Source organism: Candidatus Endoriftia persephonae, from assembly GCF_023733635.1.
GTDB lineage: Bacteria > Pseudomonadota > Gammaproteobacteria > Chromatiales > Chromatiaceae > Endoriftia > Endoriftia persephonae.
This window is the reverse complement of record NZ_CP090569.1, coordinates 513,062-628,404: the sequence shown is the minus strand read 5'-3', so window position 1 is coordinate 628,404 and position 115,343 is coordinate 513,062. Positions and strand designations below refer to the sequence as shown.

Here is a 115,343-nt window from a genome sequence, read left to right as displayed (position 1 = left end):
TTTCGCAACGGGGAGTGGCAGTGATGCTGATCGCTCTCGGACTGATCCTGCTAGCGCTGATCGGCACCCCGCTGTTCGTGATCATCGGCGCCAGCGCCCTGTGGGGCTTCTACCAGTCAGAGATCGACCTGTCAGTAGTGGCGATCGAGTTCTTCCGCATCGCCGAGATGCCGGTGTTGCTGGCGATCCCACTCTTTACCTTCGCCGGTTATCTGCTCAGTGAGAGCAACGCCCCCTACCGGCTGGTGCGCCTGACCCGCGCCCTGCTCGGCTGGATGCCCGGCGGGCTGGCCTTTGTCTCATTGATCGCCTGCGCGCTGTTCACCGCCTTCACCGGCGCCTCCGGCGTAACCATCGTGGCGCTGGGCGCACTGCTCTATCCGGCCCTGATGGAGTCGGGCTACAAACAGAACTTCAGCCTCGGCCTGGTCACCACCTCCGGCAGCCTGGGACTGCTGTTCGCGCCGGCGCTGCCGCTGATCCTCTACGCGGTGGTAGCGCAGCAGATGGGCATCGGCGTATCGGTCTCGGTGGATGACATGTTCCTCGCCGGCATTCTGCCCGGCCTGCTGATGCTGGTGCTGCTGGTCGGCTGGAGCCTCTGGTCGAGCCGCGGCGCCACGCTGCATCCCTTCTCCCGGGTTGAGGCACTGGATGCGATGCGCAAGGCGATCTGGGAGATCCCGCTGCCGATCATCGTGCTCGGCGGGGTCTACAGCGGCTACTTCGCGATCTCCGAGGCGGCCGCAGTCACCGCCTTCTATGTGCTGGTGGTAGAGGTCTTCATCCATCAGGAGATCCCGTTGCGCAAGCTGCCCGGGGTGATGCGCGAGTCGATGTTGCTGGTGGGCGGCATCCTGGTGATCCTGGGCTTGTCGCTCGCCTCCACTAACTACCTGATCGACGCCGAGATCCCCACCCAGCTGTTCGAGTGGGTCAGTGCGAGAGTCTCTGATCCGCTCACCTTCCTGATGCTGCTCAACGTCTTTCTGCTGGTGCTCGGCACCATGCTCGATATCTTCTCCGCGCTGGTGTTGATGGTGCCTCTGCTGTTGCCGGTGGCGGTGCAGTACGGCATCGACCCGGTGCATCTGGGCATCATCTTCCTCGCCAATATGCAGATCGGCTACTTCACCCCGCCGGTGGGGATGAATCTGTTCATCGCCAGCTACCGCTTCGAGCGACCGATCATACAGATCTATCTGGCCACCCTGCCCTGGTTCTTCATCCTGTTCGGCGCGGTACTGATCATCACTTACTGGCCGTTCCTCTCCCTCGCCCTGCTCGGGCGTGGCTGAGCAATGAAGCCGGACACCACCACTGCGATGCATCAGCTGATCAGGCAGATCCGCGCGGCGACCCCCTTCGATCTGGCCGAGGCACGGATCTGCGACGGCCCCTGCAATGGCTGCTCATTGAAGTTGCTCGACTACCTGGAGAGTGAGCTGGAAGGTTGGCAGGCACGACTCGACCAGGGCGTGCGCCCCAACTTCGGCGACCTCTCCCAGCTGGCCGACAGCGGCCGCAAGATCCACCGCATCCTGCAGCGCAATGGCCTGCTGGATAGCGCCCCCACCGACCCCACCTAACCCATCACTGCACGCTGATACGCCTGCAGTAAATCAGAATCGGCAATCGATCCATGATGGTGGAGCTGACGCCAGCCATCCCGGTTCCGGCGATAGATGCCCGCCTTCCCCTGGGCGGAGATCAGCCGGCAAAGAGTCGCCAGACTGACCTCAGCTGCGCTCGGTCGGCTGGTCCGGATCATCCATTAGGGCCTGCTCGCCAGTCATCCCTGAGATGGGTGTGACCAGTTCTCGCTGGAAGCGATCTGCAAACTCAAACCCGGCCAGCCCCAACATGATCAAGCCAGCACCGATCCCGACCGAGAGATCGAGTGCTTCACCGTTGAAGTAGTGGCCTAGCAGCAGCGCCAATACCGGTGTCATCAGCGCGATCAGAGCCACCCGGGTCGCCTCCACATGCCGCAGCACGTAGAAGTAGAGGGCAAAACCGAGCACCGAGCCGATCACGCCCAGGTAGAGAATTGCGCTGAGCGCCCGCCCAGGAATGGTCTCGGGCCACTGTTCGCCGGTCAGAAACCAGGTGAGCAGAAACAGCGGTACCGCCACCAGCAGGCCACCGCCGGTCACCACCAGACCATGCAGGCCGGCATCTAGGCGTTTGACCCAGACACTACTGGCGGAGTGAATGGTCACCGAGACCAGCATCGCAGCAACCCCCAGCATCGCCACCGCCGGGTAGTTCAGACTGTCAATAAAGATCAGAGCCAGCCCCGCCAGGGCCAACCCCACCGCCAGCAGACGCAGCGGTGTCAGGCCAACCTCCTCCAGCCAATAGTGCGCCAGCAGGCCGGTAATGATCGGACTCAGGCCGAACAGCACCGAGATCCACCCCGACGGAATGTATTGAGAGGCCCAATAGACCGCCAACATCGCCACATAGATACCCAACCCGGCAGCCAGATAGGTGCGGCGTGCACGACGGTGCCAGGGCATCTGCAGGCGCAGCAGTGCGATCAGCACCAATGCCAGTACCACGCCGATCAACATACGGCTGGTGACCCCGAATAGATAGCCACTACCATCACCACTCCACTTGATTGCCAGCGGAGTGGTGGCCCAGATCAACACCACGCCCAGATAGGCGGCCGGAACAGACATCTTTCCTTCCTTATCGTCAATACATTTACTTTGGCCAATAAAAAAGGCCGCAGATGGTAGGATCTGCGGCCTTCAAGATTATTATGCTTCGGTTTGTTCTAATTAAATCCTCAGCTCTCCTCCTCCAGACGCACAGACGGTCCCACCGCTGCCCAAATGCGCAGTCGGCATACTACCAAAACGTCTTTGATGTGCATCAAATCCTCCATAGGCAAGAGCATGCCGCCGAACCCTTCCAGGGTCAACTATTGATTTCAGATCGGGCGGTATTTTTTCAGTCAGACCCCAACCAACAGAGTTGCCCCCAAGCCAATCGTTACCAGACCCACCACCCCTTTCAGACCGTTGTGGGCCCAGCTGAGGTTGCGGGCCGAGTAGCGCAGCGGCAGGCTGATGGCCAGCGAGAGCAGCGCCATACCGACGATCGAGCCCAAACCGAAGAGCAGAATATAGAGCAGCCCCTGCTGTGGTGACTGAACACTCTCCAAGGTTAGCAGGATCAGCGCAGCGGAGCCCGCCAGGCCATGCGTCATACCGACCAGCAGGGCGCGTAGCGGGAAGCCTTTAGGGTGTTTGTGCTGATGTGGATCAACGGCATGATCAAGCCCGCTCTGGCGGTGGGAGTGGGCGTGAAAGTGCTGCAGATCGCCGTGGCGATGAGCGTGGAAGTGGACCCGCTCGCGGATCAGGCGGCGCAACAGGTCGATGCCCAAAAGGATCAGCATCAACCCCACCAATTGCTCCAGCAACTGGGCGATGCTGGCCGGTATCAGACTGTCGAGCACCACCACCACCCCGGCAAAACAGAACAGGGTAAGGCTATGCCCCAGCCCCCAGACCGCACCCTGGCGCAGCGACTCCCGCAGACTGCGACGACCACTGACCAACGAGGCCACTGCAGCCAGGTGGTCTGCTTCCATCGCATGCTGCATACCGATAAGAAAACCGAACGCGAGGATAGTGAACACACCGCCCCCTGTTGCAATGATACGAGTCACCCTTCCCGATCAACTATAACTCAACCACCCCACACCAGGCGGGCTAATCGTTATCCAATCGATTGAAGTCAAACAAACCGGCCTCGATCGGCTCCTGTTGCCGATAGGCGGCATGCAACCGATCGCTGTGCAGCCAGAAATCCGCGCTGGTGCGGCGTACCCCATACCGGTCCAGCAAGGCACGATAGTCGGCCTGGTCACGCATCGCGGCGATCTCATCCACAAAACCGGCCAACCGGGAACTTTCAACCCGCAGCAGAAGGTTGGGATAGGCACCCACCACCCCCCTACTCACAGAAAGCGTATCCTCCTGCGGCAGACGCCGTTGTTGCTCACGAAAGATATGGGCAATATTGCTGTGGGCGTTGTTGCGCAGCAGAGTATAGAGATGGAGGCCAGCATTGCCGCCGACCACGCTGAGCAGTGCCATCTGTGGCAGATGGATCACCGGCAGCCCCTGCAGGTGGGTCAGCCGCTGCAACTGGCGTTCGACATAGTCTGTGCTCTCCGGCTGCAGACGATATTTTGAGGCGTCGGCACCACCCAGGCGCCGGCGTAACATCGCCAATAGCTCCTGCATCGGGTCGTCACTAAGATAGTTGATGCCGCTCTCCTGGTCGAAGTTCAGCTGCTGCTGGTCAATGAACTCCCGTACCTTGTCGTGGGCATCCCGATACCAGTGGCGCCATTTTTTCTCGCGTTCCTGCCGTGGCAGCAGCATCAGGAAGTTGAACTCGCCATCCATGCGCAGGTAGTCCATGTAGAGACGGGTGTTAAGCTGATGCCCGAGATTGCCATAGACATCAAACCCCGCCACTAGCAGATAGTGGATCCGCTCAAGCAGATTGTAGCTGATCAGCCAAGCACTCTGCGACCGCTCACCCACCAGCCCCTCCACCACGCTTGCGCTATCGAAGTGGCGAAACACCGTCAATGCCGCATTGGGATTGTGCCGTTCACCATCCCACACCAGGTCGAGATTGATATCCTCAGAGTCGTCGAAACGCTGCCGCAGATAGTCCCGCTTTGCCGCCAGATAGGATTCATGCCGCTGCCAGTATTCGAGCCAGTTGACCAACAGCAGGGCATCGCTGCTCTCGCCGGAGGGCAACCGCAACCGCTCCCCCATGTCGGCCAGCACCCGGTCGGCATCGTAGTCGATGATCGGATTATCGGGGTCGAGAAAGAAGAGCCAGAAGTGATCATTGATCACGTTCAGTGCCACCTGTCCGCGGCACACCGGCCCCTTGATAAAGCCGGAGATAAAGTGGCGCGCATCGTCCAGCAGAAATAGATAACGGCTCTTCACCGGAATCGCCTGGAAGGTCTTGAACGGGTTGGCTGCAAACCGGCTACCATAACCAGGCAATGCATCGACTCGATAGCCATCCCCGAGAAACAATTGCTGCCAACGCTGCATGCGTGCGGGGCTCAGGGCGTAGGGCAGATGGGTCTTCGCCAGGATGCTGGTACGTACTGGCTGCAATCGATAGTAGAAACGCTTCACCCCGGGGTCATCGAAGGGACGCCGGCTGGGAATGATCGCAATCGGCGCGCCGCTGGGGGTGCGGGAGCGCACCAGACGAAACCAAACACCGGACGGCATTTCATCAAAGTAGAGATCGCCGATGAACAGGTGCTCGAACAGATAGCGACTCATCAGCTGCTGCTGCAGGGAACGGCCATTGAGAAACGTCTCCCAGCGACTTACCCGCACTTGCTGTTGCGGGTTCAGCACCACTCGATCGTCGCCTTGCGCCCCCTGCGCCAGCCAGCGCATCAACACCCCGTACTCCTCATCGGCCAGCCCCGGCACTCCGTAAGGCATGCCCCAGAGCGGATGCTCCGCAGTGAAGTCGGCGAACTCCTGGCGGCTGGCGCACTGCTGGTCTCGATTAAGCTTTAGGTCGAAGCTGTCAGGCAAGCGGCGTCCTGCAGGCATCGGATGCAGCCTCTTCAGCGCCAGCATGCCGGCGATCAGGCTGTTCTCCAGATTGCCCAGGCTGTTGCCCTGGCCTTCGTTGATCACCGCATGAAACTCTTTCTCACGCCACTGCTGTGGCGTCTGGGCATCGATGAAGAGGCGGGTAACATTAGCGGAGATCAGCCGGGTGCCGTCATACACCTCCTGTTTGCTGGCGCCGCGAGTGATCCCCTCATAGGCGCTCAGCTTGAGCTGGCAGGGGGCATCGTAATAGCCGTGGCAGACCACACAGCGGCGCTCAAGCAGCGGTTTAACCTCATGCTGATAATCCACCGGCTCCCCCTGCTCTGCCGTCGCCAGGATCTCCATAAAGTAGAGGCTGAGGTCAGGTCGATCCGCCAGTTCACGGGTCAGAGGGTTACAGGCCGAAAGGGAGAGGGAGATTAGCAGCAACAACCAGAAATAACGCACAGCCATCGGGACCTGCCTTGGTTGATCGATCCAGCAGAGGCCGCAGGCTCACCCGTCTGTCGGCGTCCTAATTCTATCAGATCAGTGGGGCGCTGCAGGCCTCTTGTCTGACTCCGCTGTACTGCGCCTGGCGCTGGCCAGTATCTCGATCTGCTGCAGGTATTCCTGGTACTGGGGGGTCTCCTGGTCACTGTAGTTGAGGTTGCGATAGAGGCCGGTCAGCTGGGTGAAATAGTGCCGGGCCTCATCCTTGTCGGCAAACTTGTAGTGCTGGTTCACCAATCGAAAGACACGGTTGAAGGAGTCTGCCTGACGCTCCAGAGTGGCGGTGGCATCAACCTTGTCGAAGGCATCCTGTTGCAGAAACACCATGTCGACAAACAGCGCCTTCTGATAGACAACAAAGTCCTCCAGGGTGATCCCCTCCTCGCCGGTGACCTGCATCATCTGCGAGACTGACTCGCCTTGGCCGAGCAGCTCGGTCATCTGTTTCACCCGATCGCTCCAGCCCGGCGCGATCTGCCGTTCAAACCAGGGGCGCAGCTGATCGTGGTAGCGCGACCAGGAGAGCAGCGGGTCTACCGCCGGATAGAAGCGCTTGTAGGCGCGCTCCGCGCTGAGGCCGAGAAAACACTTCACCGTACCCAGGGTCGACTGGGTCACCGGCTCCTCGAAGTTACCGCCGGCGGGGGAGACGGTGCCGATCATGGTCAGGCTGCCTACCGAGCCGTCGTTGCTCTGCAGCAGGCCGGCACGCTCATAGATGCCGCGCACCGCTGAGTCGAGGTAGGCGGGAAAGGCCTCCTCGCCGGGGATCTCCTCCATACGTCCCGAGGTCTCGCGCATCGCCTGCGCCCAGCGGGAGGTGGAGTCAGCGATCAGCAGCACATCAAAACCCATCTGGCGGTAGTACTCACCAAGGGTGATGCCGGTGTAGATCGACGCCTCGCGCGCCGCCACCGGCATCGACGAGGTGTTGCAGATGATGATGGTACGGTCCATCAGCGAGCCGCCGCTGCGCGGATCATTCATCTTAGGGAACTCGGTAATGGTCTCTACCACCTCGCCGGCACGCTCGCCACAGGCCACCACGATCACCACATCCACCGCCGAGAAGCGCGAGATCAGGCTCTGCAGCACGGTCTTGCCAGCGCCAAATGGACCGGGGATGCAGCCGGTGCCGCCGCGGGCTATGGGAAAAAAGGTGTCGATCAGGCGCTGCCCGGTGATCAGCGGCTCTTCAGGGAACAACCGCTGACTAGTGCGACGGCGTAGCAATTGCTCGGGCAGCGCCTTGCGCACCGGCCACTCCTGAGCCAGGGTCAGGGAGCGCTCATGGCCGCGTGCGTCTTTGATGCGCGCCACCGGCACATCGACGGTGAAGGTACCCTGCTGAATCCAGGTCACCGTCACCTCATCCCGCTCCCCGAACGGCACCATGATCTTATGGGTGAAACGCCCCTCCTGCACCGTGCCCAGGGTATCGCCGGGACGCAGCCGCGCGCCAGTCTCCACCTGCGGCACGAAGGACCACTTGGCAGTGGGATCGAGGGCCGGCAGATCGACCCCGCGGGGCAGGAAGTTGCCAAAGCCGATCGCCAGCCCCTCCAGCGGGTTCTGCAGACCATCGTAGACCTGCCCCAGCAGGCCCGGCCCCAGGGTCACCGAGAGCATCTGCCCGCTCTGCTCCACCGGATCACCGATGCCAATGGCGCGGGTACTCTCGAACACCTGCGCCACCGCCTGTCGCCCCTTGACCCGCAGCACCTCCGCCTTGAGGCGCTCCTGACGCCCATCGGCAAGTCGCTGGGGCAGGATGTAGATCACCTCGTTCTTCACCAGCGGCGGACCGCCCTCAAGCGGGCTCTCGATGGTGACTATGTCCTCCTGGACGGCGACGATGCGCGCCAGTTCGGCCTTCTCACTCATGCGCTTATCCCGTTATTCATGACTCATCCATCTCCTACAAACTCCAGCCGCTGGCCTGCCAGCGCCTGCTCCACCAGGCTTTCAAAACGCGCCACTGCTGCCTTACCGTGGTAGCAGCTCCAGCGATCGATAATGCCCCAACGCAGCACATAAACCACCACCGCCTCGAAATCGAAGTAGTGTCCCTCGCCAAAGCGCTCCAGCGCACGCCAGGTCACCCCCAGCAGCAACCGTTCGAGCCCCAGGTGATCTTCCTCCTGCATCAGCCGGTTGGCCTCCAGCACCCATGGGAAGACCCCTTCGAGGCGAAACCCGGGTTCACCCCAATTGGCGTGGATGCGCCGTTGCCAGCGGCCGACCCCCCAACCGCTGGGGCGCTCGGGCGGGCCTTCGCCCCGGCGGCGTCGGCGCAGTGCCGCCATCAAGGTACGTATCTCCATGCGGTAGGCGATCAGCTGCTGCAACCAACTGCAGATCTCCCCCTCAAGCAGCCGCTGTGTCTGCGCCGCCACCGCGGCATCATCCTCATCCAGCGAGTGATTGGCCCAGCGGATCAGCTGCTCGATGGCGTCGAGGGTGACGGCGTCCTCCGGCTCCAGCAGACGCAGCCGGCTCTCCAGCTGGATCCGTGAGATCGGTGTCTGCTGCTCGCCGAACAGCTCGCCGTGATAGGGCAGACTGGTGAGCAGGGTGATATAGAGGTCGCCAGACATATTAAGGAGCCTCTGAACGAATCATGGGCGACCGCCTTGCGGTCCCAAAAACGGCCTGGCGCCGTTTTTCACGCAAGCCCCGAAGGGATGCGCTGAATACATCTCCCGCTGCTGCGTCGTCAATCTTGGCAATAGGCATACTATTACCTGCGATTTCCGCCTTGCAGCGGAAAAATTGGCCTCACAATTCTGTTCGCCCAGATTCATTCAGAGGCTCCTAACCGACAATCCCCTCCACCAGGGCACGGAAGCGCGGCTGCAGGTGGGCCAATAGCAGCCGGGTCACCGCCACATCACTCAGATCGAGCTGGATCGCACCGTCCCGGATCGACAGACGGATACCGGCATGCTGGTCGTCCGCCTCACCAAAACTGACCCCATCACGCAGCATCTCCTTGGTAATCAGGCCACTCAGCTCGGTCAACGGACTGGCACGCAACGCCTCTGGATCTTTGCGCAACTGCTCCAGCCCCACCACGTCCCGCGGTAGCAGCAGCTCGAGCGGTTCATCCTCGGCCAGCTGCTCCCGGGTACGCCCGGCCACCTCCAGAATCAACCGCTGCAGCATCTCCTGGCGGCTCATCTCTTCGCCCACGGCGCGCTGCACATCCTTGGCAAAACGTGCCGTGAGGGTCGATTTCAGCGACAGGATGGCGTCGCGCACCGCCACCGCCAGCGACTCCTGTAGCGCCTTGCGGGTCTTTTCTGCCGACTCCCGCGCCTCTCTGCGCAGCTGTTCTGATTCCAGCTCTGCCTGCTCAATGATCCAGGCGGCCTGGTGTTCCGCATCGGCGACAATCTTTTTCGCCCGCTCCTGCCCCGCCGCGACACCCTCATCATGCAGCCGCTCGATCAGCGCCTCCACCCCGGAGGAGACCTGTAGTGCCTGATCCTGTTTTGCCACCTGACCCTCCTAGCCCGCCACCGGCAGATCGGCGCTGAGCACCAGCGCGAAGACAAAGGCGAACACCGCAAAGCCTTCGACGATGGCGGCCGGCGCCAGCGACAGACCGAAAATCTCTGGCTTCGCCTTGGCGGCATTGATCGCAGAGGCGCAGCTGCGACCCTGGTAGATGGCGCTGAACATCAGCGCCAGGCCGCAGAAGATGCCGATGCCAAACATGCCGGCAGCGGCCTGCGCGGTGACCTCCCGATTCAGGGTGAACATCACCACGATGCCGTAGATCACCTGGGAGGAGGGCATCGCCGAGATGCCCACGTAGCGACCGTGTCCGCTCTCGGTCTCCATCATCGCACCTATCGCCGCCTGCCCCGCCAAGGAGCAGCCGATGACGCTACCGATCGCCCCCAAGGCCATCGGCCCGTAGATGCCGGCCCAGCCGAGCGCCATTACAAACTCATTCATAGTTCGGTCTCCTTTTTGGCGAAGGCCCGAAAAGGATAGCCCTCATCGGACAGGCCCCAGTTGAAAAATTCGATGAAGTTGAGCCGCAGCCCGTGCACAAAGCCGCTGATAATGCCCAGCCCCAGATTGATGCTGTGGCCAAGCAGCAGGATCAGAATCGCCACCAGCAACCCGGCACCGGGCAGGGCCTGTTTCACCTGCAACGCCAGGTCATTGAAGGTGAGCGCCAGAGAGGAGCTGGCCAGACCCAGGGCAAACAGGCGCAGATAGCTCAGAATGTCGCCGAACATTTTGGTCACCTGGGTCAGCCCGCCAAGGCCATCAAGCAAGCGTAGTAGGGCCGATTTCAGATCCTTCACCGGACGCCGACTGCTGAACAGCAACACCAGCAGCAGACCCGTCACCAGCAGCAACAGGCCCAGACGGGTCAGGCTGGCACCACTCTCCACACCACTGAGATAGAGAGTGAAACCACCCGCCACCGCCAGGCTCCAGCCGATCGGGCGGGCATTATGGGGGAAAGGCCGCAGGTGCATCGCCACCACCAGATTAGCCAGTATCAGATGTGCAGAGCCGATGCCGATGGAAAGTCGCATCATGCTGTCGAAGTCGTTCAGATCCAGCAGCTTCAGGGAGCCCGCCAAGCTCGCCGTCTGCGGAACTATGCCGAAGTAGCTGCCCACCAGCACCCCATAGACAAAGGAGGTGGCAAGCACCACCGTGGTGAGCAGGCGGAAACGCCGCCCGCCCTCGCTCGCTCCCATGCGTTTCCAGTATCGGGCAAGAAAAAGGCTGAGAATCAGCGCATAGCCGGCATCCGCCATGATCATGGCGAAGAACAGGGCAAAGGAGAAGAAGACGATCCGCGAGGGATCCCAGGCGTGGTAGCTGGGAGTCTGATAGAAGCTGACTAGATCCTGCCCGCCATCCAGCAGCGCGGGGTTCTCCAGCAGGGTCGGAGGGCGTTCTTCGAAGCTGGGCTCCTCCGCCACCAGCGCCAGCCCCTGCGCATCGGCGAATGCCTGCAATCTCGGTAAATCGCGCTCCGCCAGCCAGCCCTGGATCAGACACAGGCCCTGCTGTTGCCACACCCCCTGGTCCGCCTCAACCAGCGCACTTTGGTCTTCGACCCGCGCCAGGTTGCGGCTCAGCAGGTAGATCCAGCGGCTCAGGGCGTGGTGATCTGAGAGCAGATCCTCCAGTTCGATCTCGGTGCGAATCAGCTCCGCCTGCAACTCACTCAACGAAACCGCGCCGGTGTGGGTGCGCGGTACCGGCAGTAGCGTGGCATCGGGCTCCTGTTTGGCAATCACCACCACGTAGCTGAAGCGGTTGTCGCGGTGCACCATCTGCCAAGGCAGATCGAGTGCCTGCAGCTGTCGCTGCTGGTCAACCGGGATCTGGTAGAACCAGAAGCGATAGCCGCCGGAGTATTCCTGGGGCAGCAGCTGAAAGTTACCCCAGGGCATGAGCGCCTCGATGCGGCGCTGCAGACGGCTCTTTTTGTCCTCGGTATCACGCAGCCGCTGTCGGTTGTGCAGTGCTTCGGCCACCACCCGATCGAAGTCAAAACTGCGCTCGTCGCGCACCTGCTGGCGTTTTGTCGCCACGTCTGAGATCCAGCGCAGCGCCTTGTAGGCACTCTCCACCGGCGCGCCGGAGGGTCGATCCGGTTCCGCCTCCGGCTTCGGCTTGAGCGGGATCAGGTGCAGACAGCCGAGTCGCTGCAATCCCTGCAGGATGACGCCGCGCTCCTCGACGAGCCCGGCCAGGGTCACCTTCTGCAGCGCCAGGATGGTCATCGTTTCTTTCTCTTGGCGAGTTTGGCGCGCACCACCGCGGCCCGTTCCTCATCCGCCAGATAGATGCGAATCTGGCGGATATGTTGATGGGTACGGGGGATCAAAACCTTATCAAACAGGTTGACCCGCTGGGTAATGGTGCGCACTGCATCGGCCAGCAGCTGCAAGCGACGCTGTGCCAGCTGCATGCGGATGCGCAACTCTAGCGCCTGTTTCAGCTTGTCCACCAGTGGCTCGACCCAGTGCGGGCGGCTCAGGAAGGAGTAGGGTTTGACCCGGAACTCGACCGCCTGCAGCAGCGGCAGACGCACCCCCATCACATTCTCCTGCGCCAGCTCGACCCGCTCGACCTGCACCAGACCATCCAGCTCTATGCCCTGGTTGGCCAACATCGGTAGCTGTTCGGCAATCCACGGATGGATCTCGGCCAGTCGCGTCTGCTCCTGCGCCAGCTCGGCCCGCGCCCTCGCCTGTTCCGCCAGCAGCTGGCGGCGTTTCATATCCAGTGCGGGCAGAAACTCGCGATACCCCTTCAGCAGCTGATTCTGGCGCGTCAGGGATGACTTATTGAGGGCGAGCCGCGCCATCTATGCCGCCGTCTCTGCAGTCGTCGACTGTGGGAAGTAGCGATCGATGAGCTCCTGTTTCATCAGCAGCTCATCGGCGTCAAAACATTCGGCCAGAGTCTGCCAGCAGCTATCCAGGGCCTGTTCCAGGGGCATCGAGACATTGATATCCATAAAGCGTTTGCGGAACAGGCCGCCGAACTTGAGCAGCTTGAGGTCGAACTCGGAGAGCTCGAAGGCCATCGCCTGTTTCTGTTCCGCATCCTTGGCGCCGGAGTAGAAACGGATCATGGTGTTCATGATCTGGCCATGATCCTCGCGGGTCTGTTTGCCGATCACGTGCTGCTTCAGGCGCGACAGAGAACCAAAGGGGTCGAGCTCCCCGTTGTGCAGGTAGAACTGACCCTCGGTGATGTAGCCGGTATTGTCGGGCACTGGGTGGGTCACATCGTTGCCGGGCATAGTGGTGACGCTGAGGATAGTCACCGAGCCACCCTGAGCGTAGTCGCAGGCCTTCTCGTAGCGGCGCGCCAGCTGCGAGTAAAGGTCACCCATGTAGCCGCGATTGGAGGGCACTTGGTCCATCGCGATGCCAACCTCTTTCAGCGCATCGGCAAAGGCGGTCATGTCGGTGAGCAGCACCAGCACCCGCCGGCCCTCCTCCACCGCGAACCGCTCCGCCACCGCCAGCGCCATATCGGGAATCAGCAGCCGCTCAACGATGGGGTCGGAGGCCTGATTGACGTACATCACGGTGCGGGCAAAGACCCCGGCATCCTCGAAGGCGGTGCGGAAGAAGTGGTAGTCATCAAAAATCAGCCCCATGCCGCCGAACACCACCACATCAGCGTCGGCCTGGATCCCGACCCGTGCCAGGAAGCGGTTGAAGGGTTCGCCGGAGACCGAGAAGATCGGAATCTTCTGGCTCTCTACCAGGCAGTTGAAGACGTCGATCATCGGTACGTCGGTGCGGATCATCTTCGACGCCAGCACCCGCCGCATCGGGTTTACCGAAGGTCCGCCGATGGCGACTTGTGGGTCATGGGAGAGGTCAGGACCGGCATCGATGGGCTCGCCGGTACCGCGGAAGACCCGGCCGAGGATGTTGCTGGAGTAGGTCGCCTGCATCGGGTGGCCGAGGAAACGCACGCTGGAGTCGGTACCCACCCCTTTGGTGCCGTTGAACAACTGCAGGCTGACCTGCTCACCCTGCATGTTGATGATCTGGGCCAGAGAGCTGTCGCCCTCACGCCCCGTCACCAGCGCCAAATCACCATAGCAGATATCCTGCCCCTGGCCGGCCACCAGTTCGGGCACTGCGACCTTAACGATATCGCCGACGATCTCGGTAATGTGAGAGTAGTGGGCAAGACTCAGATTCATGCAACGTCTCCCTGATCATGACACGCCCGACCCGAGAAGTATTATCCCGCTCGCCTGAGTTCGCAAGCGTCATCACACCATCCGCTATACTGCGCGGCTGACACCCTGCAGCATTTAGCCTTGAGACCCCGATGCCATCTGAATTTTTAGCCGAGCAACTCTTCCCCCCTGAAGTGGCGCTGGTTATCGCCAGCCCGGAGATGTGGGAACAACCACTGTTCGCCGCGGAGGAACAGCTCATCGAGAACGCCATCGAGAAGCGCCGGCGGGAGTTTCGCGCCGGACGGCACGCGGCTCACCACGCGATACAGCTGGCTGGTGGCACCAGCGGACCGATCCTGCGCGGTGATCAACGTGAGCCACGCTGGCCGGCAGGCTACCTAGGCAGCATCTCACACTGTGCGGATCTGGCGCTGGCGCTGGCGTGCCAGCGCGGCGCGATTGTCGGACTTGGGGTGGATGTGGAGCCGCTGGCGCCACTGGCGGCAGGGCTAGAGCGCAAGATCGAGAGTGACACCGAGTCCGCCTTTCTGGATGCCCACCCTGGGCTGCCACGGCGACTTGTCTTTAGCGCAAAGGAGAGCCTCTACAAGTGTTACTACCCGTTAGTGAGGCGCTTTTTTGGCTTCCATGAGGTGGAGTTACAGATCACCATCGAGACCGGCCAGTTCAGTTTCAGACAGGCTCCCGGTGCGAAGCTGGCATTGCCGGCTGAGCCACTGTTTCATGGCGCCTACTGGATCACCGACAAACATCTCATCACGGGTTGCTATCTGACTATTGGTTGATGTCGGGGAATGCGGGGAGCCACAGTTTTTGCTTGTGGGCGGAGAGGCACTGGTTGCCACCGCAAAGAGAATAGCACTTTTCCGAAGCCTTAGAAGCCTGTCTGGCTTGGCTGTCCTTAGCAAGACGAGTGGAAAAATGAACCGATTTGCCACCGTCGCAGTAGGGCAGCCCCCAATCCGACAGCTCCTAGAAGGACTCCTGCCTCTCAAGCAGGATTGAGACCCTCTGCGGCCCCCACAACGCATCACCCAGAGCCGGACGCCCCATGCTGTTCCACAGCTCCGAGGTCTGCAGCAACGAGACCTTGTTCTGCTGCAATTCGATCGCCTCCCCGTGCAAAGCATGCTGGTAACGCTCGATGCCAATGAGATCGATCAACTGCGCATAATCGAGAGTGATACCAAAATCCTCTGTCAGGATCTCCATCACATCCTCGATGCTGTAGCTGGCGATCAGTTCAATTGCCTCACTGGCAATCTGATCGGGAATGGTCTCGCTTGGGGAGACAGCTCCCTTTTCACCACCCACATCAATATTCCCAGCGGAGCCAGGCGCCGAAAGCGACAACGCAACGGTCTGCCTACGCCAATTATTTACCGCCTCCTCAACCTGACTGTTCACCAGTTTGGGGAACGCCTCCATGAGATGTTCCAGGCGCTTTGCCATCGCTTCAGCTGCGAAAAAAAATGTCCCATGTGACGTCATTGCTTGCGGCTCCATTCGCCATAACCTCAAGCACTGTTTTCGACAAGCGATTCAATACCTTTAATCGATTAACAGGATCTGTCAGCGGACTTACAACAACTCTGACTGTAGATGCCACCACAAGAGATGCAATGGCCATCGCTGCGAAGCGGGACCAGGCCTGCCTCAGCAGCCCAAAGCCAACAACAAGGGAGGAGAGGTAAAGCCGATCCCAGCAGCAGATAAGCTACTGGGATCGGTAAGGTCAGAAGGGGCAAATCAGTGGAAATCGTAACCGCGTTCTTCATGGTCGACCACATCAAGGCCTTCCACTTCATCCTCTTCACTGACCCGCAGACCGATAAGGCTGTCAATCAATTTTAGGATCACCCAGGAGACAACCGCAGTGAAGATGACCGTGGCCAACACGCCGATAAACTGCACGTAGACTTGCTCTCCCATGGTCTCGATGCCATCCGCAAAACCATAGCCGGAGAGAACTCCCAGCGAGGTGGCAGAGAAGACGCCCGCCAACAGGGTACCGAGGATGCCGCCAACTCCATGCACTGGGAACACGTCCAGGGAGTCATCGATCTTCAGCACCCGCTTGAGGTATTGGGTGGCAGAAAAACAGACAATACCGGCGAGCAGGCCGATAACCAGAGCACCGCCAGGACCAACAAAACCGGAAGCTGGGGTGATGGTGCCCAGACCCGCCACCATGCCGGTCACCGCACCCAAGGCACTCGGCTTGCCGAAGCGTATCCACTCGATTGCCAGCCAGGTCATGGCGCCGGTGGCGGCAGAGATGTGGGTAACCAGCATCGCCATCGCGCCGCTGCCATCCGCCGCCAGCGCACTGCCACCATTGAAGCCGAACCAGCCAACCCAGAGCATGCCGGCGCCGGTCACCGTCATGGTCATGTTGTGCGGCGTCATGGCAGAGGTTCCAAAGCCTTTGCGCGGGCCAAGGACCAGGGCCGCCATCAGCGCCCCCACACCGGCGGTGATGTGCACCACAGTACCACCAGCGAAGTCATACAGGCCCATCTCACCGAGCCAGCCACCACCCCAGACCCAGTGGGTCACCGGCAGATAGACCAGCACCAGCCAGACCGCACTGAAGATCATCATGGCAGAGAATTTCATGCGCTCGGCAAAGCCACCCACAATCAGCGCCGGGGTGATGATCGCAAAGGTCATCTGAAACAGCATAAAAAGTGACTCAGGAATATCGCCGGAGAGAGTCTCTTTGCCGATGCCTGCCATCATCACCTTGCTGAAGTCGCCGATCCAGGCATTCCCCTCGCCAAAAGCGAGACTGTAGCCGAAGACAAACCAGATAATCGTGGCCATCCCGGCAATGGAAAAACACTGCATCAACACCGAAAGGACATTTTTGCTGCGTACCAGACCACCATAAAACAGCGCCAGCCCCGGCAGGGTCATAAAAAGAACCAAGGCAGTGGAAGCCATGATCCATGCCGTATTGGCCCCATTGATCGCTGTCTCTTCCGCCAAAGCGGTCCCCGGGAGGAAAAATGCCCCAATCAGGGGCAGCAAGCGCCCCAAAAGGTGGAATCGTGCCATCTGAATCTCTCTCACTAGCAGTTTATTAATCACATGCGCTCACTGCGCATGCATTTTCGTCTACGAGTATGCAATTTTAGTGCCTTCCATAAAATATTATTTAATTCAAATAGATAGGCAAAAATAAATATGGCACACACCCAGAAAGGCACCAAAATGGGGCACTCAGAAATGATTGACGCACCAAAATGGGTCACCGATGTCAGCGCGAACCAAAAGTGGGCACAAAAAAACCCCGCCAGGTTCACTGAACCGGCGGGGTTTTAATATGGTAGCAAGGGGCAGATTCGAACTGCCGACCCCAGCATTATGAGTGCTGTGCTCTAACCAACTGAGCTACCTTGCCAAACTATCAGCACCGGGTAACGGTGAGAAGGGCGGGAAATATACTTCTCACATCTTCCGCTGTCAACTACCTAAGCCAAACTGTAGCTTGAGTCCCACGGGCAAGAAACATTGGCTGACATCCACAAATCGCCAGCAAAGTATCGCCAAAAAAAACCGGTCAAGCAGGACACTCTAACCGGTCGATTTATCTTCTAAAATGGCGCGCCCGGAAGGATTCGAACCTCCGACCACCTGGTTCGTAGCCAGGTACTCTATCCAGCTGAGCTACGGGCGCTATGTGATTCAGTTGCAACCTGAGATTACAGTCTTGCACTGATGCACTGACATGGCGGAGAGAGAGGGATTCGAACCCTCGATGGAGCTATTAACCCCATACTCCCTTAGCAGGGGAGCGCCTTCAGCCGCTCGGCCATCTCTCCAAAACTTTGCGCTTGTTCAATGGCCCTTCGAGCCATGCAGGGGAGCGCGTTATTCGGGACTGCGTCCCTCACCCCTGCGGGGTCGATGCCGCTACGCGGCACCGCTCAAGACGGCTAACGCCGCCTTAGTCAGCCGCTCGGCCATCTCTCCAATGCTGGTTGATCAGCGATACTCGGCGTAACCTATCGTAGTGTCGCCGAGGCTTTGCTCCGGGCTTCCAGCCACCCGGTCCGCGCAGAATTCTATTACAGAGGAGTAAGCTTTCCAACTGTAAATGACGTCATCTCTAGACATTCGTCCGATGACAACTTCAAGGGAATCACTGCTCGGAAGAGCGCGGGATTATACAGTTTTTTCGTCCATAAACAAAAAAACTCCGGCATCCTTGCCGAAGTTTCTTTTCAGGCCGCTCTACGCAGTCTATTCGGGGGCGCCTTCAGCTCCACCCGCCTGCTCACGTTTGATGCGTTCGTAAATCTCCTCGCGATGCACGGAGATATCACGCGGCGCATTCACACCGATGCGAACCTGATTTCCTTTAACACCCAGCACAGTAACTGTAACTTCGTCGCCTATCATTAAGGTTTCGCCGACTCGGCGAGTTAAGATCAACATGTCTAATCTCCCTGCAGATCCTTTTTGTTTACTGCCGACCACTCCCACTCAGAGTCCGATTCTGTCGACAGCGCTTGCCAACCATCCCCTGCACTTGATGCAGGACAGGACGATGCTCGCATTCTAGCAACTGGTAGGACCACAGAAAAAGCTTAAGAATTCCTTAGTTAGCCGATTTAAGGCTATTTCACGACAATTTAGGACTTTATTTCTAATTCGCCGCTTCAGAGTCGAGGCTAAATGCCTCATGCAAAGTCCTGACTCCCAGCTCCAGGTACTTTTCATCAACCACCACCGAGATCTTGATCTCGGATGTTGAGATCATGTTGATGTTGATCCCCTCACTGGACAGCGCTTCAAACATCTGACTCGCAATACCGGCATGGGAACGCATACCCACACCAACGATCGAGATCTTCACCATCGTATCGTCCCCAAGCGCCTCTCTTGCTCCAAGGGACTCAGCGGTCGCTTGCAGGATCCCTAGCGCCTTCTTGTAATCGTTACGATGTACTGTGAAGGTGAAGTCGGTAGTTGAGGTATCTGCTGCGATATTCTGCACGATCATGTCGACTTCAATATTCGCATCGGAGATCGGCCCCAAAATCTGGTAGGCCACACCGGGATGGTCTGGGACTCCCAGGATGGTCAGTTTTGCCTCATCACGATTGAACGCAATACCGGATATCTTTGCCTGTTCCATGCTCTCTTCCTCAAAGGTAATCAGGGTGCCTTCGCCCTCTTCGAAGCTGGAAAGGACCCGCAAGGGAACGTTATATTTACCCGCAAACTCCACCGCACGAATCTGCAACACTTTGGAGCCGAGACTCGCCATCTCCAGCATCTCTTCAAAGGTAATACGCTCGAGTCGGCGTGCTTTCGGCTCGATACGGGGATCAGTGGTATAGACCCCATCCACATCGGTGTAGATCTGGCATTCGTCTGCTTTCAGGGCCGCAGCCATCGCCACCGCCGTGGTATCAGAACCGCCGCGCCCCAGGGTGGTGATATCACCCTGCTGATCGACCCCCTGAAACCCGGCTACCACCACCACCCGACCGGCCTCCAGGTCTGCCTGCACCCGCGCACCATCGATATCCTGGATGCGTGCCTTGCTATGGGCGCTATCAGTCAGGATATGCACTTGACCGCCGGTATAGGAACGGGCCGGACATCCGATCCGCTGCAGCGCCATACTCAGCAAGGCGATGGTCACCTGTTCGCCGGTGGAGATCAGCACGTCCATCTCACGGGGGTCACCCTCAGCGTTGATCTCATGGGCCAGAGCAATCAGCCGGTTGGTCTGGCCCGACATTGCTGAGACCACCACCACCACCTGGTTTCCGCGATCCTTGGCAGCCTTCACCTTTTCCGCGACCGCCTGGATACGCTCCACTGAACCGACGGAGGTCCCGCCGTACTTCTGCACGATAAGCGCCATTTTGTTTACAAATCCTGCACAAATCGATCGACCGACAGCTGTGCCGCCATCAGCGATCTAAGGCCAGAGAGTGAACAGAACAGACGGCCAACATGCCGCCATTCCAGCTCAGGAGGAACCACCCAATCGGCAGCCCAGCTCCAAAAGAGGGCAATTAAACACGAAATCAGGCGGGGTTAAAACCGCCAGCAGAACATCGGTAGTAAACAGTCATCATCAGACAAAGTGGCTCAGTTTCCAGCATGCACCTCAACCCAGCCCGGCACCAGCGCCAGCGCCTGCGGCAGAGCGGACGGATCGTTGCCGCCTGCCTGCGCCATATCGGGGCGTCCGCCCCCCCTGCCACCAATCTTTTCCGCCACCAGCTTGACCAGATCGCCAGCCTTCATCCGGCCAGTCAGGTCCTTGGTGACCCCGGCCACCAGAGCGACCTTGTCACCATTGATGGCCGCCAGCAAGATCACTGCAGACCCCAGTTTGTTCTTCAGCTGATCCATGGTTTCACGCAGCGACTTGGAATCAGCACCTTCCAGCGTGGCCGCCAAGACCTTGATCCCGGCCACATCTTCAGCGCTAGAGGCCAGATCACTGCCGGCCGCACTCGCCAGCTTACCCTTGAGCTGCTCGAGCTCTTTTTCTAGCTTCCGGTTGCGCTCCAGCAGCTGCATGACCTTCTCTTCAAGATCATCACGACTCCCTTTCAGCAACGCCACGGTTCGCAGCACTCGCTCCTCATCGGCCTCCATCCACTCGATGGCGCGCTGACCGGTGACCGCTTCGATGCGCCTCACGCCGGCGGCGATGCCGGTCTCGACGATAATCTTGCAGAGGCCGATATCACCCACCGCCTTCACATGGGTGCCGCCGCACAGTTCGGTTGAAAAATCACCCATCCGCAGTACCCGCACCTGCTCATCATACTTCTCGCCGAACAGCGCCATCGCACCACTTGACCTGGCATCCTCCAGAGACATGATGCGCGTCTCCACCATGTGATTCTGGCGGATCTGCTCGTTCACCCGCTGCTCCACTCTCTGCAGCTGTTCACGGCTGACCGGCTCGAACTGAGAGAAGTCGAAGCGCAGCCGCTCATCGTCTACCAGCGACCCCTTCTGCGCCACATGATCGCCCAGCACCTCACGCAGCGCGGCGTGTAACAGATGCGTCGCCGAGTGGTTGAGGGCGGTGGCTTGACGGGTAAAGGCGTTGACCTCAGCCGTAACCGGATCCCCCACCGCGAGACTGCCCTCCTCCAGCTTGCCGATGTGACCAAACACATCACCACCCTGTTTGCGGGTATCCTCGACCTCGAACAGCACGCCACCCTTGGCGCTGATCACCCCTTTATCGCCGGCCTGACCACCCGACTCCGCGTAGAACGGCGTACGATCCAGCACCACCAGGCCGGTCTCGCCCTCGGCCAGGCTATCCAGCGACTCGCCATCCCGGTAGAGCGCCACCACGGTGGCATTCGCCTCAAGGCACTCATAGCCGACAAATTCAGTCTCACCCTCGAGGCCGACGCTGACCTCCTGATTAACGCCAAACTGGCTTGCGGCACGGGCACGCTCGCGTTGCGCCTCCATCTCCCGCTGGAAACCCTCCATGTCGAGGGTCAGATCGCGCTCACGGGCGATATCCGCGGTCAGATCGACCGGAAAGCCGTAGGTATCGTAAAGTTTGAAGACGGTCGCGCCTGGGATCTGCTTCCCTTCTAGCCCGGCAATCACCTCTTCGAGAATCCGCATTCCCTGTTCCAGAGTCTCGGCGAAACGCTCCTCCTCCTGTTTCAGCACCCGCTCAACCAGCGCCCGGGCACTCAGCAGTTCCGGATAGCTCGCCCCCATCTCGTCACACAGCGGCCCCACCAGCCGATAGAAAAATGCCCCCTTCTGTCCCAGCATATAGCCATGCCGGATGGCACGCCGAATGATCCGACGCAGCACAAAGCCGCGCCCCTCATTGGAGGGGATCACCCCGTCCACAACAAGAAATGCACAGGAACGGATGTGGTCTGCGATCACCCGCAGCGACTTCTCCTGCAGATTTGAACAACCGGTCACTTCAGATGCCGCCTTGATCAGGTTGGCGAACAGATCGATCTCATAATTGCTGTGGACGCCCTGCATTACCGCTGCCAACCGCTCCAACCCCATACCGGTATCCACCGAAGGCTTGGGTAGCGGTGTCATATTCCCTTCCGCATCCCGGTTGTACTGCATAAACACCAGATTCCAGATCTCAATATAGCGATCGCCATCCTCCTCCGGCGTGCCCGGCGGACCACCGGCAACCTCGGGACCATGATCGTAGAAGATCTCGCTACAGGGACCACATGGACCGGTGTCACCCATCGACCAGAAATTGTCACTCTCGTGGCGTTTACCGCCAGGTTTGTCCCCGATGCGGGTGAAGCGCGCCTCACTGACACCGATCTCTTTGAGCCAGACATCGGCAGCCTCATCATCCTCTTCGTAAACGGTCACCCAAAGCTTTTCCGCAGGCAGCCCCAGTGTGCGAGTGAGAAATTCCCAGGCGTAGTTGATTGCTTCACGCTTGAAATAGTCGCCAAAGCTGAAGTTACCCAACATCTCGAAGAAGGTGTGGTGGCGTGCGGTGTATCCCACGTTCTCAAGGTCATTATGCTTGCCGCCGGCGCGCACGCAGCGCTGCGAACTAGCAGCCCGGAGATAACTGCGCTTGTCGCGACCAAGAAAGGCATCTTTGAATTGCACCATGCCCGCGTTGGTAAACAGCAGGGTGGGGTCATTCAGCGGCACTAACGGACTGCTCGCCACCACCTCATGACCATTTCGCGCAAAATAGTCGAGGAATGCCTTGCGGATATCTGCACTACTTTTCATATTGGACAAACAAAATTTCAATGAGGACAGTGAATTAACAGGGGGAGCCCTGCACCACAGAGCGCCCGTTTCGCGAACGCACAGGCAAACCCGTAGCCGCCCGAATCAAATCCAAAACAGCCCTAGAGCATAACAGGAACCCCAAACGAATTCTCATCCTCTTTACCTACTTCGGCATCAAGAGATGCAAGGACTCAACAGACAGGAAACGATGGAAGGGGAGGCGACGCTCCGCAAGCGCAAGCGCAGGCGCAGGCGCAGGCGCAGGCAGGCAGGCAGGCAGGCAGGCAGGCAGGCAGGCAGGCAGAAGGATATTGTGGAACCGGGAGGATCACCCCGTCGCCATCCGTGCGAAGCCCCACCTTCGGGATCAGTCAATCAACAGCTCACGGATCATCGCGGCGGGAAACCCCCGGTACTCAAGGAAACGCGCCCTACGGGCCAGTTCGCGCCGATCATCCACCGATCCGCCACCATATTTTGCATCGTGAACCCGCTGCAACTGACTCCACCAGCCCTCCGCATAGCAGCTGAGGGTCTGCTCGATCAGCGCCTCATCCACCCCGCGCTCGCTCAGTTCGGCACGGATGCGCAGCGGCCCATAGCCTTTGCGCACCCGCATCTCCACATAGCTCTCGCAAAAGCGCAGATCGCTGAGCAGCCCTTGTGCCTCCAGCCCATCGAGCAGAAACTCAATCATGTCCCCATCGAAGCCCCGTCTGGCCAGCTTTTTCTGGAGCTGCTGGCGGCTGTGCTCACGCTGCGCCAGCAGGCGCAGCGCCGTCGCCTGAATCTCGGCCGCGTCGATCAGGCCTTCTCCTGCGCCGCATCTTCAGCACTCTCGGCCGGAGGCAGCAGCTCAGCCCGTACCCGCAGTTCAATGTCCGCTGCAATATCGGGATTATCCTTCAGGAACTGGCGCACATTCTCCCTGCCTTGGCCAATTCGATCACCATTATAGCTGTACCAGGCGCCTGCCTTGTCGACGATGCCCTGCTTCACGCCCAGCTCGATGATCTCACCCTCACGGGAGATGCCCTCGCCGTAGATGATCTCAAAAGTGGTCAGTTTGAAGGGGGGCGCTACTTTATTTTTCACCACCTTCACCTTGGTATCATTACCGACTACCTCTTCGCCCTTTTTGATCGCTCCGATCCGGCGGATGTCGAGACGCACTGAGGCGTAGAATTTGAGCGCGTTGCCGCCGGTGGTGGTTTCAGGCGAGCCGAACATCACACCGATCTTCATACGGATCTGGTTGATGAAGATCACCAGGCAGTTGGTACGCTTGATGTTGGCGGTCAGCTTGCGTAGCGCCTGCGACATCAGTCGCGCCTGCAGCCCCACATGGGTATCACCCATCTCGCCCTCAATCTCCGCCTTGGGGGTAAGCGCCGCCACTGAGTCGATCACCACCACGTCTACTGCGCCGGAACGCACCAGCATGTCGGTGATCTCCAGCGCCTGCTCGCCGGTGTCGGGCTGAGAGACGAGCAATTCATCCACATTGACACCAATCTTCTCCGCATAGATCGGATCGAGGGCGTGTTCCGCATCTATGAAGGCACAAGTGCCACCCTGCTTCTGCGCCTCCGCCACCACCTGCAGCGTCAGAGTGGTCTTGCCCGAAGACTCCGGCCCGTAGATCTCCACCACGCGCCCTTTTGGCAGCCCCCCCACGCCGAGTGCGATGTCGAGCCCGAGGGAGCCGGTGGAGATAGCCTCGATATTGCGGATCGAGCCGGAATCACCCATCCGCATCACCGAGCCCTTACCAAACTGCTTCTCGATCTGCCCCAGTGCCGCACTCAGCGCCTTTGCACGATTGTCATCCATCCGCTCTTCCCCCCTGTTTCTGCATCTTGCTGCTTACTGTACATTCATACAGTACTTTTTTGAAGGTGAAATTATCACACAGGGATCGACTCAGGTCATAGCTTCGCCTTTAGGAAGCCTCAGAATGAATCTGGGCGAGCAGAATTGTGAGGCCAAATTTTTCGATGCTAGGCGGAAATCGCAAATAATAGCCGGTCTATTGCCTGAATTTTGCCCCGCAGGAAATGCCCTTGGGGTACAACGCAGCAGCGGAAGATTTGGATCGCCCATGATTCGTTCAGAGACTCCTTAGCGACCATTCATTGAGAATTCGGTAGCTGGGCGCACCAGACGAGCCGCCGACGGCGCAGGCCAGGGTCAGGCTCTCCGCTTGCCAGCGGATCGGCGGATCGATTCTGCCAGGCTCGACCCGTTGGGCTTTGCGATAGAGGGTCAGATGCGGGGTGAAGGCGCGGGTTTCCGGGGCAAAACCGCAGGACTGCAGGGCACTGCTCAGTCGATCATGCAGCGTGATCAGTGACGGCGGGGACTCCAGCGGCCCGACCCAGAGGATACGCGCCCGAGGAAACTGGTCGATCCGGTCGATCTGCAGGACAACAGGCGCCGCACTGAACGAATCGGCCACGGTCTCAACACAACGCCGGCGCTGTGCGTCCAGATCCCCCAAAAAACAGAGGGTCAGATGCAGATCTTGTGGCTGCAGCATGCGCCCGCCACAACCGTTCAGGGATCGGCCAACACGGGCGATCTGTCGACGCACCTCCAGGTCGGGCCAGAGGGCGAAAAAGGCCCGGCTGTTACTCATCTTCAGCCAACCGCTGCAACAGCCCCTGCAGGGCGCGGGCCACCGTCTGCCGCCGCACCGCCTCCCGGTCGCCTGCAAAACAGTGCCGCTGCACCTCGGCTGCCGCACCGCGCTGCTGCCAGGCGAACCAGACCGTGCCCAGCGGCTTGTCGGGAGTTCCGCCCCCCGGACCGGCGATGCCACTCACCGCCACTGCCCAATCTGCTTCGCTCCGTTGCAGAGCGCCGGCGGTCATCTCCGCCACCGTCTGCGCACTCACCGCGCCGTATTCCACCAGCGTCTCTGCCTGCACGCCGAGCATCGACTGCTTGGCCGCGTTGCTGTAGGTGACAAACCCCTGCTCGAACCAGGCGCTGCTGCCTACCACATCGGTGGCCACCTTGGCAATCCAGCCACCAGTGCAGGATTCAGCAAAGGCCACCCTGGCCCGCTGCCGTCTGAGACAATCCCCAAGCTGCCCGGCCAGCTGGGTCAACGCCTGATCATCTGCCTTCATCTGCGCCACTCCTTCTCAATATTCCGACACTCTCATTCTATGCAACCTGGCAGTCAAATAGATTGTTTGCAGGTCCAGCTTCGGCCTACCGAAGCCAAACCGACAACATGAGGTAGAAAGGATTGCCGATTAATAACAAGGGGAGATAGCGCCTAACAGGCTGTTAGACGCGCCTGACGCTGCAACAGCTTCCGGTTACACTAGACGATCATTTTCCAACAAGCCCCGCAGTCGAGGAGAGTCAGTAATGAGCGATCTGACGATAGAGTGTGAACACCGCCCTTCCGCCATGAAACTGGAGATCATGGGTATCTACGACTGGCCCATCTGGCGTAAGGAGGCCTCCAAGTTCGACTGGAGCTATGATCAGAGCGAAACCTGCTACTTTCTGCGCGGCAAGGTGGTGGTGACCCCTAAGGGCGGGGAACCACAGGAGTTTGGCCGGGGCGACTTGGTCACCTTTCCTGCTGGGCTTGCCTGCAGCTGGGAGATCCTGAAGGATGTGGAGAAACACTACAGCTTCGAATAGCCCCCCACCAGGCTCAAGCCGGCTCATCCACCAGCCGGCGCGGCAGTAGGATGCCAAAGCGGGTGCCCTCCTGCTCGCGACTGTAGCAGGAGATGGTACCTTCCAGTTCATCCACCAGATTTTTTACGATGGCCAGTCCAGTGCCCGAGTGGTTGCCCTTCTTTTCGCTCTTGACCGGCAGAAACAGTTCATCCATCACCGCCCGCGGGATACCCGGGCCGTCATCGCTGACCGAGATCTCAATAAACTCCTCGCCGTTCAGGTTGACCCCATCCCGGGTCTCCAGCTTGATCGTGCCACCCTCTTCCAGCGCCTCACTGGCATTCTTCATCAGGTTGGCTAGCACCTGCTTCAACCGGCCGTGGTGACTGTGGATGGCCGGCAGCCTATCGTCCAGGTCCTTGACGCACTTGATCTTGTCCCCGGCACAAAACGAGGCCTTGAACACCGCCAGCTGATTTTCAACCAGACGGTTGAGATCGACTAGGCCATCGCCGTCGATTATCTCTTCTACCGGGTCCCGCATCCGCTGCAGCACCGTCCCAAGCCGCTCCAACTCGTTTTTGATCGTTGCCAGTTCAGCCTGTACCGCATGACCGCTGCCAAGCTTCGAGTCGACCCGCTGCAGGCTGTTATTGATCACCCCCAACGGCGTATTGGCTTCGTGCAGCAGGGTGCGCGCATGGTTCTGCACCTTGATGCGCAGCTCGTTGAGATGCAGCTCCTCCGCCTCTTGCCAGCGCTGTTGGCGCAGGATCGAGGCAGCCGCCATCTGTGCGAACACCTCCATAAAATCCTGCTGGAAATCGAGCTGCTTGAGGCGCTTTCGGCTGATCCCCGCCACCACCACACCGAGCATCGCCTGACCGACAAACAGAGGGATGCAGACCACCCCCTCATCTCCCAGCAGGTGACAGAGCTGCCGATTGACCACCGCATGGCTGCGTGCCGGATTATCATCGAATGAATGCAGCACCCGTTGCTCCAGCAACGCGTCAGCGGCCAGACTCTTGCCCGCCTCTAGCGAGAGGTGCAGCGCATCCATCGGCTTGTTGCCAACACGCCCCCCGACATCTCCCTCCAGGCGTTCCTGATCCGGATTGTAGCGTAGCACCATGCTCTGCTTCAGGCCGAACAGCACCCCCAGGTTGTATTGCAACTCATTGACAATGGCATGCCAGCTGGCAGCCTCCGCCATCTGCTGGCGGGAGGCGCTGAGCAGGGCAAAATCTCGCACATGGCGGGCCAGCTCCAGACGCGTCGTCAGCTTCACCTGCAGCGCCTGCTCCTCGCGCACTGCCCCAGCCTCCAGCGGCATCAGCTCAAGGGAGCCGGCCAGCTGCTGTAGCCGCCCATCCACCCGTAGCACCAGTGACTCGATGTGCGATGGGTCAATGCCGGAGAGCTGCTCTGCGGCCAGGATCGTCTGATCCAGATCGTAGGCGTCCGGCTGCGCCAGACGCTGCGCCAGGTGCACAATCTTCACCAGCTGCGGCGCATCCAGCAGCGCCTCGCTCGACTCGTCCTGATAGCGCACCGCATCGGCAAGGAACGATCGCAGGTGCCAGCGATCGATCAGATGGAAGCCAACCTCCTCGCCAATAACCGCAAACCGCCGCTGCTGCTCCTCCCGCTGCAGGCCACGTGGCTTGGCGGCGATCTCAACATAGTCGTCAGGAGAGAGCTGAAACAACGCCAGCTCTCCCAGCCCATGCAGCAGCCCAGCCAGATAGGCTTCTTCTTCGGAGTGGTGCTGCAGCAGGATGGCCAGCTCTCTGGCGATCTGGGCGACCTTCAGGGAGCGGCACCAGTAGCCGTCGAGGTAGGCCTCGTGCTGCTCACCCAAGCGGGAGAAAAACTGTTGTACCGCGCTGGTGATGGCGATGCTCTTGAGGGTCTCCACACCGAGTACGGAGAGCTGCCGCTCCAGACCCGCCACCTCGCCCCACTGGCGATAGAGCGGCGAATTGGCAGCGGCGAGCACCTTCGCGCTCAGCACCACATCCTGCGAGACGATATCGGCCAACTGCTTCAAGCTTGTGTCAGCCTGGCTGCAGGCCTCAATCAGCTCAAGCAACACCGCTGGAATGGCGGGCAGCCGCTCCAGGTCAACCGCCAGCAGACAACTATTCTTAACGCTATCCATAGATCCTGGGAAGGCTGGTGTAAATGTCCGGGTAGTCATTCGTCACCCATTAAGGCGCCCCATCCTATCCACCTCCGAACTCCTGTTTTGTGACTCAGTTCTGAAAGAAGAGTGATTAATGTCGTTTTTTCTGGGATAGAATCGGGATAAGTCTTTTAACGATTCAGAGCTCCAATGGTTATGCTGACCCCCCCTCAAGAGCCAGATCAACACACTACCTCCCATTCTGCCGGTGCCCGGAGCAATGCCTTGGTCATCGCCCTCGCCGGTGGCAGACATGGTGTTGGCAAGACCAACGTTGCAGTCAACATTGCAGTCAACCTAGCAAATGGTGGAGCCAAGGTCTGTCTACTCGACAGTGATAACCAGCTCTCCGGTGCAGTGCAACTGCTGGGTGGCAAGAGCGAACTCGGGCTCGGCTCTCACATCTTCGACGGCCAACCGCTAGAGGCGGTGATTCAGACGGGGCGAAACGGCATCCAGTTGCTCGCTGCCCCCTCCAACCTCGCCGCCTTCGACTACACCCAGACACTGCGTCTGAAGACCGCATTCCAGAAGCTGGAGAGCCATTTCGACTATCTGATCATCGACACCCCACCCGGCGACTCGCTCACCACCCTGTCGCTGCTGCGCTCCGCCAATCATATCCTGCTGGTACTCTCGCCCGAGCTGGAGTCGATCAAAGACAGCTACACACTGCTCTGGGCGCTGCGCCGTCGCGGCCATATGGGCGGGGTGCAGGTGCTGATCAACCGCATCAAGGGCCGCCAGCAGGGACTACAAGTCTATCGTCAATTCAAGCGCGTTGTGGAGAAAAACCTCGGTCTGAGTGTACGTTCACTCGGTTATGTCACCGCCGACCGGCATCTGCACAACGCTGTCTACAATCATATGCCGGTGAGCATCAGCGCGCCTAACGCCCCCTCCAGCCGCTGTTTTCACGCCATCACCGAGATCCTCAAACAGCGTTTTATCGGCCACTCCCCGCTCAACAAAATGAGCCGCTCGTGGAAGATGAACCCGCCCCGCAGCGGCGCCTCATCACCCGTCGTGCAGATGACGCCGCGCCAGCAGGGTGCGCTCGCAACCAATGAACAGTTCGATCGTCTGTTTGCCCAGTTCTCCAACATCATCCGTAAAGAAGACATTAGTGAGGCCAGTGTGCGAAAGGCGCTGTTCTCTTTCGAAGAGAGTTATGAACTCCGCTTCAAGCAGCCGCTGCACGAGAAAAATCCGACCCCGCCAGCCGTCGCGGGCCGGGATGGCAGCATCGAGAAGATCGGCTCACGTCTTCGCCAGTCCCACATCCTCTCCGACTGCGAACGCAAGCAGAGCGATGAACTGGCCGACCTGCAGCATGCGTTGGAGAGTGCCGCGCAGTTCTCCCTGTACGAACAGAAACGCTATGCTGACAACAGTTCCAGCTGAGGCCAGCACGCACTGGCCTCATCAAGGCTGGAAAAATGTACCGATTCAAGGTAGCTTACGGACCGGCCTGAAGCAAAATTACAAGTTGGTTTTCAACAGCTTCACCTTCGGATAAGCCGTCAGAAATGGATTGGATGGGAAGCGGAGTGACATGGAGTTACTTCAGCTGATCCTGCAGTTTCTGGCCGGACGAAGAAGAATAAAGGAACGGACTCCCTGTTCACTCACCATCATTGCGGCAACGGAATTGCCGCTATTCATTTTCCCATCGTTCAAAGCTACCTAGATCAGCCGCGCCGCCAACTGGTTCCCTGAGGGCCATCCTCGAGCAGAATACCGGCGGCCTGCAGTTCATCACGGATGCGGTCGGCCTCGGCCCAGTTCTTCTCTGCCCGTGCATCCAGACGCTGCTGGATCAGCGCATCTATATCCGCGTCCGACAAACCCCCTTCCGCACCAACGCCGCCTTTCAGATAGGCTTCTGGGTCATCTTGCAGAATCCCCAGCACGCCACCCAGCTGCCGCAACTCGGCCCCCAGCCCTGCGGCTTTCGCTGCACCGGTCTCCCGCAACCGGTTGATCTCGCGCACCATATCGAATAGCACCGCCAGAGCCTCCGGAGTGTTGAAGTCATCGTCCATCACCGCATGAAAACGTTCGATAAAGGCCTCACCACCGGCGGGCTCAACCTCATCCAGACCGCGCAAGGCAGTGTAGAAGCGGGTCAGCGCAGCGCGAGCATTCTCCAAGTGTTCTTCATCATAATTGAGCGGTGAGCGATACTGACTGGTGAGGATAAAGTAGCGCACCTCTTCGGCACGATAGCGCTGCAGAATCTCCCGCACGGTAAAGAAGTTGCCCAAGGATTTCGACATCTTCTCATCATTGATCCGCACAAAGCCGTTGTGCATCCAGTATTTAACGAAGGAGTGGCCGGTGGCGCCCTCCGACTGGGCGATCTCGTTCTCGTGGTGCGGAAAGGTCAGATCAGCGCCGCCGCCATGAATATCGAAGCTATCGCCTAGAGCGCAGGTCGACATGGCAGAGCACTCGATGTGCCAGCCGGGACGACCCTGGCCCCAGGGAGAGTCCCAGGCCGGCTCGCCAGGCTTAGCTGACTTCCACAGGGCAAAGTCGAGGGGATCGCGCTTTATCTCGTCCACCTCGACCCGCGCACCCGACTCAAGGTCATCGATCGACTTGCCGGAGAGCTTGCCGTAGTCGGGGAAGCTGCGCACATCGTAGTAGACGTCACCATTCTCGACGGCATAGGCGTGACCATTGTCGATCAGGCGCTGGATCATCACCAGGATCTCTTTCATATGGCCGGTGGCGCGTGGCTCATCGTCAGGTGGCAGCACGCCGAGCGCCGTCGCATCCTCATGCATCGCCTGGATGAAACGCTCGGTCAGCGCCATGAAGGGCTCGCCATTCTCGTTGGCACGATTGATGATCTTGTCGTCAATATCGGTGATATTGCGGATGTAGGTGACCTCGTACCCCATCGCCTTCAGATAACGGTAGACCACGTCGAACACCACCATCACCCGCGCATGCCCCAGGTGGCAGAGATCGTAGACGGTCATGCCGCAGACATACATGCGTACCCGCCCCTCTTCGAGGGGTTTAAACTCTTCTTTGCGGTTATTGAGGTCGTTGTAGATCTTGAGCATGGTGTGGACTACGTCTGCTGCTGTGTGGTGGGCGCATGGTAGCAAAAGCACTATCCACCACAAAGCAGGGCCGGCCAGGCACCAATTCCCACACAATCTCTAAACTCTTTTCCCAGCCAGTCGATACCCAGACTGCAACCAGAGAGAAGCTGTTTCCTAGCTCTTGGCAGTAGCCCCTTTGGCACCTCCATCAGAAGTAAAAACTGGCGAGTATCACCATGCCTGAAGAGAAAAAGTTCCGCTCCATCCGCAGCAAGATCCGTCGCACCCTGCTGATCCAGTTCGCCATCATGTTGCTGCTGACCGCCTCCTATCTCGCCTACAGCCAGAGTGTACTGGTGGAGCAGTTGGTAGAGGACCAGGCCAGCAGCTTGGCCGATGCCTACTTCGACAACATCAACACCCTGATGCTGAGCGGCGGCATGGCCAGCCGGGAGATCCCGCGCAGCAAACTGCTGTCGCGTCCGGAGGTACTCGACGCTCGCATCGTGCGTGGTGAAGGCATCACCAAGACCTTCGGCAAGGGCACAGACTACGCCAAGGTCAAGGATGAGTGGGACCAGCGCGGCCTCAACGGCGAAAACATCATGCAGTTCCGCGAAGGCGCAGATGGGCGGGTGCTCACCGTGGTAATCCCGATGCGGGCAAAAAAAGAGTATCGCGGCACCAACTGCCTGATGTGCCACGTAGTCGAAGAGAACAGCGTGCTGGGCGCGATACGTCTCGATTATTCCACCGCTGAACTCGATGCCGCCATCAACCGGGATCTGCTGGTCAATGTCGGCATCAACTCGGCGGTGATGCTGATTGCGCTGTTTGTGATCTCAGCGACCCTCGGCCGGCTGGTCTCAGCACCGCTGAAAAAGCTCTCCACGCGCATGCAAGCGGTTGCCGAAGGCACAGTGGACGTCTCCAAACGGATTCACGTGGAATCCAACGATGAGATCGGCGAACTGGCGAGCCACTTCAATCGGGCGATCAAGCGCTTCGGCGGTATCATCGACGATACCAAACGCCAATCGGCCGAGGCACAACGACTGAAGACTGCTCTCGACAACGTCTCCAGCGGCGTGATGGTCTCCGACACCTCCCACAACATCATCTACATGAACAAATCAGTGCTGCAGTTGCTGCACAACGCCGAGGCCGAGATCCAACAGGCGCTACCCGGCTTCTCCGCTGACGACCTGCTGGGCAAGAACATCGACGCCTTCCATCAGAACCCTGCGGAGAACCGCCAGATACTCGATCACCTCAGCTCAACCCACGCCACCGAACTCCACTTGGGCGGACGCACCCTAAGGATCATCGCCAACCCGGTGATCGACGAACAGGGCCAGCGGCTGGGAACCGCCGTCGAATGGGCCGACCGAACCAGCGAGGTGGAGGTGGAGCGCGAGGTTGGCGACATCATCGCTGCCGCCAACCGGGGCGATCTCAGCCAGCGCATCTCAATGAGCGGCAAATCGGGCTTCTACGCCCTCCTCAGCGAGTCGATCAACCACCTCCTCGAGGTCACCGACAACGCCATCAACGACATCTCTCGGATCGTCGCCGAACTGGCTGCCGGCAACCTGACAAAGACCATCACCAGCGACTACCAGGGCGCATTCGGCCAGCTCAAAGACGGCGTCAACGAAACCGTCAGCCAACTCAACCAGATCGTCTCCGAGATCCGCGACTCTTCAGACTTCATCAGGACCTCCGCAGACGAGATCGCCGCCGGCAACACCAGCCTCTCGGTCCGCACCGAGCAGGAGGCGGCCAGCCTCGAACAGACTGCCTCCTCCATGGAAGAGCTCACCAGCACCGTCAGCAACAATGCAAACAATGCCAGTCAGGCCAACCAGCTAGCGATCAGCGCCCGCAGTATCGCAGTCAAAGGCGGTGACGTGGTAGGCAATGCGGTGGCCGCGATGGGCGACATCCGCGACTCAAGTGAGAAGATAGCCGCCATCATCGGCGTGATCGATAAGATCGCCTTCCAGACCAATCTGCTCGCGCTCAACGCCTCGGTAGAGGCTGCCCGGGCCGGCGAGCAGGGGCGCGGCTTTGCGGTGGTGGCCACCGAGGTGCGCAATCTGGCCCAGCGCAGCGCCTCCGCTGCCAAAGAGATCAAGGAGTTGATCCATGACAGCGTCGACAAGGTCAATGCCGGCTACAAACTGGTGGACGAGTCGGGCAACACCCTGCAGGAGATCGTTAAGTCAGTGAAGCAGGTCGGCGGCCTGATCTCTGAGATCGCCGCCGCTAGCCAGGAGCAGATGGACGGCATCGCGCTAGTCAACCAGGCAGTCACCAGAATCGACGACGCCACCCAACAGAACGCGGCGCTCGCAGAAGAAACCGCCTCCGCCAGCACCAGTACCGCCCAGCAAGCATCCCGCATGGCCGAGCTGGTGGAGTTCTTCTCGGTGCGTTGAGCCAGCTCCCCGGCTCCAACAGAGCCGGGGAGCCCCTTTTTCCCACCCCTTAATATCGATATGATGCGCCCTTTACAGAGATTCCTAGAGGGAGCATGAGTTATGAAGCGGATTTTTCTGGGCCTAGTCCTGGGCATGGTTTTTCTCACTGCCGGTGAGGCCATCGCAGCCGACAGCAAGCCTGTCACAGTGGAGATGCAGACCAACCTGGGCACTATCACCCTGGAACTCAACGCCACCGCTGCACCGCAGAGTGTGGAGAACTTCGTCCAGTACGCCGAAGAGGGCTTCTACAACGGCACCATCTTCCACCGGGTGATCAAGAATTTCATGATCCAGGGCGGCGGCTTCAGCCCCGACATGCAGCGCAAGTCAACCCGCGACCCGATCCGTAACGAGGCGAAAAACGGGCTCAAAAACAGCCGCGGTAGCATCGCCATGGCGCGCACCTCCGCCGCCCACTCCGCTACCGCCCAGTTCTTCATCAACCTCAAAGACAACAGCTTTCTCGACTACCCGGGACAGGACGGCTGGGGCTACTGCGTGTTCGGCAAGGTCACCAGCGGCATGGATGTGGTCGACAAGATCGCCCAGCAGCCCACCACCCGCAAAAACGGCATGCGCGACGTGCCGGCCAACACCGTCATCATCGAGAAAGTCAGCGTCAGCCGATAAATCGCTGCCGCACCACAGACTTAGAGATCGTTCACCAGACAACAGGTATTTTCATGATTACGCTCACCACCAACCTCGGCAAGATCGAAATTGAACTGGACGAGGAGAAGGCGCCCAACACCTGCGCCAACTTCAAGCAGTATGTCGAGGAGGGTTTCTTTGACGGCACCATCTTCCACCGCGTCATCAACAACTTCATGATCCAGGGAGGCGGCATGCTGCCCGACATGACGCAGAAGGCGACCCGCGAGCCGATCGAAAACGAGGCCAAAAACGGCCTCTCCAACCTCACCGGCACCATCGCCATGGCGCGCACCGCGGACCCCCACTCCGCCACCGCTCAGTTCTTTATCAATATTTCAGACAACAAATTCCTCGACCACCCGGGGCAGGATGGCTGGGGCTACTGCGTGTTCGGTAAGGTGACCGGCGGCATGGATGTGGTCAACAAGATCAAAGGCGCAGAAACCGGCATGATGGCAGGCCACCAGGACGTGCCGAAAGAGACCATCGTCATCGAAAAAGCCGAGATCAGCGACTAAAGCCGATGGCTGAAACCCTATTCATCTCCGACCTGCACCTCTCCGCCGAGCGGCCGGAGACGGTGCACCGTTTCCTGCGCTTCCTCGCCTCGGAGGCGCAGGGGGCGGAGGCGCTCTACATCCTCGGTGACCTATTCGATGCCTGGATCGGCGATGACCTGGTGACACCAGAGATCAACGGCATCATCCACGGCATGCGTCTGCTGGCAGAGAGCGGCACCAAGATCTTCCTGATGCACGGCAACCGGGACTTCCTGCTCGGCGAGATCTTCTGCAACGCCAGCGGCGCAACCCTGATCAGCGACCCAACCCTGATCGAGCTGTACGGCACCCCGACCCTGCTGATGCACGGCGACCTACTCTGCAGCGACGACACCGCTTACCAGGCGTTCCGCCAGCAGGTGAGGGAACCCACCTTCATCAAGCAGTTCCTCAGCCAGCCGATCCCCGAACGCATCGCCGCCGCCCAGGAGTACCGGACCAAGAGTGGTGAGGCCATCTCACTCAAGGCGGAGGCGATCATGGACGTCAACCAGCAGACCCTGGAGAGCTACCTGCGCGAACAGCAGTGTGGCCGCCTGATCCACGGCCACACCCACCGCCCCGGCCTGCACGACTTCGAACTGGATGGCCAGCCAGTACAACGCTACGTACTCGGCGAGTGGGACAGTGGCGGCGCCGAGATCCTCAGCGCCTCGGCGCAAGGGGTTGAGCTGAAGCGGCTACCTGCCTGAGCCTCAGCCCGCCTCCGCAGCTCCTCCCGAAGGCGGACTCATCTCAAGCCGCCGGAAGCTCTCCGGCAACACAAACAGCTCACGGTTGACCGGGAACTGGCGGCGGAAATCGAGCAGCTCCTGGCGATGCCCGGCCGGGCTCCACTGCTGCAACGGCAATCCCTTCTGCAGCAGCAGGCCGGGGCGCTGGATGTTCAATAGCAGATCGCAGGGCTCCTGGAACTCCGGCGGGATCGAAGCGAGCGTCGCCAGCTGTTGCCGGGCAAGCAGTCGCTGATACTCCTGCAGCGCAGCTCGCGCCTCCGGCATCAGGCCGGGCGCCACCAGACCACGCTCGCACAGCTGACCCGCCACACTAATCTGCCACTCCTGTGGCTGCACTCCAGCCACCGTGGGGGCATCGGCCAGCTCCAACTGGCGCATCTCCAGCTGCGCCTGCACAGGCGCTTCGGATCCACCCGCTTCGGCTCGGAACACCAGCACCAGCCGGTCATCCGGATTGACGCTGTAGATCACCTCGGCCTGGCGATCTAACAGAATAAACCCGGGACTACTCGCCCCCTGATCCAGACGCAGGAAATCGTCGCTGACGATCACCCGGCTGATGTAGGGCTCCGCGCCAGGCTCGCTGACCCGAAACACCAACAGTCTGGCATCCAGCTCTGTTGCGCTCGCCGATACTGCTGCCGACAACGCCAGCACGAGTAGAATTCCGATTATTTTCTGGCGCATAACCGCTCCAATCGCTCCAGTTCCTGTGGCGAAAACCCCGCCTCAAGCCGCGCCTGCTGGTGCAGCGGACAGCGCATCCCGCCATTGAGGAATTGCTCCAACAGGTCAAAGTAGGTCGCCTCCGGCTCCAGCCCCCGCTGTTCACAAAGGTAATGAAACCAGCGGCTGCCAAACCGCACATGCCCCACCTCCTCATCGAGGATCACCTGCAGGCAGGCCACGGTCTGTTCGTCACCAATGGCGCGAAATCGTTCCATGATGCCCGGCGTCACATCCAGGCCCCTGGCCTCCAGCATGCGTGGCACCAATGCCATGCGCAGCAACGGATCCCGGGCGGTGCGCACGGCCATCTCCCACAGACCGTTGTGCGCCGGATAGTCGCCATAGTCGGCGCCACCATCGCGCAGGCGCTGACGCAGCAGGCGGAAGTGGTAGACCTCCTCCACCGCCACCTGTATCCAATCGTCGTAGAACTCTGGTGGCAGATCGGGGAAGCGCTGCACCGCATCCCAGGCGAGGTTGATGGCGTTGAACTCGATGTGGGCAATGGCGTGGATCAGCGCCAGCCGGCCCGCCTCGCTGCCCAGACCACGTCGCGCCAGGCGGCTCGGATGGACCAGTTCAGGGCACGCTGGCCGTCCCGCCTCCTTGATCTCGTCCGCAGCGCACCAACCGGAGAGTTCCAGCTCACCGCTGCGCCAAGCCGCAGCGGTCGCATCGCTCAGCGTCAACTTCTGCTCCAGGTCGTCGCACAGCAAACATTCGCGGGCGGCTTGATAGAGACTCTCTGTATGCATTGAAGATTGACCAGGCAATTAATTAAGCAGATCTATAGGTCAGGCTGTGCCCGACATTATCCTTGATTTCAATCGATGGCATGCGCTGGCCACGGGCCTATATCTGGTCATTATCGGGAGCCAGCTTCAAGCCCAGCATCAGGTCCATCACATTGGTGCCTGTGGGGCCGGTGCTGAGCAGGTCACCGCTCGCCTGCAGCAGCTCACCGGCATTGCAGACACGCAGGGTGGCAGCGGCATCGAAGCCCTCTCGCTCAGCGCGAGCGATTGTAGCACCATCCACCAGCGCACCGGCGTCATCGGTGGGGCCGTCGCTACCATCACTGCCAGCGGAGAGAAACAAGCAGTTCTGCTCCCCAGCCAGCTCACAGGCGGCAGCCAACGCCAGCTGCTGATTGCGACCACCGCGGCCGGGCGAGGGCGGCAACACCACCGTGCTTTCGCCACCCCAGATCCACACCCCCGCCGGCCCCACCCTGAGCCGAGCGGCCAATCTTCGCCCCGCCTCGGCGGCATCACCAGCGATGAACTCAGGCTCCACTCTCACCGCATAGTCCAGCGCCCGCGCCTGCTGCGCCGCGGCTTGCTTTGCCATCTGCAGGTTGGCGACAATCTCCACCGGCGGCGGATCCCGCAGCGGCCGCCGCCGCTGACTCAGACCGTTTGCCACTAGCACATCAAGCCAGCCCGGCAGTTGTTGCCGCCAACCCCGCTGGTCCAGCGTCGGGTCTGGCAGCAGTAGCCCCGAACCGATCACCCCAGGATCGTCCCCTGGCACATCGGAGATCGCCAACGCTGTCACCTCTCGCCCCCCGAGCCAGTTGAGCAGCCCCCCGCCTTTGATCAGCGAAAGCGACTTGCGCACCCGGTTGACCTGATCGATGGGCAGACCACTAGCCTGCAGCCACTGGTTGGTCCGCAGCAGCTGCTCCAGACCGACCCCGGCCACCGGCAGCTCCAGCAGACTTGAGGCGCCGCCAGAGAGCAGCAGCAACAGCGGCCCCGCATCGGCCTCGATGAAGCGGATCAACTGCTGCCCCGCCTGCAAGCTGGCCGCGTCCGGCAGAGGATGACCCGACTCCAGCGCCTGCCAGCCAAGGCCGCGGCAGCGGCGCCGATCAAGATGCCCAACCTTGGAGATCAGCAGCGCCGCCGCCAGCCTCCCACCCAGCGCGGCTTTCGCACCATCCGCCATCGACTGAGCCGCCTTGCCCACAGCCACCAGGCGCACACCATCTGGCAGCGATCGCCGCTGCAGGGCAGCCGCGACACAGTCGTCGCCCGCCACTGCTTGGAGAGCCGCACTGAATATCTGCAAAAGCGCCCGGCGATGGGGATGAATCGCTGTCATCGGCTGATTTGCTAGGTTAGACTGGGTCGGTTTGTCGAACTCAATGGAGATAGAGCGTTGGGGAGCATACAACTGCGCCGTAATTTCAGCCGCAACATCCTGATCCGTATGATCATCATGTCGCTGATCGCGCTGGGATTAATCGTCTGGAAGTTCGAGTTCATCAATCAGGTCTACTTCCGCGACCAGCTGACCAGCACCGGGCTGATCATCAACGGCGCCATCGTGCTGCTGTTTTTTGTCGGCATCCTGCGCATGATCACCATCTTCGCCCACTATAGCCGTGAAGAGAATGACCTGATCCGCTTCCTGCGCAACCTGCGTGAAGGCCAGCGCGACCCGCTGGAAAACATCGCCAGAAAGTCTATCATCGCGATGCGCTACCGCACCATGATGGGGCTGCACAAGGCCAACTGCCCGATCAACCACGGCTCGCTGGCCGCCACCCTGCTGGCCAACGAGAGCACCCGCAATAGCCTGCCAAAATTCATCAACAACGTGCTGATCCTGACCGGTGTGTTCGGCACCATCGTGTCGCTCTCGATCGCCCTAATCGGCGCCTCCGACATGCTCTCCAACGCGGTCAGCTCCGGCGGCATGGGAATGGTGGTGCACGGCATGTCCACCGCGCTCTCCACCACCATCACCGCTATCGTCTGCTACCTCTTTTTCGGCTACTTCTACCTCAAAGTGACCGACGTGCAAACCAACCTGGTGAGCGCGGTGGAGCAGATCACGGTGAATGAGTTGATGCCCCGCTTTCAGACCACCACTGACAGTGCGATCCACGAATTCACCGGCCTGGTGCGCTCGATGCAAGGACTGGTGACCAATTTGGCGCGCTCCCAGGAGCGCTTCGGCGGCCTCGAAAAACAGCTGGTCGCCACCCTCAAGGCCCACGACAAAACCACCGAGACGCTCGCCGCCGATATGGACGAGATCAAGCTGATCCTGATCCGCGGTTTCCGCCTGCACGACGATTGATGATGGACGACGGCTTCATCGATCTGCGCCTCAACCGCCACGCTGGCGAAGCGGACGAAGGCTTCTGGCCCTCTTTCACCGACATCATGACGGTGATCATGATGATCTTCCTGCTCGCCATGGTGGTGCTGCTGATCCGCAACATGGAGCTGCTCGAGCAGCTGCGCACCTCGATCGCCTCTGAGCAGGAGGCGATGGAACTGGTACGCTCCACCGGCGCCGAGAACGAGACCCTGGAAGATCAGCTGATCGCCCGCGAGCATGAGATTTCGATGCTGCGGCTGCAGCTGATGCGCATGGAGGAGCTGCAGGAGCAGCAGGAAGCGGCCATCGCCAGCCAGCGTCATCAGATCGGCGATCTAGGCCGGGAGCGCGAGGGGCTGGAGACCCAGCTTAAACAACTTGGCTTCGAACGGGATGATCTCAACATCCGCCTTGAACGGCAGGTCGATCTCACTAAGCTGCAGCAGGCACAGATGGCTCGTCAGCAGACCCAGATCAACCAGCAGCAGAGCCAGCTCGAACAGCTGCTGCGCGACATCCAGAATCTCAACGAAGATATGGGACGCCTGAGCAGCCGCCACAGTGAGACCCTGACAGAGATGGAGAACCTGCGCAGCGCCTACGCGGACCAGGGCAAAGCGCTGCAACAGGCGCGCAGCAGCGATCTGCTGGGCCAGCAGGAGCTGGAGAATCTGCAGACCAAGTTCGCCAATCTGAGGATAAAGTATGATCGACTGGTGCGGCCGGCCCGCACCGCCACAGGCAAATATGTGGTCGAGGTGCGCTACTCCAAACAGGATGGCAACCCGCTAATCGACCTGAAGCTGCCGGAACAGAGCCACTTCCGCACCATCTCAAACGAGGAGCTCGAGGCCAGCCTGGACGAGATCAAGGGAGCCAAGGGCGACAAGCTCTATATCAAGGTGATCATCCCGAAAAACAGCGGTCTCTCCTACAACGAGGCCTGGGGCTTCACCACCCGCCTGCACCGCAAATACGACTACTATTTCCAGCAGGAGGCCAAGCAACAGCGAATCATCGAAGACGAGCAGCCCCAGACCGAATAGACCGCTGCCCTACAGCTTGGCCAGAGTCAGAGGGTGGGTAGATGATAAACAAAGTCACAAACGCGCTCCTGCTGAGCCTGGCGATCCAGCTAAACGGCTGCGCCAGCCCGCTGCCCAAGGCGATCAGCCAGGTGCCGCCGACCGAGATCCGGGTCGAGGAGGTACGCCAACAACCCGAGCGCTTTCTCGGCAGCCGGGTGCGCTGGGGCGGCAGCATCATCCAGGTGGAGAATCTACCGCAGCATACCCTAATCGAACTGCTCTCCCGCCCGCTCTCTGGCAACGGCAAGCCAGACAGCTCAGGCCGCACGCAGGGCCGCTTCCTAGCCCGCATTCCGGGCTTTCTCGATCCGGAGGAGTACCCCAAAGAACGACTGCTGACGATCAGCGGCACAATTGCCGGCACCACCCAGCGCACGATCGGTGACTACCCCTACCTCTACCCGCTGGTGGAGAGCGAAATTCACCACCTCTGGCCGGATCAGCGCGAGGCGCGCGACTGGCGAAACCGCGATCCCTTCTACGACCCCTGGTACCCTTGGGGATCGCCCTGGTATCGGCACCCCTACTACTGGTAATCCGGTGACCCATGAAAAGCCTACTGATAATCTGCCTTTTCGCTAGCCTCACCGGCTGCGCCCAGACCCCCACCCGCCCACCAGCTGCCGACCGCTCAATCACCCCCAGAATGGTGGTCGATACCGGAGAGCAGTATCTCTCCCATCAGGTCGAATGGGGCGGGGTGATCGTCGAGTCACGCAACCTGCATCAGAGCAGCGAACTCCAGGTACTCGCCTACCCGCTGGATGCGGCGGCGCGCCCCGATCTCGAACAACCGCCCAACGGGCGCTTCATCGTCGTCAGCCCGGGTTATCTGGAGAGTGTGGACTATGCCAAGGGCCGCCAGGTCACCCTCAGCGGCAGGATCTCGGCACTGCGTCCCAGCAAGGTGGGTGAGGCCGACTACCTCTTTCCTGTGGTCGACAGCAGCGAGATCGAGCTCTGGCCTGAGCAGAGCCGGGGCGGTGTCACGCCAAGATTTAACTTCGGCATCAGCGGCGGCTCAGGCGGCCGGATCCGCACCGGGGTCGGTGTCGGCATCCAATTCTGAAGCCACAACTGGCGTCAATCTGCGCCAGGAAACCCGGCCCAGGCCAGCAGATAGAGCGCTGCCGACAGCAGCATCAGCCCGCTAAACCCCAGATCCACCGCCAGCAGCGCAGCCAGCAGCGCACTCACCACCGAGGCGCAACCATTGATGCCCCAGGCCCAAGGCATCAGGGCTGGCTGACGTTCGCCGAGCGCCTGTAGACCCAAGGCAAACGGCATGCCCATCGCCAGCCCCAGTGGCAAGATCAGCAGAAAGCTGAAGACAAACCGGGCCAGCAGCGGGAGCCCCCCCAGCCTCTCCAGCAGCGCGGGCCCCAGCCAGAGAAACTGCGCCACCCAGAGCGCAATCGTCACCACCACCGCTGCCAGCACAACACGGGCACCAAATCGCTGTGCCAGCCAGTGGGAGGCAAAACTCCCCAAGCCAGCGCTGGCAAGAAAACCCGCCAGCACCGCCGTCACCGCATAGACAGGATGACCGAGAAACAGCTGCAGGCGCTGGATGAAGGCGATCTCGATAAACAAAAAGGCGATGCCGATGGCGCTGAAAAATAGCACGACCCGCCCCCAACCCGGCTCTGCCGGCAGACGCCGGCGCAACAGGGCCAGCGGCAACAGGATCAGCAACAGGCTGCTCAACAGGGCCAGCAGCAGGGCGATCAGCAGCAGGGCGTAGCCCCAGTCGAGATGAGCCAGGCCGCTGCCGGCAGGCTGCTGCAACAGTTCTCCAACTCTGGAGAGACGCAGAAAGTGGTTAAAGTAGGGGCGGTCATCCGTCGTCACCCTGATATCGAAGCGGTAATCATCGATGAAGCGCTCCCCGCCTTCCCCCAGCAGGGCCCGCACCCCCTCATGGAAAAAGGGTCGCGCCAGCCGGTGCAAGCGGTTGACCTCCTCCGGGCCGAGATCGGAGAGATAGACCAGATCGAACATCCGTTCGCGACTGAAGCGCCGCACCGCCTGCCGCTGCGCACCACTCAAGGGCTCAAGCGCAACCACCAGGGTAAGTGTATTCCAGCCGCGGATCAGCGCCAGATGCTGCGCCGGCTCTGACTTGCCCAGCTGGCGCAGCGCCAGGTTGAAAGCCGCCACCAGTTTCAGGCCATCCTTGGGCGGCAGATTGAGCCCACGGGTCAGGGTCACCACACCGTTGGGCGTGAGCCGCTCCAGACAGCCACGTAACGACTCCAGGGTGTAGCGATACTCTTCCTGGCTGGAATTCAGTCCGCCCACATCACCCAGCCCCTCCCCTACCGTCAACTGAATCAGATCGTAACGAGTGTGCGGTTGGCGCAGATGGCTGCGCAAGGTACGCGGATAGAAACTCACCCGCCCAGCAAATGCTCTATTGTGCTCAAGCTGAGCCTGCTGCAGCGCCAACAGCCTGGGATGGGGTTCGATCAGGTCGATCTGCTCCGCGCCCAGCGCCAGCGCCTGCTCTACTCCAGTCGCATCACCTGCACCAACCAGCAGCACCCGAGCTGGCGCCACCAGCTGATAGGCAAGCGCAGAGCTGAGATACCCCAGATAGTCGCTCTGCTGATCCGGCGCAGCCAGCGCCCCGCTGAAATCCCCATCGACAAACAGCGCCGCACGCCCCGGCGGCGCAAACGGCGACAGCAGGCTCAGACCAGGCGCATGGCGCATCGGCACCTGGCGGTTCTCCAGCAACGTCACCACCCCCAGTGGATGACTCTCCTGCACCAGCACCGCCGCCCCCCGCGCCGTCAGACTCTGAGACAGATCCTTGTAGTCGGCCGGCTCTACAGCCAGCTCCAGCTTGGCAAGCCAGCTGATCAGCGCCAATAGACAGGGCAGCAGCAGCCACCACAACGGGCGGCGTCGCCAGCCCATCGACTCCACGACGCCAACGATCCCCGCCGTAGTGCCACAGGCAGCCACGATGAACAGTGCTTGGGACGGCGCAGAGAGAAACAGCAACAGGAGCACCGCAGCGGAACCAATCCCGGCCCCCAGCAGATCACTGCCGTAGATCCGGTTGACCCAGCTGCGATAGCGACGCAGGGCGAGACCGAGCGCATTCGCCACCACAAAAAACGGCAGCGCCAACAGCAGATAGACTTGCAACAGATAAGCCAACTGCCGCCAGTTCCAGGCGAGATCGAGCGGATTCAGCGGCACCCGCGCGGCAAACTGGAAGGCATACCAGGCAAGCAGACCAAACAGCAGCGCATTGAGGGCGAAAAAGAGGCGGAAATGGCGTGTCAGTGTGTCGCCCAGAAGGCTCAGAAAGGTACCGCTGGCGCCATACCCCAGCAGCGCCAGACTGATGATCATACCGACCAGGCCGGGCCAGTGGATCATCGAGAAGAGCCGGGTCAGCAACACCTCGTAGGCCAGCGCCGAAGCCGACAGCAGGCCGATCGCCAGATAGGGTGGAAACCCCGCATCCGCTACACAACGATGAGAAACGGTCGTCATTTATTTTCCAGACGACCCTTCCCACACCACTCAGTGACTGCCCGTCAGAGGCACAAAGGAGACCGGCAGGATCTCCTGGGTGGTGAGACTGCCATCCAGCCCTTTGATCACCAGCACCAGCTGCTGGACGTGGTAGCGGTTGCCCACCGGCAACACCATACGCCCACCCCGCTTCAGTTGGCGCACCAGCGGTGGCGGAACGTGGCTGCCTGCCGCGGTGACGATGATGGCGTCGAATGGTGCAGCCTGCGGCAGCCCATGATAGCCATCCCCGAGATGTACCCGAATCCGGTCGAAACCCAGTTGCTGCAGGCGCTGTTTGGCCTGATCCGCCAGCTCTTCGACGATCTCCATGGAGTAGACATCCACGCCGAGCCTATCGAGCACCGCCGCCTGATAGCCGGACCCGGTGCCCAGCTCAAACACCCGATCCCCTGCCGAGACCTGGAGTAGTTCGGTCATCAACGCCACGATCAGGGGTTGTGAGATGGTCTGGCCATAGCCGATGGACAACGGACGATTCTGATAGGCGTTGGCGCGCTGTTGTGGCGGCACAAACTCGTGCCGGGGCACATCAGCCATCGCCACGCGGAGCCGGGGTGAGAGCCCCTCCAGCCCAAATGGCACAGCCAATACCCGCAGCTCCCGCTCGACCTCATCCAGCATCACCTCGCGCTGCTGTCGATAGACATCCTCTGCGGCAACTGGGAACAACACCCCGCACCATAACAACACCACCAGCAACTGCTGGAAACCCCGCCCGCATTGCATACCAGCCCTCCTCTGCTGCTTTAAGTATGGCCGATATTTGGCCTCCGGGAGACTTGGCTGGAACAAGCACAAGAGGAAGTTAGGACAATGCTGACGAATAAAGGGATCGGTTTTAAGGCGGCCTTCTTGGTTATTTTCCAAACCGCTCCAGCAATTTCATGAAATTACGTTTGCGTTTATATTTCTCCCGGATTTGCAAAAGATTGTGCCGGAATTCGGCCTTGTCCCCCAACCGGCCCATCAGTTTTTCAACCCGGCTCAGCAAGGCGGCGGCCTCGGCGTAGGCATCGTTGTTGGTGCGCTCCACAATCGGGCCGATCAGCTTCTGATAGATAGCAACTGCATCGCGAGGATGCTCCTTCTCCCGCAGGCCAGCCAGCCTGAGCCAGAGTTCCTCACTGCACCCCCCTTCAACAGCCTCTTGCCAGGCGGCCTCGATCTCTTTCTCCCACAGAAAGATCTCCACCAGCCTGGAGCGATCCGACCCGGGACGATAATGCCGTTGGCCGCGCGGCGACTTCTTCACCCTCGGCTCGATGCCCGCCCGCAACTGATCCAGGGCACGTTGACGCCAGTAGGGCCAGTGTTTGTAGCGATCAGCATGTTTTTTCAGCTTTTGATAGTTGCTGAGGTAGGGGCGTTGTTCAAACTGGGGCCAGATCAGAGTCATCGCCTCGTCGTACCGCTTGCGACGGTGATACATATCGGCCAGCAGATCCTGCAGGCGGCTATCCGCCTCATCGCCGAAGGCCTGGATGCCTCTCTCCGCCCATTCCAGCGCCTGCTCGCTGCGGCGCGCCTTGCGGTAAATTTCGGCGATCTGGTAGAAGGCGTAACTGGATGACAGGTCTTGGCTCTTGACCTGCACCAGCGCCTCGATATCGCCGCTCTGTTCGGCCAGGCTTTCCATGATGCTAGTGATGTAGAAACGCCGACAGTATCGGCTCTGATCATTTTCACCCGGTTTGAGCGACCGAACCTTGGCCCACTCGGCCTCGGCCAGTGCGCGGTAGTGCTCGCGGCCCCGCATCCCCAACACCTGGGCGTAGCTCTTGATGGCGCCCTGAAACACATCCCAGTCACCACTCAACTCCCAACGGAACAACCGTTCCGCCAGCGCCTCCTGGTCAGGTTTTGCCTTGCGGCAGGCACTCAGATGCAGTGCCTGCAGTCGCTCCAACAGCAGACTCATGTAGCCGTTAGAATCCTCCACAGTCTCAATAGCGCACGCCGTCCGTTGCAGAGCATACTCGCTCAGTTCGATCACCGCGGCAGCATGGCCCTGGGCCAGGAGTTCGTCAATGGCATCGATCGCTCCGTCCATGCCGCGGTAATAGTCGGGCATCGCATAGTAATCGATGAATCCGTCGCTACCGATCGCCTGGTCGATGATTTTTCTATAGGTATCCAGGTTCACACCCCGGGCTGCGGCAGCCTTGAGCATCAGCCGGTCGACGAGCTGTTCATCTTCCACGGCGGCCTCAAGGAGCATATCCGCCAGAGCCTCCCTCTCCTGTAGCAGCAGCCAGGCTCGCACATCCTTCATAGTCAGATCCGCTTCCGCCTGTTTCGGCTGCCTGCATCTGGCCATCTTGCCAGCCGGCGCCTGCTCCTCCATCCAGGCCAGTGCAACCGCCACACAATGCTTGCAGAAATCGCCACCCAGCCCCACCGGGCAGTCGCAATCGTAATCGATAACCTTGCCATCTCCCCACAACCGAACATGGTAGCTGTGAGTGCCTCTAACCGTCGCCGCGATCTTACCCCGGCGTTCCCGCAGGTTACGGACCCGCTCATCTTGGTAATAGGCCTCACCACGCCCATAGGAGCGGGAACCGGCCCAGCGTTTGATTTGGTTCGTTGTCAGCGTCTTGAGCAGTGTCATGTTGTACTTACCTGGATCTGGCCTGACCGGCAATTTTACTATTCAACTGGGGTTGCTGCGTGCGCTTGGTCAAAGGCTGAGAGCGGATGGAGAAGGCGGGATCAGTAACACCAATCCTTATGCGCCAGCGGTGCGCGATTCAGCTCTTCCCGATACACCCGCCACGGCGGCATGAGACGCCCCATCAGCGCCGAAACCGATTGTTATGATGACGCTCCAGCAAGTGCAACACCTCATGTACGACGACGCACTCCAGACACTGACGTGACTTCTTGGCCAGATCGAGATTCAGCTAGATGCGCCGCACCTCAATATTACAGCTACCCCATCGCGTCCGCATGCGCCTGATGCCTCACTCGGCAACTTGAACACCGATGACAGGCCGCTACTTCTCGATCCACGCGAGAGCCTAGCTAAACCCAGCCGTACCCAGCTCTGGAGAGCTGGAACAATCTCGATGCGTGCCGGGTGAGCCGTAATCAGGAACGGGGCTTCTTCGCCACCTGATCACGTAGATAGACTGGCAGTGCGGCCTCGGCGGCCACCGCCTCGCCACGGGCAAAGCCATCGACACCAAGCAGGGCTACCTCTTCGGCCCGGCACAGCAGTTCGCCGTCACTGGCCTTGAGTTGAGCGCCAAGCCGCGGACGCAGCTGTTCGCCATAGGCCTGCCAGCCGCCACCGATGCCGTACCAGCCCTCCCCGTTGGGCAGGCTTACCTGGTCGGCCTGAGCCACCAGTTCCTGCCCCTGCAGCTGTGCGATACCCGCATCATCGACCCAGTAGGCGCCCCAGTAGAGTTCCCCCATCCGGGCATCAAACGCCGGCAGCAACCTGCGTTCACCACGCTCACGAAACGCCCGTTGCGCCAGCGCGGCCAGGGTCGAGACCGGCACTACCGGCAGCTCGGCGGCAAACGCCACCCCCTGCACCACCCCGGTGGCAATGCGCACCCCGGTGAAAGAGCCGGGACCACGGCCAAAGGCCAACGCATCAAGCTGGTTCGGGCGCAGACTGGCCTCGGCCAGCAGCTCGTCCATCATGGTGAGGATCAGTTCGCTGTGGCCGCGGGGTTTTACCTGAAAACGGCTGGTAAGTTCACCCTCCAGATAGAGGGCGGCGGAACAGGCTTCGGCGGCTGTCTCAAGGGCAAGCAGTTTCATCGGCGATCAGTTAGGTTACGTATAGAGGCGGCAGTATAACCGAGCCAATCACCGGCTTGACGCCTATCAGAGCAGGAACTAGTTTCTCAACATGGCTCCAGCGGCTGGAACGGGGGGAAGACACCGATGGCATCCGAGATCTGCCTCAAGTTTCTCAACGACAATCCAGTCGGCCATGATCAGGTAAAAGATTCTGCTTCACGGGACGACCGGCTTGATTTTGCATCCTTCATCAACCCCCTCGCCCATCGCATTCTTGCCTCCGACCAGCACAACACACCGCTGACCATCGGCATCTTCGCCCAGTGGGGTATGGGCAAGAGCAGCATCATGCACATGTTGCAGCAACGCCTGAAGGATGAGTGCCATACGGTCTGGTTCGACCCCTGGAAATACCATAGCCGAGAGGAGGTGTGGAAAGGATTGGCGCTGGAGCTGGTGCATAAGATCACCGACCGCGACTCGGCGACAAGACAATACAAGCGCCGTCAGCAGGGCATCAAGCTCAGTCTCGCCAAGCTACTGTGGGGCCGACTATTAGGCACCCCGGGGATAGAGCTGGTCCATGCGGCGCAACAGGAGCCCTGGTCACCGGAGTTCCTGCACCAGTTCGAGCAGAACATCGGGCTGCTGATTCAGGAGGTAACCCGCCCCAACAGCAGATCTCCCTTAAGGCAAAGAGTGCTGCACCAGATCAGGAAGCCATTCGATACACTGCTCCAGAGCAAACCAGCCCCCAGAGTCAGGCGGCTGGTGGTGCTATTTGTCGATGACCTGGACCGCTGCCTGCCCGACGCCGCAGCGACGGTGCTGGAGGCACTGAAACTGGTGCTCAACCAGCCCAACATGATCGTGGTGATGGGGATTGCTGAACAGGAGCTGTCGCGCGCAGTCTACGCCCTCTATTCGAAGCTGCTCAATACCGACCGGGAGAAGCTCGACCCAGAGTGGGGCAAACGCTACATCGAGAAACTGATCCAGATCCCCTTCCCTGTCCCTCAGGTCACCAGCGCTAGCTTTCTCAGATATGTTCGCCACTGCCTGGGGGAGAGCGCAGTGGATCAGTTACTAGAGCGACCGGAGATCTGGGCGCAGATCATCCGCGATGCCAGCGGCGCTGGCTTCCGCGATGCCAAACGCCTGATCAACCAGTTCATCTCAGAGTGGGACAAGGGGCAGGCCAACACCAACCTGAATGGCAGCAGCCAACTCGAACCGGGCCGAGTGGCACTGATGATCGTGCTGAACCGACGCTTCAGCAGATTCATCGACCATTGCCGCGCTGATCCCGGCCTGTTTGTGCGCTATCAGAGCCACTTTCTCAAACTGGCCAGCGGCGAGGTCGCCCTTGATGAAGAGGAGAGTCAGACGCTGACAGAGGCCTTTGGAGAGCAGGAAGATGCCCCCTTTCATCGTAGCGAGGCGTTGGCCGAGCTGTTCGCCACCTGCTTCTATGCCGAGCCGTCAGAGCAACCGCTGGTCAGCAGCTTTGAGAGTATCGAGGAGGCCAGGAGCTACTTCGAATTCGGTCTGCCCCCTGAGCCCGTCAGCCAAACCACATCGACCAGTGAAGCAGAAACTACCGCTGAACCACCACCAACCAAACCGGCTGATCATGTCAGTGACAGGGTGCTCAAGGCGCTGGAGCAGATCCATCAACTGCTAGGCCAGAATCAGCTCGATGAGGCTGAGGCCGTGGCAGCAAAGGCCCTGAAGATCACGAAAAGCAGAGAGGAACCGCTTGGCAGCGGCAAACTACAACTGTTGCGTGCCGAGATTCGTCTCAAGCAACGAAATCTGCGCTGGGCACGCCAGTATGTGGAGGAGGCGCTGGCGGCAGGCATCGACCATCAGGACCGGGGTCTGGAACTGGCGGCGCTCAGCCTCAAAGGACAGATCGAACTCGCCGCCGGACATCCTGCCGAGGCCCAGGAGCCGGCCGCCCAGGCCCTCTCCCTGGCGCGGGCCATTGGCGACAACCGCGCCGAGCTAGAGGCCTTGGAGACACTCGCCAGCATCAACCAGCAGCGAGGCGAACTCAATGAGGCAAAAAGCTATATCCATCAAGCTCTGGAGATCGCCGAGTCTAACCGTTTCCGTAAAGCAGAATTACGATTGCGGCTCGCCGAAGCAAAAACTGAACGACTGCGCGGTGATCTTGGAGCAGCCTATCCGATCTACCAAGAAGTTCAGAAACTAGCCGATTCGCTCAATATTTCTAGCGCTGAGTTTGATGCCTTGCTGCAACTGGCAGAGCTGGAACAGGAGCAGGGCAATCGTGCCTCAGCAGAATCACAGCTCCAGCGGGCGGCAGAGATCGCCACAAAGATAGACGACCCGTTGCTGTACGCCCAAAGCCAGATCGCCTTGGGCGAAGTGATGGAGGAGATGGAGATGATCGAGGCGGCTGCACAATGCTACCGGGAGGCAATGGACGCGACTCAGGTCGCCACAAAAGGATTAGATAACCCAGCAGCAGCCCAGACGCTACAGGGAGATCTGAAAAAACGCCTGAAGCGCATCGACTACCTAAAGGAACAGCTACCGGAATAGGCCTGAAACCGCACTACTGGACCTCCACCGCCAACATCTCCGAGTAGCCGCTGGTGTAGCCGTCGATGTCATCGACGGTGACCGCAAAGTAGTGCGTGCCGACCGCCACATCCCGCAGTATGAACTGCCTGCTGCTGCCATCGCTCTGCTCCCCCACCGGCAGCATCGCATCGTAGTCGGAAGTGGCGGCATGGTAGACCTTGAAGCCTGTTACCGGCAGTTGAGTGGTGGGGGTAAGATCCCAGGAGACTCGCAGATCGACACGGCCGCTCGGGCCAGCGTCGACCCTGGTGAGCGGGAGCGTGGTGCCACCCGCATCGCCACTGTCAGTGGATTGGGTGGTGGTAGTGGATGAATCACCGCCGCCACAGCCTGCTAGCAGAGTCATTACCAGCAGCAGATAGATCATGATAAGTGATCGCATGGCCCGTTCCTGCAATCGAAATGAGAACTGATTATATCCCTCTACCGCGGTCAATTTCAGGTCATAATCGGTCCATTTTTCCCAATCCGTCAACCCGTGATCTGTTCATGTTCATCCACATCGAGATCCACACTCCGATTTGTACCCTTACGACGACGCTGGCGGCGCTCCTCCAGCCCGGTCAGCAGATCCCACAATACCGGCACGATGAACAGGATCAGGGCGGTGGCGGTGGCCAAGCCGGTGACGAAGGTGGAAGCCATACTGCCCCACACCAACGAGTAGCTGGGGATGCCCAGCGCCATCGGCAGCAGGCCAAGGGTGGTGGTGAGGGTGGTGAGGACGATCGGCCGCAGCCGCACATGCACCCCCTCGATGATCGCCTGGCGCCGCGCCATACCCGACCGGTAGCGACGATTGATGAAGTCGATCAGCACCAGCGCGTCATTGACCACCACCCCGGCCACGCCGATCACCGCGATGAAGCTGTTAACGGTGAACAACGACTGGCTGACCAGCTTGCCGAAGACCACGCCGATCAGGGCGAAGATAATCGCCGAGAGGATAATCATCGGCTGTAGGTAGGATTGGAACTGGGTCGCCAGGATCACATACATCACCAGTACCGCGATGATGAAGGCGTAGGCCAGCGACTCAAAAGAACGCTGAGTGTCCTCATGCTCACCGCCGAAGATTACCGTAGCGCCCGGATAGCGATCACGCAGGGTCTCGTAGTGGGCGCGCACCGCGCTGACGATCGCCGGCGTCGAAGTCGGCGCGCCCTCTTTGATATTCCCCTTTAGGCTGATCGCCCGCTGCCCCTGGTAGCGCTTGATCTCGCCCGGCTCCGAATAGCTATGCAGCCGCACCAGATCGGCCAGATGGACCGGCCGGTCGGCATCTTCCACCACCGGCAGGTAGAGCGCATGCTCCGGCTCCGTCAGCTGTGCTTGATCCACATAGAGCTTGAGATCGATCTCCTCATCCAAATGGCGGTACTTGCCGATATAGCGGCCGTCGAGCACGCTGGCGGCGAGCCGCGCCACCCGGGCGTTATCGAGACCATACTCCGCCACCCGATCCTGTAGCACCTCGAGCCGGATCACCCGGCGCGGGCGCCCCTGGTCATCCGCCAGATCGAGCAGATGCGGGCCAATATCGGGATCGGCGCGCATGAAGGAGAGGAGTTCGGCGGCGAGCGCGGCGACCGTCTCGGTCTTCGAGCCGACGATACGCACGTTGATGTCCTTGCCAGTGGGCGGACCATCCTTCTGCGGGTGGATATGCAGCTGGTAACCGTCGGTCTCGAAGCGCGGTTTGAGGCGTTGGCGCATCCGCTCTAGGTGGGCCAGCGGGTCGGCAAAGGCCTGCTCCGCCACCGCCGGCATGGTGACCATCACCGAGCCATGGTTGTTGCCGAACACCGGCTCGTAGTCCTCATTGAAGTAGTAGCCAGCAAATCCGGCAGCGGAGCGGGCGTAGCCGGGGCCATCTTCCATCACTGCCTCTGCAATCGTCCGCACCTTGCGGTCGATGGTCTCGATCGGGGTGTTGCTCGGCCCCACCACATCCACATAGTAGAGCTTGTAGTCGTCGGGGAAGAACTGGATGCGGATCAGTGGCGCCTTGCCGCTGACTGAGAGGCCCAGGATCACCACCGCCGCACCGAAAGCAATCACCACCAGCAACACGCTGGTGAGGCGGAAACGCAGGGTGAACCGCAGCACCCGGTCGGTGAAGCTGCGCAGCAGCCGCAGCAGGAGATTGTCGCGCTCCACCGCTTTGATCATGCTACCGCCACGGGGACCAAAATCGAGGTAGTGGATCGGCAGGATCAGCAGGCACTCCACCAGCGAAGCGAGGATGGCAAAGGTCACCGCCTTCGGCACCAGGGCGAAGAACTGGCCGGTGGTGCCCGACATGATCAACATCGGCAGGAACGCGGCGACGGTGGTCATGGTGGCGGAGATCACCGGCAGCGCCACCTCAGCGGTGCCACTAACGATCGCCTGTTGCAGCGGCTCCCCCTCCTGCACGTGACGGTAGATGTTCTCGGTCACCACGATCGCATCGTCGACGATGATGCCGGTCACCAGCACGAACGAGAACAGGGTGATCTCGTTGAAGCTGTTGCCGGTGAGGTACATGATCAGCATCGTGATCATAAAAGAGAAGGGGATGCCGATGGTCACCAGCCCGGCATTGCGGATGCCCATGAAGTACCAGATGATCAGCGACACCAGGACTATGCCCACCAACATGTTCATGCCGAGGGTGTTGAGGCCATCCTCGATATAGACGGTGGAATCCTGGGTCAGCACCAGCTCCACCCCCTGGGCTGCCAGCAGTGGCCTGAACTCCTCCAGCAGCGCCACCACCGCATCACGGATGCGCATCGCGTTGCCCGCATCGGACTTGATCACCTGCAACCCCAGCGAGGGCCTGCCGTTGACCGAGGAGATCACCACCGGGTCGCGATAGCCCATGCCGGCGTGACTGATCAGATCCGCCACCCGCACCAGACTGGCATCGGCATCCTTGCGCACCACGGTCTGCAGCACCTGCTCACGGCTGACGAAACGCTCATCCACCTTGACCAAGAACTCACCACTGCTGGCGGTGAACTTGCCCGCCGGGATCGACAGGTTGGCGCTGCTCAGGGCAGCAGCAACCCGCTCGTAGCTGACCCCCAGCGCTCGCAGTTTTGCGGGATCGAGGGAGACGTGGAACTCCTGCACATCCTCCCCACTCAGCTTCACCTCCTGCACGTTGGGAATCTGCTTGAGGCGGCTCTTCAGCTCCTCCGCCATCAGCGCCAGCGCCCGGTTGCTATGCTCCCCCACCAAATTGACGGCAATCACCGGCAGCCAGTCCTGCACCGTCACATACAGCATGTGCGGCGGATCGACCCCCTCTGGCAGCTCGTTGATGATATTGAGCACCTCGAAGCGCACCTCGTCGTAGAGCGCCTCGTAGTCCGAATCGTCGACAAACTTGAGGCGCACATTGGAGCGACCGCTAAAGGAGGTGGCATTGACCCACTCCACATCGTCCACCGTCTCCAGCGCATCCTCGATCTTGCGCGTCACCAGGGTCTCTACCTCCACCGCCGAGGCACCGGGGTAGATGGTGTTGATGATCACCTCACCAAAGCCGAAGTTGGGGTAGCGTTCTGCGGGCATGGCGAAGATGGAGATGAAGCCCACCACCATCAACACCACGAACATCAGGTTGTAAAAGACCCGCTGCTTGAGGGAGAAACGTATCAGCGACTCCATGGCCCTACTCCGCCGGGAGCTGGAAACGGTCACCGGCCTTGAGCCCCGGCGCGGCAACCCGCACCCACTCCCCCTCAACCCCGCTGGCTACTCCCAGATAGACCACCTTCAGCTGCTCGCCGTCGGCGCGGGTCAGCCAGTGCTGCTCATAACGTTCGCTGAGAGCGGCGCGGGGCAGTAGCACCGTCCCGGAAGATGCTGGCAACTCAAGCCGGAGTTCGGCACGGATACCGCCGCGGGGCTGTTGCATGGGCTGTTCGATCGCCAGCTCTACCTGGATCTTGCGTGACACGGGGTCGAAGGCAGGGGAGACATGTTCGATCTGCGCCGTTACCTCCCCTCCCCGATCTGGCAGGCGCAGTTTCAGATCGCCAGCCTGTCGCTCAAGTACGGTGAACTCCGCATTGTTAAGGGCAAACGGTACGATCAGGCGTGAGTAGTCCCCCAGAGTCACCACTGGCGTTCCGATATTCAGCCACTGCCCCGGCTCCACATGACGTTCAATCACTCGCCAGCCCGCAGGCCCCGCCACGCAGTGACGCTGCCGGCGCTCGCGCAGGATCTGGGCCTGCACCTGACTGGCAACCAGCTGGGCACGGCTGCTCTGCAGGGCGCGTTCTGACTCATCCAGCTGGCTCTGGGATGAGCTCTTCTGTTGCAGTAGCCGGCTGAAGCGCTTCACTTGCTTGCTGTAGTGGGTGATATCCACCTGCAGACGCTGCTGCTCCGCCTGATTGGCACGAATCTCCAGGTCGATGAAGGTTGTGTCGAGACAGGCGAACGACGTGCCCTTCTCAAGCCTGTCGCCCACATCCGCTGTCACCCGCTCGACCCGGCCGGCAACCTCGGTAGAGACAACCAGCAGCGCCGCCTCACGGGTGAAGCCGGTGAGGGTCTCTTGCTGGGTGGCCACTCGGGCCGCAACGCTCTGCAGCTGGGCTGCCAATGCTGGCAGCGGCAACAATAGCATCAGCAGAGGTAGAGTGAGGATCTTGTTCACGTCAAACTCCTTTTTCGCCAACAGGTCGCATGACATCAGAAGATGAGGCCATGACACCGGCTTGAAAACCATCCAGTAGAGGGTCAGCAGCGGCAGCAGGGTCGCCAGGGTACCGAATATGATTCACATCCGGCCGAGCTGCCAGTAGTGCTCGGGGATCGGCTGATCCCGCCGAAATACCTTCGCCATTCTGGCCTGTTTGGTCTGCACCGGCAGTAACACCCAGCAGGTGGATCGCCTTCAGCAGTAGGTAGCTGTCCATTGCCTCCCGCACCTATGCAGTCAGCATGCTGAGGAGCCCCATGACAGAATGGAGCATGACGGTTAGTGTAGCGACTCCCGCAAACAGGGGCGATCCAGCAAAAAATCTGACCAATAGTATCGATTTCATTGTTATCTTCCCTTGTAGCGGTGGCAGCCTGCTTGGCAGCACCAATCAATGCAGCTGTTGGTGTGGATCTGGGAATGCAATCCTACACCACAAGTTGACAGCGTCAACATTGCACAGGTTAACCACTAACTCACTGTAATCAGACGGAACAGCGATTGAACTACCACCACGGTGATCTGAAAAATGCCTTAATCAAGGCCGCAATCAGTCTGATTGCCGAGAAGGGGCCTAACGCCATCAGCCTGAGAGCGGTGGCCAAGCGGGCCGGGGTCAGCCACTCTGCCCCCTATCGTCATTTCAAAGACAAAGGCGCATTGCTCATGGCGATCGCTGAATCCGGCTTCAATGCGCTAGCGACACGCACCCGAGAGGCATCCCTGACTTTCCCCGATGACCCCACCAGGCAGCTTCAGGAGGCAAGCATCGCCTATGTTGAGCTGGCCGTGGAAAACCCCGAGATCACCCAGCTGATGTTTGGCGGATTCATCACGCCTGGTGAGTGTTCCGGCACACTGGCCGAGGCCTCGGAAAGGGCATTCAACAGTCTCTTATCCCTGATCGAGAGCGGCAAGGCTGCAGCCGTCTTCCGTGACGAGCCTACCGAAGAGTTGGCGCTTGCCGCCTGGTCCATGATGCATGGCCTCGCGATGCTCATCATTGGCGGACAGCTGCAAACCCGGGAGGGTGATCAGTGTGGGCCGCAACAGATCAGCAGATCGATTGGCAGATTTCTGATGGAGGGGATTCTGGGGAAAAACATCTCTTTTTCCGATCCCGGACATGAATGAACCTGTGCGCAACCGCATCATCGCCAAACTCGACGACTGACACAGTCTCACGTCGCAGTCTGCTGTCCATGATCCTTCAGAGGCCGCCGAACGCGGGGAGTGTGAAGCAGGCCGAAGACTGTCGGGATAATTGACACCTATAATCCTGGCACTATCTGGCAACTAACGGAACGATTCACCTGCGGATTGCCGCCTCAACAGCCGTACCCGGCCCAGCCGGACACCCGACACGTCTCCTGCGTCCTGTCATGACACCCGGAACGCAGAGTTGGTCACAAACCCAAGCCGCAGGGCTTTATAAACGGCAGCAAAGGACGACATACGACATGACGTTGGGAACTAACGCTAAAGTGAGCGATATGAACAGCTTAAGCAAGATCAAACTGGCAGCAATGCTGTGTGTTTTTCTACCAGTCCAGCACGCCCTGGCCTACAATCCACCGATCGGCATTCCAGAGCCGCCATTTGGCATTGATGAATCTGTCGAGATGTACAGCGGGGCCTCCGGCTATGGCAACGATAGCACTGCCCCCTACACCCACTATGTGGATAACACTGACCCGAACTGCAGCGAAAACAACTGGCCTGGCACCAAAAGCGCCCCCATCTGTGACCTATTCAAAAGCAGCTCCATCTCTCTACCCGCCGGCTCGGTGGTGGAGATCCATGGCGGCCCCTACTACATCGGCCGGGACAAATACATCACAGCATCGGGCACTGCCAGCCAACCGGTCTTCGTCCGCGGCACCGATCCTGACAATATGCCCCGCTTTGAGGATCCCGGCGAGAGCGTTATCGAGCTGGGCGGCTCGTTCTTGATCGTCGAGAACCTCCACTTCCACACCGGCATCAACATTAAGATGGCCTCGGGCTCCGAGAGCATCGTGCTCCGCCACAGTGAAGTCAGCAGCGACCCCGACTACTGGGGCAACCACGGTTCCGCCGTCTCGATGGGGAGCTCGAATAACAATGTGGTCTACCATAACCACATTCATGACAACCACCGGGGCAGCCCAAGCAATCCGATCGACATGCATGGTGTCAATCTGAGCAGCGGTGCCACCAATATGTGGATTCTGGAGAACCACATCCACCACAACAGCGGCGACTCATTCCAAGGCTGCCACCGCTGTCTACCTGCACCGCGGTTTGTCTATGTGGGCAAGAATGTGATGCATGAGGACCGCGAAAACGGCGTCGACCTGAAGACCATCCATGACGCTATCATCTCCCAAAACACTATCTACGGATATGAGAAGTCTGATACATCCATCGGCGACGCCGTCATCTTTGGCAGTAACGGCATCGATCTCGCTGGAGGCTATGGGCCCATCCGTGCATGGCTGCTTTTCAACGACATTTCACAGGCAGGTGGACGTGGATTGCGAATCGAGGGGGTCAAGGATGGCTATGTCATCGGCAATATAATCCGTAATGTTCGAAGAGGCATCCAATTCGATATCGGCGGCGACTCCACCAATGTCAAAGTGGTGAATAACACCATCGTCAACACAGAGGATGGCATCCATCACTCCTGGCAGTGCGGAGCGGATTCTTTCAGTATCGAGAACAATCTGATCCTGGACGCATCTCTACACAACATCATCGTAGATAGCTGCATCTCGGAACAGATAGATCTGCGCAACAACCTGCTGTGGAACAGCGCCACGGCCGGTGCTTCGGTCGATATCGGCGGGACCTCCCGCTCCGGTTCGGATGTCGATCTGCTGTCAGACTCCAGCCTGGTATCAAAGCTGGCTAGCAGCAGCAACAATCTGGTAAAAGCCCCTGTATTTGCCAGAGACAGCTACGAGCAGGTCTCCAACTCCCCTGGTGTTGATGCCGGCATTCTCAGCAAGGCATATCAGGAATTCGAAGACCTCTACGGCATCGACATCCGCTACGATCTAAAGGGCAACCGACGGCCAAAAGGGGCAGCCTGGGAGATCGGAGCCATCGAGACCTACGCCCCAGATCCACCAACCAATCTGCGCATCGAAAAAGTGGAGTAGCCGCAGGCCCACTCCACACTGCAGATAACGATATAAGAGCGCCCCTGTTCAGGGGCGTTTCTCGTCAAGCACTGCCAGCTGCAACTATGGCTGCCTGTTTGCCCCCCCCTCGAGCCCATAAAAAAACCTGCGACGATAATCGTCGCAGGCCTTCTAATTCAGAGATTTCCAGACCAACAAGCGATACCGAACCACTTAGCTGCTGACTGGGCCTTTCCGGCCAGGCTCAGAACTCTCCGGACGCCCCACGCTTCATGATATCGAGGATGTACTCCTTGACCTGAATCGCCTCCTCTTTCAACGCAGGAGGCAGCGGTTTACCACCGTAGATCATCAAATCCATATTGAGCGCAATCAGCCAGAGCTTTCCCTGCTCGTCTTCTATCAGGGTGATTCTACAGGGCAGATAGGCAGAGTAGGCATCTGAATAGTCGAGCATTCTGGCTGCAGTCAGTGAGTTACAGAAGAGGAAGATCTTCACATAGCGATACTTCTTGCCACTCTTCGCCTCGATATCCTTGGAGAGCGGCAGCTCACCCACATGTGACATATTGTATTCGTTTGCAACGAACTTCATGGTCTCCTCAACCTCATCAGCCGAGAGCCCTTCCTCAACGGGGAGCTTCCAGATCGTCGCCTCTGCTGCGTTTTTCGTTTCGAGCAGCTGCCGCACCATATCCCCATAGGCGTCAATCGCCCCCGGGTCGAACTCTGAGGCCACATTCTTATATTTCATATAGAGCCCACCGCCAGCAAGAATGGCAACCAAGCCAATCAATGCCAACAAATTTTTTATAATCCCCATACCTCTCTCCTCTTTGGCAAACAGAGACGCTTCTGCGAACGCCTGATTATCATGCTGCGATTGGTTATTGATAAACGGCTGATGCCTATGCCCGCAGATGCTGCGGATAGAGGGCTGCTGTAAGTGAATTGAACTCCCGCGATGCTTTGCCGCGCGGGTCGAGCTCGAACACCGCCAACCCTTCACTGAAGGAGCGCCGAAAGACTGTGCGTTGGCAGAGACGCTGCTTTACGAAATCGATACCAGGCAGGGAGATCAGAGCAGCGGCCGCCTCATCCGACTCACGGATCGCCCGGTGGGTGTCCGCACGATTAATAAATGCCACTAACTCAGGCATCTCCCGGTCACCTAGCGCCTCCTCAACGAAGCGGATAAAACGCTGTGTTGACCAGACATCGGCCTGCGAAGGGGGAACCGGAATCACCACCCGGTCGGCCATCTTCAACGCTTTTTTCAAGGATTCGATATCGGCAGTACCCACATCGATGAGCATCTCACCCTGTTCATCCGCCAGCGCTGCATCCAGGCCATTCGAATCGAGCACCTTGATGCGCGGATCATAGCCCTCCTCGGTACGCACTTCGACCACGTCAGTCAAAGTCGCCTGTGGATCGCAATCCACCAACACCACATCGGTATCGGCCATTGCCAACCAGACAGCGAGATTAAAGGTCAGGGTACTCTTTCCTGAACCACCCTTCAGACTACCGACTACCGTGATCATAGGTTCGTCTCTCGTTGCAATATGACATCCCGCCAAGCAGCTAAAGGCCGCGGCATTGGATCATCATCCGTTTCATCGTGACGGCCAGTCCGGCAGGCTCGACAACATCGGCCATTCGTCTCGACTGGGGGAGAGCTCCTGAGGCTGAGCATGCCGATAGTTCTCTTCGTTCCTGTTGCGAAAATCGCCTCGCCAACCACTCACAGCAACCGGCACCTGGCGCGTCATTCCGACAGGCCGAAAACGATAGCCCCGCTGTATCGCTGGCCTGTTCTCATTACGGGGCACGAACCTCCAGTTATGAGCTGGTTGCACTGCAGGATTGTAGGCGGCAGATCTCCTATCCTGAAGCGCCGACGCGACTGGGTTGGATCTTGAATAAGCACCGGCAGAATAGTTCTGTTGATAGCCACTGGCCCTGTTTTGCGGCGCAACTGGTTGCGTCATAGGGCGAAATACATAGCGTGCAGGCGCTGAATAGCCATAGATATAGCGCCCGCTCGCAGCCGGGCCTGCTCCAGCCCACTCACGACCAGGTCGCTGCCACCCGTGCTGAATTCGCGTCTGGTTGAACCTGGAATAATCTGGCACCTGGGCTGCTTGGTAGTAATCAGGGGATGGCCGAAAGGTCGGCATCTGAACCTGCTGCGGCACAGCAAACTGCGGGGAGTAGCCCGTAGATCGCGGTGCAACCATGCCCCAGTTGCGCACCGGCTGCGGCCCAGACTGCCGGCGCATCGGCCGGAAACGATAGTTGGCATACTCATGTGCCATCCAGGCAGGAGGCGCTGCTTGTCTTGACGCATTCCAGTAGGGCGGATAGATGTGTCCAGTGTAACCCTGGTACCGATCCGCCACCGCTGGCCTCGAACGCCGCCATCCATACGCCTGATGAGGCTGAGCAGGAAAAGAGTATCGAATCCGTGGCGCCGGCTCCCGGTAGTCGACGGGCTGAACATAACGTCTACCATAGCGATCGCCAGCGGATGAATAGGGGCGAAAACGCTCCCTCCACAACGGTGGCAGCTCTTCAAGAAAACGTGTCGGGGTTACGCCTTGCCATTGAAACGGATAGCTAACCCGTGGCTGCGGCAGAGGATAATCAGGGCTCCTCTGACGCTCCGGATAGAACGACGCACGATAATCATAAGGCGAGCAGAAGCCACCGTTTGGCACATAGGCCTCTGCGTCAATCAGCGGCAAAGACATGAGGAAAAATGAGCCGAGAGAGAACAGCTTAAGTCTATCCGTCTTCATCAAACTACCTATTTTTGCTGGGAACAAGACCCAACATGGGAAGAGGAAGCGCCAGACAGGGCAGGCATTGCCAGCCAGCCTGATCAAGCAGGCGCGCCATTACTAGCCGCACAGTTTAACGGTAATCAAGCCGATAAAAAACCACCGGGGAAGCTGTCACTCCGCCTTCAAGGCCCTATTTATCAGCCCCCTAGCGGGGGAGCTCCACCTGCTTGAACCCCTCAGGCACAACAAAAAGAGCGGGCGACTGCTCACCAAGCTCGATCTGTTTCAGCTCGCGCACCCTACCCCCCGGAAAAATCTCTTTAATGGCAAGACAAAGCGCCGGATCATACCATTGGGTGGTCCGAACAACCTCTTGCTCGGGGCGGTTCACACTCACCTGCCACTTTTCCACACTCCGGCCTGCGAGGGTCTCTCTGCCCAGCAGGCGCATCTCAGCCTGCTGCCCGCCTTCTGAGAGAGTACGTAGCGGAAAGCCTCGCTGTTTATCGAGCCACTGGGTCACCTTCTGAGCACCCTCCCCACTGCCGAGGGTGATCTGCCATTTGCTCGCTGGCCGTCCATTGAGCTGCTCTTCACCCAGCCTTTCACAGAGTGCGCCCTCTACCTCTTCACAGGGATTTCGTTCACCGCGTCCAGACTTTACATCGACGTTTGGGCGCCCCTGCTGGAGCAGATAGGTGCGCTGCTCAAGATTTAGCAGCAGATTGCTCCCCGATTCGCTATCAGCAATCAACGCAATCGTGTCCCCACCCTGCCTGAGCTCTGTACGCATGTGTCGCTTGCCCACAAACACCCTACCGCTGACGGTTTCACCGCCCGGATTAAGCTGGACCATCTCCGCTGAAAACTCAATGCAGGCGAAGCCCGCTTGAAGAGCGCCGCTGAACGACAACGCCAGCCACACCAGAGCAGCATACAAGCCTTTACCCTTATTCATTGCTCTCCCGTTTTTCAGAGATCATCGCATAACCAACAGGATTGATATGAAGCCCATCGGCGGCGGCTCGCAGACATCGATTCAGTTCGAGCGGGACCAGATAGCGCAACCGCCCCCCTACTTTGTAAGGGCCCTGCTGTTGCGAAATCGACTATCGGGTCGAAACCTGGGCGAAACCGCTGGCTGATCGGGGTCTTTCCAATTGAAGGGGGCAGGTTTATTACGCTTTTCAGGCAGCGGATCACCACGAAAGCGATAGCGCTGAGGGGGATTATGAAGGGCGGCTGCGCGATCTTGTGGTTGCGGCCTGCCCTGGGCATCTATGCGCTTCCCCTCTGTCGACGAAATCGGACGAAACTGATAGCTGCCGACCTGGGCTGGAACCTGCGTAAAGCGCTCGACTGGGCGATAGGTGCCTCGCGGCAGGCCCAATGCAGCAGAGCCATCGCTGAGTGAGCCCTTTGCCGTCTCAGATCGCCTCTTGTCTCTGGTCTCACCCAGACTCGGGCGCCACGGCAAAGCGGCAGGCTCTTGCACCACCTGCCGCCGCTGTTCAGAGGGAACAGTCAGTGGGCGAAAGCGATAGCCCTGATAGGGATCTCCTGCAATAACAGTGGCTTGACCGAACAGGCAGACCACAGCCAACACCAAGCTAAGCAGATGACGATTCAGAAGAGCTTTCAAAGCGACGCCACCATCATCAGACTCAGCTCTTCAAACGAATGCCCCGACGCCCGCCCTTTTTCTTAGCCGGAGCGGAACCGCTCCTGCTCGGGGCGTTCCCCGCCTCCAGAGCAACGGCTGAATTAACGCCAACAGCGGACTTGGTCACGGCCTCGACCGCTTTCGGTTTCGCCACTTTCTTTTTCAGAGTCGATGGCCGTTTTTTGGCCTTCGGCGGCGCCTTCGCCGGGACTTTGGGCGTCGGTTCACTCTGTGCCGCTTCTGCCGCCGGTTTCCCGCTTGCGGCCATATCTGGCTGCACGGCTTCCGCAACTGGCTCAGGCGCTTCGCTAGCGACACCCTCCTGCCTCGTCGCCCCAGAAACCTTGTCAACGGCATCAGCCTGCGCGACTATCTTTGCCGGCTCCGCTTCCACCCGGGCCGGAGCATCTGCTGCTGTTGGCGTAGAGGCTGACGCAGGCGCGGCCTCTGCCAAGCCAGCGACAACCCGATCTGCACCGCCAGCCCCACCGCTTCCAGAGGAGGGCGGGGTCGACGCATTGCCGGCTGCTGGCGTGCCTTTCCCTCTGGATGGCTTTTTCCTGAATAGCTGCATCAACAGCAGAACGATGCCGCGAACAAAATAGAACAGCATGGTCACGATGGTGATCAGCTTGCCCCACACCCCAATCCAGAGCGGTGTCGAATCGGCTACCGGCTTTGGCTGCGCCGAACTCATCGCTGCTGCCGTACCGCCCGACATCAGCTCTTCATAGCTCTTCATGGTCACCCCGGCGGGACAGGTTGCCGCGGCAACCTCCACCAGATCCTTGCTCGCCTTGATGCAGCCCAGTGGGATCACGATCAGGGTCAGCACCGTGGAGACCAGCACACCTGAGGCCAGCGAGATTGCCATACCCTGGAAGATCGGATCGAAAAAGATCACAGAGGAACCCGCCACCAGCGCAAGGGCAGTGATCAGGATAGGCCGGGTGCGAGTCTTGCAGGACTGGATCACCGCCTCCACCACCGGTTCACCCTGCTGGATCTGATGGATCGAGAAGTCGACCAGCAGGATCGAGTTACGCACGATGATGCCCGCCAGGGCGATCCAGCCGATCATTGAGGTGGCGGTAAACTCGCCGCCCGCACCAAAGTGGAAGAACACGAAGTGGGCAGGAATGATGCCCAGCAGGGTCAGCGGGATTGGCGCCATGATCAACGCCGGGATGCGGAAGTTACCGAACTCCCAGACCACCAGTACATAGATCAACACCAGCGCCACCATGAACGCTGCGCCCATGTCGCGGAAGGTCTCGTAGGTCACTGTCCACTCGCCGGCCCACTCGATGGCGGAGGTGGTGTCATCCTTCGGTGGCCCCAGCCAGAAGCTCTCGAGCGCCACCCCGTCGGGGCTGATGTAGCCATCTTCTTTCAGCAGATCCTGCACCTGGAACATACCGTAGACCGGCGCCGCCAACTTGCCACCGACCTCTGCCACCACGTACTCCACGTCGCGCAGATCCTTATGATAGATAATCGGCTCTTCAGTGACCTGCACAAACTGCCCCAACTCCCGCAACGGCACAGTGATGCCGCTGTCGGACTGAACCGGCAGATCGCCCAGACGAGTCACCTCGGAACGCTCTGCCAGGGGCACCTGGATCACGATATTGATCGGCTCATGCCCGGCGCGCTGTTTGACGTCACCCACCGGCGCACTGCCCAGCGCCATCGCCAGGTTGCGATTGATCGTCTCCACCGAAATACCGCGCCGCACTGCCTTCTCAGTATCCACCTCGAAACGCCAGTATTTGTAGGGATCGCGCATATAGTTGTCGACGTCCCTAAGACTTTCGGTGCGGCTGAAGATCTCGGTCAACTCACTCGCCACCTGGTGGCGCACCGCCTGGTTTGGGCCGTGGACCTCTGCAACCACCGACTGCAGCACCGGCGGACCTGGCGGCATCTCCACCACCGAGAATTTGACACCCGCCGGGATCCTCTTCTGCCGCTTCAGCTTCTCGGTCATATCGGTCAGCAGGCGCCGTGTATACACTGCAATATCGTGGCTACTCTCAGCACGCTTGCCCTTATGCGTCAGCTGCACCTGAACCTCGGCCTGCCAAGGATCCTGTCGCAGGTAGTAGTGACGCACCATTCCGTTAAAATCGAACGGGCGTGCAGTCCCCGCATAGACCTGCACCGCCATCACCTCGGGATGGACCCGGATCGCTTCCGCCATACGGTGCGCCAGGTTCGCGGTAACCGGCAGCGCGGTGCCTTCCGGCATGTCGAGCACCACCGCAAACTCGGGCTTGTTGTCCAACGGCAGCATCTTCACCGCCACCCACTTGAAGTAGAAGAACGAACAGGCGAACAGGAACGTCCCCCACATCACCAGCCGAAACAAGCGCGCTTTTCTCGGAGTCTCGATCATCGGCACCAGGACGCGACGAAACATCCTTTCCAACCTCTCCGCCTCCTTGTGCTCGCGCTCGCCGGCAGTCTTCAGGTAGCGCATCGAGGGGCGCAACCAGTGGGACATGGTGAGGTAGGGAGTGAAGACAAAGGCAGCAAATACCGAGATCAGCATCGCCGACGAACCCAGCGCCGGAATCGGCTCCATGTAGGGCCCCATCATGCCGGAGACAAATCCCATCGGCAGCAGCGCCGCGATAACAGTAAAGGTGGCCAGGATGGTTGGGTTACCCACCTCACGCACCGCATCCACCGCGGTGGCTACATCGGTCTTGCCCTCCTCCAGCCAGCGCCGGTAGATATTCTCCACCACCACGATCGCGTCATCCACCAGGATGCCAATGGAGAAGATCAGGGCAAACAGACTCACCCGATCGATGGTGTAGCCCATCAGCCAGGCGCTGAAGATGGTCATCAGCAGCACCACCGGGATAACCAGCACCACCACTATAGCGGGACGGAAGGCACGAAACGCCGCCAGCACCAGCAGGAAGACGAAGCCAGTGGCCACAAACAGCTTGAAGATCAGATCGCTGACCTTGTCATCGGCGGTCTTACCATAATCCCGGGTAATGCTGACCGCGACGTTATTGGGGATCAGAGTGCCTTTGAGTTTGTTGACCCGGGAGATGATCGAACTGGCCACGGTGACGCCGTTGGAGCCCTCTTTTTTGGCTACCGCGATGGTCACTGCAGGGACGCCATCGGCCCGGATATCGAGATTGCTGGCCTTGCCGGTGTAATAGGCCACCAGCTGCTTGGCATCTTCCGGCCCCTGGGTCACCCGCGCTACGTCATGCACATAGACCGGCACATCGTTATGCATGCCGACCATCAGACGGTTGATGTCGTCGGCAGAGCGCAGAAAGGCGCCGGTAGTCACATTAAACCGGCTATCACCGCCTTCGATGCCGCCCGCCTGCAGCTCGATATTGTTTTTCTTGATCGTCTGGGCAACCTGATCAATGCTGATGTTGAAGCCCGACAGACGCTCCGGATAGACCTCGACGGTCATCTGTTCACGCCGACCACCCACCACAAAACCGCTACCGGTGTCGGGCAGCTGCTTGATCGATTGCAGCACATCGTGGGCCAGCATACGTAGCTGGCCATCGTCCACATCGGGGACTGAATCTCCATCCATATCTTTCGACCAGAGAGTCAGATTGACCGCCGGCACATCGTCGATACCCTTGGCCTTCACCAGCGGTGGCATCACCCCCGGCGGAATCTTGTCCATGTTGGAGTCGAGCTTGTCATTCACCTTGACCAGCGAGGCCCCCATCTCCTCGCCCACCTCGAACTCGATGGTGACCACACCGCCACCACGCTGAGCGGCAGAGTAGACATGCTTGACCCGCGGGATCTCCGACATGATCCGTTCCAGCGGCTCGATCGCCAGGCTGGAGACCTGCTCCGCCGCCGCCCCCGGATACTGGACGAAGATGTCGACCATCGGCACCGAGATCTGAGGATCCTCCTGGCGCGGAGTCAGCATTAGGCCCATCAGCCCCATCATCATCATCGCGATGAAGAAGAGCGGCGACAGCGGCGACTCGATGAAGAACCGAGCGGTCCTGCCGGCTATGCCCAGGTGGGCCTCGTAATCGGGATCCATCGAGTGGAGCTGATCGTTGTGGTCGTCGTTCTGGCTCATATTCGCTCGCAAAGCCTCTGCAACAGAAGGGGCTGGGTCCCCTTACGAATAGCGAAAGAAAAGGCGCGGGAATTTGATCATCACCCACCTGCCTCTGTTTGGATAGCTGCTAACTAGCGCTGTGGCTGGGTCCAGCCGGCACTAACACCGACACCGGGGTTACGCAGCACCTGCTCGCCCGCCCGCAGACCGGAAAGCACCATGGTGTAACCACCAGGCAGCTCCTCACCGACACGGATCAGGCGCAACATCGGCTTGTCATCCTCGCCGATGACGTAGACCCCGGGCAGGCTACCGTTGTAGCGGATGGCGCTGGAGGGGATAACCGGATTGCTGCGGGTCGGCGCGTTGAAGTCCGGCACCTGCACCTTGGCGTACATGCCGGGTGCCGAGACCCCTTGCGGGAGGTCAAACTTGATGGTGACGGTGTGGCGCTGGGCGTCGGCCATGGGGAAGATCTGCGCCACCCTCACCGGAATCTCCTGGGAGCCGACATCCAGCTCGGCACGCAGCATCATACCTTCGCTAAGACCGGGACGCAGCCGTCCGGGCACCTCCACAACGATCTGCAGGTACTCCACATCTGCGTACTTGAGGAGCGGCTGCCCCGGCTGCACCGTGTCACCCACCTCGATAAACTTCTTCATGATAACGCCAGCAAATGGCGCAACACTCTTGGCGTCACGCAGCTTGGCATCGATCGCCCGGATCTCTGACTGGACCCGCAGGATGGTGTTCTGCGCCTGCTGGATACGGGTCTGCGAGGCATAGAGATCGGCGCCGCGCTCTGCATCACGATCACGCTCGCCAATCACATCCTCCATCTGACGGGTGAACATCTGATCAAACAGATTCGGCACCCCCATGCCACCAGGAGAATTTTTTGACTTCGGCGACCAAAGTTCTCGGGAGTATTGCACCCCGGCATTACGCAGCTGAGCATCGGCGTTGGCCAATTGCGCCAGTGCCGCCTGGCGCTTCGCCGAGAGCTCACTGTCATCCAGTTCGACCAGCAGATCATCCGACTTGAAGGCATCGCCCTCGATACCGGCCAGGTATTTGACCCGACCAGGCAGTTGCGCCGACAGAGTCACCTCCTTATAGGGCACCACCGTGCCGCCCAAAGAAACCTGGGTTACGCCCTGCGCCTGCTGCACCACGAAGCGATCACCGCTGCTGGCGTCATACTCCTGAGCCTGCGTGCTTGCCGATGCCGCAGCCAAGGCCATGCTAAGAGTAATAACCAACGTTTTTATTCTGTCACCCATAATCCTGCGCAACCTAGATGAGTATAAATATCCGAATCTTTATGAGAAATCTGCCAAATCCTCGGCTCAGCAGTGAGCCAGCGATCCGCCTGAGGAGAGGCTATCAGACACGCCCCATTACCGAAAAACTCTTGATGAAGGGACCAGCCATGCGTGGGTCCTTGAGCATCGAGGCGTAATCACCCACTTCAAAACGCATCTTGCGAGAGGTAAAAGCAACGCCCAATCCCATCATGCCCGGTGGCTTTGCCAACCACTTTTTCCACTGTGCTTCCGAAGCCCGGATGTCCCAGTTGAGTGCCTCTCCCTCATACTCCCCAGCAGAGGTCGCCTTGCCATTATCCACAACCAGCACACCACGCGGCTGGGCATCGCCAACAAAACCATAGCCGATGACACTATTGAAACCGATTTGGGCCAGTGCGTCGGAGAGTTCTGGCTCGGCATTCCAGTGCTCCATGAAACCCTTCATCCATGCATCGGAAAAAAGATCAGCCATACCATCTCCACAAAATCCAAGGCGCTTTCCAGCAAACAGTAGAGGAACTGGAGTGATTTTGGCGTGAAAGTATCCCCGATGCCGATTACCAATGCAACAAAACAGACAGCCCGACACCCTGATATAAAGGCTATTTAAGCATCTGCACAAATACGACTTTTTTCGCGCGCGCCCTTTGACTTGTAACTTGGCATGCAATCCACAGAGACAAATTATCCCTGTAACCTAAATCTGGCTCGCGCTAGTATGTGGAAATCGCTAATTTTAAGGGAACGTCGAACAACCACCCGACATCATCGGCCTTGTTGAGGAGAAAGCACCCTATGCACCCCGCCGGAAAGATTATCGAATCGCGCCTGCAACACCTGGAAACCCACCTTGAACAGGAGAATCCCGTCCTGCTGGAGACGGTCAAAAGTTTCCGCACCCTGGACGAGATCGGCTTTAAACTCGGCCTACTCGAAGGCGACAACTCCTATTCCATGCAGATCCCCTGGTGGCCGCTGATCTCGATTCTCGGCACCTTTTCGGCGGGCAAATCGACCTTCATCAACCACTACATCGGCCACAAGATCCAGCGCTCCGGCAACCAGGCGGTGGACGACAAATTCACCGTGATCTGCTACAGCCGGGAGGAGACCGGCCACGCCCTGCCCGGTGTCGCGCTCGACTCCGACCCGCGCTTCCCCTTCTATCAGATGTCCGATGAGATCGAGAAGGTGGCCACCGGCGAGGGCGCCCGCATCGACGCCTACCTGCAGCTCAAGACCTGCCCCAGCGACAAGCTGCGCGGCAAAATCGTCATCGACTCTCCCGGCTTTGACGCCGATGCGCAACGCACCGCCACCCTGCGCATCACCGACCATATCATCGGCCTGTCGGATCTGGTGTTGGTCTTCTTCGATGCGCGTCACCCGGAACCGGGCGCCATGCGCGACACCCTCGACCACCTGATCGACGACACTATCAACCGCCCCGACTCCGGCAAGTTCCTCTACATTCTCAACCAGATCGACACCACCGCCCGCGAGAACAATCCGGAAGACGTAATCGCTGCCTGGCAACGCGCCCTGGGTGAGCGCGGCCTCACCGCAGGACGCTTCTACACCATCTACAGTCCAGAGGCGGCGATACCGATCGAAGATACTGCCCTGCGAGAACGTTACGAGCAGAAACGCGACCAGGACCTGAAAGATATCCACGGCCGCATGGAGGAGGTCGAGATCGAGCGCGCCTATCGCATCGTCGGCGCCCTCGAAAAGACCGCGCGCGACATCGAGGAGCGCAGCATCCCGCTGGTCGCCAAGACCCTGAAGAGGTGGCGCAAACGAGTCTTCTGGGGGGATGGCGTGCTGATCGGAGGCCTGCTCGCACTGCTGCTCTTCTTCAGCATCAAGGCCAATTACTGGAAAGGTTTCAGCTTCACCCCGCCCTGGCTGCTCGACGCGGCAGGCAACCCGATCTTCAACCCATGGCTGCTACTGATCCCGCTGCTGCTGGTGTTCGGCGCGATCCACTTCAGTGTCCGCTCACTGGCAGCAAAGAGCCTGATTGCCAGCCTGCACAAACAGAGCGAAGCGGCCGGCCTGCTGTGCAACCCGCTCGGCAGCTTCCTGCGCAGCACCAAACCCTGGCGCAGTATGCTCATGCGCGCTCCCGCAGGCTGGGGACGTCGCACACGTGCCCGCCTGACCGAGGTGATCAAGTCGACTGACAACTATGTGCAGACCCTCAACGACCGCTTCACCAATCCGTCGGGTAACAGCCTGAAGACCGCACACCATTCTGCAGCACCGGAGGATTCCACTGATACTGCTCCAGCAGAGGAGATAGCGACCGCTCAGGAGCAGAACGCATAGAGAAAATAGCCGCGGCAGTGCCTCCAAACCGACACTGCCGCGGCCGGAGACACAAGTAACTGATTACGCCTGCTGAGCGTTACAGAGAGTAGGCCTTGTAGTTGCAACCTTCGCTTTTGCACTGGTAGAGCGCCTGGTTTGCCTCTGTGTAGAGCTGTTCCACCAATTCAGCCGGTGAGCGCAGCCGGCTCTTCTGCCGATCCAACATCGATACCCCTACACTCAGGCTGAGGTTGGGCCGGCCAATCTCCACACCAAGATCGATCAGCGCAAAACGCTCCTGGATCCGCTGTGCCAGCAGATGCGCACCCTCCAACTGGGAATCTGGCATCAGCACCACAAACTCCTCTCCCCCAATCCGCGCCACCAGATCACCGCCACGCGCCTCTGCCTTGAGGATCTCCGCGATACGGCAGAGCAGGCGATCCCCCACCGCAAAACCCCACTCTTCATTGACCCGCTTGAAGTAGTCCACATCGAGCAGCAGCAGACTGCAGGCGAAATCGTGGCGCAGCACCTGGGCCAGCATCCTACCCGCCTCATCGAAAAAGAAGCGCCGATTGTGCAGGCCAGTCAGCCCATCGATGGCAGCGAGCCGCTCATAGCGTTGTCGCAGCTGCTCCGCCTCCCGCAGCGCCGCACGCAACTCCACGGTGCGCTGATCCACGACATACTCCAGGTCATGCAGCAGCCGATGATTGTGCAACATCTGTCCCAGCATGCTGCAGAAGAGGCTGATGGTGTGTTGCTGCCAGGGCTCAAAATAATCGTTCATCGGATGGGAGGCGTTGAGTACACCGAGAGTCCGATCCCCCATCTTGATCGGCACACAGACCAGTGACCCCGGCCGCCCTACCTCTTCATCGGGAAAGGGTTTGTAGGCAGGGCTCTGCTGACAATCGTTGCAATATTGCAGGTCCCCGGTCTGGGCTGCGATGCCGATGATCCCCTCCCCCAGCCCGAAATGCATCTGTGACGAGCCGCGACTGACATGCATCTGGATCCCGGCCCTCCTGGTATGAATTTCCGACATGCTGGTTCCCGCAACACAGCGCAGCTCGCCCTGTTCCAGGAAAAACACCGAGCAACTTTCCAGGTTCTGGTAACGCACCAGCTGTTCAAGCGCCTGCTCGACCAGCTCCTCTTCGGTCAGCCGCGCCATATCGATCCGCGATAGGGCACGCAATGCCGATAGCGAATCGAGCAGGTTGAAGAACCGCTCGCGAAGATCCATTGATACCTGACTGAAGGAGAAATCCACCACACTACCTCTAAGGAGCCCCTGAATGAATCATGGATGGCAGCCTTGCGGTCCAAATTTCCCGCTGCTGCGTTGAAAATCTTGGCAATAGTCCGGCTATTACCTGCAATTTCCGCCTTGCAGCGGAAAATTCAGCCTCACAATTCTGCTCACCCAGCTTCATTCAGAGGCACCCTAACTCACCAGCAGACCCGCTAGCGCTTGTATCGCATCCTGCTGTTGCACAAACTCTTCATCCATCCGCTGCAGTTGCTCTGTTGCCGGCAAACCAGACGGCCGGCCGTCGCCCAACTTGGCAAAGGATTCACCACGCATTGAGATCAGCACCAAGGCCTCAGCCGCCATCACCAGGGGAGTCTCTGCCGGTACGCGCCTCCCCTCCTTAACACCAGAACAGCCGGCGAGAACCGCCACCACCTCCGCTGGAAGGTGCCAGCGGTCAGCCAGCCAAACGCCGGCATCCTGTGCCGTAATCCCCAACGACTGCCGCTCCAGCTGTGCAGAATCGAGCTCCGGCCGCCGCTCCACCTCACTCAATACCTGCGAATAGACGTGTGGAAACTCATGCGCCAGCAGCAACTGCCCCAGATCCAACAGCAGGCCACAGAGGTAGGCCCGATCCGGGTCTGTCACCTCATCACCGCTATCAAGCTCACTCAGGCGACGCGCCAAAAAAGCGGTGGCCAGTGATTTGTACCAGTAACGATCGAGCAGAAAAGCCGGACACTGATGGGTATCGAAGGCGCCGGCCAGCACGATACTGAACGCCAGGCTCTTCACCATCTTCAGCCCCAGCACCCGAATGATCGCCGCCTCCACCGTCAGCACCGGGCTGGGTAGTGCAAAATAGGCCGAGTTGGCGAGCCCCAGCAGACGCCCGGTCAACCCCGGATCCTGCCCAATCACCTCAGCCAGCTCCTTGAGCTCCACATCCTCCCGCGGCAACAGCTCCAGCAGCTGCGACGCCGTTGCCGACAGTGGCGGCAGATGCTTGACCCGCAACACCCTCTCTTTCGCCATCAGCTGTGCAGACATCCAGACTCCCCTACTCATCTTGACATCCATAAAGATCGGCCTGGCAAACCGTTCCTTTAACCCGCACCCCGTCCACATTCGCTTATTTACCCCTCCAGTTCATACCCGATCCCGACAGGTGTATTGATGACACTATCTTGGTGTACACTTCACACTAAATAGCGCCACACCAGACACCGCCCACTCCGACCCATGTACCAGAATGCACCCTACACTTACCGCCACCCCCACCCGGCAGTCACCACCGACGTGGTGCTGTTCACTATCCGCGAAGGGGAACTGCAGCTACTGCTGATCCAGCGTGCCAATGCGCCCTACAGTGGCATGTGGGCGCTGCCCGGCGGCTTTCTTGAGATCGACGAAGATCTTGAGCACTGCGCCAAGCGGGAACTGGAGGAGGAGACAGGCATCAGTGGCATCTATCTGGAGCAGCTCTACACCTTCGGCAGGCCCGATCGGGACCCGCGCGAACGGGTGATCAGCGTCACCTACTATGCCCTGACCCCCTCCGACCGGCTCACACCCAAGGCCGCCAGCGATGCCAAAGCGACCGACTGGTTCCCGCTCAACACCCTGCCAGCGCTGGCCTTCGACCATGCAGAGATCATCGCCCTGGCCCAGCAGCGGCTGATCGCCAAGCTCGACTACTCCACCATTGCCTTTCAGTTCATGGAGGCGCAGTTCACCCTGAGTCAGCTGCAATCGGTCTACGAGATCCTGCTCGGCACCCGACTGGACAAACGCAACTTCCGCAAGCGCATGCTCGCCCTCGGCCAGATCGAGGAGACCGGCGAGCAACATCGCACCGGCAACCATCGCCCCGCCCGCGTCTATCGGGTAAAAAACCCGAAGCGGGTAGAGATCATCAAATGAACCCAACACCGAGACCTGACATGAGCGCCAACGCCCCATCCATCACTGTCGACCTGCCCACCATCAAGGTCCCCGACCATCCCCAGTGGCCCGCGCTATCGACTGCGGAGAAAGAGGCACTCAAGACAGAGATCAAGACGCTTTTGAAACAGCGCAACGCGGTACTAGTCGCCCACTACTACACCGACGCCGATCTGCAGGCGCTGGCCGAGGAGACTGGCGGCTGTGTCGCCGACTCCCTGGAGATGGCCCGCTTCGGCGCCGAGCAGGAGGCCGAAACCCTGGTGGTCTGCGGAGTGCGATTCATGGGCGAGACCTCGAAGATCCTCAACCCGGAGAAGCAGGTCATCATGCCCGACCTGGCGGCCACCTGCTCCCTCGACGAGGGCTGTCCGGCGGATCAGTTCAGCGCTTTCTGCGACCAGTACCCTGACCACACCGTAGTGGTCTATGCCAACACCAGTGTCGAGGTAAAGGCGCGCTCCGACTGGGTGGTCACCTCCGGCATCGCCCTGCCCATCGTGCAGCATCTGGCCGAGCGTGGCGAAAAGATTCTGTGGGCGCCAGACCGCCACCTGGGCCACTATGTGCAGCATATCAGCGGTGCGGAGATGATCTTCTGGCCTGGCTCCTGTGTGGTCCACGAGGAGTTCAAATCGGTGGCGCTAGAACGAACCCGCCGCCTGCACCCCAATGCAGCGGTACTGGTACACCCGGAGTCACCGCAGAACATCGTCGATCAAGCCGATGTGATCGGCTCTACTACCGCGCTGATCAAGGCGGTCAAAGAGATGAAGAACAGGGAGTTCATCGTCGCTACCGACGGCGGCATCTTCTACAAGATGCAGCAGATGGCGCCGGACAAGGTACTGATCGAGGCCCCCACCGCCGGCGAGGGCGCGACCTGTGTCAGTTGCGCCCACTGTCCCTGGATGGGGATGAACTCACTGCAGAATCTAGCGCAGGTGTTGCGCAGTGGTGAGAACGCCATTGAGATCGATCCGGCCGTACGGGAGCGGGCGGTGAAACCGATCCAGCGTATGCTCGACTTCGCCAAAACCCACGGCATCGGTATGCAAAACAAGGGCAACGCCTGATCGCCCCCCATCACTCCAGCAGTGATGGGGCGACAGCCGCGACGGCGAAAGGGTGTATCAGCCCTCATCCATGCCGTACTTCTTCAGCTTGCGCCACAGCGAGACCCGGTCGATACCGAGGATCTGTGCCGCACGGGTACGGTTTCCACCGCTGCGTTCCAGCACATAACGAATGTAGTCGGTCTCGCGCTCCGCCAGAGTGGGTAGACGCCCGGCCTCTTCCCGCACCACCTGCATCGTCCGCTCGGTGAGGCTCGGCGGCAGGCTGGCGTCGGTTAGTTCACTGCCGTGTGCCAACGCCACACCGCGCTCGATGATGTTCTCCAGTTCACGGATGTTGCCCGGATAGTCGTAGGCCTGCAACGCAGCCATCGCCGCCGGTTCGATCTCTTCCACATGGCGCCCCATGCGCGCTACATATTTGCGTAGAAAGTAGAAGGCCAGCAGCGGGATATCGTCACGGCGCTGTGCCAGCGGCGGCAACTGCAGGCCAACTACGTCGAGCCGGTAGTAGAGATCCTGACGAAACCGTCCAGCGGCAACCTCAGCTCGCAGATCCCGGTGACTGGCAGCGATCAGCCGGATGTCCACCGCAATCGGGTGGCTCGCCCCCAGCCGTACCAGCTCCCGTTCCTGGATCACCCGCAGCAGTTTGATCTGCATCGCCGATGACATCTCGGCGATCTCATCGAGAAACAAGGTACCACCCTGGGCACTCTCAATCAGTCCCGGACGCGCCTCACTGGCCCCGGTATAGGCGCCCTTTTCGTGACCGAACAGCTCATTGGCCAGCAGCTCCTCCTGCAAAGCACCGCAGTTGAGCGCCTGAAAACAGCCTTCACGCCGCCCACTGTGGCCATGGATATAGCGCGCCAGCAACTCCTTACCGGTACCGCTCTCCCCCCCGATTAGCACCGTGGTATCGGTGGCAGCAACCTGCCGGGCAGTATCCAGCAGGCGCAGCATACCGGCATCCTGGGTAATAATGGTGGGACCAGCCTGCTCTTGGTTTAACTGCCTCTTGAGCTGGCGGTTCTCACGTTTCAGCCGCACCAGCTCCAGGGCAGTACGCACCACCTCGCGCACCTCGTCCAAGCGAAATGGCTTGGCAATGTAGTGGAAGGCCCCCGCCTTCATCGCTGCCACCGCCGAATCGAGCGTGGCATAACCAGTAATCAATACCACCGCCGTTTCCGGCTGTAACTCTTTGACTCGCCGCAGGATCGCCATGCCATCGACCCGTTCCATACGCAGATCGCTCAGCACCAGATCGAACTCTTGGCTCTCCAGCAGCTCAAACGCGGCACTGCTGCTGGTACGTGTGGTCACCTCGTGTCCCGCCTTACGACAGACATGGGCCAAATTCTCCACCGCCGCCACCTCATCATCGACGATCAGGATACGCGCCGCCTCACTCATCGGCCGATACCTCCCCCGGCAGTAGCAGGATCACCTGTGTCCCTTCCCCCTCACGGGAGGTGATGGCAAGACAGCCATCGTGCTCACGTACAATCTCCTGCACGATGAACAATCCAAGGCCGACACCCTGCCCTGGCTCACCGGTTGTAAAGAAGGGGTCAAGGACCCGCCCAAGGTGCTCGGCCGGTATCCCAGGACCATCATCAGCCACCAGGATCTCGACAAAGCGCCCCTGCTCATTGGTGATGCACTTTAGGTTGCCGGCCACCTCCGCCCCCACCGGGATCATCGCCACACCACGCTCGCAGAGCACTGCGCTGATGCGCAGTCGGGCCCCCTCTCCGGTGGCATGCAAGGCATTCTGGATCAGATTGATGAAGAGCTGCTGCAGGCGCTGTTTGTCGGCCTCCAGGGTGAGCTCGGCGGGGACATTGACGCTGAGATGGGCGCAATGCTGACGCAGCATGTTGTCGATGATGATGCGAGTCTCCTCGATCAGATCGAGCAACTTCAGCCGCTGCTTGCGGAACAGCCGCTGATCACCAAAGTCGAGCATGCTGCGCACAATTTTTCGACCGCGCTCGGTTTCACTGTCGATCTGGCGCAACCATCCCTGAAGCTGTGCAGGCTCCGCCTCCTCCAACTCCTCCATCAGCAGCTGGCAGGAGGAGGAGATATTGGAGAGCGGGTTGTTCAACTCATGGGCGATACCGGCGGAGAGAACCCCCAGGGAGGCGAGCTTCTCCGACTGCAGCAGACGTCGGCGGCGGACCTCCAGCTCTTTGAGCATGCGGTTGAATGCCTCAGTGAAAGCAATGAACTCGCGGTCGCCGGAGGGGGTGTCGAGCCGATCGAAACGCCCCTCAGCGATCAATGCCAACCCCGACTCCAGCTGCCGAAGCGGGTTGACCACGGCACGCCTGAGCTTGCGTCCGACAATAAATATCGACAGGCCGATCAACACCAGAAAGATGAAAAGAAACCATTGCGACTCCTGAATTACCGCCGTCAGCAGGTGCCGCTCGCGCGTGGAAGCAGACTCGACCACCAGATAGAGCTGACGGCCGAGGCGACGCAGATCCTGATGTAGCGCATCCCGCCGCTCAGCCGCTACCGACTGCCACTGACGCAGATGCTCACGATAGACCTGTAACGCCTGGCGCATCTGCGCCTGCTCATCCTGGCCAATGCTCTCACGCAACGCAGCCCCCTCACGCTGCAGGATCTGCTGCGCACGCAGCGCCTGACGGTCGGTATCGGCCAGCGCCCGTTCACCGGCATAGAGGAACAGATTCTTCTCTTCACGGCGCATCTCAAGAATCGCATCGTTGAGCGCCGTGACTATCTCACCCTCTGTCACCTGCCGCTGCAGAAACAGCAGATCGGAGAAGGCAATGATAGCGAGCACCACTGTACTCATCACCAGGGCGATGTAGGCGCCTCTGATCTTGCCCTGCAGACTGCTCATCTTTGCCCAACCGCTGTCACAAAACACAACCCCGCGTTACATATTGCAACAACTCTATCAGCTTCCTGAATCCCCTGCATTTCCCACATATTCACGGAACCACCAAAACAGGCGTTGCAACAAGCAACAGTAAGCCTCGCAGCAGTCAGAAAATGCATTAAAGAAACAACCACTTGCCGACAAAAAAACTGGCATGGCTGTTGCTATATCAGCAACAATTGACTTACACGGGAGACAACCATGAAGCGACTTAACACCGAACTGAAGCGTATTCTTTCCGCCCTAGCGCTGCAGCACGCCGGTGACTACCTGCCGATGCGCGAAAAGCTCTCAGCGCTAGGCGGTAGTGACGCCAGTCCCCGACAAGCAGAGCGTCCGGTGGTGGTGACGAGCAGCGCTCAGCCAAAGCGTGTTGCCCTGATCAGTGATGGCCGTGGCGCTGGCGCGCCGCTCGACTACGCAATCGATACCTGCCTGCAGCAAGGAGCGCAGATCGATCTGCTGCTGCATGGAGAGATCGAACAGAGCCGCATCAACGAGCTGGAAGAGCAGCTGCGCCAAGCTGGCGTTATCAGCCGCACCCTCCCGCTCGGTTCCGACGTCACCACCGGAATCCTCGAATATATCTGCAATCACCCTTCACTGCTGTTCCTGGTGGGAATACCTGACGACACCAGCGTCCGAGTACTGGTTGAAGAGGTGATCCCGCATCACGGCGGGCAGATCCCGGTGCCGCTGGTACTGATCGAAGACCGCAGACCAGAAGTGAGCTATCAGCGCTCCGCCGCCTAAATTTCACCATCGACCCGGCCGACCGGTGCCGGGCAGATAATCCAGACAACAACACTATTTGCTCCATATCAAGAGGAGAGAGATGAACAAACTTGCAGATGAAGAACAGACGATTGCCGCCCCCGGCATTCTGTCGCCAAAACAGATCATAGCCGCCGCCATCTTCCTGGCCGGCGCCCTGCTACTCGCCTGGGCGGTGCCGAGCGTCGAGATCGCCTGGGTCGGCGCGATCCTGATGCTGACCATCTACCTGTTCGCCTTCGAGGTGGTAGGCGTCGATGTGGCAGCAATCACCGTGATGGTGCTGCTCGGACTAACCAGTTTGCTGGCGCCCTACATGGGACTGGATCAGGGACTGGTGGATACCAAGCATCTGTTCGACGGCTTCTCCTCCAACGCAGTGATCTCGATCATCGCGGTGATGATCATCGGCGCCGGTCTCGACAAGACCGGCATCATGAGCAAGGTGGCAGCCTTCATCCTAAATGTCGGCGGCACCACCGAGACGCGCATCATCCCGATCATCTCCGCCACCGTCGGCATCATCTCCTCGTTCATGCAGAATGTCGGCGCCGCAGCGCTGTTCCTGCCGGTGGTAGCGCGCATCTCGGCCCGCTCCGGCCTGCCAATGTCACGCCTGCTGATGCCAATGGGCTTCTGCGCAATCCTCGGCGGCACCGTGACCATGGTCGGTTCCAGCCCGCTGATCCTGCTCAACGACCTGATTCTCACCTCTAACCAGGCTCTGCCCGCGGAGCAGCAGATGGAGACTTGGGGCCTGTTCTCGGTGACCCCTGTCGGCCTGGTGCTGGTGGCCACCGGCATTCTTTACTTTGTCCTGGCCGGCCGATTCGTTCTGCCTACAACCAAGAGCGATAACGAGAGCAGCACCAGCGGCTCCGATCCAATGCAGTATTTCCAGGAGATATATGGCGTGGACTTCGCCCTCTCCGAAGTGGTGGTGACCAATAACAGCAGTCTGATCGGCCACAAACTGGATGATGTAGAGACCGCCTATCGGGTGCGCGTCATCGCCAGCAAACGCTCCGGCGAGGAGAGCCGCATCGGCGCCGGCACCCTGGCCCGTGACACCGAATTTGTCGCCGGCATGGTGCTGGGCGTAGTGGCCGACCCACAGGCCCTGGCCCACTTTGCCGAGAAGTATGGCCTGAAGCAGCGCAGCGAGCTGCGCACCTTCGCCGAGTCGCTGGCCGCCACCAAGGCCGGTATCGCTGAGGTAGTCATCCCGCCGGGCTCCAACCTGGTCGGCAAAAGCGCCCGCGACGTCTGGCTGCGCAAAACCTACGGCCTGGCCATGATTGCTCTGCACCGCAACGGCGAGACGATGCGCGAGGGCGAAGACATCCGCAACACGCCCTTTCAGGCTGGCGACACCCTGGTAGTACACACCCCCTGGGATGTCCTGGCCCGCATCGAAAAAGACCGCAACTTTGTGGTGGTGACCACCGAATTCCCGCATGAGGAGCTGCGTCCAAACAAGGTCGGGGCAGCTGGCATCTTCTTCGGCATCGCCCTGTTCATGGTGCTGTTCACCGACATCCGCCTCTCGGTGGCCCTGCTCACCGGCGCCATGGGGATGGTGCTCTCCGGCGTGCTGAAGATCGAGGAAGCCTATGAGGCAGTGAGCTGGAAGACCGTATTCCTGCTCGCTTCACTGATCCCCCTAGGCCTGGCGGTGGAGACCTCCGGCACCGCCAAATGGATCGCCGATCAGGTGCTCTCAGTGGTGGGCGACATGCCGATCTGGGTGATCCAGGGCTCGGTGGCAGCACTCGCCACCTTCTTCACCCTGGTGATGTCCAACGTCGGCGCCACCGTGCTGCTGGTGCCGCTGGCGGTCAACATCGCCATTGGCGCCGGTGCCAACCCCGCGGTATTTGCCTTGACCGTGGCGATCGCTACCTCAAACTCCTTCCTCATCCCCACCCACCAGGTCAACGCCTTGATTATGGGGCCGGGTGGCTACCGGGTGCCCGACTTCATGAAGGCCGGCGGCATCATGACGGTGCTGTTTCTGGTGGTGATGATGGTAATGATGAACCTTGTTTTCTAAGGCAGCTTGATAATGGAATCTCATATTCTTACGGAGGCCCTAATCTGGAATAACCAGATGGCTATTTCAGGGGCCATACTCGCCGCAACTTTTGTCGGCATCTTCACCGAGGGCGTGCACGGCTTTCACCGCACCAAGTTTGCCATGGGCGGTGCTGCATTAATGGTTTTAGCAGGTCAGCTCATGGGTTTTTACGACCCTGAGAGAGCGCTGCATGCTATCGACTGGAATGTGGTGTTTTTGCTTGGGGCAATGATGACCATCGTGTCGATCATGATCCCAACGGGTGGCTTCCAAGCACTCGCCTATCGTATTGCTGATATCAGCAAGGGGCGTCAGTTTCTCTTACTGGCGTTGCTGGGAACAGCGGTTACCGTCATCTCCCTGTTGCTGGACAATGTCACTACGGTGGTCATCTTCGGCCCGCTGATCATACTGATCAGCCAAGCGCTCAAGGTGAGTCCGGTGCCCTATCTGCTGGCAGCCGCGCTGCTGTCAGACACTGGCGGTGTTGCCACACTAGTCGGCGACCCACCTAACCTGATGATCGGCTCAGCCGCCCATATCGACTTCAATACTTTTTTTATTCACATGGGCGGGCTAGTTCTTGTGGCCTGGCTGACCATTTTGGTGGCGCAGAAATGGCTGTTTGCGAAAGAACTCAAAGCAGAAACCACCCGGCCTGACTTTTCCAAGCTGGAAGAATTGGCAGACCCTCAGACCTGGTACGCCGCCTTGGGCGTACTTGCGGTAATGGTTGTCCTATTTATCGTCCACCACGCGCTGCATTGGGAACCCTGGGTGGTAGCTGTTTTAGGTCTGACCGTCCTGTTGTTCATTGGCAGAAAGGTCGATATGGATAGCTCGCTTCAGGATGTGGAGATGAGTCTGTTGATGTTCTTTGCCTCCCTGTTCGTGCTGGTGGGTGGCGTAGAAAACAGCCACTTTCTTGAGTATCTGGGGCAGTTTATCCGTCCATTTGTTGAGTCGGACCTGTTGCTGGCATCCATTATGCTGATGTGGGCTGCGGCCATCCTTTCTGCAATGATCGATAACATCCCGTTTACCGCCGCCATGATTCCGATCCTTCTCGGCATGGAATCCCAGGGCATCAATGTTGCGCCCCTGTGGTGGTCTCTGGCCGTTGGCGTCGGCATGGGCGGTAATGGCACCCATCTGGGCTCCACCGCCAATGTCTTTATCGTGACCATTTCTGAACGTCTTGCGAAAGAGACGGGGGATGACAGCCTGCGCATCACCCCTGGGCTTTGGTTTCGCAAAGGCACACCCGCGATGCTGCTTACCTTGATTGCATCATCCATCATCATGTGGATTTTCTTTGATTTCTTCAGCACCCCACTTCACTGATCTGGCATTTTAGCCAGCCATCTTCGTGAAATAGCGGTCCATTCTATCGGCCAAGCCGGAGTCAAAACCAACTCCGGCTTGGCCCCTCTCTTAGAGCTGGACTTCACTCCAACCAATGCGCTTCGGCGCCTTCAGCGCATCCGGCAGCGCCTTCATCTTCTTCACCATGCCCGGTGAGAGCAGGTTGAAGTAGAGCTCGGCGCGCACGCTTTTTACGTTATCAGCCGTAATCCGATACTCCAGGGCCCGCCGTTCATAGGGCTGCAGGCGGGTGTTCTTCACCACCTGAGTGGCCATCGGTGGCATTGCCGGTTTGCCCTCCTTATCCGCCAGTGCGTAAACGAAAAAGGCCTGCGGGTCCTCCTTCATCGGATGTTTCTGAAAGTTCTGCCACAGTAGCTTGCCGTTGACATCAAATGCACTCAGCTTCAGGTACATATTGCGAAACGGTGCACCAGTAGGCACGTTGTGGGCGCTCTTGTTATGCAGCTGGACCTTCACTGCAAGCTGACCCGCCTCTGGCTCTACCTGCAGGTCCAACTTTACCGCGCGCTTCAACACACCGACGCTGTGACCACCCCCCATGCTGTGATCCGCCACCCCCTTGACCGAGGCCATGTGGCACGACTGGCAGCTCTCCTGGGTCGCGCTCTTGTCGTACTCATCACCGGTGGCGCAGAGCGGCACGCCATGCACATTCTGCATCTTGTCGTGGCAGCCCAGACACGCATTGGAGGTCTGTAGACTAGTATTGCCTTGCAGCGGCAGATCGAGCTCCGCAACCTCTTTCGCCGGCAGGTAGGCCCTTCCCTGATTATCACGCCCCAAATGGGGGTTCAGTTCACCCTCATCATCCAGCGCCTTGCGCAGGGCATCCGCAGCAGCCCCCTGCTCATGCACAAAGCCCATCGGCCCCTGTAGCTGGTCCGACACCTCATAGGCCTTCAGCCCCAGCACCGGCTTGCCATCGACAAACCCAGCCCCTTTGTTATGCACAAAGCTGTGGCAGGAGACGCAGCTCACCCCCTCGTTGTAGGCCGGCATGGCATCCAGTTTGGTGCTCGTGTCACGGGCCGCGTTGGGTGCATGGCAGTTGAGACAGACCGGAAAGTTGCCCTTCTTATCGGTCTGCCCCGGCTGGCTCGGGTCGCCGATCAGTTTTCGGTAGAGAGCGCCGTGAATCGGGTCTTTTAATGCGGTGCTGTTAGCGTGCATCGAGCCCTTCCACTGCTTGTAGATCGCCTTGTGGCAATCCTTGCAGCTCTCGGCGCTCAGCTGATTTAGCGGCACCTGTTTGCCATCCAGGGTAGCGGCTTGGGTCGGGATCGCTGCGCCCCCCATCACGAACAAGCTACCGATAGTCACTAATCTCCTGAGTTGAATCATACTGCTCTCTCTTCCGGGTTGTTGTGTGAGGGGGAGGATACTACAAGTGTGAACCAGGCCAGCTGATGATAATCATCAATGCTTTTGCGCTTGCGAGGTAGACTGGCTCAGGTACACTCCACCAAAATCGCTCTCAAGCTCTATAAAAACATCTGTGCTATATGCATGGAAAAAGACATGGCAATCCCCGCAGGGAGGATCAGATACCATGAGCTTCGATACCTACGACATTTTCTTCTCCGGCCAGATGATCAGCGGCCAGGACCCAGCTCGGGTGAAACGCCACATCGGCAAGATCTTCAAGCTCGAGGGCGAAAAGCTCGACCGCCTGTTTACCGGCAAGCCGATTCCCGTCAAGCGGGGGGTCGACATGGATACCGTGGTCAAATACCGGGTCGCATTTCGTGAAGCCGGCGCGCTGGTCGATATCCAGCCGGCGCAGAAACCGGCCGGCGATGCGCCGCCAGCCACACCGCACCGCACTCCGGCGCCCACTGCAACCGCCACAAAGCAACAGGCTGCAGAGAGCGCATCCGGCATGACCCTGGCGCCAGCCAACAGCGGCAGCCTGGAGGCGTTCGCGTTGCAGGGCGAAGCGGCGCCGCTCCCCGACACCAGTCACCTACAACTCGGTGCGGTGGGCAGCATCATCGATGAGACCGAAGCCGCACCGCCAGTCGAGATCGACACCCATGAGCTGAGCCTTGCGCCAGCCCAGCAGGGCAACCTGGATGAGTTCAATGAGATCGTGGTGCCGCCAGTGCTGCCCGATATCAGCCACCTGCAGATCGAAGAGCCGGAGAAGAAAGAGCAGGAGGAGTGAACTGGCAGAGGGCTCAGCCCGTCTTATTCATCGTGGATCGCGGAATCTGGCGAGCTCAGTCGCCCCAGTTTAGCAGGTCGCCTATTCCCTCAGTCTCATGATAGGAGAGGCCCGCCGCGATCTGACTTTCGCCGCCCTCTCCCACCAGGACCGCATCAAGGCTGCCAAACGGACGCTCGGCATGGAAGCGCAACGGAATGCGCCGCTCGTCAGCCGTCAGCCAGACCAGCAGAAACTTGTCGGATGGGCGTCCATCCGCCTCCAGACTGGTAAGACGCAATCGCCACAGATTGCCTCCTCCGGCAACCTCGCTAGCCACCTCCACCCGATAGCGCTTCAGCGCCTTGCCGGTAAACACCGGTAGTTCCAGCACCTCACCCGCTGTCAGCTCAACCCTGCGCAATCGCTGCAACAGGGAGTAGTAGTCGTAGGTCGCCGCTTGCAGATCCACCCGATTTGAAAGCACTGCCTGTTCGCCATCAGCCTGCCAGCCCTCCAACAGGTCGTCCAGCTGAAGCGGCAGCGGCTCACCAGCCGGCTCCGGCTCAGACATCTCAATACGCACAGCCTGCCGCCCCTGACGGTCGAACCAGAGCAGCTCCCGCTGGCGTTGGTCGGTGGTCAACTCCTCTTTCACCAGCAGCGCATCTTGGACCTGTGGATCGAACCAGCTCTGATATCGGTAGCGCAGCGGGTAGATCAACTCCGCCTTGCCATAGGCCGCTGTCGAAACCTGTAATAGGGCGGTGCGCACCGGCCTGCCATTCAGCAACTGTGGCTGAGCCGGCAGACGCAGTTCGGCATCGGCAATCGCCATCGGCATGAAGCCGGAGAGTATCCCCTGGTAAGAGATCTGATAGCGCCACAGCTCCGCCTGTTCGACAGCCAGCGCACTGTTGCCGAATAGCCAAAAGCAAAACGTGCCCAGCAGTGCGGTTTTGATTCCAGATTTGATCCCGCCCATTCTCTACTGACCTCTACTCTTGCACGATCAACTATACTGCCATGCAGGTTGGCATGTTTTTCGCAGCTTAGCCTCTGGAAACTGAACCCCAGATGAATCTGTCAATTACCCGACACCAGAGGAGTCCATAAGTATGGTAACCCCAATCCACCCCGACAAATCGGTCACCAACCCGAGCAACCGACAGATAGAGTCAAACCGCAACAGAACTGCGGGTGAGGCCAGGCATGCAGCTGCAGCCAGCGACGCCTCTCAGCCGAGCCGGCCCGACACTCAAGTGGATGTGGAAAAAGCGCGGCAGCTTTATGAGATGGAGCAGAGCCGGGTGGAACAGACATCTCCCCGGATTGAAACCCCGCAGCAGGCCCGCTCCACCCTCGAGCAGATCCTGGCACAATTGAAAGCGACACCGCAGCAAGCACTGCAGGCTCAGGGTGGAGTATCAGAGCAACTCGGCAATCTACTGGAGAGCGCGCCAGCCTAAGGTTTCTGAACGGCAGCCTCAAGGCTGTCGCTCTGATTCTGCTCCACATCCCCAATCAGGCGGGCGATCTCCTGATGCGGACCAATCACCACCAGCATATCCCCCGCATCGATCTTGTGATCCACCCCGCTGGTACTGAAGATCAGCCGCTCCCCCATCTCCAGATCGACCACCCCTATCAGAATCACATCGTAGCGCCGATGTAATTCGATCTGGCTCAGCGGCCGACCCGCGAGACAGGAGCCTGCCGGGATCTTGATCTCAGCAATGTCCATATACTTGCCGAAGAGGGTGCGATCGAGCATCTCCACAATCATCGGCCGGGCGATCAGGTCGTGGATCTTGCGTCCGCTGATCTCAAAAGGGTCGAGCACCTTGCTAGCACCGGCGGCCAGCATCTTCTCTTTGCCCCGCGCTGACTCCACCACACAGACGATCTTCAGCTCAGGCTCCAGGGCACGGGCGGAGAGGGTGAGAAAGACGTTTTTCGACTCCTCGTCGAACAGACCGAAGATGATATCAATCCCCGAACCAAGCCCCACCGAGCGAAGCTGGTCGTCGTCGGTATAGTCCAGCTCACGGGCGTCGAAGCCCCGCTCACACAGGCCGCGCACCTTCTCCTGATCGCTGCTGAACATGGGCACCCGCAGACCGCGTTCGGTCAGCTGCCCCGCCACCTCCTGGGCCAGCGCGTCGGCGCCGAAGATCAGGACACGCAGATCGCGATTCACAGCCCACCTCGTTCAAGGGCATCGCGAAAATGGGCGATGCTGTATTCGTGTCCAAACAACAACAGCAGATCCCCCGCCGCCAGTTCAAAGTCGTGTTTTGGGTTGAAGTGAAACACCCGCCCACCCAGCTCAAACAGATGTGTCTGCCCCTCCGGCGGCGCGCTACCATCCCGCACCACACCAAACGCGATCAGCTTGCTCTGTTGGAAGTCGACCTCACCCAGTCGACACCCTACCAGCTTCGCCCCCGGATGGATGCGCACCGCATCGACCCCCACCTCGCGCTCGCCAGACAGCATGCCGTAGATTGCCTCGAACGCCACCGGCTGGCCCACATACTCCGCCGCAATCAGACCAGCCACCTCGTAGGGCGCCACGGTATGAGTGGCACCGGCCCGCATCAACTTGGTGATATTCTCCCGGTGGTTGGCGCGGGAGATGATCTCGATCTGCCGGTTCATCTGCCGCGCAGAGAGGGTGATGTAAACGTTGATCACATCATTGCCGGTCAGACAAAGCAGCCGCTCAACCCAGCGTTCAACCCCCAGATTTGCCAACAACTGACTATCCTCGGCATTGCCCTGCACCGCCAGATAGCCGCGCTGTTTGGCGAGATGGATTGCCGACTCCCGCGTATCAACCACCACAAACGGGTTCATCTCCTCTGCCAAGCGCTGCGCCACCACCTCACCCACGCGCCCAAAACCGCACAGGATGATGCCGACCCGCTTGCGCTCCACCTCAGAGTAGACCCGCAGTGAGCGCACCTCGTGCATCTTTTCACCAAAACCGGAGACGATGATCGAGGTGAAAAAGGCGATCACACCAAGTCCCGAGATAATCAACACCAGGGTGATGACCCGCCCCTCGATGGTCTGGGGCGTGATATCGCCGTAGCCCACCGTCGACATGGTCACCACCGCCCAGTAGAGACTGTCAACAAAGGAGTTGAACTGAAGGCCGGATGACTCGAACTCAAAAAAGAAGAAGGCGGTGGCGGCGGTAAAGGTGATAAAGGCCATGAAGATGAGCAGCGTCAGCAACTCAGTGCGCTTCTCTGACAACACCTTGACGAATCCACTGATACTGCGGGTGTAGCGAAACAGCTTAAACAGACGGAACAGCAGGAAGATGCGCAGAAAGCGCAGTGGACGATAGCTGGGAATAATCGCCAGCAGATCGATGACCGCCAGCGGTTGACTCATGTAATCCCATTTCCGGGCGAGGATCTCGCGCAGCGCCGGCCAGAGGCGAAACCGCTCATTGACAAACTCCGCCCGTTCGTAATGTTTGAGGATGATGGCGTGGCTGTCGTTGTAGATCCAGAAGCGCAGCAGATATTCGAGGATGAAAACAGTCACCGCGATGCGCTCGACCACATCATCGATCAGCCCCAGGTCGTGGCGCACCTCATAGATCAGCAGCCAGACGCTCAACAGCACCAGCAGGATCATGAAGATATCGAAGTAGGGCCGCACCGGCGCCAGAGGGTTCTCCAGCAAGTCGTAGAAGAAGTGCTTGGCCCGCCGATAGCGGGCCGAGCCCTCCAAGGCGTAGCTGAGGCGGATCAGTGTGTGCGATATCCCCATCTGCTCTCTTTTTACGGCTGCCGGGCGGCAATGATCGGGCCGCGCGGCGCTAAAACGGCAAGACTAGGAGCCTAGTCAGATTATCCGTTTGAGCCTACCCCAAAGGAAGTGCCCTTGGGGAAAAATCCCTGGATGGTGATCAACCCAGTTTATCGCCATCCAGGGGTTTACAGCCAAACAGTGTTAAATCCGACAGGCTCCTAGCGCTGGCGCGACTCCCGGCCCATCTCAATCCGCTCCACGTCCGCTACGGTGATCACCCGGCCGTCGAGGGTCTCGAAATGGCGCCCTTCCACATCACCGCGCCGTGCCTCGTAGATGAGGCTCTCGCCGGTCTGGGTGTTGACCACCCGCACCGTGACGATGCGATATTCGTCGCGCCACTGAAGATAGAGGAACAGGCTGCTGACCAGGATCATGAATATCACCAATCCGTAGGCGGCCAGGCGTGGCGTAACCATCCCGCTCGGCTTGGCAGGCGCACTCAGCTGCGGAGACCGCTCTGCCGCCTCGATCTGCCGCACCCTGCGGGCACGCTGGCGCAGCACCAACCAAGCGATTCCAATCACCCCGAGGGTCAATAACAGCTTTGTAATCATAGCCCCGAACCCTATCATGGGCAGCGACACCCTGGCTACGATCGGGCTTGCAGACGCCTCTCACCACGTTTTACCATCGCTACATGAAACTTCATCCCATTCTTCTACCCAGCCTGCTTGCGCTGCTGCTGATGGCCGGCTGCAGTAAACCCGACCGCCCCACCATCAATCTCTATCGGGCGGTGCATGTGGGGGATATCGATCAGATCGAGCGTAACCTCTACTGGGACGCCGATATCAATGCCACCGGCCCGGATGGACGCACACCACTGCACGTGGCTGCTGAACGCGGTCTGCTGGTAGTGGTGAGCATCCTGCTCGACCATGGCGCGGATATCGATGCAAAAAATACCTTCGGCAAGAGCCCCATCTACACCGCGGTGATGGCACGCCGGCCTCTGATTGCACGCCAGCTGGCAGACCAGGGGGCGCAGTTCGAGCCAAACGAAATGCTGATCGAGGCGGTACGCTCCAACAGCGCCAGCCGGGATATCATCGAGTTTCTCATCAAGCGGGGAGCCAAGATCAACGTCACCGACAAGGATGGCAACACCCCCCTGCACATCGCGGTGCTCCAGAACCATCGGGTAATCGTCAAACACCTGATCGCCAAAGGGGCAGAGGTAAACCAACGCAATCACGCCGGACAGACCGCCTTGCAGCTAGCCATTGCCAACAACTCCGAGGCGATCATCGCAATCCTGCACAAATATGGCGCCGTTGCCGGAAAACCGGACATGTAACGTTCCCCTGCAACCCATCATCAACTTTTAGAAGCGACAACTATGGCATCTACACCCGACGAGCTGACAGTCACCTACACTGAAGACGGCATCGACATTGTCAAAGAACTGGACAAGGTTGTGCTCACGAAAGGAGCCTGGACCACCCTCATCTTCCGCTATCAGGAGTGGAATCGCGCCAAGGAGGAGTACGGTCCGGAGAAGTACACCATCCGCCGCTACCAGAAGCGCAACGGTGAATACCTGCCGAAGTCGAAGTTCAACATCTCCAGCCGGGACCAGGCCAAGGCGGTGATCGAAGCGCTACAGGGCTGGTTGGACGACTGATCAGGGGCCTCTGAAGAAATCTGAGCGAGCAGAAATTCGAACGGCAAGGCTACCCGTCCATGATTCGTTCAGAGGCTCTTTAGCCGCTCTCCGCGACGCGCTCCGCCCACTCCAGCAGTTTGGGAAGTAGTGCGCGGCGCTCAGCGGAGAGCCCCTCATCTGCCGCCAGCAGATCAAGCTGGGCCAGATACTCATCCAACTGGATAGCACCACCGCCATCCGCATCAAACAGACGTGTCTGACGATACTCATCCCAGCGCTGCCGCTCCGTTTCGTTGAGCGTCTCCGGCCAGTTGCGGGCGCGGTAACGAAACAGCATCTCCGGCAGGCGCGCATCGTCAAACGCAAAGTGCAGCCCGGCCAGCTGATCAACCGGAGTCTCACGGATCTGCTGCATGCGGCGACGATCGTCTTCACTGAAGAATGGACCGCTGTACAGACTCAGATCCGGGTCCGTCTGAGGCTCGAACTGCTTCATCTGGTGGACACGGCTAATCTTCGCCTGCAACTCAAGCGCTGACAGCAGCTGCTGGCGATGCCGTTCCGCCTGTTCAAGGTTGATCTGCCAACGCTCCGCCGCTTCCGCCGTCAGGGTGTTGGTCGGCACCAGCACCGGACACTTGTTGAGATGCACCGTCTTCAGCGGGATACGCTCCACGCCTTCAGGCAGATCAGCGGTCGGGGTAAATAGACGCTGATGGATCTGCTCATCATCCAATTCCAACAGCGGCGCTGGATCCTGGCGCAGGTCGAAGACAATCACACCGTTACTGTTCGTCGGATGTTGCGCCAGCGCCACCACCGGCGCGATGCACCCCAGCTCAACCGGGTACATGGAGGAGACATGCAGCAGTATGGGAGGCGTCGCCTTGAGGTTGAGCAGGTCACGCAGCTGATGCTTGTTGCGATGGCTCAGCAGGTAGCCGTAGAGGCGCGGCTGGCGCTGTTTGATCAGCCGCGCCAGGGCGATGGTCGCGTACACGTCTGAAAGGGCATCGTGAGCCGCCTGGTGGGCGATGCCGTTGGCGGCGGTCAGCAGTTCCAGACGGAAGCTGGGCCGCCCTGCCGCATCGCTCGGCCACTCTATCCCCTCTGGTCGCAAGGCATGGGTGAGGCGCACCATGTCGATGATGTCCCAGCGGGAGTTGCCATTCTGCCACTCCCGGGCGTAGGGGTCGAAGAGGTTGCGATAGAGGGTGAAACGGGTGAACTCGTCATCGAAGCGGATCGAATTGTACCCGACCCCACAGGTGCCAGGCTGGGCCAACTCACGATGGATCTGGGCAATGAACTCTGCCTCCGGCACGCCCTTTGCGTACGCCAGTTGCGGGCTGATGCCGGTCACCATGCAGGCCTCCGGCTGGGGCAGCATATCATCGCTGGGACGACTGTAGATCACCAACGGTTCGCCGATCGGCTCCAGCTCCGCATCGGTACGCAGTCCGCCAAACTGGGCCGGCCGGTCCCGCTTCGGATCGGCGCCCCAGGTTTCGTAGTCGTGCCAGTAGAATGTCTGCATCATTAGGCCCTGCCGTGACAAAACCCGCAGTCTCTCATCCAGAGAGTTGTCGCTGCAAGCCAGTATGCTTGCACTTTGCCAGGCATAAAAAAGCCGCTCCAGCCGAGGCCGGAACGGCTCTTTATCGATGACCAGGAGAAGGAGGTTAGATCTTCTCTTTAATGCGTGCTGCCTTACCAGTACGACCGCGCAGGTAGTAGAGCTTGGCGCGACGCACGTCGCCACGACGGGTCACTTTGATATCGGCCACCAGTGCACTGTAGGTCTGAAACACGCGCTCGACGCCTTCGCCGTGGGACATCTTACGCACGGTGAATGCAGAGTTAAGGCCACGGTTACGCTTGGCGATGACCACACCCTCGAACGCCTGCAGCCGCTCACGGCTACCCTCTTTTACCCGCACCTTAACAATCACGGTGTCGCCGGGGCCAAACTCTGGAACCTCACGGCCCATCTGCTCGGCTTCGAGCTGCTCGATGATTTTGCTCATGGTCTATTGCTCCTGTTCTCGCTCCGCGTCTCCCGACGCCGCTCTGATTTCATTAAAAAGCTTCTCTTCTTCGGCCGTCATCCGGCGCCCTTGCAGAAGATCGGGCCGCCGCTGCAACGTCCGCTCTAGCGCCTGTTTGAGGCGCCAGCGTCGAATCAACTCGTGATTACCACTCTGCAGGATCTTCGGCACCTGCATGCCGTCTATCAGTTCTGGACGGGTGTAGTGCGGGCAATCCAGCAGGCCGTCCATGAACGAATCCTGCTCAGCCGACTCCGCCGCACCGAGCACCCCGGGCAACAGGCGGATCACTGCGTCCATCAGCACCATCGCCGCCAACTCACCACCGCTCAGCACATAATCGCCGATCGACCACTCCTGATCGACATTGCGCTCGATGATGCGCTCGTCGATCCCTTCGTATCGACCCGCGATCAGGATTAGATCTTCACCTGAGGCGGCCATCTCTGTCGCGACCCGCTGATCGAAGCGCTGCCCCTGCGGACTCAGATAGGCCAGCTTCGCATCCGGCCGGCCACTCCTGGCGGCCTCGATAGCGGCCTGCAGTGGCTCGTACTTCATCACCATGCCTGGGCCGCCGCCATAGGGGCGGTCATCCACCGTGCGGTGCAGATCGCTGGTGTAGTCCCGCGGATTCCAGAGTCTTAACTCCGCCTGTCCCCGTTGCAGCGCCCGGCCAACCACGCCCTGCTGTTGCAAGGCATCGAACATCTGCGGCATGACGCTGATCACGTCGAAGCGCATCGTTCCCTAAAACTCCGGGTCCCAGTCAACCAGCATCAGCCCAGCAGCCAGATCGACCCTGCGGATCGCCTCACCCCAGGTGTAGGGAATCATCCGCTCCCGCTCTCCCTTGACCACGACCACATCGTTGGCGCCGGTCTCAAACAGGTAGCTGACCCGCCCCAGCTCGACTCCATCGAGGGTCTCGACCCGTAATCCCTCCAGGTCGGTCCAATAGTATTCACCTGCTTCCAGTGCTGGCAGCTGCGCCCGGCGAATCGCGATCTTGCTGTCCTGCAGCGCGGCCGCCTGATCGCGGTCATCACAACCCTGGATCTTGGCAATTACCCCTTTGCCTTGGCGCTTGCCCTCCAGCAACTTGACCTCACGCCACTCCCCATGCTGCTGTAGGTACCATTGGGAGTACTGGAGGATGCCTTCGCGGGGTTTGGTGTCGGAGTAGACTTTAAACCAGCCACACACACCGAACACGCCGGAAACCCGCCCCATCACCACCATCTCGTCGGACTGCATCATTCTGTCCGCCTTGGCAGGAATGGGCTTCCCCGAACCGTCAGATCCGGGCTCAGGCTGCGGCTTTGGCAGCCCGTTTCAGCAGATCCGCAACACGGTCAGAGGTCTGCGCACCCTGGGAGATCCAGTGATCGACGCGATCGCGATTGATCCGCAGCGGCTCCTCGCCACCGGTGGCAACCGGATTGAAGAAGCCGAGGCGCTCGATGTAACGGCCATCACGTGGATTACGGCTGTCGGTCACGACGATGTGGTAGAAGGGGCGCTTCTTTGCGCCAGTTCTGGAAAGACGAATGGTTACCATCTCTTTAACCTTACCTTAGTCACGATGATTTTGGATACACCGGGTACTCCGGCGGGAAACGGCGCATTATAACGGAAAATATTGGAATGTGAAGCCCGCATTGAATCCAGCCTCAAACTTGCGGCATACTTCGGAAAGGAGGGCAGAATTCAGCACTTTCAGCGGCCTTGCGGCGACAACCGACTCAGAATGGAAAACCACCTCCGCCCGGCCCACCCGGCAGACGTCCCCCCATCCTTCGCAACATCTTCTCCATGCCACCGCCCTTCATCTTTTTCATCATCTTCTGCATCTGCGTAAACTGCTTGAGCAGCCGGTTCACATCCTGCACCTGGGTGCCGGAACCATTGGCGATACGGCGCTTGCGCGAACCCTTGATAATCGCAGGGAAGCGGCGCTCTTTCGGGGTCATGGAGTTGACGATGGCAATCAGCCGCCCGACCTCTTTATCGTTGACCTGGTTCTTGACCTTGTCCGGCAGGTTGCCCATGCCCGGCAGCTTATCGATCAGACTGCTCATTCCACCCATCTTGCTCATCTGTAGCATCTGTTCGCGGAAGTCATCCAGGTCAAAACCCTTTCCCTTCTGCAGCTTTTGCGCCAGCTTGGCCGCCTTCTCCTGATCGACTTGGCGGCTGACCTCCTCCACCAGGCTAAGCACATCGCCCATACCGAGAATGCGCGAGGCAACCCGGTCGGGATGAAACGGTTCCAGCGCGTCGACCTTCTCGCCCACACCGAGGAACTTGATCGGCTTGCCGGTGATATGGCGGATCGAGAGCGCGGCACCGCCACGCGCATCACCGTCGGTTTTGGTGAGGATCACGCCGGTCAGCGGCAATGCTTCATCGAAGGCTTTGGCGGTATTGGCCGCATCCTGACCGGTCATGGAGTCGACCACGAACAGGGTCTCGACCGGATCAACGCTGGCGTGCAGCTGCTTGATCTCCGCCATCATTTCGTCATCCACATGCAGACGTCCGGCGGTATCCACCAGCAGCACGTCAGCATAGGCCTTCTTCGCCTCAGCCAGCGCCATCTTGGCGATCTTCACCGGCTTCTGATCGGCGGAGCTGGGGATGAACTCGGCGCCGACATCTTTGGCCAGGGTCTGCAACTGTTTGATGGCGGCGGGACGGTAGACGTCGCAGCTCACCACCATCACCTTCTTCTTACCGTTCTGCTGCAGCCAGCGCGCAAGTTTGGCAACGCTGGTGGTCTTACCCGAACCCTGCAGACCGGCCATCAGGATCACTGCGGGGGGCTGGGCGGCCAGGTCGAGGGATTCGTTCGCCTCTCCCATCACCCGCACCAGTTCGTCGTTGACGATCTTGATCAGGGTCTGGCCGGGGGTGAGGCTCTTCATCACCTCCTCACCCATCGCCTTGGCCTTCACCTCATCGACGAAGGCACGCACCACCGGTAACGCTACATCCGCTTCCAGCAGCGCCATGCGCACCTCACGCATGGTATCTTTGATATTCTGTTCCGAAAGGCGCCCCTGCCCCCGCAGGTTGTCGAGCACCTTTCCAAGCCGTTGTGTCAAACTTTCAAACATGAGCGTTCCACCAAGCAGGCCCCACGGGCGTAAGATCAAAACCGGCACAGTATATAGCAGTTGAGTTTGGCCCCCTAGCGGGCTGTTAGTCGGCCTTCCATCAAACACGCCTTATATGCGATTATCGCGACACCTCAGTTATCGAACCACCGCAACAGGGAATCCAGCCGTTTTGCTGACATCATTTACCATCACGGCCTATCTGCTATCCGGATTGATCTTTGGCGTGCGGCTATTCAGCAGCCGCAGCGTCAGGCTGCTGCCCCGTTCAGCTGGACTGGCTATTGGCTTTGCTGGGGTGGTCCTGCATGCGTTGTTGCTCTGGAGTAATCTGGTAAGCGGCACGGGCGTCAATTTGGGCTTTTTTAATGCCTTCTCGCTAATCGCCTGGACCATCACCTTGCTGCTGCTGCTCTCTGCCCTGAGCAAGCCGGTTGAGAATCTGGGTATAGTTCTGCTGCCGATGGCGGCCCTGGCGATCCTCCTAGAGACCCGTTTCAGCTCGGTTCACCTGCTGAACGAAAACGCTTCCCTCGGTTTAACTGTCCATGTGCTGGTCTCGATGCTGGCCTACAGCCTGTTCACCCTCGCCAGCGTCCAATCTATTCTGCTGGCGATCCAGGACCACCAGCTCCACCATCGTCACCCCGGCGGCTTTATCCGCGCCCTGCCCCCCCTGCAGACCATGGAGAGCCTGCTATTCGAGATGATCGGTGCCGGTTTTTTCCTGCTGACGCTGGCGCTGGGCTCCGGTTTTCTGTTTCTTGACGACATGTTCGCGCAGAGACTGGTGCATAAGACGGTGCTGTCGATCACCGCATGGATCGTGTTTGGAATGTTGCTGTGGGGACGATACCGTTTTGGCTGGCGAGGCCAGAAGGCATTGATCTGGACCCTGAGTGGATTCGTGGTTTTGATGCTGGCCTATTTCGGCAGCAAGGCGGTAATTGAGCTGGTGCTTGCCTGATTTTCGTCCAGGTCAGCGGCTGAAACGGCGGTAGGCCTTTGCCACCTGCCGGCCCTGCTGCAGACGATTCAACTGGGTGCGGATCTCATCCCTGGAACGGTCGCCTATCGCCATGATCTCCGTATCGAGCCTGATGATCTCCTGAACCTTGTTGGCAGCCAGCATCTGGTCACCAAACGCCTCTTCACCATCAAAACACTCAGCGATCAGACGGCTGCGCTGCACCTCCGTCCGCTCCGCCTCCTCCCAGGCAGCCTGTTGTGCCTGTTCACGCATCTGGCGGGTCAGCAGCAGAACCTGCTCCAGGAGGTCATCTTTCACAACCATCTAGGCACCCACTGCAGGAGAGATCTTCTCCTGTGGCAGCTGTTTGACCTCATCCGGCAATGCATCCCAGGCAAGCTTGATCTCGGTCAGCAGCGAGGCGACCTCATCGAGGATTTCCGGATCGTTGCTGCTGTTGGCCGCCATCAGGCGACGCCCCATATATTCGTAGAGGTCATCAAGGTTGCGGGCAATATCACCACCACTCTCTAAATCGAGTGCGCCGCGCAGGCCGTTGATGATAGACAACGCCCAACTGATATGCCGGCTCTTCTGCCCCATATCCTTGCGCTGTATGAACCCCTTCGCCGCCGCCATCTTGTCCAGCGCACCCTCCATCAACATCTGGACGAGCCGGTGCGGACTAGCGTAGGCAACCTCTGAGCTGGTTGCCACCTGTCCATACTGGGATATTCCACGCTTTTTTAAATGGCTCATGGGTAATTATGCCTCACGACTGTTTCTCATTCTTGTCTGGATCACCGCTCTCTGCAGCGCTCTTTCCCTCTAGGAAGAGTCTCTTTGTTTCCATCCCATACCAGTCAGGCTCTCATCTCCTTCAACCATCTCATTTATATTTAGGATGAGAACTGTTGCGAAAGAAAACTGCTGGTAGTTTGCAACTGCCCCATTAACGAGTCGAGCGCGGCGAACTGGGCCCGATAGCGTCGTTCAGTCAGATCGAGACGATATTCAAGCTGATTCTGTCGATCCTGCAGGGTATCAATGCGGGCAGCCAGTCCATCCTCACGCGCATCCACCATACCATCAGCAGTCAGCAGATCGTGGGCGAGATCACCCAAGCGTTTGGCAAATCCCTGATCACTGTCCGCGAACAACCTGCTGACCCCGCTGAAATCGGAATCCATCGCCTTGCTCAATGCGCTCTTATCAAGACTCATCCGGCCATCCTTGCCGATGGAGAGCCCCACTTCTGTCATATGGGTGTAGCTGCCACCAGTAATCGAGGCACCACTATTGACTATGCCAAGCATCAGGCTTTCCATGGTCAGCAGGGTGCTGTCTCCCGCCAACTGCCCATCATAAAGGCTATCGATGGTATTGCGCAGATTGTTGAAGGCGGTAGCAAATGCATCCACTGACTCGGCAATAGCGTCATCATCTCTGCTGAAATCGACCGTGCCACTACCAGTTGTTTTAAGATTAAGGGTCACACCCTGAATCGCATCACTGATCGTATTCGAACTACTGGTCACACTAAAGGTATCGACGGTCAATTGGGCATCTTGAGCAGCCGCCACCTGAGTCAGGTTCTGCGTACCTGCCGCCTCGTAATGGAGTTGGGAAAGCCCTGCATCCCCCGAGACCACCACCTCAACGGCATTCGACGCACCGCTGTCATTCGAAGTCAGGATCAGGCGGCTGCCACCACTCTCGTTGAGAATGGTGGCGGCCACCCCTGGATTATCACTGGCCTGATTGATCGCATCTCGAATGCCCGCCAGGGTGTTGTTACTGCTGTCGATGGTGAGACTGAAGCTGCCACTGCCCACCGAGATATCCAGAGTGCCGCTTCCCACCACAGTATCCTTGTTGGTAAAGGTAGTGGAGGCGAGCTTGTGGCGTTGAGCCAGTTGGGTGACGTTGATATTGAAGCTGCCCACATTGGCAGTCTCATCCGCACTGGCGGTAAAGGCATCCGCGTTGGAGGATGAACCGGAGAAGACCTGGAACTTGGAGAGAGAGCCCAAGCCATCCATAGCCGTTTCAAAATCCGACACAGCACTGCGCAGCTGGCCATAGGCGCTGATCTGCGCGTTGACCTGGCTCTCCTGATTCTGCAGACGATCCAGCGGCAGCCGCTCCAGGTTCATCAACTGATCAATGATGCTGTTGACATCGAGCCCAGATCCAACACCGGGAGCGAGAATAGAAGCCATGATCGTCTCCCCTCCATTTAATTTGTTTTACCCTGGAGGAGAGTCCATCCAGGGTGAAAGTCTAAGTTTGAACTCTACAGCGGCAAGCCGATCTCTTTCAGGCTTTCGCCTTAAGGATCACCCCAGAATTCTCTTGCATACGCTGTGCAAGCCGGATGACCTCTTCAGGTGGGATCTGGCGAACTAGTTCGTCCCGATCCAGATCAATTACCTTGATGATTGTCTTGCCACTCTCCTCATCCACGCTGAACTGGAGTGAGCGCTTCTGCTGCTGGACCTTCTGATTGAGCTCTTCAACCATCTTTTCCAGCCGCTCAAGACTGCCCTGGGACTCCTCTTCAGCCTGGTCTTGATGGATCGATATATTCCGCTCAGCAACCTGACGTGCAGCTTCTGCTGGCCTGGCCTGCTCCACCCATTGGGGCTGGGTCGTCCGGCTGAACTGAAGCAGCGATCCCATTGTTACTTCGGTTGTCATTGCATCCACCCTGAGGCTGATCTCTTCGAGTCTAGTGCATCCGGGCTAGATCACCCGGATGCCGGTCGATGAGCTTACTGCAACAGCGCCAGGGCACTCTGCGGAACAACATTGGCCTGAGACAGTATCGAGACACCAGCCTGCTGTAGGATCTGCGTCTTTGTCAGTGCCGCGGTCTCCGCCGCAAAGTCGGCATCCTGAATCCGGCTGCGTGAAGCAGTGAGGTTCTCAGCGTAATTCGAAAGATTTGAGATAACCGCCTCGAAACGATTCTGCACGGCACCGAAGGTTGCTCGATTCTGAGCCACTGATGTGATGTCGTTTTCGATACCGGTGGATGCGGTGCTCAACTCTGCCGATGCGGCGGAGGCACTACTGACATTGATGGTGCCGGTAGCGGTCAGGCTTGAAGCGTAGGCATTCAGGCTGGTCAGGTCGATAGTTTTGACGCTCACCTGGTGACTGGCCTTGCCATCCTGACCCACCTGGAAGCTCATGCTGGCAGTGGCGGACAACAGGGAAGTACCATTGAACTCGGTGGTCTGCACGATACGGGAGATCTCCTGAGTCAGCTGATCCACCTCCTTCTGCAGGCCGGTGCGATCTTCAACGGTAGCGTTGGATGACTGCACCGCAATCTCACGAATCCGCTGCAGGTTGTTGGCGATCTGACCGAGGGCACCTTCCGCAGTCTGACCAAGTGAGATGCCGTCTGCCGCGTTACGTGTGGCCTGATTCAGACCGCGGATATCCGCAGTCATCTTTTCAATCTGATAGAGACCCGCCGCGTCGTCTTTCGCGCTGTTGACGCGCAGACCGGAAGATAACCGCTGCAGGGATTTGGCTAGATCGTTCTGTGTGGAAGAGAGGTTACGCTGGGCGTTCAGCGACATTACGTTTGTATTGACTACGAGTGCCATAACTTTTCTCCTAATCACCCGGCGATGCTGTACATCAAGCCTGGGCATCGGGTTTGCATTTAGCAGATATACCTTCGAGAGTGATGGTATTTACCGCTTCCGGCCTCTGTAACGGCAGCCTGCCAGGGATCTTTAACCCCTCCCCTTATAAAAAGACAGCTCTGCACTCACTGATAACGATTTGTTTTTAATGAATAATCAAACATTCCATGAGAAAGGCAAAAAATGGAACCCAGGAACACCATTCCCCTCATGGTTCAGCTAAAACTCTCTAACTACCCCGCCGGCTTCAGCAGTTGGCGCAACACCTCATCAGAGAACAGCGCCTGCATCCACTCCTCCAGGTGATCTTCCAACATATGATTCTCCCGCACCCAGGCCCGCATCCGGTCGCCCTCGTCAGCCAGAGCATCCGGCTCGTGGATACGTTCGCGAATCGCCTTCTCCCAGGCTCCCGGCTTATTGGGTAGACAGGTTGCCGGACTATTGCGATAGGGCTCCACATCAGAACAGATTACCGGCCAACCAAGGGCCCCATACTCAAGCAGCCGCAGGTTGCTCTTGCCCTCATTGAATTTATTGTGCTCCAGCGGAGCAATCGCCAGATCCAGATTCAGGCTGGCGAGCTTCTGCGGATAGTCGACGAATGGCACCCCGTCGTGGTACTCATCCACCAGCGGCCGCAGCGGAGTCGGGCACATTCCCATAAAGACCCATTCCACCTCGTCCTGCAACGCCTCCATTACCGGCCGGATCAGCTCCAGATCCCCCCGGTGCTGGGCGGCACCGGCCCACCCTACCCGTGGCTTTTTACCCTGGCCACGCTTCGACTCCAGACTGCCCCAGCGCTGCGTCTCCAGCCGGTTCGGCATCACCCAGATATCCTCGATAAAGTCCTGATAGACCTCCCTCAACGGCTCGGTGGTGACGATCAGCCGATGACAGTGCTTCAGCGCCCGCCGCACCCGCTTCCGCATATCGCTGGGCAAACGGTTCTTCTGCCCGCCCTTCTGCGGCAGGTGAAACAGGTTGTCATCGAGACTAAAGACCAGAAAGGTATCGGTGTACTTCCGGTAGAGATCCAACCAGCGGATCATCAGATCGTTGATGCCGTGCAGCACAAACAGGCTGTCCGGCGCAGCGCGGGCCATCTCAGGCAGGCTCGGCACCCGGGTGCGTTCCCGCCCCTCAGAATTGGGCAGTAGCGAAATCTGCGCCAGCGCCGCCTGCTCCAGCGCCCGCAACGGCGCTCGCACCCGATACTCACCGCCACCACCGGAGTTGACCGGATAGGCCCAGACCCTGGGCCTGGGGTGAAATGCCGCTTCCCAGGTCACATCCATCTCGGTCTCGGGCTGGACCTCTTTGTGCAGCAGGCTCAGATTGGGGTTGAAGGCCGGATCATTGGCCAGCGCCGGCAGGTGGCGCGACACCAGCGCCTCCTGGCTGCGCGCCACCATCTTGACAAAGCTATTGTCGGCATAGCTGTGGATCGTCTGCCGTCCAAAGTGCACCAGACTGGCAAACGGCGTCCAGATCACCTTGTAACCGGCCGCCTTCACCTTCAGACAGAGGTCCACATCGCTGTAACGCACGCCAAAGTGCTGCTCATCCAGGCCGCCCACCTGATCGAACAGCTCATGCCGAATCAGCAGACAAGAACCGCTCACCGCCGAGTACTCCTGGGCCACCTGCAGCCGCCCCATGTAGCCATCTTCACGCATCGAGATGCCGACGAAGGGTGAGCCGGCATCTCCGCCCATGCCGAGCACCAGCCCAGCGCTCTCGATCCGCTCACTGGTGTAGATCAGGCGCGGCCCGACCACCCCAACCTGCGGTCGCAGCGCCTGCGCCAGCAGCCGCTCCAGCCAGTTGCTGAGCACTACCATGGTGTCGCTATCAAGGAACAACAGGAAATCTCCCTGGGCCTGCTGCGCCGCCCGGTTGCAGATCGCTGAGTAGTTGAAGGGGGCATCGTCGTGCAGCAGCCGCTGCCCGAGAATCATTTCGCTCCAGCTGCCGGACAAACTCCAGCAAGCTTGGCTCACGGCTGCCGTTGTCTACCAGCAGCAGCTCGAAGTTGGCATAGCTGCTCGTCTCCAGCAGGGTATTGATCGCCGGTTTGGTGATCCCCTCCAAGTCGCGGAACGGCAGAATGATCGAGACCAGCGGCTCGCTCAGCAGCGGATAGTCGACAAAAAAGGTGCCAAAGCTGATGCCATTCTGCACCTTGGCATCGATATCACAGCGTTGCAGATGTGCCAGCAGCACCTGACAACGCGCCTCCACCACCGCCGCCTCATCCCGTGCCAGCTGGTAGCGATCCTGACGGTGCAGCAGCACCTTGGGGATATGCAGCAGGGTCTCTGCGTCCGCCCGCTCCGCCAGCTTCAGCGCCAGATCGTACTGCGCCACGCCCGGCTCCACGGCATAACCACCCAACGACTGCAGCAGCTCGCGACGCACCGGCAGAAAGGCCCCCAGATAGGGCATGGAACGCAGCAACTCCAGGTTGAATTCCGGCTTGAATAGCGGGTTGTAGCGCTGGCCGTTGTCGTCGAGCCAATCCTCATCTATGTAGAGCAGTTCCGCCTGGGGATGGAGATTGATGTAGTCGCCGCAGGAGATCAGCGCATCCGGGGCGAGCCTGTCACCGGCGGCGATCAGCGCCACCCAATCGGTGCTGGAGTCGGACAGCACCGCATTGATGCCTTGCATCAGATTCCCCTCCACCTGCACCCACTCGACCATATCCAGCTCATCGAAAAACCCACCGGGTGAGGGCTGCTGTGAAACCACACTCAGGCCCCAGCCGGAGTAGAGCTGCTGTGACAGACTATCCAGAGTATCGGCAAGCGCCGCCTCTTCGCCCTTCTGAAAGGGCAGCAGCAGATGAAAACCAGGATTCACCCGCCACTCGGTCATCATGCGCTCCGCGTGGTACTGGGCCTGGCTTTCGGTCAGCTGATGCTTCTCCACCCACTCCGCGTAGCACTGATTCATGTCAGCATGAAAGGTCGCATTCAGATCGCGCTCCAGCAGTGAACTGTAGACCTCCCGATAGTTTTCGATCTGCGCCTCTACGGTACATTCCTGCAGCACTCGCTCACGTGCGCTCAACAGCATGCGATGACGCAAATGAGGGTCGTTGATCAGGTTCTCAATCGCTTCACGCCAGGCATCCTCGGTATTTGGCACCACAAAACCGCCGCGGCCATCCTGTACACTGAGATAGGGAGTGAGATTGGAGTAGACCCCCACCGCACCGGCTGCGGTATATTCGATCCATTTGATGTTGCTCTTAACCCGATTGAAGTCGTTCTCCTGCAGCGGCGCCAGGCCGATATCCAGCCCCAACTCCGGCAGTTTCGCCAGATACTCTTCCAGGCTAGAAAAGCGCTCCACTCGATCGGCCAGCCGCTCCAGCTTGGGGGTGACACAGCCGACGAATACAAAGCGCACCCGCTTGCCGTACTTTTTGTGGATACGCAGCAGCGCCGGCTCGATCATCCGCAGATCGGCCAGATGGGTCACAGTGCCAACATAACCGATAGTCACCGGCTCTTGGTCACGCAGCGGCGGTGCCTGCGTCGGAATCAGCGCCGCCGGATGCACCGTCGGCAGCACACTAATGTTCTTGTTGTAGGGGAGATAGGCCTCCTTCAGCGCCTCGGTGGAGACAATCAGCCCGCTCGCCTTGCCAATGAAATCGAGCACATGGGCGCGAGTCTCCAGGCCGATGCCGAAGGCATCGTGTCCCTCCGGCACCTTGGTGAAGAGATCATCGGTCTCATAGTAGACCGGCTTGCCCGACCGCAACATCCGATCCAGCACCCCACTGTGTTCCGGGCGGGGAAAGTGGCGCTGCACCACGATCACATCAGCGCGCTCGATGGCCGATTCGTCCACCTCACAGACCCCCTTCGGGTTATGCGTCGCCCAGATCGGCTCGATCAGATCGGCCATGTAACTAAACGGCTCACGCACGCGGATCTTCCAGCAGACATCCCGTTCACCATCCTGCACGAAAAAGGCAATCTGCAGACGCTGATCCGCCAGCAACGGGGCCTCAGACTGACTATCATCCGTCTCCTGCCGCAGGAGCTCTGACTCCGCACCCATCGGTGCCTCCACCCGCTCCAACAGGGCGGCTGGTTCATACGCTGTCTCAGGTGTCGTCGCCGTAAGCGGCGATGCTGCCTCTCCCTCCGCCGGCGTGGCAACTGCCTCAGGTCCAGCCAGCGGCAGCGGTTCCGCCCGCACCACGAACTGCAGGGCGCGAAACTGCTGCCACTCCTCCCGACTGAGATTCTTCAACACCATATTGCCCAGATCTACATCCCGGCGCTGTTCGTCTTCAAAATCGAGATCAGGCGTCACCCCATCCCAGCGACTCTCCCAGCAGGCGACACGGTAGCCGGTCTCGCTGAAGAGCTTTTCGATCTCCTGACGGGTGAAGAAGCGGATGTGGGTCCAGTCGAGCAGCCCCTCATCCCGATAGGTCCAGCTACCGCCGGCCAGCTCACGCAGCAACCCGGCGTTGCGCGAGTTGGGGATGCTGGCGATCACCTGGGCATCGTCAGTGAGGAAGGGACGCAGCTTGTGCAGCATCAGCCAGGGGTTGTAGAGGTGTTCCAGCACATCGGCGGCGATGAAGGTGTCGATGCTGGCCGGACGAAAACCGGCGGAGGCCAGGTCCATCTGCTCAATATTGCCCTGTACCACCCAGTCGAGCCGCTCACGGGCGATCGCCGCCGCCTGTTTATTGAGCTCAAATCCCATCACCAGCGCGTCCGGGTAGCGCTGTTTGATGGCTTGGCCGGTGGCACCGGTGCCGCAACCCAACTCCAGCACGATACGCGGCGGATGGGCAAACAGGTTGAACAGGTCGCCGCGTGGGTTTTCATAGTAGCTGCCGTGTAGCGAACTGTTCTCGCCATCCTGCTGCCAGAGTGGCGTCGGCTTTTGCACCTCAACCGGTTCCTCCGCGGGAATTTCAATCACAGTCGGCTTTTTCTGCATCTGTTGGTCTGTCACGTCTAACTCCCCTATCTCCACCACCGCCTCGCCCTGTGCCATTCTCAGCATCAGCTCCGCCACCCGTTCGAAGCAGTGGCCATCCCCGTTGGGGCCGGCGAAACGCGCTAGCGGCTGCAGCTGGCTGGGCTCGCCTTGCAGACAGGTTTCCAACACCCCCGCAAGGCTCTCCACCCGCGCCTCCTTCATCCCCACATCGGGATAGGGCGGCCCCAACAGCCATTGGGAAGGGCTAAGCAGGTTGATCGCCGGAATGCCCGCGATGCCCGCTTCAATGGAGAGGTTGGAACCGGAAGAGACCACCACATCAGAAGCCACCGTCAGCCCCTCGGTATTCTCGGTGATGTAACGGTAGGCATCCGCCGGGATGCCCAGGGCTCTGGCCACTTCCGCTGTCAATTTCTGACCAAAGCGCTCGTTCGACTCCCGATCCTTGATAATCAACTGAAAGTCGATCCCCTTGGCCCAGAGCTGCACACAGGCGAGAAAGATGCCGGCAATCAGCAGCTTATACTCACTGTGCTCAGCATAGGCGGTGGTGGTGGAGGCCCAAGTGGTGAAGTAGCCCACCCAACGCCGCTGCGGATCGAGCCGGTAGTGCTTTGCTAGCTGACTGCGAATCGAGACACGCTGCTGCGCGAGCTCCCGATAGTGGTCCCAGGCAGGAAAGCCGGTGACTTTGAGGATCGAATCGGGTGCTCCCAGATCAAGCAATCCCTCCTTGCTGTAGTCCGAGCCCACCGCGTAACAATCCGCATTCACGCAGTCGTGCACGTTGTAAGATTTGGCCAGCCCGGTGCCATGCAGCAGATGCAGCACCGGCACCCCGCGAGCCTTGGCCCACTTGACGAACAGCTTGGCGCTGCCAGTGTACTCCTCGTTGACCAGCATCAGCTCCAGCTGGTAACGCTCACGCAGCCGGTCGAGGGCCTTGACACCGATCATGCAACGATGCAAATACCCCTTCATGCCGCCAGTCAGCAGCTCGTTGACCCGCGCCGAATGCACTCCCTGTGCCTCACAAAACCCCTTCCACTGATCACAATCTAGCCCCTGCGCCACCAGCTGCGCGCGCTGCTTCGACTCCTCATCGAGCTGCAGAAACTCCTCCTGGGTCAGCGCATCCTCCACCGCAAGCAGGCTGCCTCCGGCCGCCTCAATCCCCCGCTGCAGCTCAGGCAGACAGTTGCCGCGAACCGTGATCACGGTGCAGGGACGGCGCCGCACGTACTCATACAGGGCCGCATGGTTCTTATCCCAGAGCATGCAAACAATGGCCGGACCGCTCACTGGCTCTCCTCCCGGCGCAGCAGCTGATAGTTTTCCTGGAAGCTGGCAAAGTTGTCGTACTCGCGCACATCACCAAAGTTGATGCCCTCAAACTCCAGCGCCTCCCTGACCTCCGGCAGCTGGTGCCAGCTACGGCAGATCTCGGTGGTGGTGGCATCCAGCTCCCCCATCTCACGCCATCGCTGCAGGATGCGTTGCGAGTCACTGTTGAGCAGGCCACTCAGATCACAGCCCGGCAGATGCGCTAACAGAAAACTCAATCGATGCCACAGTAGCGCGCAACGCAGATCGCTCAGATAACCGTTGAAGCGTTCCAGCCAGGCCTCATCCAGCTGCGGATTGAGCGACATCAGGGCGGCCAGATTGAGGCCACCATCAAGTGCCGTACGTTGTTGCTGCCATTGCGATTGAATCTGGTTGTCAGCAGACTTTGCAGCAACTCTCTCCAGCCGCACCCAGAGGCGGTCGCAATACTCCGGCGGCAGGCTGGCGAACAGGTCCTCCTGCAGCAGCTGCAGAAACTCCTGCATCAGCCTATCGTTGCCCACCCAGGAGAGCGCCCGCTGCCAGAGCCGCGGCGTGGTGCGATGTGCCTCGCTCGGCGGCGCCTCACAGATCAGCCGCGTCACCGTTGCGGAGTCGAACTGCAAAAAGGGACGCCCGTCGAGTAGGGTCAGGCCCTGCCGGGTCAGCGCCTGCAACTTCCGCCCTAACTCACCGGAAACCGGCTGGTCCGCACCATAGATAAGGTCACAGCTATCTGCAGATGGGATGTCGAGACAGATACGCGTGCCCTCGGCCAACCCGCCCACAATTTTTCTCAGGGTGCTCAGCCAATCATTCGCCCCCCGGTCGACCAGCTCGAGCTGTTGCCATTGAGGTGCACAGGCCTTAAGCCACTCGAGCAACGCCCGCGGATCGCTCGACTCAAAGGCTGAGGGAGCATCGGAGAGGCCCAGCCGGATCACCCCGCCCGGCATCAACTCCACCCGGCAGGCCGGCTCCTCACCGACAAATTTCCGCCAGAGTGGCTCTCTGACACGATCAAATCCGATGTTTTTTTGACTATCCATTGGAATTCATAGGCTTGGAGTGCATTTATTCAGCGCTGTCGGGATCTCGACATCAGGGCCTGCAAATCCCGTTCCCAAAACACCCCCTTCGACTCACAGACAGGCTAACGGGCCCGGACCGGGCCAGTCTCAACAAGAGAAGTGTAAAAAAACTTGACAGATCTGGGTTTTTACGTGACCCGTCGCACACTAAATCCAGAAAGCACTTTTAATTCCCTCGGATTCGCTTTATTTCATTAAGGCAAGAGGTTTTCGAGCATAAAGAAATCCTGATATTTGCCGCATACACAATAGGTTGAGAAACTAGCTGGAGAAAGGGGATGAAAAGGGAACAGGCAATTTCAGAGATGGTGCGGCGCTGCGCCAACGCAAAGGGTCATCAAGACTTTTCCATCAGTATGGCGCAACAGTTCGCCATCCATCAGTACCGCGGTGGAATCTCCGCCTTCAGGGCAATCCAGTTGGGCTTGGGCTCCCTTGACGGCCACTGTCAGATAAAACACCACAAACAGGCAATCGGCGGCTAACCTCCGGCTGATCTAGCACAACACCAATAGGAGAGCACCGTCTCAACGGATCTCCCGCACCAGTTCAAACGCCTCAGCCGCCACCACCCCCACCTGGGCGCCGCGTAGGTGAGCAAGCGCCTCCAGCGCCCGAGGCGACCGGACATGCGGAAACGGATGCATTTCCGTGTCGTAGACAGAGAGCGCCTCCAGTTTCCGCTGCAGATAGCCGTCAATCGCGACAAAGTGGTTAGGCCGGAAGGCCGGCGCATCGCTGGGTGAAAGCTCGGTACTGGAGCAGACCTCGAACGCCAGCAACCGTCGCACCGAACGCCCCGGCATCGGCCGACAGGCCGCCAGCACTGCATGGTGAGTCAGGCGATGATCAATGTTGAGATCATTGACGAAGTGGGTATAGACGATACCTGGCGCCAACTCAAACACCACTGCTTCGACCCGCTTGGTGATATCGAGCAGCTCCATGCCGTCGAACCGGTTATCCGGCAGACCGGCAAACTCGGGGGGCTCGGCGCCAAGAATCTCTGACGAGCGTCTCGCCGACTGCTGCAACCGTTCGATATCCACCGCCCGGGCCTGAGGGTCGCGCTGCGGATCGCGCGCAGTGGCCCCCTCACCAAGAATCAGGATATGCACCCGATCCCCCTCCGCCGCATGCCGCGCCAGCGCCCCACCGCAACCCAATACCTCATCATCCGGATGGGCCACCACCGCCAGCACTACATTCGACATCGCTCAACTCCCGGCCAGATCCAACCCGTTTACTACCACTCTTTACGCTGCGACAGCAACCGCAATACACATCGGATCGAATCTTGCTAGTCTTCTGACGGCAACAGCCTAAAACAACCACAACCACAACCACAACCACAACCAGACTCAGGAGCGGCAATGGTCAGGATCGGCAACAGATATATCGGCGACGACCACCCCTGCTTCATCACCTTTGAAGCCGGCCCCACCCATAACGGACTGGAGATGGCAAAACGCCTGGTGAAGCATGCCGCAGAGGCCGGCGCCGATGCAGTGAAGTTCCAGATCTTTGACCCGGAGCGGCTGGTCGCCGACAAAAAAATGCCGTTCTCTTACGAGATCCTGGTGGACCGAGAGAGTGGTCGCCTGCAGAGAGTCGAAGAGCCGCTCTACGAGATCCTCCACCGCCGCTGTCTGAGCCGCGACGAGTGGCGTGAGCTAAAGCGCTACAGTGACAGCCTCGGCCTCGCCTTCTTCTCCACCGCCTCCTTCGAGGAGGATATCGACCTGCTGGTGGAGCTGGGGTGCGACTCGATCAAGATCGCCTCCGGCGACATCAACCACCACCCACTGCTGCGCTATGCGGCGCGCACCGGTCTCTGCCTACAGCTCGACACCGGCAGTGCCACCCTCGGCGAGGTGGAGACGGCAGTGGACCTGATCCTCACCGAGGGCAACGAGCAGATCATCATCCACCAGTGCCCCTCCGGCTACCCGGCGCGACTCAACAGCATCAACCTCAATATCATCCCGACCCTGAAGCGGCTGTTCCCCTTCCCCGCCGCCTTCTCCGACCACACCCCGGGCTGGGAGATGGATGTGGCGGCGCTGGCGCTGGGCGCTAACCTGCTGGAGAAAACCATCAGCGAAGACCGAACCACCCCCAGCGTGGAGCACTGTTTTTCCCTCGAACCACCAGAGATGCACCGTTTCATCCAGACCATCCGCGAGGTGGAGATCGGCCTCGGCAGCAACCGCCGCACCCTGCATGCAGATGAGTTGAAACAGCGCAACAAGATCCGGCGCAGCGCCTGGCTGATGAGCGACGCCAAGGCTGGGCAGCATCTCAGCGAGATCGACGTGGAGTTCCGCCGCCCCGCCGGCGGCATCCCGCCAGACCTGTTTGACCAGCTCAGAGATCGTCATCTGCGTCGCGACCTCTCTGCCGGCGCGCGCCTCAACCTGGAGCACCTCAGTGACTGACGCGGTCGCCATCATCCCGGCGCGGGGCAACTCGAAACGGCTGCCACGCAAAAACATCCTCGAATTCCGCGGCAAGCCGATCATCGCCTACACTATCGAGGCAGCCCTGCAGAGCGACATCTTTGAACGCGTGGTAGTCTCCACCGAGGACGCCGAGATCGCCGGGATCGCCGCCCACCACGGCGCCGAGGTCGCACAGCGATCCGCCGAACTGAGCCACGACTCCGCCACCGTGGTCGACGTCTGCTGTGACTGGCTGAGCCGCGAACAGCAGGCCGGCCACCACTACCAGATCATCTGCTGCCTCTACGCCACCGCACCGCTACGCAACGCCACTGACGTAGCCGCCACCTGCGGGCTGTTGGAACGCGGCCGCTGCCACTACGCCCTAGCCGCCGCCCACTACAGCCACTACCCCTATCAGGCACTGAGACTGGAGAGAGACGGCACGGTCGCCCCGCAATGGCCTGAGCTCTGTGATATGCGTGCCGACCAGGTCGGCGAGCTGATCGCCGGCAATGGCAGCACCTACGCCACCTTCAGCGACGAACTGCTGCGCAGCCGCAACTTCTACGGCCCCGGCATGCGCGCCCACATCATGCCATTTCGCCGCTCGGTGGACATTGACACCGCTGACGACCTGGAATTGGCTCTCTGCCTGGCGGAGCTGGAGGCACGCCGCAGTGCAGATCGCGATCCGCGCTGACAGCGGCAGCGACATCGGCAGTGGCCATCTGCTGCGCTGCCGCGCACTGGCACTGGCTCTGCGCAAGCGGGGTGCAGCGATCGACTTCCTGCATGCCCGCCGTGACGACTTCAATAAGCACTTGCTCGGCGACTTCCCCTGCCATCTAGTCGAGGCCGAAACCGAGGCTGAAGACGCGGCCAGCTGCCGGTCCTGGGCAGCGCGCAATCGACCCGACTGGCTGCTCGTCGACCACTACGGCCTGAGCATAGAGTGGCAGCGTCAGCTGCGTGAAGTGGTACCACGACTGATGGCGATCGAGGATCTCGCCAACCGCCCGCACCAAGTCGATCTACTGCTCGATTTCACCCTGCGCAGTGATCCTGAGCAGGACTATCAGGGGCTGCTGCCGGCAGAGTGCCGCACCCTGTTTGGCCCCGACTATGCGCTGCTACGCCCGGAGTTCAGCCGACTGCGGGATCACTGCCGGATACGCGAGCGGGGAGTCAGGCGGTTGTTGCTCAGCTTCGGCGGCGCTGACGACACCAACCTCAGCGACTGGGCGCTCGATGCGCTTGAAGGGCTAGAGCTGGTGGAGGGGATCGATCTGCTGGTCGGCAGCCACCATCCCGATCTGACGGGCCTGCAGCGGCGCTGCCAGCGATCCGACCGCCGCCTGCACATCCAGACTGAAGAGGTCGCCGAACTGATGCGCCAGGCCGATCTGGCGATCGGCGGCGGCGGCATGATGGGCTGGGAGCGCTGTGCCCTGGGGCTGCCGGCGCTGATCGTCGTGTAGTCAGAAGATCAACAAGCCAATGCCGAGACCCTGGCTCAAACCGGGGCAGCACAAATAATCACCACAGACGATGCCGAGGCGCTGCGCAGGATGATCACCACACAAACAGCCGAGAGCCTCAGCGCCATGTCACAACGGGCCTTCAAGATTGTCGATGGGCTGGGCGCCCAGCGGGTGGCAGCACTTATGCTCGATACAGGAAGCAACCTGTAGCACAGCTTTCACTTTCGGCATTCATCTCAAGAGTGCCACCTCACAGCAACGTCCGGCACAACAACAGACTCCCCGCCCACAATTACCTTGCAGTTGGTCCGACAATTGCTTATTTAGCGGACAGGTCAGCAAACCACAGACAGCAGTTTCCAGTCACATGTCCACAGAAACAAACCTTAGAATTCTACTTGTCGATGAGAACAAGGGACGCTCAACGATCCTCAAGCAGACATTGGGCAAAGATGGACACGAGATAATCGCCGCTCTCCACAGCAGCAAAACCTCAGTCGCCGAGTAGCTGAGTTGAAGCCTGATGTGATCATCATCGACCTCGATTCACCCTGCCCGGTCACCTTGGAACAGATGCGCTGAATCTCCCGCGACACCCCAAGACCGGTACTCATGTTCGCCGACGATGCCGATAGCAACATCATCCAACAGGCCATAGAAGCGGGCGTCAGTGCTTATGTAGTCGATGGCTTGGCTGACAAGCGCATCAAACCGCTACTGGAGGTGGCCATCGCCCGTTTCCGCAAACATCAGTCGCTCAAGGATGAGCTGAGTCGCATCAAGACCTCCCTGGAAGAACGCAAGTTGATCGAGCGGGCAAAGGGGTTGCTGATGAAAAGCAAAGGATGCGATGAAGAGACAGCCTATCAACTGCTGCGCAAGACAGCGATGAGCAACAATCAGCGGCTGGCGGATGTGGCGCGCAACCTGATCACCTCGATAGAACTACTCGCCTAACAGGCTATCACCCCCTCTCACTGAACTGCCCCATTTTGCTCCATCAGAGGCCGCTAATGCTTCATCATGAAGCAGTCAGCGCCGGCCAACCGCTTACCAGACCTTCCCAGTCGAACACAAACACCCACTAGATAAAGGCTGGATCAGACTTATTCGTTTTTGGCACGCCCCCTGCAATGAAAGCGGCGTCATATCGACAATTATGTCGAAAACCCTACAACCCTCCATCAACGGCGATAGAGGGCTGACAAAAAAATTTTAGCTACGCACCAATGACGGTCGCGCAGCTCCGGACAAAGGCGTCCACCCAAGCACACCTCAATAGAGGTACGGCGGGTGCGACGCCTTTTTTTGTCTTTAGGCAACTGAGGAACAAGCAAGATGAAACAGTCGAACAACGGCAACCACGGTCGCCGTGGTTTTCTGAAAAAGAGCCTGCTGGCTCTGGCCACCGCCAGTGTCATCGGCGGAATGATCTTAGGCAGCGCCGCGGTAAGGGCAGAGATTGGCGACCCAGAAAAAGAGGAGCTGAAGTTCGGCTTCATCAAACTGACCGACATGGCACCGCTCGCCATCGCCTATGAGAAGGGCTACTTCGAGGATGAAGGCCTCTACGTCACCCTGGAGGCCCAGGCCAACTGGAAGGTACTGCTCGACGGCACCATCGACGGCCAGCTCGACGGTGCCCACATGCTGGCCGGTCAGCCGCTGGCCGCCACCATCGGATTCGGTACCAAGGCGCACATCATCACCCCTTTCAGCATGGATCTAAATGGCAACGGCATCACCGTCTCCAACGAAACCTGGAAACAAATGAAACCGTATGTACCGAAACAGCCCGACGGAAAATCGGTACACCCGATCAAAGCCGATGCGCTGAAACCAGTGGTCGACAAGTTCAAGGAAGAGGGCAAGCCCTTCAAGATGGGCATGGTATTCCCCGTCTTCACCCACAACTATGAGCTGCGTTACTGGCTGGCGGCCGGTGGCATCAACCCCGGTTACTACGCACCACACAAGGGCGATACCAGCGGCACCATGAAGGCCGACGCTCTACTTTCTGTCACTCCACCACCGCAGATGCCAGCCACCCTGGAGGCAGGCACCATCTACGGTTACTGCGTGGGTGAACCCTGGAACCAGCAGGCAGTATTCAAGGGTATCGGTGTGCCGGTTGTCACCGACTACGAGATCTGGAAGGACAACCCTGAGAAGGTCTTCGGCATGACCAAAGCGTTCACCGAGAAGTACCCCAACACCACCGTGCGTGTTGTGAAGGCGCTGATCCGTGCCGGCAAGTGGCTCGACGACAACAACAACGCCAACCGTCCCGAGGCGGTAAAGATCCTCTCCCAGTCCAACTACGTGGGTGCAGACTACGATGTGATCGCCAACTCCATGACCGGCACCTTCGAATATGAGAAGGGCGACAAGCGCGAAGTGCCCGACTTCAACGTCTTCTTCCGCTACAACGCCACCTATCCCTACGACTCCGATGCGGTCTGGTACCTGACTCAGATGCGGCGCTGGGGCCAGATCTCCGACCGGTATCGCCACTCGCCTGGCTACCACTAGTCACCATGGTGGTATCTGCCGTCCATGTGAGCAACGACCCGGCATTCTCCAAGTCATTTCTCACTTCGGCGATCACCGTCACCCTCTGCTGCCTCTGGCCGACCATCATCAATACTACGGTGGGCGTGAACGGTGTCGACAAGGATCTGATCAACGTCAGCCGCGTGCTGCGTCTTAACGCCACCACCAAAACCTTCAAGATCATCCTGCCCTCCGCCATGCCGATGATCTTCACCGGCCTGCGTCTCTCCCTGGGCATCGGCTGGATGGTACTGATCGCTGCCGAGATGCTGGCGCAGAACCCCGGCCTCGGCAAGTTCGTCTGGGACGAGTTCCAGAACGGCAGTTCCAACTCGCTAGCGCGCATCATGGTCGCAGTACTGGTGATCGGCCTCATCGGCTTCCTGCTCGACCGCGGCATGTTGATGCTGCAACGCAGAACCAGCTGGGACAAGAACGCAGTTCTTCATTAACGCAAGCCGCAATCTAGATCTGCCTTTATCCGGACATGCCCGGCTAAAGACAGATCTACAAGTTGAAAATTGAAAGCCGGAATAAACAACGATTGTGAATCGCACAAGGTGCAATGAAATGAACAGTTATCTGAACATCGACCACATCAGCATCACCTTCCCCACCGATAACGGTCCGCTGAATGTGCTGAAAGACGTCAAGCTGGAGGTAAAACAGGGCGAGTTCATCTCGCTGATCGGCCACTCGGGCTGCGGTAAATCCACCGTACTCAATATCATCGCCGGTCTGTTGAATGCCACAGAGGGTGGCGTGATTCTGGAAGGCAAAGAGGTGACTGAACCCGGCCCCGATCGTGCCGTGGTATTTCAGCACCACTCGCTGATGCCCTGGCTCAGCGTCTACGACAACGTGTGCCTAGCGGTCGATCAGCTCTTCAAGAAGACCAAGTCAAAGTAGGAGCGCAAGGTGTTGCTGATGGATGAACCCTTCGGCGCCCTCGACTCCCTGACCCGCACCCACATGCAGGACTCGTTGATGGAGATCCAGGCGCGGCTCAACAACACTGTGATCATGATCACCCACGACGTGGACGAGGCGGTGCTGCTCTCTGATCGTATCGTGATGATGAGCAACGGCCCGTCGGCCACCATCGGCGAGATCCTCGATATCGACCTGCCGCGCCCGCGTGATCGCCTGACCTTGGCCGAGAACCCAACTTACAATCACTACCGCGTCGAAGTGGTCAAGTTCCTGCACGAACGCCATACGCAACCGGGCGTTCCGGCCAGTAACGACGATAACGAAAGTGATGGAGAGGAACCTGCACTGAGCCTCGTTGCTGGCTGATGGATCTGATGATTAGCGCGATAGCAGCGCTCTGAAGGCAACAGCGGCCATGTCTGCCCGTTTCCCACTGATGGGGGCTCAAAATGAAAGACCGCCGTATTGTTAATCCGGCAATTAAATAAAGATAGGGCGGCCCATGGCCGTCACTTGCAACCCGCTGAAATCACGCATGATGTCGGGCATGGCTCGGCCTATACATGTTCACTTCAGTTTGCGCACCAGATCGAGCAGTTCATCGGCGTCCCACTCGCGGCCGCCGATGGCGCGGTAGACCAGCCGCCCCTCTGGATCAATCACAAAGGTGGTGGGCAGGCCCTTGATCGGCCAGCGCTGGATAGTCTGGCCCGACTGGTCGAGCAACACCTGGAAGTCGATCGGGTAGTCGCCCATGAAGCTGAAGATGGTCTCCTCATCCTCGCCCACGTTGATCGCGATCATCGCGATTCCCTGATCCTTGATCTTCGCCCAGCCACGATTCATCGACGGCAGCTCGGCACGGCAGGGTGGGCACCAAGTCGCCCAGAAATTCACGATCACCGGCCGCCCTCTGTAACTTGCCAGCGAGTGC

100 protein-coding genes, 3 tRNA genes and 1 pseudogene (2 of these 104 running past the window's edge) are annotated in these 115,343 nt (G+C 59.5%); 37 read left to right on the top strand and 67 right to left on the bottom strand.

What is annotated here, in order from left to right; genetic code table 11:
* The 3 genes in view from L0Y14_RS02985 to L0Y14_RS02975 are tightly spaced (at most 3 nt apart) and all read left to right on the top strand, a layout consistent with a single transcriptional unit that may run on beyond the window.
* On the top strand, positions 1-24 hold the 3' portion of the coding sequence (locus L0Y14_RS02985; RefSeq protein ID WP_005963232.1) for a TRAP transporter small permease. Its footprint begins 465 nt before the window's first position; the window shows 24 of its 489 coding nt (coding positions 466-489); its start codon lies off the left edge, out of view; it ends in the stop codon at positions 22-24.
* Positions 24-1,298: a TRAP transporter large permease gene (locus L0Y14_RS02980; protein ID WP_006473682.1), complete on the top strand. Its 1,275-nt coding sequence runs from the start codon at positions 24-26 to the stop codon at positions 1,296-1,298. The genes L0Y14_RS02985 and L0Y14_RS02980 overlap by 1 nt, the downstream gene beginning before the upstream one ends.
* Before the next feature lie 3 nt (positions 1,299-1,301).
* A complete protein-coding gene (locus L0Y14_RS02975) occupies positions 1,302-1,589 on the top strand; it encodes a hypothetical protein (RefSeq protein ID WP_005963236.1) in 288 nt (95 codons plus the stop codon).
* A gap of 150 nt (positions 1,590-1,739) precedes the next feature.
* Here the strand turns inward: L0Y14_RS02975 and L0Y14_RS02970 are convergent, their stop codons facing one another.
* From L0Y14_RS02970 to L0Y14_RS02925, 10 genes are all read right to left on the bottom strand, one after another.
* On the bottom strand, positions 1,740-2,687 hold the full coding sequence (locus L0Y14_RS02970) for a DMT family transporter (protein WP_006473681.1): 948 nt from the start codon (positions 2,685-2,687) through the stop codon (positions 1,740-1,742).
* A 278-nt stretch (positions 2,688-2,965) separates the two neighbouring features.
* Positions 2,966-3,655 carry a HoxN/HupN/NixA family nickel/cobalt transporter gene (locus L0Y14_RS02965; protein ID WP_006473680.1) on the bottom strand — a complete coding sequence of 230 codons (690 nt, stop codon included), beginning with the start codon at positions 3,653-3,655 and terminating at the stop codon, positions 2,966-2,968.
* A 73-nt stretch (positions 3,656-3,728) separates the two neighbouring features.
* Complete coding sequence (locus tag L0Y14_RS02960; RefSeq protein WP_006473679.1) at positions 3,729-6,086, bottom strand: fatty acid cis/trans isomerase; 2,358 nt, start codon at positions 6,084-6,086, stop codon at positions 3,729-3,731.
* 75 nt (positions 6,087-6,161) lie between these two features.
* On the bottom strand, positions 6,162-8,009 hold the full coding sequence (locus L0Y14_RS02955; protein ID WP_006473678.1) for a V-type ATP synthase subunit A: 1,848 nt from the start codon (positions 8,007-8,009) through the stop codon (positions 6,162-6,164).
* A 23-nt stretch (positions 8,010-8,032) separates the two neighbouring features.
* Entirely contained in the window at positions 8,033-8,722 is a 690-nt protein-coding gene (locus L0Y14_RS02950) for a DUF2764 family protein (RefSeq protein WP_006473677.1), read from the bottom strand.
* Between the two features lie 217 nt (positions 8,723-8,939).
* The gene (locus L0Y14_RS02945; protein WP_005965719.1) at positions 8,940-9,626 is read right to left on the bottom strand and encodes a hypothetical protein; all 687 of its coding nucleotides are present in this window, start codon (positions 9,624-9,626) and stop codon (positions 8,940-8,942) included.
* Between the two features lie 9 nt (positions 9,627-9,635).
* Complete coding sequence (locus tag L0Y14_RS02940; protein WP_005965720.1) at positions 9,636-10,088, bottom strand: ATP synthase subunit C; 453 nt, start codon at positions 10,086-10,088, stop codon at positions 9,636-9,638.
* Positions 10,085-11,890, bottom strand: a complete 1,806-nt coding sequence (locus L0Y14_RS02935) for a V-type ATP synthase subunit I (RefSeq protein WP_006473676.1) — start codon at positions 11,888-11,890, stop codon at positions 10,085-10,087. The genes L0Y14_RS02940 and L0Y14_RS02935 overlap by 4 nt, the downstream gene beginning before the upstream one ends.
* Entirely contained in the window at positions 11,887-12,477 is a 591-nt protein-coding gene (locus L0Y14_RS02930; RefSeq protein WP_005965726.1) for a V-type ATP synthase subunit D, read from the bottom strand. The genes L0Y14_RS02935 and L0Y14_RS02930 overlap by 4 nt, the downstream gene beginning before the upstream one ends.
* Positions 12,478-13,839: a V-type ATP synthase subunit B gene (locus L0Y14_RS02925; protein WP_005965728.1), complete on the bottom strand. Its 1,362-nt coding sequence runs from the start codon at positions 13,837-13,839 to the stop codon at positions 12,478-12,480.
* Between the two features lie 131 nt (positions 13,840-13,970).
* Between L0Y14_RS02925 and L0Y14_RS02920 the strand changes: the two genes are divergently transcribed.
* Positions 13,971-14,627: a 4'-phosphopantetheinyl transferase family protein gene (locus L0Y14_RS02920; RefSeq protein ID WP_006473675.1), complete on the top strand. Its 657-nt coding sequence runs from the start codon at positions 13,971-13,973 to the stop codon at positions 14,625-14,627.
* Positions 14,628-14,814: 187 nt separating this feature from the next.
* Here the strand turns inward: L0Y14_RS02920 and L0Y14_RS02915 are convergent, their stop codons facing one another.
* The 12 genes from L0Y14_RS02915 to pncC form a co-directional block, all read right to left on the bottom strand.
* The gene (locus tag L0Y14_RS02915; RefSeq protein WP_006473674.1) at positions 14,815-15,294 is read right to left on the bottom strand and encodes a hypothetical protein; all 480 of its coding nucleotides are present in this window, start codon (positions 15,292-15,294) and stop codon (positions 14,815-14,817) included.
* A gap of 297 nt (positions 15,295-15,591) precedes the next feature.
* On the bottom strand, positions 15,592-16,902 hold the full coding sequence (locus tag L0Y14_RS02910; protein ID WP_305790618.1) for an ammonium transporter: 1,311 nt from the start codon (positions 16,900-16,902) through the stop codon (positions 15,592-15,594).
* Between the two features lie 269 nt (positions 16,903-17,171).
* Positions 17,172-17,248 (bottom strand) — tRNA-Met (locus L0Y14_RS02905).
* 199 nt (positions 17,249-17,447) lie between these two features.
* Positions 17,448-17,524: transfer RNA gene (locus tag L0Y14_RS02900), tRNA-Arg, on the bottom strand.
* 52 nt (positions 17,525-17,576) lie between these two features.
* Positions 17,577-17,669, bottom strand: a tRNA-Ser gene (locus L0Y14_RS02895).
* 421 nt (positions 17,670-18,090) lie between these two features.
* Positions 18,091-18,285 (bottom strand): carbon storage regulator CsrA, encoded by a 195-nt coding sequence (gene csrA / locus L0Y14_RS02890; RefSeq protein ID WP_040818491.1) that lies wholly within the window; start codon positions 18,283-18,285, stop codon positions 18,091-18,093.
* 211 nt (positions 18,286-18,496) lie between these two features.
* A complete protein-coding gene (locus L0Y14_RS02885) occupies positions 18,497-19,726 on the bottom strand; it encodes an aspartate kinase (RefSeq protein ID WP_006473671.1) in 1,230 nt (409 codons plus the stop codon).
* Between the two features lie 230 nt (positions 19,727-19,956).
* Positions 19,957-22,590: an alanine--tRNA ligase gene (gene alaS / locus L0Y14_RS02880; RefSeq protein WP_040818488.1), complete on the bottom strand. Its 2,634-nt coding sequence runs from the start codon at positions 22,588-22,590 to the stop codon at positions 19,957-19,959.
* Between the two features lie 370 nt (positions 22,591-22,960).
* The gene (locus tag L0Y14_RS02875) at positions 22,961-23,290 is read right to left on the bottom strand and encodes a regulatory protein RecX (protein WP_005958886.1); all 330 of its coding nucleotides are present in this window, start codon (positions 23,288-23,290) and stop codon (positions 22,961-22,963) included.
* 107 nt (positions 23,291-23,397) lie between these two features.
* A complete protein-coding gene (gene recA / locus L0Y14_RS02870) occupies positions 23,398-24,426 on the bottom strand; it encodes a recombinase RecA (RefSeq protein WP_005958888.1) in 1,029 nt (342 codons plus the stop codon).
* 277 nt (positions 24,427-24,703) lie between these two features.
* Complete coding sequence (gene thpR, locus L0Y14_RS02865) at positions 24,704-25,231, bottom strand: RNA 2',3'-cyclic phosphodiesterase (RefSeq protein ID WP_006473668.1); 528 nt, start codon at positions 25,229-25,231, stop codon at positions 24,704-24,706.
* Positions 25,224-25,727, bottom strand: coding sequence for a nicotinamide-nucleotide amidase (gene pncC / locus L0Y14_RS02860; RefSeq protein WP_251859244.1), 504 nt, complete (start codon positions 25,725-25,727; stop codon positions 25,224-25,226). The genes thpR and pncC overlap by 8 nt, the downstream gene beginning before the upstream one ends.
* A gap of 247 nt (positions 25,728-25,974) precedes the next feature.
* Here pncC and L0Y14_RS02855 point away from each other — a divergent pair, with 247 nt between their 5' ends.
* On the top strand, positions 25,975-26,256 hold the full coding sequence (locus L0Y14_RS02855) for a cupin domain-containing protein (protein ID WP_005958893.1): 282 nt from the start codon (positions 25,975-25,977) through the stop codon (positions 26,254-26,256).
* A gap of 13 nt (positions 26,257-26,269) precedes the next feature.
* Here the strand turns inward: L0Y14_RS02855 and L0Y14_RS02850 are convergent, their stop codons facing one another.
* On the bottom strand, positions 26,270-28,402 hold the full coding sequence (locus L0Y14_RS02850; RefSeq protein WP_006473666.1) for an HDOD domain-containing protein: 2,133 nt from the start codon (positions 28,400-28,402) through the stop codon (positions 26,270-26,272).
* 249 nt (positions 28,403-28,651) lie between these two features.
* Here L0Y14_RS02850 and L0Y14_RS02845 point away from each other — a divergent pair, with 249 nt between their 5' ends.
* Positions 28,652-29,830: a MinD/ParA family ATP-binding protein gene (locus L0Y14_RS02845; RefSeq protein ID WP_006473665.1), complete on the top strand. Its 1,179-nt coding sequence runs from the start codon at positions 28,652-28,654 to the stop codon at positions 29,828-29,830.
* 287 nt (positions 29,831-30,117) lie between these two features.
* Here the strand turns inward: L0Y14_RS02845 and cysS are convergent, their stop codons facing one another.
* Positions 30,118-31,503, bottom strand: coding sequence for a cysteine--tRNA ligase (gene cysS, locus L0Y14_RS02840; RefSeq protein ID WP_006473664.1), 1,386 nt, complete (start codon positions 31,501-31,503; stop codon positions 30,118-30,120).
* Between the two features lie 218 nt (positions 31,504-31,721).
* Between cysS and L0Y14_RS02835 the strand changes: the two genes are divergently transcribed.
* The 4 genes from L0Y14_RS02835 (at position 31,722) to L0Y14_RS02820 (ending at position 35,877) form a co-directional block, all read left to right on the top strand.
* Positions 31,722-33,926, top strand: a complete 2,205-nt coding sequence (locus tag L0Y14_RS02835) for a methyl-accepting chemotaxis protein (protein WP_006473663.1) — start codon at positions 31,722-31,724, stop codon at positions 33,924-33,926.
* A 102-nt stretch (positions 33,927-34,028) separates the two neighbouring features.
* Complete coding sequence (locus tag L0Y14_RS02830; protein ID WP_005958899.1) at positions 34,029-34,601, top strand: peptidylprolyl isomerase; 573 nt, start codon at positions 34,029-34,031, stop codon at positions 34,599-34,601.
* A gap of 53 nt (positions 34,602-34,654) precedes the next feature.
* On the top strand, positions 34,655-35,143 hold the full coding sequence (locus L0Y14_RS02825; RefSeq protein ID WP_005958900.1) for a peptidylprolyl isomerase: 489 nt from the start codon (positions 34,655-34,657) through the stop codon (positions 35,141-35,143).
* Between the two features lie 5 nt (positions 35,144-35,148).
* Positions 35,149-35,877, top strand: coding sequence for a UDP-2,3-diacylglucosamine diphosphatase (locus L0Y14_RS02820; RefSeq protein ID WP_005958901.1), 729 nt, complete (start codon positions 35,149-35,151; stop codon positions 35,875-35,877).
* A 3-nt stretch (positions 35,878-35,880) separates the two neighbouring features.
* On the opposite strand, the gene L0Y14_RS02815 is transcribed toward L0Y14_RS02820, so the two are convergent.
* From L0Y14_RS02815 to L0Y14_RS02805, 3 genes are all read right to left on the bottom strand, one after another.
* Entirely contained in the window at positions 35,881-36,609 is a 729-nt protein-coding gene (locus L0Y14_RS02815) for a hypothetical protein (RefSeq protein WP_040818483.1), read from the bottom strand.
* Positions 36,594-37,406, bottom strand: coding sequence for a ferritin-like domain-containing protein (locus tag L0Y14_RS02810; protein WP_081417682.1), 813 nt, complete (start codon positions 37,404-37,406; stop codon positions 36,594-36,596). The genes L0Y14_RS02815 and L0Y14_RS02810 overlap by 16 nt, the downstream gene beginning before the upstream one ends.
* 97 nt (positions 37,407-37,503) lie before the next feature.
* Positions 37,504-38,757, bottom strand: a complete 1,254-nt coding sequence (locus L0Y14_RS02805; RefSeq protein WP_305790617.1) for a DUF4147 domain-containing protein — start codon at positions 38,755-38,757, stop codon at positions 37,504-37,506.
* Between the two features lie 57 nt (positions 38,758-38,814).
* Between L0Y14_RS02805 and L0Y14_RS02800 the strand changes: the two genes are divergently transcribed.
* From L0Y14_RS02800 to L0Y14_RS02785, 4 genes are read left to right on the top strand one after another with little or no spacing between them, the layout of a single operon-like run.
* On the top strand, positions 38,815-39,741 hold the full coding sequence (locus tag L0Y14_RS02800; RefSeq protein ID WP_005958905.1) for a hypothetical protein: 927 nt from the start codon (positions 38,815-38,817) through the stop codon (positions 39,739-39,741).
* Positions 39,741-40,811, top strand: coding sequence for a hypothetical protein (locus L0Y14_RS02795; RefSeq protein ID WP_006473660.1), 1,071 nt, complete (start codon positions 39,741-39,743; stop codon positions 40,809-40,811). The genes L0Y14_RS02800 and L0Y14_RS02795 overlap by 1 nt, the downstream gene beginning before the upstream one ends.
* Positions 40,812-40,852: 41 nt before the next feature.
* Positions 40,853-41,389, top strand: coding sequence for a Slp family lipoprotein (locus L0Y14_RS02790; RefSeq protein ID WP_005958907.1), 537 nt, complete (start codon positions 40,853-40,855; stop codon positions 41,387-41,389).
* A gap of 11 nt (positions 41,390-41,400) precedes the next feature.
* On the top strand, positions 41,401-41,922 hold the full coding sequence (locus L0Y14_RS02785; protein WP_005958908.1) for a Slp family lipoprotein: 522 nt from the start codon (positions 41,401-41,403) through the stop codon (positions 41,920-41,922).
* A gap of 14 nt (positions 41,923-41,936) precedes the next feature.
* Here the strand turns inward: L0Y14_RS02785 and L0Y14_RS02780 are convergent, their stop codons facing one another.
* From L0Y14_RS02780 to tsaB, 5 genes are all read right to left on the bottom strand, one after another.
* Positions 41,937-44,363, bottom strand: a complete 2,427-nt coding sequence (locus L0Y14_RS02780) for a spermidine synthase family protein (protein ID WP_005958909.1) — start codon at positions 44,361-44,363, stop codon at positions 41,937-41,939.
* 30 nt (positions 44,364-44,393) lie between these two features.
* Entirely contained in the window at positions 44,394-45,134 is a 741-nt protein-coding gene (locus L0Y14_RS02775; protein WP_006473656.1) for a protein-L-isoaspartate(D-aspartate) O-methyltransferase, read from the bottom strand.
* Positions 45,135-45,264: 130 nt separating this feature from the next.
* Positions 45,265-47,019: an SWIM zinc finger family protein gene (locus L0Y14_RS02770; protein ID WP_040818475.1), complete on the bottom strand. Its 1,755-nt coding sequence runs from the start codon at positions 47,017-47,019 to the stop codon at positions 45,265-45,267.
* Positions 47,020-47,203: 184 nt separating this feature from the next.
* Positions 47,204-47,275, bottom strand: coding sequence for a DUF45 domain-containing protein (locus L0Y14_RS02765; protein ID WP_240991557.1), 72 nt, complete (start codon positions 47,273-47,275; stop codon positions 47,204-47,206).
* Positions 47,276-47,498: 223 nt separating this feature from the next.
* Entirely contained in the window at positions 47,499-48,182 is a 684-nt protein-coding gene (gene tsaB / locus L0Y14_RS02760; RefSeq protein WP_005958913.1) for a tRNA (adenosine(37)-N6)-threonylcarbamoyltransferase complex dimerization subunit type 1 TsaB, read from the bottom strand.
* Between the two features lie 126 nt (positions 48,183-48,308).
* Between tsaB and L0Y14_RS02755 the strand changes: the two genes are divergently transcribed.
* Positions 48,309-50,735 (top strand): P-loop NTPase fold protein, encoded by a 2,427-nt coding sequence (locus tag L0Y14_RS02755; RefSeq protein ID WP_006473654.1) that lies wholly within the window; start codon positions 48,309-48,311, stop codon positions 50,733-50,735.
* A 13-nt stretch (positions 50,736-50,748) separates the two neighbouring features.
* On the opposite strand, the gene L0Y14_RS02750 is transcribed toward L0Y14_RS02755, so the two are convergent.
* The 4 genes from L0Y14_RS02750 to L0Y14_RS02735 all read right to left on the bottom strand — a co-directional run bounded on the left by L0Y14_RS02750 (position 50,749) and on the right by L0Y14_RS02735 (position 55,699).
* Complete coding sequence (locus L0Y14_RS02750; protein WP_138921696.1) at positions 50,749-51,159, bottom strand: hypothetical protein; 411 nt, start codon at positions 51,157-51,159, stop codon at positions 50,749-50,751.
* A gap of 89 nt (positions 51,160-51,248) precedes the next feature.
* Positions 51,249-54,437: an efflux RND transporter permease subunit gene (locus tag L0Y14_RS02745; RefSeq protein ID WP_006473652.1), complete on the bottom strand. Its 3,189-nt coding sequence runs from the start codon at positions 54,435-54,437 to the stop codon at positions 51,249-51,251.
* A gap of 4 nt (positions 54,438-54,441) precedes the next feature.
* Positions 54,442-55,437 carry an efflux RND transporter periplasmic adaptor subunit gene (locus L0Y14_RS02740; protein WP_006473651.1) on the bottom strand — a complete coding sequence of 332 codons (996 nt, stop codon included), beginning with the start codon at positions 55,435-55,437 and terminating at the stop codon, positions 54,442-54,444.
* Position 55,438: 1 nt separating this feature from the next.
* Positions 55,439-55,699 carry a hypothetical protein gene (locus L0Y14_RS02735; protein ID WP_240991553.1) on the bottom strand — a complete coding sequence of 87 codons (261 nt, stop codon included), beginning with the start codon at positions 55,697-55,699 and terminating at the stop codon, positions 55,439-55,441.
* 284 nt (positions 55,700-55,983) lie between these two features.
* On the opposite strand from L0Y14_RS02735, the gene L0Y14_RS02730 reads away from it, so the two are divergent.
* Both L0Y14_RS02730 and L0Y14_RS02725 read left to right on the top strand, forming a co-directional pair.
* Positions 55,984-56,616, top strand: coding sequence for a TetR/AcrR family transcriptional regulator (locus tag L0Y14_RS02730; protein ID WP_006473650.1), 633 nt, complete (start codon positions 55,984-55,986; stop codon positions 56,614-56,616).
* A 359-nt stretch (positions 56,617-56,975) separates the two neighbouring features.
* Complete coding sequence (locus L0Y14_RS02725; RefSeq protein WP_240991552.1) at positions 56,976-58,628, top strand: right-handed parallel beta-helix repeat-containing protein; 1,653 nt, start codon at positions 56,976-56,978, stop codon at positions 58,626-58,628.
* 226 nt (positions 58,629-58,854) lie between these two features.
* On the opposite strand, the gene L0Y14_RS02720 is transcribed toward L0Y14_RS02725, so the two are convergent.
* The 6 genes from L0Y14_RS02720 to L0Y14_RS02695 all read right to left on the bottom strand — a co-directional run bounded on the left by L0Y14_RS02720 (position 58,855) and on the right by L0Y14_RS02695 (position 68,925).
* Positions 58,855-59,433, bottom strand: a complete 579-nt coding sequence (locus L0Y14_RS02720) for a DUF302 domain-containing protein (RefSeq protein WP_005958921.1) — start codon at positions 59,431-59,433, stop codon at positions 58,855-58,857.
* Positions 59,434-59,518: 85 nt separating this feature from the next.
* Positions 59,519-60,157 (bottom strand): ParA family protein, encoded by a 639-nt coding sequence (locus L0Y14_RS02715; protein ID WP_006473648.1) that lies wholly within the window; start codon positions 60,155-60,157, stop codon positions 59,519-59,521.
* A 1,447-nt stretch (positions 60,158-61,604) separates the two neighbouring features.
* Positions 61,605-62,357 carry a hypothetical protein gene (locus L0Y14_RS02710; protein WP_040818471.1) on the bottom strand — a complete coding sequence of 251 codons (753 nt, stop codon included), beginning with the start codon at positions 62,355-62,357 and terminating at the stop codon, positions 61,605-61,607.
* A 706-nt stretch (positions 62,358-63,063) separates the two neighbouring features.
* Positions 63,064-67,158: an efflux RND transporter permease subunit gene (locus L0Y14_RS02705; RefSeq protein ID WP_006473642.1), complete on the bottom strand. Its 4,095-nt coding sequence runs from the start codon at positions 67,156-67,158 to the stop codon at positions 63,064-63,066.
* A 113-nt stretch (positions 67,159-67,271) separates the two neighbouring features.
* Entirely contained in the window at positions 67,272-68,387 is a 1,116-nt protein-coding gene (locus L0Y14_RS02700; RefSeq protein ID WP_006473641.1) for an efflux RND transporter periplasmic adaptor subunit, read from the bottom strand.
* Positions 68,388-68,529: 142 nt separating this feature from the next.
* Complete coding sequence (locus L0Y14_RS02695) at positions 68,530-68,925, bottom strand: hypothetical protein (protein WP_006473640.1); 396 nt, start codon at positions 68,923-68,925, stop codon at positions 68,530-68,532.
* A 323-nt stretch (positions 68,926-69,248) separates the two neighbouring features.
* Between L0Y14_RS02695 and L0Y14_RS02690 the strand changes: the two genes are divergently transcribed.
* On the top strand, positions 69,249-70,784 hold the full coding sequence (locus tag L0Y14_RS02690; RefSeq protein WP_006473638.1) for a dynamin family protein: 1,536 nt from the start codon (positions 69,249-69,251) through the stop codon (positions 70,782-70,784).
* A 79-nt stretch (positions 70,785-70,863) separates the two neighbouring features.
* Here L0Y14_RS02690 and L0Y14_RS02685 read toward each other — a convergent pair whose 3' ends face one another.
* Together L0Y14_RS02685 and L0Y14_RS02680 are read right to left on the bottom strand one after the other, a co-directional pair.
* Entirely contained in the window at positions 70,864-72,045 is a 1,182-nt protein-coding gene (locus L0Y14_RS02685) for a GGDEF domain-containing protein (RefSeq protein ID WP_138921694.1), read from the bottom strand.
* Between the two features lie 174 nt (positions 72,046-72,219).
* Positions 72,220-73,080: an HDOD domain-containing protein gene (locus L0Y14_RS02680; RefSeq protein ID WP_006473636.1), complete on the bottom strand. Its 861-nt coding sequence runs from the start codon at positions 73,078-73,080 to the stop codon at positions 72,220-72,222.
* 192 nt (positions 73,081-73,272) lie between these two features.
* Here L0Y14_RS02680 and L0Y14_RS02675 point away from each other — a divergent pair, with 192 nt between their 5' ends.
* Positions 73,273-73,953, top strand: coding sequence for an NUDIX hydrolase (locus L0Y14_RS02675; protein WP_005958933.1), 681 nt, complete (start codon positions 73,273-73,275; stop codon positions 73,951-73,953).
* Positions 73,954-73,973: 20 nt separating this feature from the next.
* Complete coding sequence (gene nadA / locus L0Y14_RS02670) at positions 73,974-75,050, top strand: quinolinate synthase NadA (RefSeq protein WP_305790616.1); 1,077 nt, start codon at positions 73,974-73,976, stop codon at positions 75,048-75,050.
* A gap of 57 nt (positions 75,051-75,107) precedes the next feature.
* Here nadA and L0Y14_RS02665 read toward each other — a convergent pair whose 3' ends face one another.
* Both L0Y14_RS02665 and L0Y14_RS02660 read right to left on the bottom strand, forming a co-directional pair.
* On the bottom strand, positions 75,108-76,469 hold the full coding sequence (locus L0Y14_RS02665; RefSeq protein ID WP_005958935.1) for a sigma-54-dependent transcriptional regulator: 1,362 nt from the start codon (positions 76,467-76,469) through the stop codon (positions 75,108-75,110).
* Positions 76,462-77,937, bottom strand: a complete 1,476-nt coding sequence (locus L0Y14_RS02660; RefSeq protein WP_138921693.1) for a sensor histidine kinase — start codon at positions 77,935-77,937, stop codon at positions 76,462-76,464. Before L0Y14_RS02660 ends, L0Y14_RS02665 begins: the two co-directional genes overlap by 8 nt.
* A 240-nt stretch (positions 77,938-78,177) precedes the next feature.
* Between L0Y14_RS02660 and L0Y14_RS02655 the strand changes: the two genes are divergently transcribed.
* From L0Y14_RS02655 to L0Y14_RS02645, 3 genes are all read left to right on the top strand, one after another.
* Positions 78,178-78,729, top strand: coding sequence for a hypothetical protein (locus tag L0Y14_RS02655; RefSeq protein ID WP_006473633.1), 552 nt, complete (start codon positions 78,178-78,180; stop codon positions 78,727-78,729).
* An 82-nt stretch (positions 78,730-78,811) separates the two neighbouring features.
* Positions 78,812-80,803 carry an SLC13 family permease gene (locus L0Y14_RS02650; protein WP_006473632.1) on the top strand — a complete coding sequence of 664 codons (1,992 nt, stop codon included), beginning with the start codon at positions 78,812-78,814 and terminating at the stop codon, positions 80,801-80,803.
* Positions 80,804-80,815: 12 nt separating this feature from the next.
* Positions 80,816-82,171 (top strand): ArsB/NhaD family transporter, encoded by a 1,356-nt coding sequence (locus L0Y14_RS02645; RefSeq protein ID WP_050798770.1) that lies wholly within the window; start codon positions 80,816-80,818, stop codon positions 82,169-82,171.
* 90 nt (positions 82,172-82,261) lie between these two features.
* Here the strand turns inward: L0Y14_RS02645 and L0Y14_RS02640 are convergent, their stop codons facing one another.
* Positions 82,262-83,536 carry a cytochrome c family protein gene (locus tag L0Y14_RS02640; RefSeq protein ID WP_006473630.1) on the bottom strand — a complete coding sequence of 425 codons (1,275 nt, stop codon included), beginning with the start codon at positions 83,534-83,536 and terminating at the stop codon, positions 82,262-82,264.
* A gap of 229 nt (positions 83,537-83,765) precedes the next feature.
* Here L0Y14_RS02640 and L0Y14_RS02635 point away from each other — a divergent pair, with 229 nt between their 5' ends.
* On the top strand, positions 83,766-84,380 hold the full coding sequence (locus L0Y14_RS02635) for a hypothetical protein (protein ID WP_006473629.1): 615 nt from the start codon (positions 83,766-83,768) through the stop codon (positions 84,378-84,380).
* A 55-nt stretch (positions 84,381-84,435) separates the two neighbouring features.
* Here L0Y14_RS02635 and L0Y14_RS02630 read toward each other — a convergent pair whose 3' ends face one another.
* Complete coding sequence (locus L0Y14_RS02630; RefSeq protein WP_005965426.1) at positions 84,436-85,344, bottom strand: DUF3108 domain-containing protein; 909 nt, start codon at positions 85,342-85,344, stop codon at positions 84,436-84,438.
* Between the two features lie 133 nt (positions 85,345-85,477).
* Between L0Y14_RS02630 and L0Y14_RS02625 the strand changes: the two genes are divergently transcribed.
* On the top strand, positions 85,478-85,828 hold the full coding sequence (locus L0Y14_RS02625) for a hypothetical protein (protein ID WP_005965424.1): 351 nt from the start codon (positions 85,478-85,480) through the stop codon (positions 85,826-85,828).
* On the opposite strand, the gene L0Y14_RS02620 is transcribed toward L0Y14_RS02625, so the two are convergent.
* The 3 genes from L0Y14_RS02620 to L0Y14_RS02610 form a co-directional block, all read right to left on the bottom strand.
* Entirely contained in the window at positions 85,825-86,559 is a 735-nt protein-coding gene (locus tag L0Y14_RS02620; RefSeq protein ID WP_005965423.1) for a potassium channel family protein, read from the bottom strand. The genes L0Y14_RS02625 and L0Y14_RS02620 overlap by 4 nt on opposite strands.
* Positions 86,556-88,148 carry a potassium channel family protein gene (locus tag L0Y14_RS02615; RefSeq protein ID WP_005965421.1) on the bottom strand — a complete coding sequence of 531 codons (1,593 nt, stop codon included), beginning with the start codon at positions 88,146-88,148 and terminating at the stop codon, positions 86,556-86,558. The genes L0Y14_RS02620 and L0Y14_RS02615 overlap by 4 nt, the downstream gene beginning before the upstream one ends.
* 200 nt (positions 88,149-88,348) lie before the next feature.
* Entirely contained in the window at positions 88,349-88,747 is a 399-nt protein-coding gene (locus tag L0Y14_RS02610; protein WP_039960482.1) for a hypothetical protein, read from the bottom strand.
* A gap of 83 nt (positions 88,748-88,830) precedes the next feature.
* Between L0Y14_RS02610 and L0Y14_RS02605 the strand changes: the two genes are divergently transcribed.
* Together L0Y14_RS02605 and L0Y14_RS02600 are read left to right on the top strand one after the other, a co-directional pair.
* Positions 88,831-89,490 carry an ankyrin repeat domain-containing protein gene (locus tag L0Y14_RS02605; protein ID WP_006473627.1) on the top strand — a complete coding sequence of 220 codons (660 nt, stop codon included), beginning with the start codon at positions 88,831-88,833 and terminating at the stop codon, positions 89,488-89,490.
* Between the two features lie 42 nt (positions 89,491-89,532).
* On the top strand, positions 89,533-89,817 hold the full coding sequence (locus tag L0Y14_RS02600) for a hypothetical protein (protein ID WP_005965415.1): 285 nt from the start codon (positions 89,533-89,535) through the stop codon (positions 89,815-89,817).
* A gap of 79 nt (positions 89,818-89,896) precedes the next feature.
* Here L0Y14_RS02600 and sbcB read toward each other — a convergent pair whose 3' ends face one another.
* The 6 genes from sbcB to ffh all read right to left on the bottom strand — a co-directional run bounded on the left by sbcB (position 89,897) and on the right by ffh (position 94,966).
* Positions 89,897-91,339 (bottom strand): exodeoxyribonuclease I, encoded by a 1,443-nt coding sequence (gene sbcB, locus L0Y14_RS02595; RefSeq protein WP_006473626.1) that lies wholly within the window; start codon positions 91,337-91,339, stop codon positions 89,897-89,899.
* A gap of 142 nt (positions 91,340-91,481) precedes the next feature.
* Positions 91,482-91,826, bottom strand: a complete 345-nt coding sequence (rplS, locus tag L0Y14_RS02590; protein WP_005965411.1) for a 50S ribosomal protein L19 — start codon at positions 91,824-91,826, stop codon at positions 91,482-91,484.
* Between the two features lie 3 nt (positions 91,827-91,829).
* A complete protein-coding gene (trmD, locus tag L0Y14_RS02585; RefSeq protein ID WP_005965409.1) occupies positions 91,830-92,591 on the bottom strand; it encodes a tRNA (guanosine(37)-N1)-methyltransferase TrmD in 762 nt (253 codons plus the stop codon).
* 6 nt (positions 92,592-92,597) lie between these two features.
* Positions 92,598-93,107: a ribosome maturation factor RimM gene (gene rimM, locus L0Y14_RS02580; RefSeq protein ID WP_005965407.1), complete on the bottom strand. Its 510-nt coding sequence runs from the start codon at positions 93,105-93,107 to the stop codon at positions 92,598-92,600.
* Between the two features lie 49 nt (positions 93,108-93,156).
* Positions 93,157-93,408: a 30S ribosomal protein S16 gene (gene rpsP, locus L0Y14_RS02575; RefSeq protein WP_005965405.1), complete on the bottom strand. Its 252-nt coding sequence runs from the start codon at positions 93,406-93,408 to the stop codon at positions 93,157-93,159.
* 184 nt (positions 93,409-93,592) lie between these two features.
* Positions 93,593-94,966: a signal recognition particle protein gene (ffh, locus tag L0Y14_RS02570; RefSeq protein WP_006473625.1), complete on the bottom strand. Its 1,374-nt coding sequence runs from the start codon at positions 94,964-94,966 to the stop codon at positions 93,593-93,595.
* 172 nt (positions 94,967-95,138) lie between these two features.
* On the opposite strand from ffh, the gene L0Y14_RS02565 reads away from it, so the two are divergent.
* Positions 95,139-95,933: a cytochrome C assembly family protein gene (locus L0Y14_RS02565; RefSeq protein WP_006473624.1), complete on the top strand. Its 795-nt coding sequence runs from the start codon at positions 95,139-95,141 to the stop codon at positions 95,931-95,933.
* 12 nt (positions 95,934-95,945) lie between these two features.
* Here the strand turns inward: L0Y14_RS02565 and L0Y14_RS02560 are convergent, their stop codons facing one another.
* From L0Y14_RS02560 to L0Y14_RS02525, 8 genes are all read right to left on the bottom strand, one after another.
* Positions 95,946-96,254, bottom strand: a complete 309-nt coding sequence (locus L0Y14_RS02560; RefSeq protein ID WP_305790615.1) for a flagellar protein FliT — start codon at positions 96,252-96,254, stop codon at positions 95,946-95,948.
* Positions 96,255-96,260: 6 nt separating this feature from the next.
* Positions 96,261-96,695, bottom strand: coding sequence for a flagellar export chaperone FliS (gene fliS, locus L0Y14_RS02555; protein WP_005966565.1), 435 nt, complete (start codon positions 96,693-96,695; stop codon positions 96,261-96,263).
* Between the two features lie 140 nt (positions 96,696-96,835).
* Entirely contained in the window at positions 96,836-98,158 is a 1,323-nt protein-coding gene (gene fliD, locus L0Y14_RS02550; RefSeq protein ID WP_005966568.1) for a flagellar filament capping protein FliD, read from the bottom strand.
* A 97-nt stretch (positions 98,159-98,255) separates the two neighbouring features.
* Positions 98,256-98,636, bottom strand: coding sequence for a flagellar protein FlaG (locus L0Y14_RS02545; protein WP_240991550.1), 381 nt, complete (start codon positions 98,634-98,636; stop codon positions 98,256-98,258).
* Between the two features lie 74 nt (positions 98,637-98,710).
* Positions 98,711-99,556: a flagellin N-terminal helical domain-containing protein gene (locus L0Y14_RS02540; protein WP_006473621.1), complete on the bottom strand. Its 846-nt coding sequence runs from the start codon at positions 99,554-99,556 to the stop codon at positions 98,711-98,713.
* A 275-nt stretch (positions 99,557-99,831) separates the two neighbouring features.
* Positions 99,832-101,562: a glycosyltransferase gene (locus tag L0Y14_RS02535; protein ID WP_040818438.1), complete on the bottom strand. Its 1,731-nt coding sequence runs from the start codon at positions 101,560-101,562 to the stop codon at positions 99,832-99,834.
* Positions 101,456-105,883: a methyltransferase domain-containing protein gene (locus tag L0Y14_RS02530; protein ID WP_006473618.1), complete on the bottom strand. Its 4,428-nt coding sequence runs from the start codon at positions 105,881-105,883 to the stop codon at positions 101,456-101,458. Before L0Y14_RS02530 ends, L0Y14_RS02535 begins: the two co-directional genes overlap by 107 nt.
* A complete protein-coding gene (locus L0Y14_RS02525) occupies positions 105,880-106,956 on the bottom strand; it encodes a hypothetical protein (protein ID WP_006473616.1) in 1,077 nt (358 codons plus the stop codon). Before L0Y14_RS02525 ends, L0Y14_RS02530 begins: the two co-directional genes overlap by 4 nt.
* Positions 106,957-107,276: 320 nt before the next feature.
* Here L0Y14_RS02525 and L0Y14_RS02520 point away from each other — a divergent pair, with 320 nt between their 5' ends.
* Complete coding sequence (locus L0Y14_RS02520) at positions 107,277-107,483, top strand: hypothetical protein (protein WP_005966001.1); 207 nt, start codon at positions 107,277-107,279, stop codon at positions 107,481-107,483.
* A 42-nt stretch (positions 107,484-107,525) separates the two neighbouring features.
* Here L0Y14_RS02520 and L0Y14_RS02515 read toward each other — a convergent pair whose 3' ends face one another.
* A complete protein-coding gene (locus L0Y14_RS02515) occupies positions 107,526-108,212 on the bottom strand; it encodes a PIG-L deacetylase family protein (protein WP_006473612.1) in 687 nt (228 codons plus the stop codon).
* Positions 108,213-108,371: 159 nt separating this feature from the next.
* Between L0Y14_RS02515 and L0Y14_RS02510 the strand changes: the two genes are divergently transcribed.
* The 8 genes and pseudogenes from L0Y14_RS02510 (at position 108,372) to L0Y14_RS02480 (ending at position 114,775) form a co-directional block, all read left to right on the top strand.
* Positions 108,372-109,436 (top strand): N-acetylneuraminate synthase family protein, encoded by a 1,065-nt coding sequence (locus tag L0Y14_RS02510; RefSeq protein ID WP_006473611.1) that lies wholly within the window; start codon positions 108,372-108,374, stop codon positions 109,434-109,436.
* On the top strand, positions 109,429-110,142 hold the full coding sequence (locus L0Y14_RS02505; protein WP_006473610.1) for an acylneuraminate cytidylyltransferase family protein: 714 nt from the start codon (positions 109,429-109,431) through the stop codon (positions 110,140-110,142). Before L0Y14_RS02510 ends, L0Y14_RS02505 begins: the two co-directional genes overlap by 8 nt.
* Complete coding sequence (gene pseG / locus L0Y14_RS02500; RefSeq protein ID WP_006473609.1) at positions 110,120-110,920, top strand: UDP-2,4-diacetamido-2,4,6-trideoxy-beta-L-altropyranose hydrolase; 801 nt, start codon at positions 110,120-110,122, stop codon at positions 110,918-110,920. Before L0Y14_RS02505 ends, pseG begins: the two co-directional genes overlap by 23 nt.
* A 90-nt stretch (positions 110,921-111,010) precedes the next feature.
* Positions 111,011-111,133 carry a hypothetical protein gene (locus L0Y14_RS16365; RefSeq protein ID WP_006473608.1) on the top strand — a complete coding sequence of 41 codons (123 nt, stop codon included), beginning with the start codon at positions 111,011-111,013 and terminating at the stop codon, positions 111,131-111,133.
* A 402-nt stretch (positions 111,134-111,535) separates the two neighbouring features.
* A complete protein-coding gene (locus tag L0Y14_RS02495; RefSeq protein ID WP_006473607.1) occupies positions 111,536-111,880 on the top strand; it encodes an ANTAR domain-containing response regulator in 345 nt (114 codons plus the stop codon).
* Positions 111,881-112,261: 381 nt separating this feature from the next.
* A complete protein-coding gene (locus L0Y14_RS02490) occupies positions 112,262-113,455 on the top strand; it encodes a CmpA/NrtA family ABC transporter substrate-binding protein (RefSeq protein WP_006473606.1) in 1,194 nt (397 codons plus the stop codon).
* A 5-nt stretch (positions 113,456-113,460) separates the two neighbouring features.
* Positions 113,461-113,928, top strand: a complete 468-nt coding sequence (locus L0Y14_RS02485) for an ABC transporter permease (protein ID WP_305790614.1) — start codon at positions 113,461-113,463, stop codon at positions 113,926-113,928.
* Positions 113,929-114,046: 118 nt separating this feature from the next.
* Positions 114,047-114,775 (top strand): annotated as a pseudogene (locus tag L0Y14_RS02480) (ABC transporter ATP-binding protein).
* 201 nt (positions 114,776-114,976) lie between these two features.
* On the opposite strand, the gene L0Y14_RS02475 reads toward L0Y14_RS02480, so the two are convergent.
* On the bottom strand, positions 114,977-115,343 hold the 3' portion of the coding sequence (locus L0Y14_RS02475; RefSeq protein ID WP_006473602.1) for a peroxiredoxin family protein. 143 nt of this gene lie beyond the right edge of the window; 367 of the gene's 510 nt are visible here — the last part of the coding sequence; its start codon lies beyond the right edge, outside the window — the gene reads right to left on this strand; it ends in the stop codon at positions 114,977-114,979.

What these genes read in the sequence shown, in the direction of transcription:
- L0Y14_RS02980 (WP_006473682.1), top strand. Translation starts at nt 24, where the DNA reads ATGCTGATCGCTCTCGGACTGATCCTGCTAGCGCTGATCGGCACCCCG.
- L0Y14_RS02975 (WP_005963236.1), top strand. Translation starts at nt 1,302, where the DNA reads ATGAAGCCGGACACCACCACTGCGATGCATCAGCTGATCAGGCAGATC.
- L0Y14_RS02970 (WP_006473681.1), bottom strand. Translation starts at nt 2,687, where the DNA reads ATGTCTGTTCCGGCCGCCTATCTGGGCGTGGTGTTGATCTGGGCCACC.
- L0Y14_RS02960 (WP_006473679.1), bottom strand. Translation starts at nt 6,086, where the DNA reads ATGGCTGTGCGTTATTTCTGGTTGTTGCTGCTAATCTCCCTCTCCCTT.
- L0Y14_RS02955 (WP_006473678.1), bottom strand. Translation starts at nt 8,009, where the DNA reads ATGAGTGAGAAGGCCGAACTGGCGCGCATCGTCGCCGTCCAGGAGGAC.
- L0Y14_RS02950 (WP_006473677.1), bottom strand. Translation starts at nt 8,722, where the DNA reads ATGTCTGGCGACCTCTATATCACCCTGCTCACCAGTCTGCCCTATCAC.
- L0Y14_RS02940 (WP_005965720.1), bottom strand. Translation starts at nt 10,088, where the DNA reads ATGAATGAGTTTGTAATGGCGCTCGGCTGGGCCGGCATCTACGGGCCG.
- L0Y14_RS02935 (WP_006473676.1), bottom strand. Translation starts at nt 11,890, where the DNA reads ATGACCATCCTGGCGCTGCAGAAGGTGACCCTGGCCGGGCTCGTCGAG.
- L0Y14_RS02930 (WP_005965726.1), bottom strand. Translation starts at nt 12,477, where the DNA reads ATGGCGCGGCTCGCCCTCAATAAGTCATCCCTGACGCGCCAGAATCAG.
- L0Y14_RS02925 (WP_005965728.1), bottom strand. Translation starts at nt 13,839, where the DNA reads ATGAATCTGAGTCTTGCCCACTACTCTCACATTACCGAGATCGTCGGC.
- L0Y14_RS02920 (WP_006473675.1), top strand. Translation starts at nt 13,971, where the DNA reads ATGCCATCTGAATTTTTAGCCGAGCAACTCTTCCCCCCTGAAGTGGCG.
- L0Y14_RS02915 (WP_006473674.1), bottom strand. Translation starts at nt 15,294, where the DNA reads ATGGCAAAGCGCCTGGAACATCTCATGGAGGCGTTCCCCAAACTGGTG.
- L0Y14_RS02910 (WP_305790618.1), bottom strand. Translation starts at nt 16,902, where the DNA reads ATGGCACGATTCCACCTTTTGGGGCGCTTGCTGCCCCTGATTGGGGCA.
- csrA (WP_040818491.1), bottom strand. Translation starts at nt 18,285, where the DNA reads ATGTTGATCTTAACTCGCCGAGTCGGCGAAACCTTAATGATAGGCGAC.
- L0Y14_RS02885 (WP_006473671.1), bottom strand. Translation starts at nt 19,726, where the DNA reads ATGGCGCTTATCGTGCAGAAGTACGGCGGGACCTCCGTCGGTTCAGTG.
- alaS (WP_040818488.1), bottom strand. Translation starts at nt 22,590, where the DNA reads ATGAAAAGTAGTGCAGATATCCGCAAGGCATTCCTCGACTATTTTGCG.
- L0Y14_RS02875 (WP_005958886.1), bottom strand. Translation starts at nt 23,290, where the DNA reads ATGATTGAGTTTCTGCTCGATGGGCTGGAGGCACAAGGGCTGCTCAGC.
- recA (WP_005958888.1), bottom strand. Translation starts at nt 24,426, where the DNA reads ATGGATGACAATCGTGCAAAGGCGCTGAGTGCGGCACTGGGGCAGATC.
- thpR (WP_006473668.1), bottom strand. Translation starts at nt 25,231, where the DNA reads ATGAGTAACAGCCGGGCCTTTTTCGCCCTCTGGCCCGACCTGGAGGTG.
- pncC (WP_251859244.1), bottom strand. Translation starts at nt 25,727, where the DNA reads ATGAAGGCAGATGATCAGGCGTTGACCCAGCTGGCCGGGCAGCTTGGG.
- L0Y14_RS02855 (WP_005958893.1), top strand. Translation starts at nt 25,975, where the DNA reads ATGAGCGATCTGACGATAGAGTGTGAACACCGCCCTTCCGCCATGAAA.
- L0Y14_RS02850 (WP_006473666.1), bottom strand. Translation starts at nt 28,402, where the DNA reads ATGGATAGCGTTAAGAATAGTTGTCTGCTGGCGGTTGACCTGGAGCGG.
- cysS (WP_006473664.1), bottom strand. Translation starts at nt 31,503, where the DNA reads ATGCTCAAGATCTACAACGACCTCAATAACCGCAAAGAAGAGTTTAAA.
- L0Y14_RS02835 (WP_006473663.1), top strand. Translation starts at nt 31,722, where the DNA reads ATGCCTGAAGAGAAAAAGTTCCGCTCCATCCGCAGCAAGATCCGTCGC.
- L0Y14_RS02830 (WP_005958899.1), top strand. Translation starts at nt 34,029, where the DNA reads ATGAAGCGGATTTTTCTGGGCCTAGTCCTGGGCATGGTTTTTCTCACT.
- L0Y14_RS02825 (WP_005958900.1), top strand. Translation starts at nt 34,655, where the DNA reads ATGATTACGCTCACCACCAACCTCGGCAAGATCGAAATTGAACTGGAC.
- L0Y14_RS02820 (WP_005958901.1), top strand. Translation starts at nt 35,149, where the DNA reads ATGGCTGAAACCCTATTCATCTCCGACCTGCACCTCTCCGCCGAGCGG.
- L0Y14_RS02815 (WP_040818483.1), bottom strand. Translation starts at nt 36,609, where the DNA reads ATGCGCCAGAAAATAATCGGAATTCTACTCGTGCTGGCGTTGTCGGCA.
- L0Y14_RS02810 (WP_081417682.1), bottom strand. Translation starts at nt 37,406, where the DNA reads ATGCATACAGAGAGTCTCTATCAAGCCGCCCGCGAATGTTTGCTGTGC.
- L0Y14_RS02805 (WP_305790617.1), bottom strand. Translation starts at nt 38,757, where the DNA reads ATGACAGCGATTCATCCCCATCGCCGGGCGCTTTTGCAGATATTCAGT.
- L0Y14_RS02795 (WP_006473660.1), top strand. Translation starts at nt 39,741, where the DNA reads ATGATGGACGACGGCTTCATCGATCTGCGCCTCAACCGCCACGCTGGC.
- L0Y14_RS02790 (WP_005958907.1), top strand. Translation starts at nt 40,853, where the DNA reads ATGATAAACAAAGTCACAAACGCGCTCCTGCTGAGCCTGGCGATCCAG.
- L0Y14_RS02785 (WP_005958908.1), top strand. Translation starts at nt 41,401, where the DNA reads ATGAAAAGCCTACTGATAATCTGCCTTTTCGCTAGCCTCACCGGCTGC.
- L0Y14_RS02780 (WP_005958909.1), bottom strand. Translation starts at nt 44,363, where the DNA reads ATGACGACCGTTTCTCATCGTTGTGTAGCGGATGCGGGGTTTCCACCC.
- L0Y14_RS02775 (WP_006473656.1), bottom strand. Translation starts at nt 45,134, where the DNA reads ATGCAATGCGGGCGGGGTTTCCAGCAGTTGCTGGTGGTGTTGTTATGG.
- L0Y14_RS02770 (WP_040818475.1), bottom strand. Translation starts at nt 47,019, where the DNA reads ATGACACTGCTCAAGACGCTGACAACGAACCAAATCAAACGCTGGGCC.
- tsaB (WP_005958913.1), bottom strand. Translation starts at nt 48,182, where the DNA reads ATGAAACTGCTTGCCCTTGAGACAGCCGCCGAAGCCTGTTCCGCCGCC.
- L0Y14_RS02755 (WP_006473654.1), top strand. Translation starts at nt 48,309, where the DNA reads ATGGCATCCGAGATCTGCCTCAAGTTTCTCAACGACAATCCAGTCGGC.
- L0Y14_RS02750 (WP_138921696.1), bottom strand. Translation starts at nt 51,159, where the DNA reads ATGCGATCACTTATCATGATCTATCTGCTGCTGGTAATGACTCTGCTA.
- L0Y14_RS02745 (WP_006473652.1), bottom strand. Translation starts at nt 54,437, where the DNA reads ATGGAGTCGCTGATACGTTTCTCCCTCAAGCAGCGGGTCTTTTACAAC.
- L0Y14_RS02735 (WP_240991553.1), bottom strand. Translation starts at nt 55,699, where the DNA reads ATGGACAGCTACCTACTGCTGAAGGCGATCCACCTGCTGGGTGTTACT.
- L0Y14_RS02725 (WP_240991552.1), top strand. Translation starts at nt 56,976, where the DNA reads ATGAACAGCTTAAGCAAGATCAAACTGGCAGCAATGCTGTGTGTTTTT.
- L0Y14_RS02720 (WP_005958921.1), bottom strand. Translation starts at nt 59,433, where the DNA reads ATGGGGATTATAAAAAATTTGTTGGCATTGATTGGCTTGGTTGCCATT.
- L0Y14_RS02715 (WP_006473648.1), bottom strand. Translation starts at nt 60,157, where the DNA reads ATGATCACGGTAGTCGGTAGTCTGAAGGGTGGTTCAGGAAAGAGTACC.
- L0Y14_RS02710 (WP_040818471.1), bottom strand. Translation starts at nt 62,357, where the DNA reads ATGAATAAGGGTAAAGGCTTGTATGCTGCTCTGGTGTGGCTGGCGTTG.
- L0Y14_RS02705 (WP_006473642.1), bottom strand. Translation starts at nt 67,158, where the DNA reads ATGAGCCAGAACGACGACCACAACGATCAGCTCCACTCGATGGATCCC.
- L0Y14_RS02700 (WP_006473641.1), bottom strand. Translation starts at nt 68,387, where the DNA reads ATGGCCTTGGCTGCGGCATCGGCAAGCACGCAGGCTCAGGAGTATGAC.
- L0Y14_RS02695 (WP_006473640.1), bottom strand. Translation starts at nt 68,925, where the DNA reads ATGGCTGATCTTTTTTCCGATGCATGGATGAAGGGTTTCATGGAGCAC.
- L0Y14_RS02690 (WP_006473638.1), top strand. Translation starts at nt 69,249, where the DNA reads ATGCACCCCGCCGGAAAGATTATCGAATCGCGCCTGCAACACCTGGAA.
- L0Y14_RS02680 (WP_006473636.1), bottom strand. Translation starts at nt 73,080, where the DNA reads ATGTCTGCACAGCTGATGGCGAAAGAGAGGGTGTTGCGGGTCAAGCAT.
- L0Y14_RS02675 (WP_005958933.1), top strand. Translation starts at nt 73,273, where the DNA reads ATGTACCAGAATGCACCCTACACTTACCGCCACCCCCACCCGGCAGTC.
- nadA (WP_305790616.1), top strand. Translation starts at nt 73,974, where the DNA reads ATGAGCGCCAACGCCCCATCCATCACTGTCGACCTGCCCACCATCAAG.
- L0Y14_RS02665 (WP_005958935.1), bottom strand. Translation starts at nt 76,469, where the DNA reads ATGAGTGAGGCGGCGCGTATCCTGATCGTCGATGATGAGGTGGCGGCG.
- L0Y14_RS02660 (WP_138921693.1), bottom strand. Translation starts at nt 77,937, where the DNA reads ATGAGCAGTCTGCAGGGCAAGATCAGAGGCGCCTACATCGCCCTGGTG.
- L0Y14_RS02655 (WP_006473633.1), top strand. Translation starts at nt 78,178, where the DNA reads ATGAAGCGACTTAACACCGAACTGAAGCGTATTCTTTCCGCCCTAGCG.
- L0Y14_RS02650 (WP_006473632.1), top strand. Translation starts at nt 78,812, where the DNA reads ATGAACAAACTTGCAGATGAAGAACAGACGATTGCCGCCCCCGGCATT.
- L0Y14_RS02645 (WP_050798770.1), top strand. Translation starts at nt 80,816, where the DNA reads ATGGAATCTCATATTCTTACGGAGGCCCTAATCTGGAATAACCAGATG.
- L0Y14_RS02635 (WP_006473629.1), top strand. Translation starts at nt 83,766, where the DNA reads ATGAGCTTCGATACCTACGACATTTTCTTCTCCGGCCAGATGATCAGC.
- L0Y14_RS02630 (WP_005965426.1), bottom strand. Translation starts at nt 85,344, where the DNA reads ATGGGCGGGATCAAATCTGGAATCAAAACCGCACTGCTGGGCACGTTT.
- L0Y14_RS02625 (WP_005965424.1), top strand. Translation starts at nt 85,478, where the DNA reads ATGGTAACCCCAATCCACCCCGACAAATCGGTCACCAACCCGAGCAAC.
- L0Y14_RS02615 (WP_005965421.1), bottom strand. Translation starts at nt 88,148, where the DNA reads ATGGGGATATCGCACACACTGATCCGCCTCAGCTACGCCTTGGAGGGC.
- L0Y14_RS02610 (WP_039960482.1), bottom strand. Translation starts at nt 88,747, where the DNA reads ATGATTACAAAGCTGTTATTGACCCTCGGGGTGATTGGAATCGCTTGG.
- L0Y14_RS02605 (WP_006473627.1), top strand. Translation starts at nt 88,831, where the DNA reads ATGAAACTTCATCCCATTCTTCTACCCAGCCTGCTTGCGCTGCTGCTG.
- L0Y14_RS02600 (WP_005965415.1), top strand. Translation starts at nt 89,533, where the DNA reads ATGGCATCTACACCCGACGAGCTGACAGTCACCTACACTGAAGACGGC.
- sbcB (WP_006473626.1), bottom strand. Translation starts at nt 91,339, where the DNA reads ATGATGCAGACATTCTACTGGCACGACTACGAAACCTGGGGCGCCGAT.
- rplS (WP_005965411.1), bottom strand. Translation starts at nt 91,826, where the DNA reads ATGAGCAAAATCATCGAGCAGCTCGAAGCCGAGCAGATGGGCCGTGAG.
- trmD (WP_005965409.1), bottom strand. Translation starts at nt 92,591, where the DNA reads ATGCGCTTCGACGTGATCAGCGTCATGCCGCAGATGTTCGATGCCTTG.
- rimM (WP_005965407.1), bottom strand. Translation starts at nt 93,107, where the DNA reads ATGATGCAGTCCGACGAGATGGTGGTGATGGGGCGGGTTTCCGGCGTG.
- rpsP (WP_005965405.1), bottom strand. Translation starts at nt 93,408, where the DNA reads ATGGTAACCATTCGTCTTTCCAGAACTGGCGCAAAGAAGCGCCCCTTC.
- ffh (WP_006473625.1), bottom strand. Translation starts at nt 94,966, where the DNA reads ATGTTTGAAAGTTTGACACAACGGCTTGGAAAGGTGCTCGACAACCTG.
- fliS (WP_005966565.1), bottom strand. Translation starts at nt 96,695, where the DNA reads ATGAGCCATTTAAAAAAGCGTGGAATATCCCAGTATGGACAGGTGGCA.
- fliD (WP_005966568.1), bottom strand. Translation starts at nt 98,158, where the DNA reads ATGGCTTCTATTCTCGCTCCCGGTGTTGGATCTGGGCTCGATGTCAAC.
- L0Y14_RS02545 (WP_240991550.1), bottom strand. Translation starts at nt 98,636, where the DNA reads ATGACAACCGAAGTAACAATGGGATCGCTGCTTCAGTTCAGCCGGACG.
- L0Y14_RS02540 (WP_006473621.1), bottom strand. Translation starts at nt 99,556, where the DNA reads ATGGCACTCGTAGTCAATACAAACGTAATGTCGCTGAACGCCCAGCGT.
- L0Y14_RS02535 (WP_040818438.1), bottom strand. Translation starts at nt 101,562, where the DNA reads ATGATTCTCGGGCAGCGGCTGCTGCACGACGATGCCCCCTTCAACTAC.
- L0Y14_RS02525 (WP_006473616.1), bottom strand. Translation starts at nt 106,956, where the DNA reads ATGGATAGTCAAAAAAACATCGGATTTGATCGTGTCAGAGAGCCACTC.
- L0Y14_RS02520 (WP_005966001.1), top strand. Translation starts at nt 107,277, where the DNA reads ATGAAAAGGGAACAGGCAATTTCAGAGATGGTGCGGCGCTGCGCCAAC.
- L0Y14_RS02515 (WP_006473612.1), bottom strand. Translation starts at nt 108,212, where the DNA reads ATGTCGAATGTAGTGCTGGCGGTGGTGGCCCATCCGGATGATGAGGTA.
- L0Y14_RS02510 (WP_006473611.1), top strand. Translation starts at nt 108,372, where the DNA reads ATGGTCAGGATCGGCAACAGATATATCGGCGACGACCACCCCTGCTTC.
- L0Y14_RS16365 (WP_006473608.1), top strand. Translation starts at nt 111,011, where the DNA reads ATGATCACCACACAAACAGCCGAGAGCCTCAGCGCCATGTCACAACGG.
- L0Y14_RS02495 (WP_006473607.1), top strand. Translation starts at nt 111,536, where the DNA reads ATGTTCGCCGACGATGCCGATAGCAACATCATCCAACAGGCCATAGAA.
- L0Y14_RS02490 (WP_006473606.1), top strand. Translation starts at nt 112,262, where the DNA reads ATGAAACAGTCGAACAACGGCAACCACGGTCGCCGTGGTTTTCTGAAA.
- L0Y14_RS02485 (WP_305790614.1), top strand. Translation starts at nt 113,461, where the DNA reads ATGGTGGTATCTGCCGTCCATGTGAGCAACGACCCGGCATTCTCCAAG.